The following is a 115,343-nucleotide window of genomic DNA, read 5'->3' as shown; positions in this document are numbered from 1 at the left end:
CCAGCCTGCTGGCGATGAACGATGACGCGGTGTTTCAGCCAGTTCAGGTCTGCGCATCCACCCGATCCAATGCCTGGTTTACCGCCAGTTCGGCGAGCATGATGATCTGCTGAATCGCCAGCGCGGTATTGCGCTCAGGCCGACCAAGCTGATCGGCAAAGTTACCGGCCAGTGTGTTGGCCGAGGCCAGGGATTCGCAGGCGTGGGCGAGCAGGCTTTCGGTGTCGATTTTCGGATGGATGAGAAACATCGTGCTGGCTTGGCGGGGTTTTGCAGGTTCGGGGCAGAGGTAGAAATCGAGAGCGCGTTTGATGGCTTCGCGGTTTTTGGCGAGGTTGTCGGCGCGGATGGCTTCTTCGAGCGAGGTGAGGGGTTCGTGGGGTGGGTCGGGGATCAGTTTGTCCATAACAACTCCTACTTGGCTGAGGAGCCAACCTTTGTCGTTTCCACACGACAAAAGGTGGCAGCTGTACGCAGGGTGGAAAACCGATAAGTAGGCAACCGGCCAGACCGAAGCCTGCCCGCGCACAGCCGCCGCGACACAGTTTGCAGACGAAAGAAGACGCCGACAATGATTGCGGTAGCGATGCAACGCATCTACTTGAAATTCAGGTTTCCACACCCGGTCGCTGAATTGGCAGCGACAGCCAAAGACTAGAGAGCTCACGTCCGACGGACAACCTGAAAACAGTGTGGGAAGGTTCTGGTTATCTACCACAAATTTAAACAGCCAAAAGCCAACCCTCACCCTAGCCCTCTCCCGGAGGGAGAGGGGACTGACCGGGGTGTTTGGTAGAGGTACGCCGACGTGAAATACCGCGTCGAACTCAGATTATGAAATAGATCAAAAGCCCCTCACCCTAACCCTCTCCCAGAGGGAGAGGGGACTGAACGAGGTGTTTGGAAAAGGTACGCCGACGTGAAATACCGCGTCGAACTCAGATTATGAAATAGATCAAAAGCCCCTCACCCTAACCCTCTCCCAGAGGGAGAGGGGACTGACCGTGGTGTTTGGGAGAGCTACGCCGACGTGAAATATCGAGTCGAATTCAGATTTTGAACCAGATCAAAAGCCCCTCACCCGCTCCTAACCACTCAACAGGATGAGCGTTAGCTCGGCTGCAGCTTTTGATCTGTTGGCCCCTTCGGCAGGCTGAGTGGAGGGATTTATCCGGGGGTGGGAGCGCAGCGACCGTTTGGCGAAGCCAAACACATCGAGAGGAGGTGCAGCGAAGCAAACCGTAGGCGATGCCCCCGGATAGATCCCGGAACGAAGGAACCCCGAGCCCCAGCGAGGGGCCGAACGCCGGGGCCCAGCCTTTTGGTTACTTTTTGGCGTCTGAAAAAGTGACCCGCCGTAAGGGCGGAACCGCCAGCCGCAACACCCAAAAAAACGGATATACACACCAAACCCCAAGAACCTGGTCGGCCCAAAGGCCGCCAAGTCAATGCGCCGTAACCCGCTGCCGCGCAGCCGAAGCACTCGGCGAAAGAGCCAAAGCCAACTGCGTCCGATTATGCATATGCGTCAACCGCAACACCTGCGAAACATAAAGCTTCACCGTGTTCTCGGTAATCCCCAACTCACAGGCAATCTGATAATTGGTCTGCCCCTTACCGACCAACCGCGCCACATCCAGTTGCCGCGGCGACAACTGATTGAAAATCGCCGGCATCTCCTGCGCCTCAACCTCGGCGGGCTCACCACCCAACCCATCGCGAACCACCGACGAAGGACTGCGCCGCACCTTGTCCAGATCCTGATAAAGGTCATCAATCGACTCAGACAAATACTGCAACTTCTGATTCAAATGCCCCAGTTGCAGATTCTTCTGCCGCTCCTGCAGAGCCACCTCCTGTCGCCGCACACCTTCGAGCAATTCATCCAGATCAATCGGTTTCTGATAATAATCGGCAATCCCGGCACGCAACGCCTTGATCACGTCCTGCTTGTCGGCACGCCCAGTCAGCATGATCGCCTCGAACGCCCGATGCTTGCCCGCCAGCCGCTGCAATTCCTGAATCAACTGAATGCCATCCATGTCCGGCATGTGCAGATCACTCAGCACCAGACCGATCTCCGCGTCCTCACTGAAACGCTCGATCGCCTGCGCACTGGACTCACACGGCACACAGCGATAACCGCTACTTTCAAGAAACTCGCACAACTCCTCCACAATCAACGGCTGATCGTCGACCACGAGGACTTTTACCGCAGACGTAAGCTTGTTCAAGTGCTACTCCATGTCCCAGGCCAAAGCTGACCATTCCTGTACTGCCAGCCTTTGGTTGTATAACCAGTTCCTTTGAAAGTAGACGTACTTTCCGACTATGTACATAGAACTAATGGCGCTTGGCGACTAATGGATCCAAAGCAGAACAAGCACCGTCCCAAGCAGCACAAACGGTGCAAATGGCAGCTTTTTTGACATAGTTGGCCCCAGATATCGCAGACGATCTCTAAGCCCTTGACTCATATGAAGCCAGACTCTTGGCGCCAGCAGCATCCAGACCACGCTGGCGAGCCCAGCACCAATAAATACCCCAAGAATGAACAGACCGTCCGTCGCAAGCCCCAGAGCTGTCATTAATTTCACATCGCCGGCGCCCATGCGGCCCATGAAAAAACCCGGCAGGGTCAGTGCCAGCGCAATCAGGCAGGCCCAACCGCCCTGCCCCGCTTCCGCGCCCAGCCAGGTGCTGCCGGTGCACAACAGCCAGATCAGCGCCAGTGCGGCGACGCCGAGGGTCAGAGCATTGGCAATGCGGCGCTGGCGGGCGTCTTGCGCCGCGCACAGCACGAGCCAGATCAGGAGGATAAAACTGTGCATCCGGTAAAAACCGTCCGTTTTTGCTGAATGATTCTATGCTGATACTACGCAGTGACAGTCAGGGTAGACGCACTCATGAAAACCGGCTTTCGGAAGTCGCAAAAAGGTGCGGTGGCGATTGAGTTCGCCTTGGTGTTCATCATTTTTTTCGCCGTGTTTTACGGTCTGGTCAGTTACAGCCTGCCCTTGGTGATGATGCAATCGTTCAACCAGGCCACCTCCGAAGCGGTACGCCGCAGTGTCGCGGTCGATCCCAACACGCCCAACTATTCAACGGTGGTGCTCAACACCGCGAACGCTACGCTGACCCAGCAATTATCCTGGATTCCGCCGGTCTTCAACCTGGTGGTCGGCGTTGATACCAGCAGCCAATACAGCGCTTCAGGCCTGCTGACGGTGCGAGTGGATTATCCGGTCAGCAAGTTGAATCAGGTCATGCCGTTTCTGGTGCTTCCGGTCGTTGGCCCAGTGCCCAACCTGCCCACCTACCTGACCGCCAAATCGAGTCTGCAATTTTGACGTCGGGGGACAAACTCTTCGGGCGCTTGCTCAAACGCACGCCGCCCGCCGCCCACGAGTTGCCCGACCCACTCGGCTCACCCGCAACAGGCTTGCACCTGTACCTGAACGACGACGCTGGCGTGCTGCAAATGGCCGGCCCGTTGCGCCATCTGCTGGCGCAGCACAAACCGCACCAGCAACCCTTGCCACTGAGCGCCTATCTGTTGCCCCACAGCACATTGACCATCGAAGGTCGGCCGAGGGAGTGGCAAGGGCTACTGCTCGATCTCGACTTTTCGGGATTGGGCGAGCAGCCCTTGCACTTGCGTGGCTGGGTGCAACCGCAGGGCGAAGGCTGGTTGATGCAGTTGATCGATATCGCCGACCTGCTGTTCGAACGCCAGCAATCGCGCCAGCGTGACGCCTGCCAATTGATTGCCGGGCAGATCAGCGAACAGTTGCGCGCGTGCAGCCCGCTGCGTTTGCCGGTGATCGTCAGCGAACAACTGCAGGTGATTGCCCAGCACTGGCACATCCCTTGTCTGGCGTTGGCCTTACTCGATGATGAGACGCAGGGCTGGCAGATTTATCGCCAGTATCGCGCCCACGATGCGCCGACTTTGTGGCATGACGATCAGCGTCTCGGCACGCCGCTGGACAGCCTCAACGGCGCTGCGCCGCAGCGTGTTGGCGCGCACCATGGCCTCGATGAACATTCACGGGTGCAGGCTCTGTTTGGCAATGCCGAAGGTTTCGCGGTGCCGTATAGCGATGAACGCGGTGTGGTGGCCTGGCTGCTCTGCGGGTTTTATCCCGTGGACAGCGCCGCGCCGTACCTGACCGAACGTGACTGGATGGCGCTGCTCGCCGCGCTGGCCGGGCCGTTGCTCGGGCGCCTGCGCGAACAGCAGCATCACCGGCAACTGGAGCGCATCGAAGCGCTGCAAACCCTGTTGGGTGCAGGCTGGTGGGAAATCCTCGGCGGTGACGACAACATTCAACTGGCGCCTGCGCTGGCTGCGTCCCTGCAACTGAACAATGACGGACTGGCGCTGGAAGACTGGCTGGCACAGATCCATCCCGCCGACCGCGACGAGTTGCGCAGCCGTCTACAGGCCTTGCAGCAACATGGCGAAGCCCTGACGCTGTCGGTGCGCCTGCGCAATGGCGATCCCGCGCAGGCGCCAACGTGGTATCGCGTGCAAGGCCAAGTGATTGGCAGCGGCGAGCATCGCCGGCGAGTCGGTTTCATGCTCGACATCAGCGACATCCAGAACCAGCAGCAACGCGCCGCCGCCGCGCATGCACGGCTCGACAACCTGATCGCCAGTTCGCCGGCGGTGATTTACGTCCAGCAGTATCACGAAGGCGCGCTGATCCCGGCGTTCTTCAGTGCCAGCCTGCAACCGCTGCTGGGCTGGAGTCTTGCGGACTGCGGCAACAGTGCACTGATCGAGCTGATCCACCCTGACGATCGCGACCTGTATTTCGCCCGCAGCCGCCAGTTGCTGCGTGAAGGCTCAGTGCGCGCGCGTTATCGGCTGCGCGACCGGCATGGTGAATATCACTGGCTGCTCGATGAAGCCAGGTTGCTGCGCAATGACCTCGGCCTGCCGGTGGAAGCGGTCGGTTTGTGGCTGGACGTCACCGAAGCGACCCTGGCGGCCGAGCAGGTGAAAAAGAGTGAAGAGCGCTACCGGATTCTGGTGGAGGACTCGCCGGCAATGATCTGTCGCTACCGCCCGGACCTGATTCTGACTTTCGGCAACCGGCCGTTGGCGACGTACCTGGAATGCACACCGGAGCAACTGCCGGGGGTCGATCTGGGCAGTTGGATGTCCGAAGAACAACGCGCCGCATTCGTCCTGCGCCTCGCTTCACTGACCGCAGATGAACCGGTAAGCACCGCAGAAATCAGCCTGCAACTGCCCGGCCGCGAACACGCCTGGTGGGTCTGGTCCGATCGCGGCGTGTTCGATGAACACGGCCAATTGATCGAAGTGCAAGCAGTGGGCCGCGACAACACCGAAGTGCGCCGCTCGCAGCAACAACTCACGCAAAGCGCGAAAATGGCCACCCTCGGCGAAATGGCCACCGGCCTTGCCCATGAAATCAATCAGCCGCTGAACGTGATGCGCATGGCCATCGTCAACGTGCTCAAGCGTCTGGGCAACGGCGATGTGCAGGTCGACTACCTGACCGACAAACTCAACCGCATTGATGCGCAGGTGCAGCGCGCCGCGAAAGTGGTCGATCACATGCGGGTATTCGGCCGGCGTTCGGAGATTGAGCAGCAACTGTTCAACCCCGCCTCGGCCATCGAAGGCACGCTGTCGCTGCTGGCCGAAGGCATGCGCGGTAAAGGCGTGGATTTGCACATCAGCGAGACAGGGTTCGAGGTGCAAGTGCGTGGCTACGTCGATCAGCTTGAGCAGGTTCTGATCAACCTGATGGTCAATGCGCGCGACGCGTTGTTGAGCAAACGCGAGAAGGACTCGAGCTTCAAACCGTGGATTGCGATCTACGCCGAGCGCGATGAACAGAACGTGCGGTTGTGGGTCGAGGACAACGGCGGCGGCATTGATCCGCGTCTGCTGGAGCGGATCTTCGAGCCGTTCTTCACCACCAAACCGATCGGCGTCGGCACCGGGCTAGGGTTGTCGGTGAGCTACGGTATCATCGACAACATGGGCGGCCAGTTGAGCGTGCGCAATTCGGCGGAGGGCGCGCGGTTCTGCATCGAGTTGCCGGTTGCCGTGGACGCCTAGATCACCAGATAGGCCTTGCCGGTCTGGCCGCAGGTCATATTGGCACCGACGTCGACGTCCATCAGATTGATGCCCAGACCTTTGAGCAGGTTGTTCAGCAGCGGGTCGAGCAACGGACTAAGTGCACCGGTCACCACGGGCAACAATCGGTTGGTGACATCGCTGATCAACGAGGCAACGCCGGTAACGATGGCACCCAACGGGTTGCTGCCCTGCGGTTTGTAGACGATCAGGTTGATGCCCGCGAGGGTGCTCGACAGGCTGCCGACGATGTTGCTGGTTGGCGCGGCCGGCAAGATGCTCGGCGGCAGTTTGAGGTTGGCCGGGGTGGCGAACGGCGTGCTGCTGGTGAACACCAGGTCTTGCGAAGTTTGCCCGACACTGGTGTCGAGCATGATGCCGATGCCTCCCGCGCCGAAAGGAACATGGGTGGCAGGATCACAGGTGCCGAGCAGCAGGATTTTGTGACAGGTGACGATCCCCAGATCGATCAGCGCCAAAGGCGCCACCGTGGGTTCGGCCGCTGAAGAAAAGGCATTGGCCGGATCGATCTTGCCGAGTTTCAAGTCAGCGATGGACGTAATGGTATGCGCAGTCAGGCTCTTGGTGCCGGTGGTGCCCGTCGGACAGCTGTAATCGGTGACATAACTCTTGGCGCCGCCGGCATCCAGACTGATGTCGATTTGCGGTGATGGCAGCAATTGTGGATCAAGTTGCTCGCAACCCGCGCCCAACAGGCACAGGACCGAATTGAGCGTACTGACCAGATTCAGACTCAGTAGTGCATTGAGGGTCGGGGTCAATCCACCGACCAGCCCCAGCACGGCATTGGTCAGCCCCGTCACCCCGGACAGTACCGGCAGATTCACGGAGACCAGCGTGCGAACCTGCGCCGTACGCACATAAATCCGGTCCGCCCCGGTCGGATTGACCTTGGCCCGCGCCGGATCGCCAATCGCGGAAAACTGCGGCGGTTCGATCACTTTCACCCGCACCGTGACATTCGCCAGCCCGAGCACACTGATCGGCAACGTCGCCGCCACCGCACTCTTGCTGTTGGCCAGTTGCACCACGCCCTGAATCAGCTGCAGCAGTTGCAGATTGGCGTCCAATCCTGCCGATGTAGTGCCGGTCTGCAATTGCAGGATGTCGCCCAGTTTGACCGGCGCCGCGTTGATCGCCGCCACCTGCAATTGGCCCAGCGCAGTGGTCACCTGCGCGGTCGCGCCATTGAGTTGCACCACGGTCGCCGCCGCCTGGATCAGTTGCGTCACCGTGGCCTGAGTGTTGAGCAACTGCGTGTAATTGCCCGCCGCGACGTTGAGATTGATCGCCAGTTGATCAAGGTATTTGAGCAGGTTGATGTCGGTGTTCAGCAGGCCATCCCAGCCCAGTGCCGTGAGGTTGACGTTGCCGCCGAGCAGCCCGGAAAACAGCGGATTGAGGATGTTCGACTGGGCCGTATCGATGCTGGCCAGGGTGCTGCGAATATTCAGTTGGGCCACCGTCGGCTGCGGTTTGGCGGCCACCGCCGAGGCATTGAGCGTGGTATTGAGACTGACCGGTGTACCGCTGAACAAGGCCTGTATACCACCGGCAAAACTGGTGGTCAGCGTGCGACTGGCGACGACTTTGACCGCTGCTGCTTGCGTGGCATCTACCGCGAACGTGCGCAGGCCGGTGGCGGCCGTCACCAAGGTGCCGCACGTGGTGGCTAGGGTATTGCTGGCATCGACGATGTAGCCATTGCGCACGGCGCTTTGCCCGGCATAACTGGCGGCGCTCAGGCCCGGCAGGCAATTACCGCCACGGCTGACGGCTTCGAGGGCGGCGTTGTCCACCACCCGCTGCAATTTGCGTTGTTCCATGTACAAGCGGCCGGTGTCGACCACCAACAGCAGCATCACCACCGCCAGACTGAGGGTGGCCGCAGCCATCAAGCCAATCGCCCCGCGCTGGCGGGCCGGGCCGTTGAATCGCGAACGAGGCGACATGGCGCACTCCTTTGCCGCTAGCTCCATTGGTGCAATTGAGTGTAGACACGCCTAATGGCAACGCGCCATTTTGAACAGACAAACATCCCTGTGGGAGCGAGCCTGCTCGCGAAGGCGTCGTGTCAGATAAATAACAGTTGAATGACACCCTGCTTTCGCGAGCAGGCTCGCTCCCACATTAGAATTTAGGGTGGAACAAAAAAATCGGAGCTCAACAGCTCCGACTTTTTAACGGATTCAGCGCGGTGGATAGTTGGCCAGAATCCGCCCGACCGTCTCGCGGATGGCATTGCTGCGATCATCGGGATTCGGCTTGCCGGACAGCATCTGCTCATCACTGCCGCGCCATACCAGTTTGCCATCCTTGCCGTCGAGCAGGTCGATCTGGATGGTCGCCACCTTGTAGGTGATGTTGCGCGTTTCGTTGTACATCGGCGCGCCCCAGTAGCCGTTCCACGGGCCGCCCCAGCCGCCGCCGTAGTTGGTCGTCACTTGCTGCTGACGATCCTCGACGATCAGGTAAGTCTGCACATACAAGTCACCCTTGGCACCCGCCGCCGCTGGACGCAAACCGCGCTGGTCGAGCTGATCGGCCACAGCCTGGCGAATGCGTTGCTCGGTCAGGTCGCTTTTGATCCGCGGATCATCGGGGCGGTATTGCAGGGCGGGGTCTTTCCAGCTCCAGCTGCGATAGGCGGCAAAGTCGCGGCTGGCATCGAAGTCATGGTTGACCTGGTTGGCGGCGCAGGCGCTGAGCAGCACGGCCATGGCCAGTAAAGCGAGACGGCGGAACATGGGTTTTCTCCGGTTGAAGACATGAACCTGCGGCAGCTTCTGATTGGCAGGAAGCTAACTGGGAGGATACGCCGACATGGCCTTTTCCACAGCCTCGCGGATCGAGTCGGTGCGATCGATTTCGCTGCCCTTGTTCGCGGTTTCGGCGCTCGCGCTCCACACCGGCTGACCGCTGCCGGCGTCGAACAGATTGACCTGCACCACCACGACTTGCTCGGAATAGGTGCGCACGATCGGCACCGTGTTGTACATGCCGTAACCGCGACCATAGCGATCATAGCCACCGTATCCACCGCCGTAATAACCGTAGTCGTCCTGGACCTGACGCAAGCGGGTTTCCAGACGCAGATCGGCGCTGACCAGCAAGTCGGCCGGGCGATTGTCGTGCAACGGGCGCAAGCCGCGCTGATCCAGCGCATTGCTCACCGCTTCGGCCACTTGCGCCGAATCGGCCCAGGCCGTGCCCGGCGGCAGTTGCCCGTTGAGCCAGGCCCAACTGCGATAACGCCCATAGTCACGCGGCGGTGCCGGGTACGCGCTGCGGTCGAAGGTGGTGACCGCTTGCGGCGGCGCCGGAGGCAAGGGCCGCGATTGCGCCACGTACGGGTTGCTGCTCTGGCAAGCAGCCAAGCCCAGACACATCAGCAGTAACCCGGATTGAGCTTTCATGTCGCGCTCCGATCAGATCGGCCGGCAGATCCAGTGCAAATAGCGCCCAAGCCCGGCGAAGCTTGGGTGACGACGGTGAGCGAGCTCCATCTCGAGCAAATCGACGAGTTCGGCGCGGGCCTGGAATTCCACTGGCATGTAGTCATGGAAAACCCGGATCCCACTCTGGGTTTCGACCTGCCACAGGCCGTCGAGTTGCGTTGCCAATTCTCGTGGATCGAGCGGCTGCTGCGGAGTCAGACTCTGCTTTTCGCCGGCCATGGCGTTCTTGCGCATTTTCTTGAAATGGCCTTTGAGCAGGTTGCGGTAGATCAGCGCGTCGCGGTTGTAGAACGCCAGCGACAACCAGCCACCGGGTTTGGTCAGTTGATGCAGCACCGGCAGGATCGCGTGGGGTTCGGCGAGCCATTCCAGCACGGCGTGGCAGATCACCAGATCGTACGGTTCAGTGAGTTGGCCGAGCAGTTCCTGCCATGGTGCCTGAATGAATGTCGCGGTCTGCCCGGCTTCGGCGAAGCGCTGACGCGCGCCGTCGAGCATCGGTGCGGCCGGCTCGGTGAAAGTCACGTCGTGGCCGCGTTCGGCCAGCCACAGCGACATGTGGCCAAGACCACCGCCAATGTCGAGCACCCGCAACGGGCGATCCGGTAACGCTTCGGCCAGGTCAGCCTGCAACACCGCGAGACGGATCGCACCTTTGGCGCCACCGTAGATTTTTTCGGCGAAACGCGTCGCCAACTGATCGAAATGCCGGTCGCTCATCAGTTGAACCGCCGTTCGCTGTCGGCGAGCTTGCTGCGCACCACTTCATTCATGTCCAACCCCAGCTCGCTGCACAGCAGCAACAGATACAGCACGATGTCGCCAACTTCCTGTCCGGCATGGGCGAGTTTGTCAGCAGGTAACTGGCGCGACTGGTCTTCCGTCAGCCACTGGAAGATTTCCACCAGCTCGGACATCTCGACACTCGCCGCCATGGAAAGGTTTTTCGGGCTGTGAAATTGCCGCCAGTCATTGCGGTCGCGAATGGCGTGCAGGCGTTCGGTCAGTTCAACAAGGTTCATCGGGCTCTCCTGAAGGCGTATAGCTTCGGGGGGATACCCACCAAAGGCAAGCAGCACAGATGATCTATTGTGGGAGCGAGCCTGCTCGCGAAAGCGGTGTGTCATTCAACCCATCAGTTATCTGATCCACCGTATTCGCGAGCAGGCTCGCTCCCACACAGAATGGGTGCAAACCTTCTATCATGCAGGGAACTCGGCCACCCGCGTTGTGGCCCAAGGCTCAGCTCTTTCATCAGGATGCACACATGCAGGTAGAAAGCTTTTTCGAATGGCTCGGCCAGGCGCTCGGTTCGGTCATCCGCTTTATCGTTGATGGCCTCAGTGGTTTGTTCAACATTCTGAGCAATGCCGGCGGCAACTTTGTCGACGGGCTGGCGAAGACGCTGGGCATGGACACCTCGATCATCAGCATCATCGCGCTGATCGTCGGGCTGATGCTGTTGTGGTCGGCGATTCGCGCGTTCATGAATGCGTCGATCATTGCCGGGATTATCTGGTTGTTGCTCGGGTTGTGGTTATTGAGCTGGATTATTCATTAGGCCGTTGAAGAGCCCCTCACCCTAACCCTCTCCCGGAGGGAGAGGGGACTGACCGGGGGATATTCAAGAGCTACACCGACTTGAGCGAGTGTCAGCGAATCCATAATCGGCACATTCTCTCAGGTCGATGGATGACGCCAGACACCTCGGTCGGCTCCCTCTCCCTCTGGGAGAGGGCTGGGGTGAGGGTGGCTTCTACCGCTACAATGCCGCTCCCCCAAGGAGCCCGCATGTCCACTCTGATCGCCGACTGGCGCGACCGCCCAACTCACCGCAAGGTCTGGGCGCTCGCTGCGCCGATGATTCTTTCCAATATTTCCGTACCGCTGGTGGCGCTGGTCGACAGCACTGTCATCGGCCACCTGCCCCACGCCCATCAGTTGGGCGCGGTGGCGGTCGGCGCCAGCCTGTACACCTTTCTCGCCTGGGCCATGGGTTTCCTGCGCATGGGCACCACCGGGTTTGCCGCGCAGGCTGCGGGGCGCAGCGACGGTGCAGCATTGCGGCAGATTCTGTTGCAAGGCTTGCTGCTGGCGATGGGGCTGGCACTGGTGCTTGGCACTTTGGGTGTGCCGCTGAGTGGTGTTGCGTTGCACTTCATGCAACCGTCGGCGGAGCTGGATCAGCTCACTCGTGATTTTTTCCACACGCGCTTGTTCGGACTGCCTGCGGCGCTGGCCAGTTATGCGCTGGTCGGCTGGTTTCTCGGCACGCAAAACGCCCGGGCGCCGCTGGCGATTCTGCTGAGCACCAACCTGATCAACATCGTCCTCAATCTGTGGTTCGTCATCGGCCTGGACTGGGGCGTGGTCGGTTCGGCGCGGGCCTCGGTGATCGCCGAATGGAGTGGCGCCCTGCTTGGACTACTGCTGACCCGCAAGGCACTGCGGGCGTATCCGGGGCACATCGTCTGGGCGGCGTTGAAAATCTGGCAGAGCTGGCGCCCGTTGCTGGCGGTCAACCGCGATATCTTCATTCGCAGCCTGGCGCTGCAATCGGTGTTTTTCCTGATCACCGTACAAGGCGCGCGGCTGGGCGATTCGACGGTGGCCGCCAACGCGTTGCTGCTTAATGGCTTGCTACTCACGGCGCATGCGCTGGACGGCCTGGCCCATGCCGTCGAGGCCTTGTGCGGACACGCCATCGGTGCCCGCGATCGTCTGGCCTTGCGTCGTTCACTGGTGGTGGCCGGCGGCTGGTCGCTGATCGCCAGCCTCGGATTTGCCGCGCTGTTTTTGCTCGCCGGGCACCTGTTCATCGAGATGCAGACCGATATCCAGAGCGTACGCGACACAGCGTTCGTCTACCTGCCCTACCTCGCCGTGCTGCCATTGATTGCGGTCTGGAGTTACTTGCTTGACGGACTGTTCATTGGTGCCACCCGCGCTCGGGAAATGCGCAACGGCATGCTGATCACCGTGGTTTTGCTCCTGCCGTTCGCCTGGGCGCTGCAAGACTTGGGCAATCACGGCCTGTGGATATCTTTTCTGCTGTTCATGGTCTTGCGCAGCCTGACCCTGGGTGCCCAAGCCTGGTGGCTCAAGCGCAACGACGGCTGGTTCAGCGGCGCTGCTCACTGACTCGGCGTGCGCGCGATAAACCCGACGACCTGATCGAGCACTGGCGCCAGGCGCCGCAACGGTCGCGACAGACTGGCCACCAAGGTTATGTGGCTGGGCCGCGAGTAATACAGATCCTGCACCGGCACGCCGGCCTCGCGCAGCTTGCTGGCGAGACCGCCGGTGTTGCGCGTCGGGTTGACCAGATCATCCTTGCTCGCGGCAATCAGCAGCGCGGGTGGTGCGCCGCGACTGACATGATTGATCGGTTGCGATTGCGGCGGTGAGTCCGGCCAGAAGAACACCGGGCGCACCTCGGGATTCTTGATCGGCAGGAAGTCATAAGGCCCGGCCAGACCGATCCAGCCCCGCAAATCCTTGGGCGAAATGCCCACGGCCGCAAGCCATTCACCATCCAGCGCAAGCATCGCCGCGTTGTACCCGCCGGAGCTGTGGCCCATCAAATACAAGCGCTGCGGGTTGCCGGAAAACTCGCGAATATGCGCTTTGGTCCACGCCACCGCCCGCGCCCCGTCCTGCAGAAACAGTGGATAACGCACTTGCGGATACAAGCGGTAATCCGCCACCACCGTGACAATCCCCCGCGACGCCAGCGCTTCTCCGACAAAGTGGTAGTCGACGCGCGAACCGCTGTTCCAGCTGCCGCCATAGAAAAACACCACCACCGGCGCGCCGGACATCGGCTGATGCGGCACATATACATCGAGCTTCTGCCGCGGGTCGTCGCCATACGCGATGCCCACGGTTTTTTCGTAAGTGCTGTCCGGGGTCAGCGCATTGAGCACCTGCACCGGCGAACAACCGCTCAGCACCAGCAGCAACACGATGCCGATCACTGTGCCAATCCATTGCCGGAAAAACCGTGTCATACGCGCCGAACCTCGCCTCAGGACTGATCGCCGTGCCACTGGCGTCGTACATGGTCAAGCCGCTGCTGCTGGGTCAGCCCCACCGGCGGTGGCACCAGCACGGCACGCGGATGCAGCAAGCGTAGCCATAACCAGCCATCGAGCACGGTGCGATCGCTGAATCCCAGCGCCAGACCTTGTTGAACATGGGAGGACATCGTCGCGTAATCGGTTCCCAACGATTGGCACCAGCGCCAGATGTGTTGTTCCAGCAGGCAAGTCTGCAAGCGTTCGCGCTGGCGCCGGGTCAGACTTTCTTCGATGCTCAACGGTTCGACGGCAAGCCCCGGATTGCGCAACTGCTGCCAGCCCTGGCTGCCAATTGCGCAATCGGCCCAGGTTCCGCCGAACCAGCGCAACTGGCGGATCGGGCCGAGCCAGCGGCTCAGTTCGGTGGCGTTACAGGCGTCGAAAAAATAGCTCGCGGTCTGTCGGTTGTAATAGCTGAGCAAGGCCCGATGACTCAATCCGAACGACACTGTGAGCATGCGCTGCAAGTGTCTCAGCAACTGTTGCGCCGAGACCTCACTGCCCAGCAACAGCCCGCGCCAGGTGTTCGGATCGCTGTGACACAACGCGGCCAGCGCCGGGCAATCGCGTAACTCGATCAGCCGCGGGCCATGCTCGCTGACCGGTTCAAACTCGGTGCCATCAAACAGCTTGAAGCACCGCACGTCGGCAAAGGCCTGGCGCAATACCCGCAAGGCCTGCGGTGCATCCGTGCCATCGAGCAATAGCCACTGCGCCATGGGCTCAAACGCCACACCACTCATGTTGCGCCACTCTGTTCAAGGGCGGTGACCAGTCGACAACTGCACACTGGTTCTGCGCAGTGACTGAAACTGCCGCCGCCGGGGATCAGGCATAACAGCACCAACGGCTCACCACACGCCAGTAGTTGCTGCAGGCCTTCACTCACCAGGTTGTCGGGCAGTGTCGGGGCATTGTCGGTGTCGGTGAGGGCAAGTGGCGGTTGCAATACACCGCTGATCATCGGTTGATCCGGATCACCCTCGAAAAAGCTCACCACCACCTCGACGCCATCTCTCAGCGCCGCCATTGCCGTTTGCGCCAGGGACGGTGCGAGCGGTAGCCAACAGTGACTCGGCGCAGCGCCTTCGCCTTGATAGAGCCAATCGAATTGCACCGCCACCGGGCGCAAACGATCGGGTTGTGGCTCATCGACCTCCACCACCCAGGCTCGTTGCAGGCTGTGCATGCGCGATGGCGCTGTGGCTGATGTACACGGCACCTGCAGCGCCCCAAACAAGTGGTTGGCATAGGGACGTTCGAGGGAGGGATCGGCGCGATGTTCAATACGAGTGAGCAACCATGGGCGATTGCATTCGGCGAAAGGATGACCGGCCAATCGCAGCCAATGACCGCTGCGCAACGCCGCCAGCTCACTTTGACCTTCGGCCTGTTGCAGGCCCGATGAGCCGGCCTGCACGGTCTCTTGCAACTGCCAGTGGTGCAAGGTGCGCGCAGCGTTATGCCCATCGTCCTCGCGCTGATACCGCGCGGCACCGGCCAAGGGCAACCGCGCCGGATCATCGGCGAAAATCAGACAATGCCGGTCACGGTCGTGCTCAAAGTAATAGTGAATCCGCGCCTGCGCGCACAGGCGCTGGAGCAGTTGCAGATCGGATTCGCGGTATTGGGTGCAGAACGTTCGGGGCGCGTACTCCCCGTGTAACTCGAAGCGGCGCTGGGCACCGACGATCCCATGCTCTCTGAGCACCTGTTCGATGATCTGCGGCACCGAACGGCCACTGAAGATTCGTTGGCTGAAGCGCAGCGCCAGGCAACCCAGTTTCGGCCCCAGACGGATCCGGCTCAACCGCAGACCTTGTCCATGCTCATGCTGGACAAGGCTCTGCAATTGCCCGTGCACACCCTCCCCCGACGGCCCGAAACAGAGGAACGCCGAACGGTAAAGCAGACCGGCGAGATCCAGGTGCGGATCGTCGATCAACACATCGATCTCGAACGCAAAGGATTCGCTGAGGGCTTCGCTACCGGTAAAGGCCAGGACTTCGAAGGGGTCGGACAGGCCCGCAACATCGAGACGAAACGACGACTCGTTGACTGGTTCGAACATGGGCGGATCTCTACAGGAGGGGCGGTCGGGGATTCTCGCCGAGAGCCATGGCCGAGTAGAGAGCTGAAGTACAACTTAGGAAATGACCTACGCGAAAAGCAGACCGTATGACTTTGCTAGCCGGGAATGCCAAGCATTTCGCGAAGATCTTGGGAGATATCCCACCGGGTTATACGAATTTTCCACCACGTTCAGAAAAAATTCGGACAACCCGGCGAAATCGCCACCTGGTCTCAGGAAGACAGGTAGGAGGAACGGGTCAGGCCCAGACGCAAGGCATCGAGGAATTGTGTGCGCTCGCTGGCACTGATACGGGCACTGGCGCACTTGTCGCGGTAGTGGGTCATCAGTTCTTCCGGCGACAAGTGCACGTAACGCAGCATGTCTTCGATGGTGTCGTGGGTCTCGATGCCCGCGTGGTACACGCTGCCATCGGCGTTCTGGTAGATGTTCACCGAGTCGGTGTCACCGAACAGGTTGTGCATGTCGCCGAGGATTTCCTGATAGGCGCCGACCAGGAATACGCCCAACAGGTAGTCTTCGCCTTCATTCAAACCGTGCACCGGCAGGCTGGTTTCGATGCTCTGCTCGTCGACGTACTGGTTGATCTTGCCGTCGGAGTCGCAGGTCAGATCCTGCAGCACCGCGCGACGCAGCGGCTCTTCGTCGAGACGGTGCAGCGGGATGATCGGCAGGACCTGGTCGATCGCCCAGGTGTCCGGCAGGCTCTGGAACACCGAGAAGTTGCAGATGTACTTGTCGGCCAGCTTGTCGTTGAGTTCGTCGAGCACTTGGCGGTGCGAACGCTGACGGGCTTTCAACGAGTTGTGCAGGCGACGGCAGACAGCGAAGTAGCACTGCTCGGCCAGGGCTTTTTCGGCCAGGGTCAGTTTACCGTCGGCGTACTGCGCAGCCACATCGCTCATGTAGTGCGTGGCGCGCCAGTAGGTTTCGGTGACCATTTCGATGTCGGTCGGGCCGAGCAGGTCAACCAGCCACTGCACGGTTTCCGGCAGCGATTCCTTGTTTTCGATCTGCGGGATTTCGTCGTTGTGTTTCTCGACGTCGGTCACCTGCACCACCAGCATCGCGTGGTGCGCAGTCAGCGAACGGCCACTCTCAGAGAAGATGTGCGGATGCGGCAGGGCCTGCGCGTCGCAGAATTCCTTGAGCATGCCGACCACGACACCGGCGTAATCGTCCATGTCGTAGTTGATCGAGCTGGCGTTGCGCGAGTGGGTGCCGTCGTAGTCGACACCGAGACCGCCACCGACGTCGATGTGATCAACCGGCAGACCGAGGTTGCGCAGCTCGCCGTAGTAACGGATCGCTTCCTTGAAGCCGTGCTGATAGTCAGCGAGGTTGGCAATCTGCGAACCCATGTGGAAGTGCAGCAGGCGAATGCCCTGATCCAGGCCGGCGGCGCGGAAGCGCTCGACCACCGACAGCAGTTGTGCTGCCGACAGACCGAACTTGGATTTCTCGCCACCGGTGTCCGCCCACTTCGACGACGCCAGCGACGACAGACGCACGCGCAGACCGACCTGTGGCTTGACCTTCAGCGAGGCGGCTTCTTCGATCACCAGGCCAACTTCGGATTCTTTCTCGATCACGATGAACACATTGTGGCCGAGCTTTTGGCCCATCAGCGCCAGACGGATGAACTCACGGTCCTTGTAACCGTTGCAGACGATGGTGCCGCCCTTCGGCGCCAGTGCCAGCACGGCCAGCAGCTCAGGCTTGGAGCCGGCTTCCAGACCAATGGAAACGTCCTGAGTGGCGATGATGTTCTCGATCACCGCTTCTTGCTGGTTGACCTTGATCGGGTACAGCGCGGTGTACTTGCTCTGGTATTCCAGGCGCTCGATGTTCGCATCGAAAGCACCGGTCAGCTGGCGTACACGGTCTTGCAGGATGTCGGGAAAACGAACCAGCAACGGCAAGGACAAACCGCTTTTGCGCAGTTGGTCGACTTGCTCGAACAGGTCGATAGGCGAGCTGCTCGGGCCGTTCGGACGAACTTCGACGCGACCGGCGTCATTGATCGCGAAATACCCGGCCCCCCAATGGCGAATCCCGTAAACACTGCGGCTGTCCGCAACTGTCCATTGGCTGCCATCGTCTTTGCGTGTGCGTCGTACGGACATCGAAGTCCCCTATAAAGAAGTCATAGTGCGTCGCCTGATCGCAGGCCGGCGCAGTCTAAAGTATGAAAATGACGATTCGTCAGCGCGGCGGTAGACCGCGCTGACTGCGTGGAGTTTAGAAACCGGTCATGAACAGGCTCTGTGAAAACCATGGAGACGACACCGGATCTGCGATGTTTCAGACCCGGATCAAGCCGCAGATGGATTTCACAGAGGCTGCTAGCCGCCGGACTTCTTCGCTTTGAAACCGTGCTTGATCAGCTCAGCCAAGAGTAGCTCGACATGATCGCCCTGGATTTCGATGATGCCGTCTTTCAACGCCCCGCCAGTGCCGCAACGTTTCTTCAACGTTGTCGCCAATTCCTTGAGCGCGTCTTCGACCAGTGGCACACCGGTGATGGTGGTCACCGTTTTGCCGCCACGGCCTTTGCTCTCGCGTCGCACACGGGCAATGCCATCTCCGGCCGGAATCAGGGTTTGTTTGCAGATACAGGCGTCCACCGGCTTGCTGCACTCCGGGCAATGACGACCTGCGTCGGTGGAAAATACCAAGCCACCTAAGGCGGCGAAGGATGCGGCTTTTTTGGCCACCGGCAATCCTCTTGGGAGGACAAAGACTGATCGCAACCTTGGGCAAGGTCAGCGACCGCGAAGCCCCACTCAGGCAGGGGCAGCGCTACTGCACCGGATGCTTCAATAAAAGCAGGACGGTGCAGCTTGAAAAGGTCGCGCAGTGTAACGGCAAAAAAGCGACTTGCTAAGTGCCAATCGGCGCCAATTCATGTGTTCTTTGCGACGTCGCTTTGCTGCGCCTTCAGATAGCGCTTCAACGCGGCCAGAGAGTCCGGGCAATAAGGCTTCTGCTCGATTTCCCGCATGACCTGCTCGACCGGAATAAAGCGTGCTTCGAGGACTTCTTCAGGCTGCAATGTAAGCGGGCCGTCCCACACGGCGGAAAACGCCGAACACCAAAGACGGTTGCCGGTATCTTCGAAGTAGAAATGGTCATGGGCAGTCAGCTCTACGCCGCTGACACCCAATTCCTCTTCCAGCTCACGGGCTGCCGACTCGGCGTAGCTCTCGTCTGCCTGCACCATGCCGCCTGCCGCGACGTCCCAGAAACCGGGATAAATCGCCTTGCTCAACGTGCGCCGGTGCACGCAAAGATCACCGGCGGAATTGAACAGCATGATGTACGTGCCACGGCCGATCAGCCCGCGCTCGCGCAAATCGGCGCGCACCAGAGCGCCGAGCAGGTTGTCCTGCTCGTCGACCCAGGCGATCTGTTCGGCATCCGAGGCGGCGCGATGGGCCGCCTCTTTGGCGTTCTGACTCATGAATCAGCCCTGATTGAGCAGTTGACGCAAATCGATCACAGCGGCGTTGGCACGGGAAATATAGTTGGCCATGACCAGCGAGTGGTTGGCCAGCACGCCGAAGCCGCTGCCGTTAAGAATCATAGGACTCCAGACCGGTTCCTGCGAGGCTTCCAGTTCACGGATGATCTGACGCACGCTGACCGTGGCGTTCTTCTTCGCCAGCACATCGGCGAAGTCGACTTCGATGGCGCGCAACAGGTGCGAGAGTGCCCAAGCCTGGCCACGTGCTTCGTAGAATACGTTGTCGATCTGCATCCACGGAGTCTCGACGATTTCCTCATCGACCTGCGGCACTTCGCCCACAGCCGGGGTTTCAGTTTTCAATGCGGTGTTCAGCTTGACCCGACCGACACTGGCCGATAGGCGTTGCGACAGCGAACCCAGACGGGTGCCAACATCGCCCAACCAGTTATTCAGGTTGTCAGCACGCGCATAGAACAGTGCGTTTTTCTGGCTCGGATCCGACAGGCGCGCCTGATAACGGCTCAGCGAGTTTATGCCTTCCTGATACTCGGACTCGCTGGAAGGGAGAATCCAGCTCTTGTTGTCGAAGTTGAAACGCGGCTCGGCCTTGGCCAGATCGGCATCTTCGGCCGACTGCGATTGCGAACGGGCAAAGTCTTTACGCAGAGCCCGGGTCAGGTCACGCACCTGCACCAGAACGCCGTATTCCCAGCTCGGCGTGTTGTCCATCCACAGGCCTGGCGGGAAGCGGTCATTGGAAATGTAACCGCCCGGTTTGTTGAGCAGCGTGCCGGCAACAGTCTTCAAGGTTTCGACCGTGGTGTAGCCGATCACCATCTGCTTGCCTTCTTTCTCGGCAGCCACTTGCGCGTTTTGTGCGACCGGAAACAGCGCCGGCTCCTGGCTCCAGTACCAGCCCAGGCCAATGGTCACCAGCAGATAGAGGCCGATCAGCGTCGCCAATGCGCGGCTGAACAGCACCCCGCCTACATAGCTGCGGGTGGCCGACTTGGGCTCGGCGGCACGTTCAGGCGCGCTGCCCGCGCGGTTTTTCCAGTCCAGCATGGCGATATCCTTTCAATCACTTGGGTTCAACGGTTCGACCACAACCATACAACAACGTGCCAAGGCCGGGCACGCGCGCGTAACGATAAGCCGCAAATCATGTGGGCGAATGACGCTTCGACGACGACTAAGGGAATCCCCGATGCTCGTGCCTCAGCCAATTGAATTGCAGGGTATTGAAAACCCTTGCAAAGCTCATTCATCGCGCGGATGAAAGTACGATTGACAACTCATCCATAGCGCCTTGATCAATCAGGGAGTGCCCATACCACGGGGGCTTGATCGACGACAAGGTCAAAAACAAAACCGCCCGGTCAGAAACTGAATGGTGACGCACTGCAGATTATTGACGTACGACACTCGTCTAAGGGAAAAGAGGTGCTAGCATAGAGCCACCAGTCGATCTCAGCATGCAGCCTAACTAGTAGTCAGGATATGACCGAGCCAGAAGACCCCAGCCGTGAGCGTCTCAAGCACCACTTTGCCCAGCGGGTAATTCATCAGGCACGTCAGATTCTTGAGATATGGCAGCGCCTGCAACGCAGTGAGTGGTCCACTGTCGATCTCGCCGAACTGAGCGAGGCCAATTTGCGTCTGCTGCGTTTTGCCGAGCGTTTCGAACAGCCGGAACACACCCAGCTTGCGCGCCACATCGGTCAGTCGCTGGAAGCGGTGGACGCCAATCGCGGACGCCTGAGCAGTGGTTTGATCACCGACCTCAATCGCTTGATGCAGCGCTTGTCGCGTACCGGCCTGCGCCATGGTGACCAACTCGACCAGACCTTCCTGCCGCCGTTGCGCAAACCAATCTACGTGATGCTGCAGGACTACGACCGCGCCGAGCGGCTGGCCAAGCAACTGGAGTTTTTCGGCCTGAGCGCGCAGGCGCTGGACAGTGTTTCAGCCTTTCGCTCATCAATGGTCGAGCGTCTGCCAGCAGCGATCGTCATGGACGTGGACTTCAGCGGCGCCGGCATCGGCCTGAAGCTCGCCGCCGAAGCCCAGATCGGACTGGAAGAGCCGCTGCCGCTGCTATTCTTCAGCCTGCACGAAACCGACACTCCGACCCGTCTCGCCGCCGTGCGCGCCGGTGGCCAGGAGTTCCTCACCGGCACCCTCGAAGCGTCGAGTCTGCTGGAAAAGATCGAAGTGCTCACCTGCGTTGCCCAGTACGAACCTTATAAAGTGTTGATCATCGACGACTCGCGTGCGCAGGCATTGCATACCGAACGCCTGCTCAATAGCGCCGGCATCGTCACGCGCACCTTGATCGAACCGATTCAGGCGATGGCCGAGCTGGCGGATTTCCAGCCGGACCTGATCATCCTCGACATGTACATGCCGGCCTGCACCGGTACCGAACTGGCCAAAGTGATTCGCCACAACGACCGCTATGTCAGCGTGCCAATCATTTACCTGTCGGCCGAAGACGATCTGGACAAGCAACTCGACGCCATGAGCGAGGGCGGCGATGACTTCCTGACCAAACCGATCAAGCCGCGTCACCTGATCACCACGGTGCGCAACCGCGCCGCCCGCGCGCGCAATCTGAAAGCACGGATGGTCCGCGACAGCCTCACCGGCCTGTATAACCACACGCATATTCTGCAACTGCTCGAAGACTGCTCGTTCCGCGCCCGTCGCGAGAACAAGCCATTGAGCTTTGCGATGCTCGACATCGACCACTTCAAACGGGTCAACGACAGTCACGGCCACCCGATGGGCGACCGGGTAATCAAGAGCCTCGCGCTGTTTCTCAAGCAGCGTTTACGCAAGACCGACTTCATCGGCCGTTACGGCGGCGAAGAATTCGCCATCGTCATGCCCGACACCGATATAGAAGCAGCGCACAAAGTGCTCGACGAAATCCGCCAGCGCTTCGCCGAAATCCATTACCCGGCGCAGCCGCAGGATTTGTGGTGCACCTTCAGCGCCGGTGTAGTGGAAATGCACGACGACTGCGACAGCCTGATGATGGCCAGCCAGGCCGATGAGGCGCTGTACCGCGCCAAGGGCGCCGGACGCAATCGCGTGCAGACCGCACGCGACTCAAAGCAAAGTGCCACTTTTTCATCGGATTCCACTGATTCGGTCATAACCCTGTAACAGAACCGCAATAAATTCAGGCGCTTACCATTTCTGCCGTTGGTAGCCGTCATGCGCCTGAAGTTGCTCACCAATCTCAATACGCTGCTGCTGGTCGCCGTGTGCCTCGCACTCGGCGCCACCCTGTGGTGGTCGCAAAAAGCCCTCGAACGCCCGTATCTGTTGATGGAGCGGTATTTGCGGTTGTCGCAGCAATTTCAGAATGACGTGGCGCGCAACGTCGAGGATTACCTCGCCAGCGGTGACGCCTTGCGCCTGAGCAGCGCCAGTCAGGCCATCGATAGCCTGCGCAAAGAACTCGATGAGTTGCCGCCGGCGCTGGCTGAAACGCTGCGTCCGAGCCTCTCGGGCCTGGATGAGTTCAGCAAAACCGACTTGCTCGCGGCCGGAAAACTGGCGGGTGATCCGCAGGCGTTGCTATTGCAGGCCGAGCGAGAATTGAGTGCCAGCCTCGATCAGCTCAGCACTTACGCCAACGGCAATGCGGCCTATCTGACGCCGTTGCTCGTCGCCTCTCAGCATTTGGGCAAACTGTCGCTGGCGCGGGACAAACTGGTCAGTAGCGGGCGCAGTGAACTGGCCGCCGATGTAGAACGCGAGGTCAGCAACATCCGCTCGCAGGCCCAAGCGATTGATGCCCTGCCCTTGCTCGGCGTTGTGGCCAAGGGTGAATCGGGCAGCGACGATTTCGCGGCGATGATGGGCATCGAAAACACGGAAAAAACTGTCGAAGAAGATGCTGGCGTCGGCCTCAAGCGCGAACTTAACGGCTTGCTCGGACGTTATCCGGCGGAGCTTGAGCGCACCCGCGATCAGATTCAGAAACGCACTGACCTCAGTGCCGCCACCCACCAGAAAATCGCCGCGGTGCAGCTAGCTATCGCAGGACTGGAGCCGGTGGTTCGCGCGCAGCACGGACAAATCCAAGGCGAAGTACGCTTGATGCAAGGCGTGATGATCGGTTTGATTCTGCTGATCGCGCTGTTGATCGACACCTTGCAGCGGCGACTGGCCCGTACGCTGACCAATCTCGCGCCGGCGCTGTCGAGCTGGGCCGAAGGCGATTTCAGCCGCGATATCCACTTGGGCAAGACAAACCGCGAACTGCACGACATTGAAGCCTCGCTCAACCGCTTGCGCGCCTATCTGGTGGACCTCGTCGGCACCATTCGTGGCAATGCTGAACAAGTCGCGGGCAGCAGCCGCACCCTCGCCGAACTGAGTAATGACCTGCACAGCGGCGCCGAGCATCAGGCCGGTGACACCGCATTGATTCGTGACTCACTCAGCGAACTGGAGGCAACCATTCAGCAAGTTGCCGGCGACGCGCAGCAGGCGGCAGATGCCAGCCGTCACGCTGGATTGGCCGTCGAGCATGGCCAGACCGTGATTGGCCAGAGCCTGACCGGGCTGCACGCGCTGGTTGGTGAGGTTCAGGGCAACGCGCAAATGATCGAGCATCTGGCTGAAGAGTCGGCAACCATCGGCGGCGTGTTGACGGTGATTCGCTCGATTGCCGACCAGACCAACCTGCTGGCGCTGAACGCGGCGATTGAAGCGGCACGTGCCGGGGAAATGGGTCGCGGGTTTGCCGTGGTGGCCGAGGAAGTGCGCTCACTGGCACAACGCACCGCAGGCGCGACAGCCGAGATTCAGACGCTGATCGCTGGCCTGCAAACGGCGGCGCGGCAATCGGTCGAAGGCATGCGCGCGCAAGTCGAACACGCCGAAGCCACGGCCAATCAGGCACAAGCGGCGGATGGCGCGCTGGATAAAATCGTCGGCGCGATCCAGACCATTTCCGACACGGCGATTCGCATTGCCGATGTCACTGCGCAGCAGAGTGGCGCGGTCAGCGAGATTCGCGATCACAGTGAGCGGATTCATCAATTGGGCGGGGATAATCTGGTGCGTATCGGCCGCGGACGCGAACAGGGTGAGAATCTGCTGGTGTTGGGCGGGCAATTGCATACGGCCGTTCAAGCCTTCCGCGTCTGATAGACCGCCTTCGCGAGCAGGCTCGTTCCCACATTGGAATGCATACCCCTGTGGGAGCGAGCCTGCTCGCGAAGGCGTCAGTCCAGACACCACAAGTGACCGGATCAAATCACTTGGTCACATATTTCGCGCAAACATCGGCCATCGTGCTGGCTATTGCATAGAACTGGACAGTCACAAAGTCTTTGCGGCATAGTCGCCGGGTTCTGACGAATGCTCATTGATAACAAGGACTACGCAGATGGCAACCCTACTGGTGCTGCACGGCCCCAACCTGAACCTGCTCGGCACCCGCGAACCCGGCACCTACGGTTCAACGACCCTGGCGCAGATCAATCAGGATCTGGAGCGCCGCGCCCGTGAAGCCGGCCATCATCTGCTGTATCTGCAAAGCAATGCCGAGTACGAATTGATCGACCGCATCCACGCCGCGCGCGGCGAAGGTGTCGATTTCATTCTGATCAATCCAGCAGCTTTTACGCACACAAGCGTCGCATTACGTGACGCGTTGCTGGGAGTGAGCATCCCATTCATCGAAGTGCATTTGTCCAACGTGCACAAACGCGAACCTTTCCGCCATCACTCTTACTTCTCCGATGTAGCGGTGGGAGTGATCTGCGGCCTTGGCGCCAGCGGTTACCGACTGGCCCTGGAGGCTGCACTAGAACAGCTTGAAACACAGGCAACGACTTGAACTACAAGCGTTAAGCGCCCCTGACCGACCCTTGGGAGTTGATGATTCATGGATATCCGTAAAGTTAAGAAATTGATCGAATTGCTGGAAGAGTCCGGCATCGACGAGCTCGAGATCAAGGAAGGCGAAGAGTCCGTACGCATCAGCCGTCACAGCAAGACCCCGGCTCAGCAGTACTACGCGCCAGCTCCGATGCAAGCACCGGCCGCTGCACCTGCCGCTGCTGCTCCGGTTGCTGCCGCAGCCCCGGCTGCCGCTGCTGCCCCAGCGCTGAACGGCACTGTTGCCCGTTCACCGATGGTCGGCACCTTCTACCGTAAATCTTCGCCAACCTCGCCGTCCTTCGTTGAAGTCGGCCAGACCGTGAAGAAAGGCGACACTCTGTGCATCGTCGAAGCCATGAAGATGATGAACCACATCGAAGCTGAAACCAGCGGTGTGATCGAGTCCATCCTCGTCGAAGACGGCCAGCCGGTTGAGTACGACCAACCGCTGTTCACCATCGTTTGAACTGCGGAGAGCCTTTGATGACTGCGAAGTTGGAAAAAGTTCTGATCGCTAACCGCGGTGAGATCGCCCTGCGGATTCTGCGTGCCTGCAAAGAGATGGGCATCAAGACCGTCGCCGTTTACTCCAAGGCCGACAAAGAGCTGATGCACCTGGGTCTGGCAGACGAATCCGTCTGCATCGGCCCGGCTTCTGCCGCGCACTCTTACCTGCACATCCCGGCCATCATCGCGGCAGCTGAAGTGACTGGCGCTACCGCCATTCACCCAGGCTACGGTTTCCTCGCGGAAAACGCCGATTTTGCCGAGCAGGTCGAGAACTCCGGCTTCGCCTTCATCGGCCCGAAAGCCGAAACCATTCGCCTGATGGGCGACAAGGTATCGGCCAAGCACGCGATGATCGAAGCGGGCGTACCTACCGTTCCAGGTTCTGACGGCCCGTTGCCGGAAGACGAAGAAACGGCGCTGCGCATCGGTCGTGAAGTCGGCTACCCGGTGATCATCAAAGCCGCTGGCGGCGGTGGTGGTCGCGGCATGCGTGTGGTGCACAAGGAAGAAGACCTGATCGCCTTCGCCAAACTGACCCGCACCGAAGCAGGCGCGGCGTTCGGCAACCCGATGGTGTATCTGGAAAAATTCCTCACCAACCCGCGCCACGTGGAAGTTCAGGTTCTGTCCGACGGTCAGGGTCACGCGATCCATCTGGGCGACCGCGATTGCTCGCTGCAACGTCGTCACCAGAAGGTTCTCGAAGAAGCGCCAGCACCGGGCATCGACGAGAAAGCGCGCGAGGAAGTGCTGGCTCGCTGCGTCAAGGCGTGCATCGACATCGGTTACCGCGGCGCGGGTACTTTCGAGTTCCTGTACGAGAACGGTCGTTTCTACTTCATCGAAATGAACACCCGTGTTCAGGTGGAGCACCCGGTTTCGGAAATGGTCACCGGTATCGACATCGTCAAGGAGATGCTCAGCATCGCCGCTGGCAACAAGCTGTCGTTCACGCAGGATGACGTGGTAATCCGCGGTCATTCGCTGGAATGCCGGATCAACGCTGAAGACCCGAAAACCTTCATGCCGAGCCCGGGTACGGTCAAGCATTTCCACGCGCCAGGCGGCAACGGCGTTCGCGTCGATTCGCACCTGTACAGCGGTTATGCGGTTCCACCGAACTACGACTCGCTGATCGGCAAGCTGATCACTTACGGCGCGACCCGCGACGAAGCCATGGCTCGCATGCGCAATGCCCTGGACGAAATCGTGGTGGACGGGATCAAGACCAACATCCCGCTGCATCGTGATCTGGTTCGTGACGAAGGCTTCTGCAAGGGTGGCGTGAACATTCACTACCTCGAGCACAAGCTGGCTGGCGAGAAGCACTAAGCTTCAGCCCGCACCAGACAAAGCCGCCTTCGGGCGGCTTTGTTGTTTCTGCGGGTTTCATACTGTCATTTTTTAACATTACTGGCAGGCAGTAGCCTGTGCAGGCTGCCTATAATCGCGGCCTTGCCAGCACCGTGCTGACGAAAGGAGAGTCAGCCCATGCCTCAAAAACTCCCCATCAATCTCAACGATTTATTGCGTCAGCGCACGGTCGAAAGTGAGCGCATCGAGTACAAAAGAGGCTGGAATCCTGACCCGATCATTCGCACGCTCTGCGCATTCGCCAATGATTTCGAAAACCTAGGTGGTGGTTATATCGTCATTGGTCAGGAGTGTGATGAGCACGGCGTACCGTTCTTTCCTCCGCAAGGCATTGCCGATCAAGACATCGACAAGATTCAACTCGAACTGTTAGCTGCATGCCAATCTATTCGACCTGCCTACTTCCCGGTATTGAGTGTGGAAGAAGTCGAGTCCCGCAAGCTCATCGTACTGTGGGCCCCAGGCGGACAAAACCGCCCCTACAAAGCCCCCGCCGCAGTAACCGCCAAACATCGAAGCCTGCACTATTACATCCGTCGCTACAGCAGCACCGTCGAAGCAAAAGGTGAAATCGAACACGAGCTCTTGAGCCTTGCCGCCAAAGTCCCGTTTGATGATCGCTTCAACCTTGGCGCTCGCGTCACTGATCTTTCCAAACCGTTGATGCAAGGCTTTCTGCAGGAGATTGGCAGCGCCCTCGCCGAGGACGCAGATGATGTATCCACTGAAGCACTCGGCCGGCAAATGAACATTGTGGGCGGCCCAACGGAATCACCGTGGCCAAAAAATGTAGGACTGATGTTTTTCAATGACTCGCCCCATCACTTTTTTCCCGGCACACAAATCGATGTCCTATGGTTCCCGGAAGGAAGCGACGGTGATCGCTTTGATGAAAAGGTCTTCAAAGGCCCACTCGCCTCAATCACTCGCGAAGCCTTGGCCTATATTCAGCGCAACTTTCTGCATGAAACGGTCATCAAGCATGCAGACCGAGCAGAGGCCACTCGCGTATGGAATTTCCCGTTCACGGCGATTGAGGAAGCACTGGTCAATGCGGTTTACCACCGTTCATATGAGGAACGGGAGCCTATTGAGGTGCGCATCAGTCAGACAGAGCTAGTGATTCTGAGCTTTCCGGGGCCAGACCGTTCGATACGAATGGAAGACCTGCGGCTGGGGCGAGCGGTAAGTCGTCGTTATCGTAACCGGCGAATCGGCGAGTTTCTCAAAGAGCTGGATTTGACCGAGGGCCGGTCGACGGGAATACCCAAAATACTTAAGGTCATGACCAATAACGGCTCACCTCCTCCACTCTTTGAAACCGATGACGAGCGCATTTCCTACGTTGTTCGACTGCCTGCCCACCCGCAGACAATCAAAGCAAAAAGCGCGGCTGGACACTCCACCATGGAAGTCACCATGGAAGTCACCATGGAAGTCGCTGCATTACTGAAAGTGGTTTCCGGTGAAATGAGCAGACGAGAACTGCAAGACGCCATGCATTTGAAAAATGCCGACCACTTCCGCAAGGCATACATTCTGCCGGCCCTCGCTGCTGATGCCTTGGAGATGACGGTTCCCGAACAGCCAAACAGCCGACTACAACGCTATCGCCTGACGACCAAAGGCCAGCAATGGCTCAACGTCAATGAACAATTCAGAAACGACATAAATCCCCTGTAGGAGCTGCCGAAGGCTGCGATCTTTTGATCTTCAACCATGTTCGTGTTCTGCGCCGCGCTCGCGTAAACTTGCGCGCTTCTCGCCGGCCGCTAGGCTGCAATCAATATTTTTCAAAGGTGCCCGCCATGCCTTGGCTGCAAGTACGTCTCGCCATCAGCCCGGAACAAGCCGAAACCTACGAAGACGCTTTCCTTGAAGTGGGCGCCGTATCGGTGACCTTCATGGACGCCGAAGATCAGCCGATCTTCGAGCCGGAACTCAACACCACCCCGCTGTGGGCGCACACGCATCTGTTGGCGCTGTTCGAAGGCGGCACGGAACCAGCACCGGTTCTGGCCCATCTGGAACTGCTGACCGGCAGCCCGCTGCCCGAGCATCACAGCGAAGTCATCGAAGATCAGGACTGGGAACGCAGCTGGATGGACGGTTTCGAGCCGATGCGTTTCGGCCAGCGCCTGTGGATCGTGCCGAGCTGGCACGCCGCGCCGGAGCCCGACGCAGTCAATCTGCTGCTGGATCCGGGTCTGGCGTTCGGCACCGGCACCCACCCGACTACCGCACTGTGCCTGGAATGGCTCGACGGTCAGGACCTGAAAGATTGCAACGTGCTGGATTTCGGTTGCGGCTCGGGGATCCTGGCGATTGCCGCCCTGCTGCTCGGCGCCAAGGAAGCGGTCGGCACCGACATCGATGTGCAGGCGCTGGAAGCCTCGCGCGACAACGCCGGGCGCAACAACATTGCCGACGAACTGTTCCCGCTGTACCTGCCGGAAGATCTGCCGCAGGTTCAAGCCGACGTGCTGGTCGCCAACATTCTTGCCGGCCCGCTGGTTTCGCTGGCGCCGCAACTGTCCGGGCTAGTCAGGTCCGGTGGGCGTCTGGCGCTGTCGGGCATCCTTGCCGAACAAGGTGATGAAGTCGCTGCCGCTTATGCCCAGGACTTTGATCTCGACCCGATCGCCAATCGCGATGGCTGGGTGCGCATCACCGGCCGTCGGCGCTAATATGTCCGCCTGCATAAACCGGATCGCCGCATGACCGACAGTTTCGTCACCCAGTGCCCGCACTGCCAAACCAGTTTTCGTGTCAGCCATGCTCAATTGAGCGTGGCCCGCGGGGTGGTTCGCTGCGGCTCCTGCCTGCAAGTGTTCAACGCCGCCAAACAGCTGCTGGAACAACATGCAGGCAAGGACGCGGTGACGCCGGTTGCGCCGCCGCTCGCCGAACTGCCTGTCGAGGCGGCGTCGAGCATTGCAGCGCCGCCAGTTGTCGAGCCACCAGCCATGGAGCCTGCGGCACCGCGCGCCATCAGCCAAAAGCAGTGGAGCGCCTCGGCGCTTGATCTCGACAGCCTCGATCTGGATGAAGAACTGGCCCGTCTCGAACAACGGGAAATCCAGCCCGCCACCGAACTCGGACGCGCGCGCGAAGACTCCCTGAGTGCCCGTCGCGACAGCCCGGAGCCGGATGACGCGGCATGGCCGGGCAGTCTGTTCAGCGAGCCTGCCGACGAGCGGCTGCCTGAGCCGGAAGACGAGCCGCAGATCGACGACATTGAACCGGTCAAATCCGAGCGCACCGAGCCTTCGCTGTCGCTGGAACCGGTGGATCTGGATGACGAACCGACAATCCCGCATCTGCGCCTGCACGACCCGATCGACCCAAATGCCCGCCGCGAACGCTTGTCGGCCAATGACAAACCCGATGAAGATGATTTGCCATCGATTGAGCCGCTGCGCAAAAAACGCGAGCGCGCAGAACCCGGCGTACGCGCCGAAGTCCTGCAGGACCTGACCGACGACCCGCTGCAACTGGACTGGCAGAAACGCCGCTCGCCGTGGGGTCGTCGCTTGCTTTGGCTGGTGTTGGTCTTGCTGGCGGCAGGTGGGCTGGCTGCGCAGTACATCTCTTATCACTTCGATGAACTGGCGCGCCAGGATCAATACCGCCCGTGGTTTCAGCAAATCTGCCCGCAGATCGGCTGCACGGTGCCGTCCAAAGTCGATATCGCCCGAATCAAGAGCAGCAATCTGGTGGTGCGCAGCCACCCGGAGTTCAACGGCGCGCTGGTGGTCGATGCGATCATTTACAACCGTGCAACGTTCTCTCAGCCGTTTCCATTACTGGAACTGCGCTTCGCCGACCTCAACGGTCACCTGATCGCCAGTCGTCGCTTCAAACCCGGCGAATACCTGAGAGGAGACCTCGAAGGTCTGGCGGAAATGCCGCCGCAGACGCCGATCCACATCGCGCTGGATATTCTCGATCCAGGCCCCAAAGCGGTGAATTACAGCCTGAGTTTCCACTCGCCCGAGTGAATGCCTGCGTCGCTTTCGAATTGACGGCGGTTTTCTGACTTTGCTACCCACAACCAAACCGGTGGCGATAACAGAATAACTGTTCAGATTTTGTTCAATTCAGCCTTTATCCAGTCATCGAGAGCGGGTATCATGCCAACCCTTTTTCGAACTCTCATGATCCGGCCCCACCTCAGGGAAGTCCTATGTCGGCGGTACGCATCGGCCCATACACATTGCAGAACGGCTTGATTCTCGCCCCGATGGCGGGGGTCACCGATCAGCCCTTTCGTCAGCTGTGCAAGCGTTTGGGCGCAGGGCTTGTAGTCTCGGAAATGGTCACCAGTGACATGAGCCTGTGGAACACCCGCAAGTCGCGCATGCGCATGATCCACGAAGGCGATCCCGAGCCACGCTCGGTACAGATTGCCGGTGGTGATGCACAGATGCTGGCAGACGCGGCCCGGGCCAACGTCGAACTGGGCGCACAGATTATTGATATCAACATGGGTTGCCCGGCGAAGAAGGTCTGCAACAAGGCCGCCGGTTCCGCGCTGTTGAAAGATGAAACATTGGTCACCGAGATCCTGCAGGCCGTTGTGGCTGCGGTTGATGTGCCGGTCACCCTGAAGATCCGCACCGGTTGGGATCGCGACAACAAGAACGGTCTGACCGTGGCGAAGATCGCCGAGCAGGCCGGGATCACCGCGCTGGCAGTGCATGGCCGCACTCGCGCCGATCTTTACAAGGGTGAAGCCGAGTACGACACGATTGCCGCGATCAAGCAGGCCGTGTCGATCCCGGTGTTTGCCAATGGCGATATCGACTCGCCGGAAAAGGCCCGTTACGTCCTTGACGCGACCGGTGCCGATGGCCTGTTGGTAGGCCGCGCCGCCCAAGGGCGGCCATGGATTTTTCGCGAGATCGAACACTTCCTGCGTACCGGCGAGAAATTGCCGGCGCCGGAGCTGATCGAGGTGGAACACATACTGCTAGAGCATCTGGCCGCACTTCACGCTTTCTATGGGGATGTGATGGGCGTGCGCATTGCGCGCAAGCATGTGGGCTGGTATCTCGCAACCTTGCCGGGCGCCAGGGAGTTTCGCGCCCACTTCAATCGTTTGGATGGTACGGAAACACAATGCGCCAACGTTCGGGAGTTCTTCGCCGAGCGTTACAAGAGCCTGACAGGGGACGAAGAAGGGGTGGCCGCATGACGATGATGACCGAGACTTTAGTGAGTGGAACAACACCCGTGAGCGACAACGTGAATTTGAAACAGCACCTCAATACCCCGAGCGAAGAAGGTCAGACCCTTCGCGGGAGTGTCGAGAAGGCGCTGCACAATTATTTCGCCCACCTTGAGGGCGCGTCCGTCACGGATGTGTACAACCTGGTGCTCTCCGAAGTCGAGGCTCCCCTGCTCGAAAGCGTGATGAACTACGTCAAGGGCAACCAGACCAAGGCCAGTGAGCTGCTGGGGCTTAACCGCGGCACGCTGCGCAAGAAACTCAAGCAGTACGATCTGCTGTAAGCATTCAATCAAACCAGAAAGGCGCCCGCGTAAAAAACGGTCGCCTTTTTTGCTGACTTCCTTTGCTTTTGATGGAAATTGAGATGACCGACCAGACTACCCGCCTGCCGATCCGCCGCGCCTTGATCAGCGTTTCCGACAAGACCGGGATCCTCGAATTCGCCAAGGAGCTCGAAGCTCTGGGCGTCGAGATCCTCTCCACCGGCGGGACGTTCAAGCTGCTGCGCGACAACGGTGTTGCCGCAGTGGAAGTCGCGGATTACACCGGTTTCGCCGAGATGATGGACGGTCGGGTGAAAACCCTGCACCCGAAAATCCACGGCGGCATCCTCGGTCGTCGTGGTATCGACGACGCGATCATGAGCGAGCACGGCATCAAGCCGATCGATCTGGTTGCAGTCAACCTCTACCCGTTCGAAGCCACCATCAACAAGCCAGGCTGCGACCTGCCGACCGCTATCGAGAACATCGACATCGGCGGCCCGACCATGGTCCGTTCGGCAGCAAAAAACCATAAAGACGTAGCGATCGTGGTAAATGCCAGCGATTACGCCAGCGTCCTGGAAGGCCTCAAGGCCGGCGGCCTGACCTACGCTCAGCGTTTCGACCTGATGCTCAAGGCTTTTGAACACACCGCTGCCTACGACGGCATGATCGCCAACTACATGGGCACCGTGAATCAGGCGGCTGAAACCCTGAGCACCGAAGGCCGCAGCGAATTCCCGCGCACCTTCAACAGCCAGTTCATCAAGGCCCAGGAAATGCGCTACGGCGAGAACCCGCACCAGAGCGCGGCGTTCTACGTTGAAGCCAAGCCTGCCGAAGTCGGCATCGCCACCGCGACCCAACTGCAAGGCAAAGAGCTGTCGTACAACAACGTGGCCGACACCGACGCTGCGCTGGAATGCGTGAAGAGCTTCGTCAAGCCAGCCTGCGTGATCGTAAAGCACGCCAACCCGTGCGGCGTGGCGGTCAGCCCGGACGCTGAAGGCGGTATTCGTCAGGCCTACGAACTGGCGTACGCGACTGATACTGAATCGGCATTCGGCGGCATCATCGCCTTCAACCGTGAACTGGATGCCGAGACCGCCAAAGCGATCGTCGAGCGTCAGTTCGTCGAAGTGATCATTGCCCCGAGCGTCAGCGAAGAAGCCCGCGCCATCGTCGCGGCCAAAGCCAACGTGCGCCTGCTGGCCTGCGGCGAGTGGTCGGCTGACCGCGCCGCAGCGTGGGACTACAAGCGCGTCAACGGCGGCCTGCTGGTACAGAGCCGTGACATCGGCATGATCAGCGCCGACGACCTGAAAGTGGTGACCAAACGCGCGCCGACCGAACAGGAAATCCACGACCTGATCTTCGCCTGGAAAGTCGCCAAGTACGTGAAGTCCAACGCCATCGTCTACGCCAAGAACCGTCAGACCATCGGTGTCGGCGCTGGCCAGATGAGCCGCGTAAACTCGGCGCGTATTGCCGCGATCAAGGCTGAGCACGCTGGCCTGCAAGTTGCCGGTTCGGTGATGGCCTCGGACGCGTTCTTCCCGTTCCGCGACGGTCTGGATAACGCGGCCAAAGTCGGTATCACTGCGGTGATCCAGCCGGGTGGTTCGATGCGTGATGCTGAAGTGATTGCTGCTGCTGACGAAGCCGGCATCGCCATGGTCTTCACCGGCATGCGCCACTTCCGTCACTAAGAACACGTTCCAATGTAGGAGTGAGCCTGCTCGCGATAGCCATTGATCAGTCAAAGCTGCAGTGACTGACACACCGCAATCGCGAGCAGGCTCACTCCTACAGAAAAGCGTCCCTGCGGCGCTCAACAGAATTAGCGTCATCCGAGGTTTTTGAAATGAATGTTTTGATCATTGGCAGCGGTGGCCGTGAACACGCCCTGGCCTGGAAAGTGGCTCAGGATCCGCGCGTGCAGAAAGTTTTCGTCGCACCGGGCAACGCTGGCACCGCCATCGAAGCCAAGTGCGAGAACGTCGCCATCGACGTGCTGGCCCTTGAGCAACTGGCCGACTTCGCCGAGAAAAACGTTTCGCTGACCATCGTTGGTCCGGAAGTGCCGCTGGTGGCTGGCGTCGTTGATCTGTTCCGCTCGCGTGGTCTGGACTGCTTCGGCCCAACCGCCGGTGCCGCGCAACTGGAAGGATCGAAAGCCTTCACCAAGGATTTCCTCGCGCGCCACAAGATCCCGACCGCCGACTACCAGAACTTCACCGAGATCGAGCCAGCCCTGGCTTATCTGCGTGAAAAAGGCGCGCCGATTGTGATCAAGGCCGATGGCCTGGCCGCCGGTAAAGGCGTGATCGTCGCCATGACCCTCGCCGAAGCCGAAGACGCCGTGCGCGACATGCTCGCCGGCAACGCTTTCGGTGACGCCGGTTCGCGCGTGGTGATCGAAGAATTCCTCGACGGCGAAGAAGCTTCGTTCATCGTCATGGTCGACGGCAAAAACGTGCTGCCGATGGCCACCAGCCAGGATCACAAGCGTGTTGGCGACGGCGACAGCGGCCCGAACACGGGCGGCATGGGTGCTTACTCCCCTGCCCCGGTGGTCACCGCCGATGTGCACAAGCGCGTGATGGATCTGGTGATCTGGCCGACCGTGCGCGGCATGGCCGAAGAAGGCAACGTCTACACCGGTTTCCTTTATGCCGGTCTGATGATCGACAAGGCCGGTAACCCGAAGGTTATCGAGTTCAACTGCCGCTTCGGCGATCCGGAAACCCAACCGGTGATGCTGCGCCTGCAATCGAGCCTGGTGCTGCTGGTCGAAGCCGCCCTGGCGCAAGCGCTGGACAAGGTTGAAGCACAGTGGGATCCACGTCCGAGTGTCGGCATCGTGCTGGCCGCTGGCGGCTACCCGGGCGATTACGCCAAGGGCGCGACGATCAACGGTCTGGATGCAGCCGCCAGCCTGGAAGGCAAAGTCTTCCACGCCGGCACCGCGCTGAACGATGGCAACGTCGTCACCGCTGGTGGTCGCGTACTGTGCGCCACCGCAATGGGCGCCAGCGTCGGTGAAGCGCAGCAGCAAGCCTACAAGCTGGCGGCCGCCATCGACTGGGAAGGCTGCTTCTACCGCAAGGACATTGGCTACCGCGCCATTGCCCGTGAACGTGGCGAAACCCAGGAATAAGCTGTCGATCAAGTCCGGCGAGGGATACCGTTCCTCGCCGGGCTGTTCCGCCGCCGCGCATCGTTATATTCTGGCATCAACCTACGAAGGGATTTCGCCGTGCGCTGGCTCAGGATTGCCATAAGCTTCACCGTCACGTTGCTGACCTTGCTCTGCATGCTCCCGGCCCAGGCCGCACAAGGCAGTGGCTGGTCGGTATTGCTTGACGATCAGGGCAATCTGCAACTGAGCGATATCCGCTCCGCTCGCTACACCAATCAATTCAGCCCCATCGACCTTGATCGCCTCACCGCGTCCGAGCCCGATGGCGCCTTGTGGCTGCGTTTCCGCCTGGCGCCGGGCAAGCACGAACAAGTGCTGCGCATCTTCGCCCCTGACCTGTCAAAGCTCAGCCTCTATGTGCTCGACGGTGACAAGCTGATCGAACAACGCAACACCGGCACAGATCAGCCACAGGCCGAACGGCCGTTGCCGAGCAGCGACTTAATGCTGCCACTGCCGCTGAGCGACAAACCTCTCGACGTCTATCTGCGTCTGGTCTCCGACCATCAGTTGCGCCCGCATGTCACTCTGCAATCGGCGGTGATGAGCGCGGCCAACCACAATCAGACGCTGGTCTTCGGTTTACTGTTCGGCTGTCTCGGCATGCTGCTGTTGCACAACCTGGTGCGCTACGCCTATTCCCGTTCGCGTAGCAGTTTGTGGCTGGCGGTCTGCGAAGGCCTGCTTGGGCTGAGCCTGTTGCTGCTGCTCAATCTCGCCGGGCCCTGGCTGCCGAACTGGCATGCGGTGCAGACGCCGGGCGCCTATCTGGCACTGTTGCTGACCGCTCCAGCGGGGTTGATGTTCGCCTATCGCTTCTTCGCTCCGCTCGGCCCGCACCCGCTGAACAAACTGTTGATTGGCGACATCCTGTTTATCGTGACCTGCAGCCTGTTGCTGCTGTTCGTCAACACCCTGCCGCTGAACATCATCACCTATGCCCTGGTGGCGCTGGCCGGCCTGAGCATGTTGTTCGTCGCGTTCTATCACTGGCAGAAGGGTTACCGACCGGCGCGCTTGTTCGTCGCCGCGATGGTGGTGTTCAACATTGGCACGCTGATCATTCTTCCCGCCTTGCTGGGACTGACGCTGGTGTCGCCGCAAGGCTTGATCATGACCCTGATGGCATTCATCTGCATCAGCGGCCTGTTGATGAGCATTGCTCTGGGTGAACGTCAGCGCAGCATCACTGAAAGCCGTTTCAGCGTCAGCCGCGACCTCGCCGCGAGCAATGCCGAGATCAACGCCAAAGCCGAGTTCCTTGCCAAGATCAGCCACGAAATCCGCACGCCCATGAACGGCGTGCTGGGCATGACCGAATTGCTGCTGGGCACGCCGCTGTCGGTCAAGCAACGCGACTACGTGCAGACCATCCACAGCGCTGGCAACGAACTGCTGACGCTGATCAACGAGATCCTCGACATCTCCAAGCTCGAATCCGGCCAGATCGAACTGGACGACGTGCAGTTCGACCTTAATGCCCTGATCGATGACTGCCTGAGCATCTACCGCGCCAAGGCCGAACAACAGAACGTCGAGCTGATCAGCTTTATCCAGCCGCAAGTGCCGCGTGTAATCAGCGGCGACCCGACACGCCTGCGCCAGACCCTACTGAGCCTGCTGGAAAACGCCCTGAAGAAAACCGACGAAGGCGAAGTGCTGATCGTCGTCGCGCTCGACGAACGCAGCAGCAAGCCACGCCTGCGCATCGCCGTGCAGGACAGTGGCGCGCCGATGGAGCAGGAAGAACGCGACGCGCTGATGCACGCCGAACTGCACAGCAAGCACTTCCTCTCGGCGAATCGCTTGGGCGGCAATCTCGGGCTGGTCATCGCGCGACAACTGATTCGTTTGATGCAGGGCGAATTCGGCATCAAGAGTGGCGCCAGTCAGGGCAGCACCTTGTGGCTGACCCTGCCACTGGATCCCGATCGCCTCGAACACCCGACCTCCGATCTCGACAGTCCGCTGCAAGGCGCGCGGGTGCTGGTGGTCGACGACAACGACACCTGCCGCAAAGTGCTGGTCCAGCAATGCAGTGCGTGGGGGCTGAATGTCAGCGCCGTTCCTTCCGGCAAGGAAGCGTTGGCCTTGCTGCGAACCAAAGCGCACCTGCGTGATTACTTTGATGTGGTGCTGCTCGATCAGAACATGCCGGGCATGACCGGCATGCAGCTTGCGGCCAAGATCAAGGAAGACCCGAGTCTGAACCACGACATCCTGCTGATCATGCTCACCGGCATCAGCAATGCGCCGAGCAAGATCATCGCGCGCAACTCGGGGATCAAACGCATCCTCGCCAAACCGGTGGCCGGCTACACGCTCAAGACTACGCTGGCCGACGAACTCAACCAGCGCAACAAAGGTCAGGTGGTATTCCAGCCGCAAGTGGTCAGCCCGGCCACGGCGGCCAAAGTGCCTAGCGATTTCCGCATCCTCGTCGCCGAAGACAACACGATTTCGACCAAAGTGATTCGCGGCATGCTCGGCAAGCTCAACCTGCAACCGGACACCGCCGCCAACGGCGAAGAAGCGCTGCAGGCGATGAAAGCGCAGCGTTACGACCTGGTGCTGATGGACTGCGAAATGCCGATCCTCGACGGTTTCTCGGCGACCCAGCAGTTGCGCGCCTGGGAAGTCAGCAACCAACGCATTCGCACGCCGATCGTGGCGTTGACGGCGCACATTCTCGCCGAACACAAGGAGCGCGCGCGGCAGGCCGGGATGGATGGGCACATGTCCAAGCCGGTCGAGTTGTCGCAATTGCGCGAGCTGATCGAACACTGGGTAGCCCAGCGTGATCAGCAAAACCGTGCCACGACGCCTGCCTCCTGAGCCGACAGACCCTTTAGCGCCTGATAGACTCCCCCACGACTTCCCTCGCCAGTGAGCTTGCACCATGCTCCATGTGTTGTTCAGCGTTTACCTGAAGATGCTGGTGCTCTATAGCCCGTTCTTCGTGCTGTCCTGCTTTATCAGCCTGACCCGCGGTTATTCGCGTAAGGAGCAACGGCGCCTGGCGTGGAAAGTGGCATTGGCGACGCTGGTCTCCAGTGTCTTGCTGTATTTGTTCGGGCGGGTGATTTTCGATGTGTTCGGCATCACCGTGGATGCATTCCGCATTGGCGCCGGCAGTGTGCTGTTCATTTCGGCACTGGGCATGGCGCAGGGTAAGCCGGCGGTGCAGGCCGACAACGTGCAGCAGGACGTCACCATCGTGCCGCTGACCATTCCGCTGACCGTCGGCCCGGGCACCATCGGTGCCTTGCTGGTGATGGGTATCAGCCAGCCGCATTGGGATGACAAACTCACCGCGATCATGAGTATTGCGCTGGCCAGTTTCACCGTAGGTGTGGTGCTGTATCTGTCGAATCGCATCGAGCGGATTCTGGGTGATCAGGGGTTGCAGATCGTCAGCCGTTTGATGGGTTTGTTCGTCTGCGCCCTGGCGGCGCAGATCATTTTTACCGGGGTCAAAGGTTATCTGGTGCCCTGAGCGTTGGTTTAGCAACAAGGGTGTATGGAAAAACGCCGCAAACGAAACCGTTTGCGGCGCTTTACCCAATTGCCTGGTCAGTCCGCGAAATACGGTTTTGCCAATAGCGTCTGCATCGTCACCCGAGCGCTGCGTTCGGTTCGCGCCTGCAATCGCCGCACCCACGTCGATATCGCATGTGATTGCTGGTCCTTGAAGGCCAGATACACTTCTCCGCGCAAGGCGGAGTCAGCGGAGCACACATCACGAAAGATCAGGCTGTGTTCCGTATCAGGATCGACGATCAACAAATGCTCCCCGACGATCTCGAACAACAGCTTGTGCGGCGAATCGAAATCCCAGATCAGCTTTCCCGGTACTGCCGGTACTTCGCCCAGCGCATGCCGACAGTCGATGATCAACGAATCCAGCTTCAGCCAGGCGGCTTTCGACAACCGGCAAGTCACATGACCCTGACCCATTCGCAGAATCAGGGTCGTCACGTCATCGGGGATCAAAGGCAGCAGATCATCCAGCCTGTTGCTTCCCTCAACGGTCAGTACCTGAGCGTTTCGCTCCAGGTAGTCAAACGTACCAATGCTTCTTCGTCCCGGATAGACGTTCAGGCCTCCCTCGCGCCGGTCGTGCAGCAGCACATTCGAGCGTTGCTGCGTACCCAGCAGTACGGGTTCGGTGGGCAGCATTTTGTCGGCAAGTTTTATCAGTCTCGCGCTTTGCGAGTCATACCATTGCAAACTGCCGGGCGCAGACTCGACGAGTACGAATGTTTCATGATCCACATCGCTCAGCAACGTTTGCAGTCGCTCAACCAACGGCTCGTGCTGCGCATTAACCCAGTCCTGACTGACACCGGTAATCACTTCAGGCTCGAGGTAACTCAACCTCAGCGAGACACCGTCCACCGTCGTTCCTGTTAACCCGGCGCCTTCGATGGACACTTCGGCAAACCGCCAATCGGCCCAATCCTGTCCGGGCGTCGGCAACCCGTCCGTATGCAGCAACTGCGCGCCTTCATCAAACGCATCGACCAGCGACTGTGGCTCGACCAGTTCCTGGCTCCAGATTGCACCGCTGGCCAGATCAAACAACCAGCCCGATCGGTTGTCCGGCGTCACGCCCAGCAGGCGTACAGACTTGTCGCGGCCAAGATCACACAGCAGCAAATGATCGTTGATGTACCAAGCGTTGAGGTAACCGTCTCCCGTGGCGTTTTTTAAGCCGATGATGGCAAAACTGTCCATCGAATAGCGCCTGGCTAGCGGCTCCAGCGCCTGCCACCAATGGCTGTGATCCTTCAGCCACTGCTCACCGACCCCACCCAACTGCAATTCTCCTGACATTGTCAGATTGAAGAACCGGCCTTGATCGTCCAGGACCAGGTAGCCATTTTCGACAGCCATCACCTGCTTCAGCCCCTCAGGTTCAACCCATCGGTGCGACCATTGCACCAGCCCCTCTTGCGCGGTCATTTGCAAACGACAGAGCGTCTGATCGAGACGGTTGTAGATGAAATACAGATCGCTTTCGTCCGCCATCGGCAACAGCACCATGTCGCTCAGGTTCTTGATCGAGTCGTGCCAGCCACGGGCATGACGGGGCAAAGGCAGCGGGTGGATCAAAAGCCGGTCACGGCTGCGCACCCACACCAGGTCGCGCTTGTCAGGATCGAATGCCCAACAGACCGAAACATACGGTGCCGGCTGCCAGTCAAGCGTCGAAAAGCCATCCACCGCCGACACGGCGCGGGGCGTCAGGTACGTGCCCAGCACCACTGACCAGTCCTTCAGCGTCTTGTCGGCGAAAACCTTCGCCTGCAACTCGCGATTCTGCTCGTAGGTGACGGAGCTCAACAGCAGTTGGCCATCGTGAATCAGATAACCGAACAGCTGAGTCCCCGTCGCACCCACCACGGTCTGCACGAAGTGAATCGTGCCCTGCTCATCCGCTTGCAAGTCACCGATGGTGCTTTTGCCCTCCGCCAGCAATAAGCGATAGCGATTCTTGAGCAATCCTGTGATCGCATCCACCTGCCAGATATCGTAGCTGTCCGGCACACAAAACCAGGCGAAGCCACCGCTCACCAACGCCAGCTGTGCACTGTCGGTTTCACCCGCACGCTCGTTGCGGATGTACAGAAAGCGGTCTTCCTGCGCGTCATACCAGGCCCTGACATAACGCGGCTGATGTGGCGACTCGAATGGAATCAACCAATCCCTGATTGGCGTATAGGCCAGTGTCAGACGATGCTCCTGAGCCAAAGATTTGTAATGTTCGAGCAATGCTTGTTCATTGAGCCCAAACGGCGCGCGTTGCTCGAGGATGGTCAACTGGCGTCTGGCCCAGTCAATGCCGAACATCTGTCCGTCGGCTGTACCGATCATCACCTCGTGGGCCCCCTCGCCAAGCTTCACTTGCACATCACCGATGTAAAGCTCGCTCGTTGCCTCAATTCGAATGTCGGCTTCATTGGCCCATGTGGCGTGTAACTGCCAACGGCTCGCTTGCAAACTCTGTGTATGCAGCTCGACGTTGCCACCGCGACTGAGCGTCAGTGCGCAGGCATTGCCGGACCCGGTGATCCTGTACGTCAGTTTGCCCTTCCAGACATCCGGCAATGACGGCATCACCAGCGTGCGCTCAATACCATCCAACTGAACCTCGATGAGCGTATCGCGATAATCGGGCAACAGGCGCCGCACGATGTAATGGGAGGGAAAAGAGTAAAACGAGAACAGAAACAACCAGTCACCGTCAGGCTTCTTTTGCTCCAGACGCCTTGCCGTGTCAAAGCCGCGGTCGTGGCGTAAATTGGCGAACGGTAGCGCCTGATACTCATAGCCGTAGCAGGTCTGCGGGGTGCAAGGCAGTACGATCGGTTGCGCGACAGGCGGGGTGAATCCGATCCGGTCAGGCAGCTTCAACTGACTGCGGATATCAATCGCCCGGGAATAGTCGGCATCGAAGTCCGCTACGCCGAAGTGATTGCGCAACGGGTATAGCTTCGGACTGTCGAGCGACACCGTGCCCGCCCCCAGATCAATTCGCTTGATGATCAATGCGGGGTTGGCAATCCAGGCATCGAACTCAGAATCGAAGTGATACCCGACACCCCGATAAGCCTCCTCCATGTCGGCGAAAAAGTTGCCGACGCCCTGCGCATCTCGAGCAATGACAGCAAAGCCTTGGGCCAGCGCCGCGACACCTACCGCCAGCCCGCCAAGGATCACCCCGGCACCACCCAATACCGCTGCGGCCGTCGACGCGCCAGTCAACGCGGCCCCGATGCCACCTGCGGTCAATGCGAGGCTGGCAGAGTCGAAGGCCAGTTGCGTGCCGAACTGCGCTTGTTCAACGCCATCCTGTGCATTGCCAAGCTGATAAATATCAAAACCGACGTTAGCCAGCCCCAACACGGCGCCGACACCTTCATTGGCCGTATGCCCCAAGGCTTCACCGACGACGGATGAAGTGGTGCGCGCAATGATCTTCACCTCGTTCAATGCGGTGCGAACCAGTCGAATCAGGCCGACCACATCCACCACGTTTCCATGCAAAAGTTGCGCATAGTTGAGGTAAGCATGCAGACGTACCGCCATGGTCAATGTGCGTCCGTCTCCTTCGCGATTGCGCAACGCGTTCATCAAAGCCTGAATCGTAAACCCGGCATTGAGCGTGTGTACGCTGCCAGCCTCGGTCGGATCCGGCACACCGGCGGATTGCTGCGGTTTGCGCGCCAGCGTGGAAAACTGCTCGGACAACCAGTGTTTGATGCGCAACAGCCGGTAGTCATCGCTGACCACTTCGACCACGTGTTCGGGGTTCGCGGGATCAACCAGGCTCAGTTGGTAGTGGCCCTGCGATGTAACCTGCAGGGTTTCAAACAATGGCACCAAAGGTGTCACCCCAGTATGCAGTTCTTGCAACGCCGCCGTGGCGCTGGCGATCTGCTGTCCCCACCAGTGGCTGTCCAGGCCCAACAGACTGGCCCCCAGGTGTGAGTTTTCCATCAGCGAGCGTCCATGCGCACTGTCAAGGCGCTGACGAATCTTGCCAGGCGGTTGCTTCGGCAGCGAATCCGGACCGAGCAGTTTTGCTACCTCAAAACCGCTTGAAAGGTGCAAAGCCGAAATCTGATCGCCATGCAATTCCACCAGATCGAACCGAGGACCGTTTTCGCCAGCGTACGCTGCGTAATAGTCGGCCATTTTCTGACGTACGAAAAAGTGCTCGAGCGCACGTTGTAACTGGGCGGCGCTTTCGAACTCGAACAGACCGAAATTGGGGTCATAAAAATGGTAAGTCGCCACGTTACCCACTACAGTTTTCGCCACCAGCATCGAATGGTTTTCGGAGTTGAGCATCATCGTGCGAGTACCGGTGTGACTCTCCAGAGCGGCGCCGACCTGCTTCAGATCGGCGTGGCCAAACGGTGTGCCGACTTCACTCAACGCAGTACCACGAAGCTCTTCCAGTGCGAGCCCAAAAGCGATCGAATCACTTTGCTGCGGCTCAAGAGCCGCCAGATAAAAGCGCTCACGCAATCGATGAGAGGCCAGCCCGCCTTCGGTCAAGGCTGCGCTCATCACCAACGCCAATGGATAACAACGTCCTCCAATCGTCTCGCCGATACCGTTGAGCATCAAATCCTGAGGCACCAGTTTGACGCTGCGGGATTCGCTATCGAATTCACTGAGTACCTGGTCCAGTTTCTCGCCGACCAGGAGACGATGCTCCTTGGTGGCGACCTGCTGAATCTGCGCCGCACATCGCCCCCACTGCTGCTGGGTATACGCCTTCATCAGTGCAGCCTTTTTCAGACTCAGCGCACTGGCTGGCGAGGCTTCAGACTCGACAGCAGCGAAATTCAGACCACTCAGAAATGCCGGAGCCTTGAGTTGATAAAGCTGTCGCTCAATCGCCGCGTAACGACTCGACACCCCCAGTTTGTGAAAGCTGTTGACCAGGTTGTCGAGTTCGACGCTGTATTTCTCGAAATTAATGCTGTGCAGTGAGTCCATTCCCAACAGAACACCGAGTGACAATCGCTGCAATGGCGTGAGATGGAGAACATCCAGTTCGCCATTGCCCATTGCCACCAATACTTCGTCCAGCCCCAGTTCCTGAATCCGTGCATCGCCAAGAAACACCGGAGGCAGTGCATTGTGGGCTTGTTGTTTGATCAACTGACGATCGCCAAAGCTCAGCGGCAGCGCGGCTTCAAAGTTGATTACACCGCTGTGCTGCTCCTGCATCGCCTTGATGAATGGCTCGCCGAGTCCATCGATCAGACCTTGCAATACACTGGAGAGCAGAACCGCTCTTCCCTCGATCAATGGCCAGCCCTGTTCGAACTCGATGGCCGAGCCCTTGAGCAGCTCGGCCATATCACCGCTGTAGCGCGTGCGGTACTGGCCCTTTTGCCAGCGCTCTTGCTCGCCGCTGACCCACTTCACGGCATCATTCTCATTTTCTTTCCAGGAGTGATCCAGTTCCTCCTCCGTGACGCGATTAACGCTGACTCGCGGAGCAATGGATGCGTCATCGCGAAGGATTTGCCCGTCATGCTCGGTCAGGTGAATTCGCCCGAAATCGTCCATGCCGTCACGGACAGCACGGGGGCCACTGAGGTAGACGGTGCTCTCGCTTTGCGGACGAATACCATCACTGAAGTAGCGCGCAGCCGAATAGGCCAGATAATCTGCAGAAATGGAACGCTCTGAAGACAGGTCAATCAAAGGCCCCCAACGGCTCGCAATAAACTCTTCAGCCAATGGCTGCATACTCGTCGAATCGATCAACGCTATTCTTTGTTGTGCTGCCCGGCGAATAGCGTCATTGACCACCTCATAGTTGAATCGAATGCGCCCAATAATGGTTTGCAGCATTGCCGCGCGAGGATGAGCCATCAGAAACGCGTTATTGATCGAACTGTTCTGAGCCACGGCCCGCACAGCGAACGGCCGTACCAGACGATCTGCCGGAAGCTCGAAGACTTGCCTCATGGCGGGCTGGCTTTGAGCAAACGCCTCAAGCGCCGAGCGAGATGCCTGAGGGATGTTGTCGACATGATTGCCATAACTGCTACGCATCGCCGCGCGTCCTGGCATCCAGTGCGGATTTTTGTCGAGCAAGAGCTGCAATACGCCCAAACGCTGGGGATCGGTAAAGGCGCTGATGTCCGTATCACCGATACTCTTACGCAATGGCGGCAAATTATCGACGTCGGCATAGCTCCCGCCTTCGCCATACAGGACCTCGGCACGAACGACATCAGACGCTGCCGCGAGATTGCCGCGCAGGCGAGTTTCCTGCTCGTAAATACCTTGCAACTGTATAAGCCTGTCACTGCCATCAAGATCACGTAACTGAAAACCATCACCGAGTTGCACTTCTATGCTCTCGCGGTTTCGTGACTTAAGCGCTTCCAGGACGTTGGCATCCTGACCATAAGCGCGAGTCAGTAAATCAATCCGGGCATCATCAGCCAACTCACCTCTGGCGACCGCTGCATTGATATGCGCCGCCATTTGTTGTTTCAAAACAATTGCCCGAGCTTCAAAAAGAGAAGCCAGTTCATTTTCGGAAACGGTTTTCCCAGCCACCTGGTTTAGAGCATCTGCCTTGGCAGCTTCAACAATCAGTTTGTTGGTTTGATATGCGAGCAGTGCATCGCTGTCGTACCAGAGATTGAACGTATAGCCGTGCTCGGCAAGCACCTGTTTCCACACATTCAGATAATCTCGCTGAATGGCACCGATACCACCACCGACCCATACAAAGTGCACAACCCTGGGGACTTCCGTCGCTGGGGTATTGACCAGCCCAGCACTGTACTGAACGAGAGATTCGAAACTCTCGACCTTGTCATAAATATCTGAAACATTCGGTTCTGTTTCATCCGCGCGGGCCGTTGACGAGCCCACACCACGCTTGCTCCGCTTGCCTTGGCGCAGGGGTTCCAGTGTCTGGCGCAACAGTCTTACCGGCTCCAGCAACCTTGATGAGCCCGTTCTTTCCAGGCATGCATCGTAATAACGCATGACCTCTTCGTAAACCGGGAAACCCTCATAAGGCAACAAAGCCTGCTGGAGGTCTACGAGATTTATAACGTTTTCGAAATTGACTTCAACAGTTTCAAGCTTATTGATGTTCTGCACAGAGTTTTGCCTCAGCAAAAAAAAGAGAGGCCAAACTAACGAGCAAACACGACCCATTCAAACTCAAATAAAATCAAACATTGTCAGGCAAAACAAATTGCAATCACCCTGACAAAAACGCAAACATTATAATAATCACAACCACTGCCCCCGCTGAAAGCCACAACAAAACAGCCGCCACGGTTACACAAACAAAACAAAAAAAAATAATCACCGACAACTTTTGACGATCCTTGATTGAAAATTTTATATATTTCAGGACAAGATCTTAATCACTGTTACCAGTTCAACTATTGCCTCATCACCGCGCATCTGTAAAAAAGTCGCAATCCATTGTTCGAGCGTAAACCTGAATACTTGAGTGTCGACGCTGACTGCCAACACCATGTGTTTTCTCGCCTCGGAGTATGGCGGATCGACATCTCTGACTATCAGCGTGTGAGCACTGTCCGGGTCAGTAAACATCAGATGCCCGTCGACCAGCGACATTAACAAACGTGCGCAGTCAGCCATTTCGAGAAGCAGCAGGTTTGAGCCCGCATCTTCAGCGTTATCTGCCAGCCGCGTATCGACCACAATGCAGTCCAGACGCTGCCAGGCCTGGTCCGTAATGCGATACCCGGCGGTCCGGGATCCAAAGGCCAGAATCAGTGTGTCGACGCCATCGGGCAACAATGCTGTGATATCAGTCACTCCATCGCTCAAAGCAATGGATAACACCTCGCCTTCACACTGCGCGTGGCAGTCTGGAATCCACACCGAATCATGATCGGCAGGACCCGGGCTGAATATGAGTCCGTCAACCGGGTCGAACAGCAGCGGAGCAGAGCTTTGGCGCGGGCCAAGAAATATTGGCCACGAGCCATCGTGCCGACCGGCGATTTCAAAAAGCCGATCCGCCGCGGGCACGTAATACGTATAGCGATTACCGGTATTTACGACCGGCAGAACCGACGCATGGGTCTGCCCCACCAGTAATGCCTTCAGGCGCGCCAGCAACTGCTCAGCCGTCTGGCCCAGAACGTACGACCAGCGATTTTCCACGCTGACGATCCGCGCAGGCTGCTGATCGTGCAACTCGACATTGACCCCGTCGCGAGTCTGCCCGATCAGACCTTGCCCACGCGCCAGCACTTGCACAAACGACCATTGCGCCCAGACTCTTTCTGCGTGGGGCAATTGCTCCGGGATAACGCGTTGCGGTCCCGCAGCGAAAGCGACGCGCAGTGTCTCGATCGCAACGAGTGGTTGGCGATAAAGCTGCCCGGCCGAGCCATCCAGCAACCACGCCGCCTGTTTGTCCGGGGTGAGTCCCAACAGCGTCAATTGCGCCTCAGCGCTGACATCTGTCAGTACGAACTGTTCATTGATGCACCACGCCGCCAGGAACGCAGTACCGGCGCGGTTACCCAACCCTATTATCGGGAACGGCTCGGATTTATGTGCGTTGGCCAGCGCGGGCAAGGCATCCAGCCAATTTGGGGTTTGCTGCAGCCATCGCTGACCGAGGCCGACAAACTTCAGAATGCTCGGTCTGGCAGCCTCGCCAATCCATTGCTCGTCTTTGACGGTGATGTCATGGAGGTCGATCTCGAAGAGACGGCCATCGGACTTGGTGGCAATGTTGCGACCGGCCGTTTGCGTTACCTCGACAATATCGCGCTCGATGACAAAGTTGATGAATCGCCCGGGCCTCGGTTCGACGCCCCGGCTGATCGTCTGCGCCCGCTTGCTGTAAAACAGCAGTGCACCACTCTCGGGGTCGGACGGCATCAGCATCACCATGTCCGCGTCACTGCCCAACCCCGCCGAGAAATATTTGCCTGTGCGCTTGTTGACCCAGGCACGCTGGCGCAAACCTTCGAAAAAGCAGGTACGGGCGTAAACGAACGGTGCATATGCCCAGGTGCTGATGGCAGCGGCCATGCCCGGTGTTTCATCGTCATACGCGCCGAAGGTTGTGAAGTGATGCAACTCTCCTTGTCCGGGCCGAGCGGTGGGTTCCTCGATGAAGGACGACTTGATCCCCGTCATCACCACCGCCGAATCCGTTATGCGGTACTCCAGCGTGGTTTCGGTTTCACTGATACGGGCATCGATCAGCAAGCGCTGCACCATTCGCAAACTGCCATCGGCGTCCTGGACACAGCCAATGATGTGCGCGCCGGTGGCAGGATTCAGCAAACGGTAGCGATGCACGACCGTGCCGGTTATCGCGTCGACCCGCCAGACCGTCGCACAGTGTGGATGGTAGAACCAGGCATGGCGGGAGTTGGCGCCGCCCAACACCACACCCTCATTGACCGCGCTTGGCAGATTGCGCGCGTACAACAGGCGATCCCGGCTCGCTTCATACCAGGCAGTGGTCAGCGTCGCGGGGCCGGCGGAATTGAATGGCACCCGGAATCCGTACAGCGGCACAGACTGCGCAACCAATCGTCCTTCACTCGCCAGTTTGCGCAACAACGCCAGGGTTTGCGCCAGGCGGCGTTGATCGTCGAAGGTGACAGACTGCAAGCGCAAAAGGTTTTCCCATCCGTCGACCCGGAACAGGCCCTCCGCCAGTTCGATGAAGCCATCGAACACCGACAGCGCCATGCCGCCGACCATCAGTTGGCCTGCGTCAGGCTGTCCCCAGGCTGTGCCGACAAAACTGACCTGATCCAGACGAACCCAGGTCGCATGCACTATCCAGGTGGCCTGACCACGAAATCTCACAGCGACCAGGCCGGGCACGAGCCTGACCTGGTACTGTCCTGCGGGGGCGATGATCTCGTAGGAGATCTTGTTCTGCACCGGTGCGTCCAGCGTCGGCACCAGCAACTGCCGCACTTGCTGGTCCAGAACCACGTTGATGTCTGTCGGTTTATAGACCGGATGCAGCTTGTAAAGAATGTGTGGCAGCGACGGGGTCGTGGTGAGGTAGAAACGCCTGTTCCCGTGTTCGTCATATTCCAGAGCGTCTGCCGTGCGGTCGGACAATTGCGGGTAGCGGGTTTCAGTGTTGCTATCGCCAGCGTCGCCCACCTCAAAGGGCAACGGCTCATAGGTATAGCCACCCAACCCTTTCACCTGATACTCGTAACCGTAGTAACAGGTCGGCGTGCAAGGCAGCACCAGTGTCTCAAGCGCATCGGTTTCATCTCGGTACAAATGGACGACTTCCGGCAATTGCAGGGCCTTGCGGATATCGAGAGAACGATGAATCTGCTGCGGGTCATCGTTGTATTGCGGCAGTTCCAACGGCCCGCCTTTCCACGGGTAAAACTTCTGGCTGTCGAAGCGCACTTCATTGTTTTGCAGGTTCACGCTGACAATGACGGCCTCTGCGGGAAATTGCACAACCTTGCCCTTGAGGGTGTACGCACCGCGCCTGTAAGCATTGCGGATCGCGCGCAGATGGTGACCCACGGCCGTGGCCTTGTCCCTGATCTGCCCCAGATTGCTGGCGATGGCCGTCACCCCGATGCCGACACCCAGTAGCGGCACCGACAGGACAGCCGCCGCCGTACTTACCGCCCCGCCAGCCGCCAAAGCAACAACATCCAGCCCCAAGGCCGCAACGTTGAATGCCAGTGAGGTGGAGAACCGCGAGCGTTGCTCGTGGCTCTCGGCCACCGACAGGCTGTGGAGATCGAAGCCGATGTTGGCGAGCGAAAATACAAATCCGCCTGCCGTGGCGACACGCCCCAGCAGACGCCCGGACAACGACGACTGACCAAGCGCCAATGCCCGTTCGCTGGCCGCTACCTGACGCACCAGATTGATCGTCTGCGCCGTGTCGCTCAACACACCAAAACTCAACTGCGCATAGCTGAAATAGACCTGCACTTGCAGGGCTATCGACAAAACCGGCGCCCGCTCGCCATCAACCTGATAGTCACGATGGCGCATTTCAGTGACCAACGCCTGGATCGCGAAGGCGAAACTCAGACGACTGCCGCCGTCGGCTTCGACGGCGGCACTTGGCTTGCCCGCCAATGCGCCAACCAAACGCTGAAGGTGTTTTTTAAGCCTGTCGAAGCGTGCATCGGCGGTGCCGACCGTCAGTGATCTGCCCGGGTTCTGCACATCCACCAGCGTCAGCGAATAACCCGTTTCTGAGTTTGCCTTGACCGTATCCAGGAGTGGCAAATAGTTGCGACCCAGTGTGTGTTCAGCGCGCAATTGCCGGGTCGCATGATCAAATTCCTGCGCCCAGTAACGCGCGTCCAACTGCGCGAGGCTGGCCCCCAGCCGCGCGTTTTCACTGAGTGAGCGAGTGCGCGCCACAGCTTGCTTCGCCCAGACCGAAGCCGCCTGAGGGTCGGCGATGGCTGCGGTTTGCAAAAAACTCTCGACTCGTAACCCGGACGACATTGTCCGCTCGGCGAGCGCAACGGTGTCCAGTTCGATTACATCGAACTGCGCAGAACCGATGTCAGCCAAGCCGTACAACCTGGCCAAAGTGTCGTCGCGCAAGTAACGCTCCACGGCCTCCTTCAATTGCGCATATCCGGTAAACCCGTAAATCGCAAAATTGGGGTCATAAAAGCGATAGAGCGTTTGCTCATCCACTTGCACTTTGGCCACCAGCAAAGCGTGATTGCCTGTATCGAGCAGCAGGACGCCGGGGGCGGTTTTCGCTTCCAGTGTCTGCATCACACTGTCGAGGCTTTGCCGGCCGCGAGCCTGTCCGATCGCACGCTCGGGCACCTCGCGCAGTTCATCCAGCGCACTGAGCAATGCCCGCGAATCAACGTCTTCCGGTCTCAGGCTGGCGTTGGCCACACGTCCGATCAGTGCACGCTCGGCCAACCCGCCAGCCGCCACGGCGGCGCCCATCAACAGCGCGAGCGGATAGCAACGACGTCCCGGATCGCCCGGGGTGCGCAGCAACAGATCCTGCGGCAACTGTCTGACGGAGACGGCTCCGGCCTGGAAGAACGCATCGCGCACCTGTCCACTACGCTTGAAAATGTGCGTGTGATATTCACGTTGTGCCGTGCGATTGATCTGTCCGATGCCCTCGCCCCAGTGTTTCAACGTCAGCGGTGCGCTCATCGCCAGCGCCTTGAGTTCGCGCGCCGTGTGCGTGCCGTGGATGTTCACAACGGCGAGACCGGCCTCGAAGGCCGGCGACGCGTGCTCAATCAGTGCCTTTTCGATGGCGTGGTATCGGGCGAACAATCCGCCTTCGGAGGTTTCCCGAGCAACGTCCATGATGCTCTGCCAGGCAGGGGCAAACCCGGCAGCATCGAGACTCTTCGCGCCAAACATTGCGCCGAGGATCACGCGCTGCAGGGGGCTGAGTTGTTCAACCACCAACGAGCCATGGTCGACGAGAGTGAACAACTCGTTGAGGTTGCCAGTGGCCTCGGCGCCATGGGAAAACGGAATCTCACTAACGGTTTGCGCGCGTATCTGCTCACGGTTGTCGATACTGATGGAGATGGCTGAATTGAACGTAATCTCGCCGCTCAACTTCTCCCTCATCGCGCGCATGAACGGCTCGCCCAGATCGTCCATCAATTGCTGCAATACCGGGGTCAGCAACACCGGCTTGCTTTCAATGACCGGCCAGCCCTGTTTGAAGGTCAGCGTGTGCGGTTTCAACAGATCTGCCAACTGGCCGGCGTAGCGCGACTTGAGTTTGCCGGTTCGCCACTTCTCCCGCTCTTCGAGTAACCATTGCTCGGCCTTACCGTCGACGGTCCAGCCGGAGATCATCTCTTCCTCGGTGTGGGTGTTGTAGCCCTCCAACAACTTCAAGCGTTGACGAATCTGCACCTGTCGATCGGGTTGCAAGTGTTGTTCTATGTATTTGAGCAGCGCGGCCGCGGCGGCCCCTGGGCCGGTCAAGGTGATGGTGCCGCGCGCTTCAAGGCGAATGCCATCGCGGTAATAGGTAAAAATCGCGTCGATCAACCTGGAGCGGAACACATCGCTCTGTGCTTCAGGCGGCTTGCCCTGCGCCTGAGCCGCATTGACCACATTTTCGACCACATCAAACATCCGCGTCTGGTCCGCCGGGTCCATGCCGGCGACCGCCGCCCGGCGCTCCGCTTCCAGCAGGCAGTCATAATTGAGGCGGATCATCTGCATGTACGCCAGGGTCATGGCACTGCCGGGATGGGCGAGCATGTGCGCATTCATTTCGCCCCAGTCCGGCAAGCCATAGGCCGTTCCCAGACGAAGCGCGTCCCGTGGCACCGCGCGATCTTGTGGTGCGACAAAGATCTCGCTTAGCGGGTGTTGCTCACGGGCAAACGCTGTCAATGCCTCGAGATGTTCTGCGGGGATCTTGTCGGTGCGATCGAGATAGCGTTGCCGGTCGCGTCCCGGCATCAGCGCTTCATTGTGGTTCAACAGCAATTGCAAAACGCCGATTCGGCCTTCTTCGCCGACGCTGGATATATCGACGCCTGCCAACGTGTCCGCCAGCGGTGGCAAGTAATCCATGTCGCTGTAACGGCCGCCCTCCAGGTACTCGGCCTGCAACCGCACCACATCGCTCGCCGCTGCGAAGTTGCCACGCATGGCCACTTCGCGTTGGTAGACATCCTGCAGAAAGTGTCCGGCAAATTCGTGGCTGACATCACGCAGCTGCAAGTCCGCACCAACCATCGCCTGATGCGTCTGCAGGCAGCGTTGGCGAAAGGCTTCGAGCGTCGCTCGATCCTTGCCGTAAGCGCGGACCAGCAAGTCGATACGCGCCTCGTCGGCTCGACCGAGCCACTGCGGTTGCTGGAGATGCGCAAACATCTGCTGCTTGAGCACCCGTGCACGGTCTTCGATCATCTGCGACAGCTGAAAGGCCTTGTCGACTTTGTCACCGCCCGCTTCCATCGCCGCCGCTCTGGCGCTGTCGAGAATCACCCGGTTCATTTCAAAGGCCAGCAATGCATCACTGTCGTACCAGAGGTTGAAGCGGTAACCCTGCGGCTCCAGCACCTGGCGCCAGATGTTCATGTAGTCGCGCTGATTGCCCCCGATTTCACTGCCGCCCACCCAGACAAAATGCATGATTTTCGCCACGGGCCGGGCCTCGCCATGGAGCATGGCGTGCGTATCCTCCAGCCTGGTGACAGACTTGACGAGATCCGATCGGATCTGGCCGATGGCTTCGGAAACGGGCAGAGCCCTGCGTTGGAGCAACGATTCCAGCGCCTCCTGAAACAGCTTGATCAACAGCAGTCGCTGCGGGTCATCAGTGGTTTGTCTGGCAAGTTCATAGTGCGACAGCAACGCCTTGTATTCAGCGCTGCCGGCAAACGCGCTCAGCGCCCGCCGCAGCTGCGAGAAGTCTTTGGCGGACATGATTTCGTACGGCTGGTTGGTTTTCATCGTGACACTTCTTCAATAGCGGCTTCGTTGACCACGAAACTATTGAGCCGAAGCGCCCCACTCAAACCGCAAAAAACTCAAGCGGTGTCCGGTGAAACATCCAATAACACTCAAGGTTTACGCTTGAACCATGTGGCAATGAATTGCCTGTTTTCTTACCCGCGTACAAACGCACAAGGCCGCCAATCCAGAAGATTGGCGGCCTTGTGTTCGAGCGGGATGACTCAATCCGGATCTTTAACCTGATATCACGCCTAAAGCAGTTGCTTACAACTTCGCAGGACGCTCAACACGACTTTCTCAAACCACAGGTTTTTCACCATACCAGCGCGGTGTGTAGACCCAATCGCCACCGGTTGCCCGTGGAAACGTGCAAGTTGTCGAAGAACCAACCAACACCATGGTGCGCATATCCACTTGCTCCGGGGTCAACGCGCCCAGGGTCGTGGTACGCAGAGTCTGACCCGGACGACCGATGTCGCGCCCTAACACCACTGGCGTTTCAGGTGCGCGATGCTGCGCAACGATTTCCAGCGCCCGGCCCAGCTGCCACGGACGCGCACGGGAGATCGGGTTGTAGAACGCCAAGGCCAGATCTGCTTCGGCGGCCAGATCCAGACGCTTTTCGATGATCGACCAGGGTTTGAGGTTGTCCGACAGCGACATCACGCAGAAGTCATGGCCCAGTGGCGCACCGGCCTGCGCGGCGGTGGCCAGCGAAGCGGAAACGCCCGGAAGGATTTCCAGATCGACGCTATGCCACGCCGGATCGGCCGACTCGTGCAAGGCTTCAAGCACTGCCGCCGCCATGGCGAATACACCCGGATCGCCCGAGGACACAACGATCACCGAGCGCCCCTCGGCGGCCAGTCTGAAGGCGTGACGGGCGCGTTGCATTTCTTCGCGGTTGTCGGTGCAGTGCTGCACTTGATCGTCGCGAAACGGCCCGGCCATGCGTACGTAGGTTTCGTAACCGAGCACATCGGTGGCGCGGGACAGTTCGGCCTTCACCGCTGGCACCATCAGTTCGGCAGCGCCGGGGCCAAGGCCGATTACGGCGAGACGTCCGCGTGGCCGGCCGATGTTCGAAACATCCAAAGGCTGCTCGGCGACCGCGATTGCCATGCTGTGGCCAGTCAGGACAGTTGCCGCAGGCACTGCGACACGCGCCAGGGTTTCGAGGTTGCTTTGTGCCGCGACAAAGCGCAGCGGCACACCCAACTCGAGCGCCGCTTCACGCAAAAATGGCGAAGCCATTTGCGTCGCGCTGGCCAGCAGACAGCCCAGCGACTGCACGGCGATCTTCGCCTGCTGCAACGCGCTGCGAACGGCACCCGCCAGGTCCGCTGTTTCGGCACTCACCGCCACCGCCACACTGCGTGGATAGATCAGTAACTCATTGGCACTCGCCTCACGCGCGGCACTGCCGACATGAATCGAGCGCTGCGCCTGCGGATCTTCCGGCAACTGCGCCTGATCCAGCCACGGCGCCGCGCCTTCGATGCGCACGCTGTGACCGGCCAACAGGTCGGAGACAAAACGCTTGCCAAGTTCCAGATCGCCCAGGGCGTAACCGCTCGGAGGGTTGAGCAGGCACGTGCCAAAACGCAACTCGCCGCTGGTGGTGATCGCTGCTGCAACCTGCAACGAGGCTGCAATCTCTCGCGCCATGACATTCACCCCGCCGAGGCCACCCAACAGCGGCACCACGGCGCTGCCGTCTTCGGCCACGGCGAGCACCGCAGGCTCGGCGCCCTTCTCCAGCAACAGCGGCGCCAGCGTGCGGATGACGATGCCGGCCGCGCACAGGGCAATGATCGGTGTGTCCTGCTGATACAGCGCGCGCAGGGTCACGCCGAATTCCTGATAGGTGCAATCGGCGCCTTCGACGCGCCCGGCGAGGCCGTGGATCTGCGCCGCCGGATAGACCTGCTGAATGCGCCGTGCGGTGGCCAGGCTACCCTGACCGAGAATGACGATGGCTGGCGTAGATTGAGTCATCAGCCTTGCCACCGTTCGCCCGGCACAATGATCAGCGAGAAGTACGGCGACGACATCGGCTCGACCTGATCCATCGGCACGATCTTCTGATTGGCCATGGTCGCACGCTCGACATACAGCGCGCGTTCGGCCAGACCCAGTTCTTCGAGGACCTGACGCACTTTGGGGAAATTGCGCCCCAGCTTCATGATCACCGCCGCGTCGGCATCGGCCAGACGCCGCTTCAACTCTTCATGGGGCAACACGCCCGAGAGCACCGACAGGCTCTGATTGCGATACACCAGCGGCGCGCCGAGCACCGAAGCGCCACCCAGCATCGAGCACACGCCCGGCACCACTTGGGCTTCATAACGAGTGGCGAGGCGATCGTGCAGGTACATGTAGGAACCGTAGAAGAACGGATCACCTTCACAGATCACCGCGACATCGCGACCGGCATCCAGATGCGCCGCGACCGTCTCGGCAGCTTCATCGTAGAAGTCGCTGATGACTTGCTCATAGGAAAGCGGCGCCGGCAGTGCTTCGGTGGTCACCGGGTAGACCAGCGGCAGCAGGTTTTGCGCTTGCTGCAAATGGGCTTCGATGATGCCGAACGCGTTGCCCTTTTTGCCCTTGGCGACGAAGTACGCCACCACCGGCGACTCGCGCAGCAAACGCAGGGCCTTGACGGTAATCAGCTCCGGATCCCCCGGGCCGACGCCCAGGCCAATCAAACGTCCTTGAGCCTGCATCATTCGATCTCCGTGGCGAGAGCGTTAACGGCAGCGGCGGCCATGGCGCTGCCACCGAGGCGGCCCTGCATGATCACAAACGGTACGCCACGGCTGTCGGCGGCCAGCGCGGCTTTCGATTCCGCAGCACCGACGAAGCCGACCGGGAAGCCCAAAATCAGCGCCGGTTTCGGTGCGCCGGCGTCGAGCATTTCCAAGAGATAAAACAGTGCGGTCGGCGCGTTGCCGATTACCACGACGCTGCCTTCCAGATGCGGACGCCACAGCTCCAGCGCGGCAGCGGAACGGGTGTTGCACAGTTCACGGGCAAGCGCAGGCACACTCTCGTCACGCAAGGTGCAGATCACTTCGTTGTTGGCCGGCAGGCGCGCACGGGTCACACCTTCGGAGACCATGCGCGCATCACACAGGATCGGTGCACCGGCGGCCAGCGCATCGCGCCCGGCCTTGCCCGCGCCTTCGGAGAATTGCAGACCGTCAATGGCCTCGACCATGCCGCAGGCGTGGATCACCCGCACCGCGAGTTTTTCCAGATCGGCCGGGATGCGCGCCAGATTGGCCTCGCGGCGAATGATCGCGAAGGAGTTGCGATAAATCTCCTGACCGTCGCGGATGTAATCAAGCATCAAGGGGGCTCCGAGAGCGGGTGGCGAGCAGGGTCGCGACCGCTTCAATAGTAAGGTTGCGTGCGTGCAACGCGCCGAAACCCGGCAACGTCGCATCGCGAAAATAGAGGTCGTAATGACCGGGATTGACGGCCAGCAACGTCACCGGGGCACAGTGGGCGGCGGCGCACGAGCGCGTGCAGCCACTGAGGTGGATGTTGAGGGCAGAAGGCAGCAACGTCGCCAGATGGCGGGCGTCCTGCTTGGTGTCGGCCAGGCCTTTGCCGCAGCCATTGGAACCGGTGCAGGCGATCAGGCGTGCAAGGGGTTCGGCAGCGCGGGTCAGCAGGTTCAGTTGCTCAAGACCCTCGATCACTTGAGCCGCATCGCTTGCTTTGACATCCGGCAACAGCAGGCTTTGCCAAGGTGTGAAACGCAAGCTGCCATTGCCGAACTGGCGGGCTAGTTGCGCAGCCCCGCGCAGCATCGCCGGATCGAGACGGCCCAGCGCCGGCACTGCACCGATGTACACCCGCCCCGAGGTATTTTGCGGATGAGCGCCGATGTGCAGATCGTTCGCAACAGCCGCGCGCTGCCAATGGCTGATCAGCTTGATCGGCAAGCGCGTGCTCAGTTGCCCGATAAACGCCGAGAGCGGCAACTCGTCGAGCAAATGGCGCATGCGCGTTTGCTCGGGGCGCGCCAACTCAAGAAACAATTCCAGTACCGCCACCACAAGTGCATGGCCGTGCCCCGGCAACACCGCGCCCAGTGCACGATCCGTTGGGCATCCGGCCAGACCGAACGCCAGCAAGGTTTCACCGTCACGCTCGAACGCCGACAACCACAGGTCGTGGGGATGTTCGAGCATCGCCAAGGTTTCCCCGCCATCCAGTAGCACAGCGAACTTGGCGCTCAACTCGTGGAAACGTGGATGGCTTTGCAGCGTGTCGAGTATCTGTTCGGCGAGAGGCCGAGTATCGAAGTGCATCTGCCGGTCGATCCCGGCAGCGGGGCTGAGCATCAGATTGCGCACATCGTCACCGGCCGCCGTGCGCGGGCCGAGGCCGGCGGCGAGCAAACGCTCGATCAGCGCTGCAGATTGCTGGCCGATCCCACGGATTTGCAGATTGGCGCGGTTGGTCGCCTCGATAGCCCCGCCGAACTGTTCGGCAGCATCGGCCACCGCGTCGGCCTGATCGGCGCTGATCGAACCGCCATTGAGCTTGATCCGGCAGATGCCGCCGTCCAGTGCCTGGACGATACGCAGCAACCCCGGGCAGGCCGAGGGGCGTAAAGCGGTGGACATCGGGCGTTCGTTCAAGGGGCTGACCGGCTGCGTGGGAAAGGCGCTTCACGGGCGAAGGCGCGGTATTATGCCTGCTTTGTCCGCTGGCATGAAAAGTCTGCCCGTCGGAACGGCGTGTTTAGAGGAATATAGATGTCACCCTGGCTGACGGTAGTGGGAATCGGTGAAGACGGCTTCAAGGGCCTGGGCAAAAATGCCCGGCGTGCCCTGCTGAGCGCCTCGCGGATCGTCGGTGGCCAGCGTCAACTGGACCTGCTGCCGGTGTGTATTCGTGGCGAACGGCAATTGTGGCCCAGCCCGTTTTCCCTCGCACCGGTGCTTGAGCAGCGTGGCGATGCGGTCTGCGTGCTGGCCAGCGGTGACCCGATGTTCTACGGCGTCGGTGCCAGCCTCGCCCGCCAGGTGCCGAGCGAGGAGATGCTGATTGTGCCCGCGCCGTCGTCCTGTTCACTGGCCGCTGCCCGCCTCGGCTGGCCGTTGCAGGATGTGGTGACGCTGTCGCTAGTGGCCCGGCCACTGGCGGCACTCAATGCACAACTGTTCAGCGGTGTGCGGCTGTTGTTGCTGAGCAACGACGGTCAGAGCCCGACGGCTGTTGCGCAATTGCTCCGCGAGCGCGGCTTTGGCTCGAGTCGTTTTACCGTTCTCGAGCATCTGGGCGGTGACACCGAGCGGCGCATCGACAGCAGCGCCAACGCCTGGAGTGACACGCCGATAGCCGACCTCAATGTCATCGCCGTCGAATGTCTGGCCAATGCCAATACCCCGCGCCTGTCACGCCTTGCTGGATTGCCAGACTCAGCGTTCCAGCATGACGGCCAACTGACCAAGCGCGACGTGCGCGCCATCACCCTCGCGCGTCTCGCCCCGACACCCGGCGAACTGCTCTGGGATGTCGGCGCCGGCAGCGGTTCGATCGGCATCGAGTGGATGCGCGCGCACCCGAGTTGCCGCGCCTTGGCCATCGAGGCCGATGATGGCCGTCAGCAATTGATCGAGCACAACCGCGATGCACTGGGCGTACCCGGCCTGCAGCTGATTCGCGGCAAGGCTCCGCAGGCATTGGCCGGACTGGAGCGCCCGGACGCGATTTTCATTGGCGGCGGCGTGACCCGTGAAGGAGTCTTCGAAACTTGCTGGGAATACCTCAAACCCGGTGGCCGACTGGTCGCCAACGCGGTGACCCTGCAAAGCGAAGTCACCCTGATGAGCTGGCGCGAACGTTACGGAGGCGAGCTGACGCGCATCCATGTCGCCCAGGCGCAACCGCTCGGCGAGTTCGACACTTGGCGTCAGGCGTTGCCGATCACCCTTCTCGATCTGGTCAAACCCCTCGATGCGTGACGAAACCGCCGAACAACCCGCGCCGCTGCGTAGCGGCCTGACCACTGGCAGCTGCGCCACCGCCACCAGCCTTGCCGCCGCGCGCCTGTTGCTCGGCGGGGTTTCAGCCGATGCGGTGCAGATCGTGTTGCCCAAAGGCAAGCAGGTGCAGATGCGCCTGGAATTCTGTCGCTTGACCGATGACGGCGCCGAGGCCGGGACGATCAAGGATGCCGGCGACGATCCGGACGTGACCCACGGTGCGCTGCTTTATTCGCGGGTTCGGCTTTTGAGTGAACCGGGGATTCGTTTCAATGCCGGCGCCGGCGTGGGCACCGTAACGCGGCCGGGACTGGTGCTGGGTGTCGGCGAGCCGGCAATCAACCCGGTGCCACGCAAGATGATCAGTGATCACCTGACACTGCTTGCCACCGAAACCGGTTATGCCGGCGGCTTCGACGTCACGGTCAACGTCGAGGGCGGCGAAGCGCTGGCGCTGAAAACCATGAATCCACGGCTGGGCATTCTTGGCGGTTTGTCGATCCTCGGCACCAGCGGCATCGTCCGGCCATTTTCCTGCGCGGCTTACATCGCCTCGATCCATCAAGGCATCGATGTGGCGAAAACCAATGGTTATCTGCACATCGCCGCGTGCACCGGCAATGCCAGCGAAGACACCATGCGCCGGGTCTACAACCTGCCGGAAATCGCCCTGATCGAAATGGGCGACTTCGTCGGCGCGGTGCTCAAGCATCTGCGCAAAGTGCCTGTGGATAAACTCAGCCTGTGCGGCGGCTTCGGCAAGATCAGCAAACTGGCCGCCGGGCACATGGACCTGCACTCGCGGCATTCGAGCATCGACCTGCCGCAACTGGCTGACTGGGCCGCGGCGATTGGCGCCGACGAGGCATTGCAGCAAGGCATTCGTGAGGCCAATACCAGTCAGCAGGCGCTGGCCATGGCCAGTGCGGCGGGGGTTGGCCTCGGTGATGAGGTCTGCCGCCATGCCTTGAATTTCGCTCGCAGCGTGGTGCCCGCGCAGGTGCAGGTCGAGGTGTTTGCAATTGATCGTCAGGGCGGGATTGTCGGGCATGCCGGAGGTTTTGCATGAAGCGGATTTTGCTGCTCGGCGGCGTCACTGAGGCACTGGCGATTGCCCGCACGCTTGGGCCAGAACATATCTACAGCCTCGCCGGTGTTGGTCGGGTGCCGACGGATCTGACCTGTCAGGTCCGCGTCGGTGGTTACGGTGGCGCTGAGGGTCTGGCGCAATTCATTCGTGACGCAGGCATCGAGCTGTTGCTCGACGCCACGCATCCCTATGCCGCACAGATCAGCCAGAACGCCGCGACCGCCGCGCGACTGACCGACATCCCCTGCTGGGCTTTGCGCCGCCCGGCATGGCAGCCGCAGCCCGGTGATGATTGGCGTGAAGTCAGCGACTGGGCCGAGCTGATCGCTGCCCTCAAGCCTTTCCGCCGTCCACTGTTCACCCTCGGCCGTGAACCGCTGCAACACCTCGATGAGATCCCTGCGGAACAGTTCTGGACCCTGCGCGCGCTCGACGTCTACCCCGGCAACGAACGCTGCGAAGTGATCGGCGCACGCGGGCCGTTTCTGCTGGAGGATGAGCGAGCGCTGTTCGAGCGGCGGCAGATTGATGTGTTGATCAGCAAGAACAGCGGCAGCACCGCCACCGAGCCGAAGCTGGAAGTGGCGCGCGAGCGTGGGGTGCCGGTGCTGGTGTTGAAGCGGCCGGGGTTGCCAGAGGTTGATCGCGAGCTTCTGTCGCTTCCAGAAACACTTGCTGCGTTGGCGGAGTTCACCTCATAAGGCAAGATCCACAGCTTGCATGATAAGTAACCTATTTGTTACCTTCAGGGCTAGTCGTGATCACACTCGAAGAATATCTACAAGAAGACGAATCAAGCCCATTTGGTCGGTGGATCTCCACTTTGAGCGTGCAGGCGGCACTGAAGGTCTCAAATGCCATGGTCAGGTTGGAATTGGGCAATACTTCCAATATCAAATGTTCGATGGCTTGGGTGAATACAAAATCAATTGGGGACCAGGTTACCGGATCTACCTGATACAAGAAGGAAAACGTCTGATCATTTTGTTTGGTGGCGGCGACAAATCGACTCAAAAGAAAGACATCAAACAGGCGAAAGCCTTGATAGCCGAATTCCGAATTCGGAAAAAAGCTGAACAGAACCGGAGGTAATTGATGGTTCTCACTCGAAGCTACAAACATTCAATCGCAGAACGCGCCCAACGTGACCCTGAGTTTGCTCAAGCATTACTGGATGAGGCCGCAACTCTGTTCCTGAATGGCGAGCCAGAAATGGCCAGAATAATTCTGCGCGACCTCGTCAATGCGACTGTCGGCTTCGAAGAGCTCGCGAGGGAGACCGAAAAGCCGAGTAAAAGCTTGCATCGAATGCTTTCAGCCAAAGGCAATCCGAGCATGGACAACCTGGCCAAAATATTTTCGGTAATCCGCGCTACGCTTGGTGTAGATATGCAAGTTCATGCCGTACCCGTGAATTGAGTGAGTAATTGAAGAGTTCGCTGCGACACCAAACCGCACGACGCTTTTTTACTTATCGGCCCTGATCAGGCTAAATAGCCGCGCCTGATCGCCCACCCAATGGATCTGTCCCATGAACCGACACCGGCTGGCAATTGCCTGGATCGCCTGCTTTGCAGTGCTGTTCAACATGCTCGCCATGCCGATGACCGGGGCGATGGCGCAGGCGGCCAGTTCACCGGCCGAGCAATTGCTCTGGAGCAGTTTCTGCACCGGTAGCGGGACGAAGATGGTGGCGATCAACATCGGCGCCACCGATCAGAAGGCCCCGAACAACGACACTCATTCGAACATGCAGCATTGCTGGTGCTGCTCGGGTTCTGCGCCGTTGGTGGCGCTGCCGGGGCATTCGCCGCAGCTGTATTTCGCCCGCTATGAAAGCAATCGCAGCGTGGCGCCCGCCTTGCTGCAAACGCCCACGCCGCGCCAGCAATGGCCGAGTCTCAATCCCCGCGCTTCCCCTCTGGTTTGATTTGTTCGCGCAATTGACCTGCGTTTCAAACCGTTCTGGAGAACTGCCATGTTGAACAAATTCATCGTCGTCGCTGCGCTGTTGTTGCCGGCGTGCTTTGCCCATGCTCACGAATACAAGGTGGGCGAGCTGGAAATCGCCCATCCGTGGTCGCAAGAGTTGCCGCCGAATGCGCCCACCGTTGCCGCCTACTTCGTCATTCACAACGGAGGCAAGACGGACGACCGCCTGGTCAGCGTCGACTCGCCGATTGCTCCAGAAGCGCAACTGCACGAACACGTCATGCAGGGCGACTTGATGAAAATGCAGCAAGTGCCGAGCGTGGCCATCCCGGCTGGCGGCAACGTGACGTTTGCGCCGATGGCCTATCACGTGATGCTGCTCAACCCGCCTGATCGCAGCCTGCTCAGCGACGGCAAACGCTTCCCGCTGACGATGCATTTCGAGAAGGCCGGTGACGTCACCGTCGAAGTCTCGGTGCAGAAGAAACCGCCGGAAACCACGCAGGCCCACGCGCACGCTCAGTAAGCCCTCCGGCAGACTCCGCCCATGCGCCCGCTGAGCGCCAGGCCGCCACTGCAACGCCGTCAGACTCGACACCTGACTCGCGGCAGCTGGATCGCCCTGTTCGCCATGTTGATGATCTTCATCGGCCCACTGATTTCTCAGTCGATGCCGATGGATCAACACGCCTCGACTTCGATGCCGATGAGCATGGACATGTCGATGGACATGCTGGGCATGGATCACTCTGGGCATGAGGCGAAATCGAATGCCGAACACTGCCCGCCGCAATCCTCGCACCACGTGCTGTGGGAAAAGTGCGGCTATTGCAGCCTGCTGTTCAATTGCCCGGCACTGACCGGAGCCGGCGATTTTGTCGCCTTCAACATCCCGCCGCTGAACACCTTCACCCCGCCCTCCCCGCGCCTGGGCCACGCCCGGCAACCCTTCTTCCCCGGCGCCCGCAGTCGCGCCCCGCCCATCGCAGCGTAAACACGCACCTTTGATTGCACACGGTTGAGAAGACAGCCTCAGGCTGCCGGCCGTGTCGTTTACGACTGTTTGATGGAAATTGTCATGTCCAGGTTTGCTGCTGTTTCACGCTCGGGCACTGCCCCGGCGTCCTTCGCTTTGAACGAGTCGCGGATTCGTTTCAGGCACGCTACCGCCGTCCTTTGCGGCGTACTGCTGTCCCCGCTGGCGCTGGCCGATGATCACGCCGCGCACAACGAAGAACTCAGCCCGACGGTAATTACCGCAATCGCCCCGAGCTCGCCGCTGACCATCGTCACCAATCCAAAAGACCCGCGCCAACCGGTGCCGGCCAGCGACGGCGGCGATTATCTGAAGACTATTCCCGGCTTCGCACTGGTGCGCAATGGCGGCACCAACGGCGATCCGGTGCTGCGCGGCATGTTCGGCTCACGCCTGAACATCCTCACCAACGGCAGCATGATGCTCGGTGCCTGCCCGGGTCGGATGGATGCGCCGACCTCGTACATCTCGCCGGAAACCTACGACAAACTTACGGTGATCAAAGGCCCGCAAACCGTGCTTTGGGGCCCGGGCGCGTCGGCGGGTACGGTGCTGTTTGACCGTGAACCGGAGAGCTTCGGCGAACTCGGCACACGGGTAAACGCAAGCATCCTTGTCGGCTCCCACGGACGCTTCGACAAGGTCGTCGACGCCGCTGCCGGCGGGCCGTTGGGTTACGTGCGAGTGATCGGCAACACCGCGCATTCCGACGATTACCGTGACGGCAACAACGACATCGTCGCCTCGCGCTACGACAAGTGGAACGGCGATATCGCCGTCGGCTGGACACCGGACGCCGACACCCTGATCGAACTGACCGCCGGCAAGGGTGATGGCGAAGCACGCTACGCGGGACGCGGCATGGATGGTTCGCAGTTCTTGCGTGAAAGCCTCGGCCTGCGTTTCGAAAAATCCAACATCACCGACGTGCTGGAGAAACTCGAAGCGCAGGTCTACTACAACTACGCCGACCACGTCATGGACAACTACACCCTGCGCACGCCGTCCGGCACCGGCATGATGTCGGGGCCGATGGCGTCCAACGTCGACCGCCGCACCCTCGGCGCACGGATCAAGGCGACCTGGCGCTGGGCTGATATTCAACTGATCACCGGCCTCGATGCGCAGACCAACGAACACCGTCAGCGCAGCGGCATGGGCATCGACACCTACAAGGATCAGCCGTACAGCAAGGACGCCGATTTCCATAACTACGGCGTGTTCAGCGAGATGACCTGGTACGCCGCCGACCGCGACCGGCTGATCAGCGGCGCCCGCGTCGACCGTGCCTCGGCCAAGGATTACCGACAGACCACTGGCTCGGGAATGATGACTCGCCCGAACCCGACCGCCGACGCCACCCGCGCAGACACCCTGCCGAGTGGTTTCATCCGCTACGAGCATGATCTTGCCGACAGCCCGACCACGCTCTATGCAGGTTTGGGCCACGCGCAACGCTTCCCGGATTACTGGGAGCTGTTTTCGCCCAAGTCCGGCCCAGCAGGATCGGTCAACGCGTTCGATTCGATCAAACCGGAAAAGACCACTCAGTTCGATTTTGGCGTGAACTACAAGAGCGCCGACCTCGAAGCCTGGGCCTCGGGTTATATCGGCGTGGTGCGCGATTACATCCTCTTTGATTACACGCCCGGGATGATGGGCATGAGCACCTCGCGCGCCGAAAACATCGACGCGCGAATCATGGGTGGTGAACTCGGTGCCGCCTACAGACTCACCGACCACTGGAAAGCCGATGCGACCCTGGCCTACGCCTGGGGCAAGAACAGCAGCGACGGTTCGGCCCTGCCGCAAATGCCGCCACTGGATGCACGCTTCGGTCTGACCTATACCGAAGACAGCTGGAGCGCTGGCGCACTGTGGAGGGTGGTTGCCGCGCAAAACCGTATCGACCAGAACAAGGGCAACGTGGTCGGCAAGGATTACGACAAGAGTTCCGGCTTCGGCGTGTTCTCGCTGAACGGTGCCTATCGGATCAACAAGAACTGGAAGGTCAGCAGCGGCGTCGACAACCTGTTCGGCAAGGCTTACGCCGAACACCTGAACCTGGCGGGCAACGCCGGGTTCGGCTACCCGGCCAATGACCCGCAAGCGATCAATGAACCGGGGCGCACGCTCTGGACCAAGGTCGACATGAGTTTCTAAAAAAAAAGTCAAAAGATCGCAGGCTGCGCCAGCTCCTACATGGGAGCGCGTAAACCCTGTAGGAGCTGCCGAAGGCTGCGATCTTTTGCTCTAAAAAATTCGCCAAGCGGAGCACACGTGATGAAACAGCCCAAACCGAACTTCTACAACCTGGCCTGGCGTTGGCATTTTTACGCCGGCCTGTTCGTCGCCCCGTTCATGGTGATGCTGGCCCTGACCGGCATCATTTATCTGTTCAAACCACAGCTCGATTCACTGATGTACAGCAGCCTGCTCAACGTCCCCGCCGGTCATCACACCGTCTCGGCCGATGACCTGTTGCAACGGGTCAAGAACGCTTATCCACAAGGCCAGGTCACCCAATACCTGCCACCGGTCAACGCCGAGCGCAGCGCACAGTTTGTGGTGAAGAACGCCGGCCACGAACTCAACGTATTCGTCGATCCATACCACGGTGACATCCTTGGCGAGCAGGATGCCAAGCAGAATCTGCAAGCCATCGCCCGCGCGATCCACGGTGAATTGATGATCGGCACCGTCGGTGACCGTCTTATCGAAATGGCTGCCGGTTGGGGCGTGGTGCTGGTCGTGTCCGGCCTGTTCCTGTGGTGGCCCCGCGGTCAGGCAGCGGGGATTCTGTGGCCGCGCCTGAACAGTCGCGGCCGCGTGTTGTGGCGTGATCTGCACGCGGTCACCGGGTTCTGGGGGGCCACACTGTTGCTGGTAATGTTGCTCAGCGGCATGACCTGGACCGGTTTCTGGGGCAAGCAATATGCGCAAGTGTGGAACGTGTTCCCGGCCGCGATGTGGGACAACGTGCCGACCTCCGACGTCGAGGCGCGCAGCCTGAACACCGCCACCCGCCAGACCGTGCCATGGGCGATGGAAAATACGCCGATGCCGATGTCCGGCGATCACGCCGAGCACATGGCCCACGGTGCCGCCAACGCGGGCCCCGCAGCACCCGCCATCAGCCTGCAAGACGTGCAAAACATCGCCACCCAGCGCAAGGTCGAGCCGGGTTACAGCATCACCCTGCCGATCACTGCCACCGGCGTGTTCACCATCGCCGTGTTCGCCGATGACCCGCGCAACGACGCGACTCTGCATGTCGATCAGTACACCGGCAAGGTCCTCGCCGATGTGCGTTTCGAGCAATACGGCGCAGTAGCGCGGGCCACCGAAATTGGCGTGATGCTCCACGAAGGAAAAATGTTCGGCACCTTTAATCAGATCGTCGTGCTGCTGATCTGCCTGATGATTCTGCTCAGCGCCGTCAGCGGCGTGGTGATCTGGTGGAAGCGTCGGCCGCAAGGCAAATTCGGCGTACCGCCGCTACGGCATGACCTGCCGAAATGGAAAACCGGCGTGGTGATCATGTTGGCGCTGGCGGCGATATTTCCGCTGGTGGGGGCTTCGCTGGTGGTGGTGTGGTTGCTTGACCGCCTGCTGCTGTCGCGCGTTGGGCGGACTGAGTCGGTCTCGACTTGAGTCGGACTCAACGAAGAGTGGCCGCCGGCGGCGGCACACTCCTTTGTCGAGGCCCGCTATCGTCAGTTACAACTCATCCCGGACACGGACAGGGCCTTGGGGCGACGGCTGTTGGCGCAGCAGGTTCCAGCCGCGTCTTATCAGCCCGGTCTGCCGCCAGTAGTGTCCTGCGACGAGTACCCGGAACTCACCGAGTGCCATGAGACGTGAAATGAATTCCCCGGGACTTAGCCGGTTGGTCCAGCGCCCACCCAGGAAAAACACCGATCGGGTCAGCAACAGATCCCTTTCGGCATCTGAATAACTTGGTGTGTATTTAAGCAATACCTGATGTGGCGTCGAGTAAAAATAATGCTGGATATCAAAACCCCTGCTCTTCAGATCATGGGTGTGGGCGTACACGAGCTCAGGTGCGGCAAAGTTGACTCCCACCTCCTCCGCGTCCTGCCCCAGAGTGGTGTTGCCTGACAGGTGCAACTGATGAGCAGCGACCGGTGTGTAACCTTCGGGATAATGCGGCGCCGGGTGTCGCCAACTGGCCGATGCGTCATTCGCCGACAGGAATATCCGCGCCAGCGGGTTTCGGTCATGTGCGGACCATAGCATGGGCTCGAGCGGCACAAATTGACTGCCGGTTGCCGAAGCCAGGATGGCGCTCTCATGGCCGACATCGAAAACGGACTCGGTCGCACGCTTTTGTGTATGGCGTGCAGCATCGTCGGGGTGATGGAAAACCGGGCCCAGCGCCGGGACCGGATTTTCCTGCCAACGTTGCTCACGGTCGACATCGACCTGTCGTGGTTGCCAACTGTCTACCACCTCGCCATGTCGCGACCAGTGATCGCTGCTCTCGATAACCTCTAACTTGCCCGCTCGTGCCATTCGGTGAACATAGGCAGAAATCCTGAACGTGCCTTTGGCAATTTCCCTTTCATCGGCTGCGGCCTGTTGTACTGATACAAATGCATTGGGACGAAACTCGATCTGTCCGAACTGGTCGTAAAACTCGCCTGGCTCGAACGCATGCAACTGCAGTTTCAACAACGCCCCATCCGCGCAGGAAAAGTAGATTGGCAGATATCCCTGCGGTGTGTCGGCCCGCAAGCACGCCAACTGAATATCGCTCGGCAGAAAAAAGAACTGGCGCACATCGTCAGATCGCACGCCCAACGGCGGCAGCGCTGCTCGAAGATACATGGCGTGCAGAGTAAAATCTGAAAACAGCTTGCCCTGTTCGAAGACCCGATCCAGAGCCAACGCCGAACGCTGTACCGCCACGGGCAGGGTTGCGAGAAAAATCCCCTCCGGATTACCCAGAATGTAACCGAAGGCCGCCGTTTCCCGGCTCACAGACGCTTCGTGAACATATCTGGCGGCAGCATCTACCTGAACGAACTGTGGACTGCAGGCGGGTCTGCTCAGGGCCTTGTCGTAGTCTCTCGTCCGCAAAAGATCGGTCGAATAAGGCGCCCAGACGGATACCCGGCGTGGCAGCCCCCAGATGTCGCTACCCTTGATCACCTGCAGACGCCCCCCCTTGGCCAGGACGTTGATCCATTCAACGGGCTGCAAATGCCTGCTGCGCAAGCCCTGCTTTATCGCCTTTGCATCAATGGCGGGAAATCGATCGCCCTGGCCAAGCAGCTGCGAAAAAAGTTCGGCTTGCGGCTGGTAACTGAGCACCGAACCGTCCGGTGCAAACAGGTATTCGTGCAATGGCTCCGGTTTGTAGCGCACCAGCGAGCCGTCCGCCAGCACGCGGTAGCGGTCTGTCACCCCGCGCCTGTTGAATGCCGACTCCAGTACGTCGACCGAAAACATGTTCAGATAGATCTGTTTCTGAACCGGCGATACGACCAGCGACGCCTCACGAGCGATGCGTGATCGGTAGCGTGCCACGATGTGACAACCGAGGGGAAATAATCCATAGGTCCGGCTTTCCTCAGGGCAAACCTGGGTGACATCGAAATCTTCATGGCTGACTTCAATCGGTGCGGTGGCCACATAACGCTTCTCGGCCGTCTCCAGAATCAGGCCGCCATATACGCTGTCGGTCACAACGGGAAGCAACGTTCTGGCGTGGATAGCCGCGTCGTCAGCCGTCTGAAAAACCGGGCCGAGCCAGCACCGCTGCAGATTGGCGTACGGCTGCCAGGTCACATTGACCGGCCCGGTCCGGTCCCAGCATAAACCGGCGCGCATCACTGCGAGTTCGCCACTGTTGGCGACCTCATGAACAAAATCGGTCGGCAGCCATTTCCCGGATGCCAGATGGTTCTTGATTGTCTCGAGCGTACCTTGCGACGTAGCGTCATGAAACAGCTTGCTGGACTTGCTTCTTGCGTATTTCAACAGGGCGCCATCGCGCGCTGTTATATAAAGAGCTGCCGGATCGTCTGATGCTATTACCGGACGACGGCGTCCGTAATACATCGAGGTTGTCAGGTTATCTGGCGAAATGAAGTAATGGGCCAGCCAGTCGTCCGGACTTTTTGCCGGATCCTCCACGTGATGATGCGAATACCAGTTGGCGTGTAACTCGAAGCCTTCAGGGAATCGATACCAAGGAGCGGTTCGTTGCACGGCAAACAGGCTATTCAACTCAAACAGATTGCTCTGCACAGCGCTGACGGGAACCCGCTCAGTGGCGATGTACTCGTCACGTTCCCGATGTTTGAGGATGAAGGAGAAACAGGCGCTTGCCTCTTCTTGCCAATCTCGGTCAAGCACATGTTGACTCTGGGCCGCCTCGTCGGCTGAAGCGAACACCGCACCGTAGGCCACCGTGTCCGGGAGACGCCATGGCAACGGCAACGGTAAGGCCAACGGAAGCAAAGCCGTTGCTGGCCGGGTTTGCCCAGGTAACTGCGCGGCAGGAAGCTCCGCTATAGGTTTGGGAAACTCGTGAATCACTTGCCAGACGGGCGCGTCTGCCGCAAGTGGCGCTTCGCGCACTGACCAGGTCGACGCTATCCGGCCGCGATAGCCCCATAGCTGATTATCCAAAAGACTGGTCAACCGACCGCCTGCAGCCTGCTCACGAATGAATTCCTGAGGGCGCTTGCTGCCACTGGCCAGTTCCGTAGCCAACGCACCGGGATTTTGGCGCGTGCCTAGACGTCTGCCCAGACTCTTTGCGGACGAAGAGCCATTGGATTCATATCGCAGCAGAGACTTCGGGACAGCTGATACGTACAGGTCGATCTGATCAAGTAGCACCTGTCTGATCTCATCGACATTGAACATCTGCAGACTCAGCACCGCTTCATGATAGGTCCATTTGAAGTAGTCAACCTCTACGGGATTGAGCCGCGACAATGCAACATGGGATACATAGCGCGCGTGCACGACATGATCGTCGGGAAAAATCGAGCGACCTTTATTGTCCAGCGGATAAAGCCGGCCCTGGCTGAGTGCATCGATATCGCCCTCCAGCGGCTCGGTTACCACGAAATGCTTGTTGCTGCACTGGAAGACGTAACCGGCGTATTGTCGATCCCGGCGGAGGCCGACCTGCTCGTGGGCATAGCGAGCTGCGTCGTCGGCAGATAAAAACTCCCGGCTTAATACCGGCCAGGAGAAATGATCGAAAGGCTGCCACTCCAGATCCACCGCGCCCAGGCTTGCCCACAATGCACTGCCGCGCAGCACCTCCAGCTGTCCGGCCAGCACCAGCATCGAGACAAATTCGCGGGGGCGAAGCGTGCCGGCCGACAACCTTGCCTGCACACCGTTATCGCCTATCGTGGCGTCGGCATGCTCGACGCTCAGTGCTGCTTCGATCGGACTGCCGCTGAACGTATATTTCAACATGGCAAAGTCCGGCGCCTGCATGTACAGCGCCAAGCCGCGCCCGACCTTTGCCAAATGCTGATTACGCGCAAAGGCTGCGATCGCCACGGCCAGGTCATGCGGGCTGAAGAAGTTTTCGTAGAGCCACGGCTGCGTAGGCGGAAACTGTTTGGGATCGGGTTGCGAAGCGAAGTAAAAACCTTCTAGCCGATAGCCCCGCGGCAGTTGCAATTGTCCTTTGGCATCCAACGGAAACAGGTGCTCGGCATCCCAGGCAGGCAACCCGGTCTGACGCGCATGGGTCGCAACATATTCTTCGCTGATGAGTTTTTTCAGTATCAGTCCGGCGGTCTGCGCACCTCTGGATTTCAATGCCGCGAGCACGGCGCGCTCGGCATTCACGCAGACGCGGGTCATCAGCGGTAATTCGGTCACTCTGCCACTGGAAAATGCCTGGCCCGCTTTCCAGTCCGGCGGCACTTGGCCAACGGAATGCCCCCAATCTGCGTTCGAAACGATAACTTTAAGCTCACCTACAGACGCCAGTTTGTTGATGATGCTCATTACGTCATAAGTCCCCACCGGATTACCCGACGGCGAGCCGGCCTTGCGCCAGAGGTAGTAACTGAACTCCTCTTTCGAACCGCTCGATGAATACTTGAGCAATGTTCCATCGGGTCCAGAAAGGTACGCGCTGCGAAAAAAATCCCGCGCGGCCACATCCGCGACGAAATCCAGATCGGAGAAAAAATTGATGAACAGCCTCACCAGCCTTTCATCCTGACGCGGATTGTTCTTGCGAACATCCTCGTACAGAGGCGCATGGCAATGCAGATTCGCCACACATCTGTATCCACGAGGGTGCACGTATTGCCCTGCAGCATCGACTTCGATAATGGTGCCGAAATCGAAGCGGGTGACCTCTCCCGGAATGGGTACGGTGGCGACAAAGCGTCCATCCGGACGCAGCAGAATCACGCTGCCATATTCCCTGTCCGGCTTCAGGGGAATACGGGTATGGACCCAATAGGCTGCATCCTCCTCGGTGAGGAACGCGGGACTCAGGGAAGGCAGCCTGAACTTGCGGGAAGGTTTTGCAGCACGGCCGGTCTGGCCTGACACGTCATTCATCTTGAGCATCCTGCGAAAAATAATCGGGATAACGATCGAATGAGTGTGGTCCCCCAGGTCTGCCGGACCGTGGTACATGTTTATCGTTTATGTATCCTCATCTGCCAACACAGGCGCGCCCCAATCTGGCGCACCTCGACGCACCAACGCCCGCAACCTGTCCTTTCCTGGTGCGCGCCACTACCGCGCAACCGCTCTGAAATGACATTTTCCTGCCCGATCCCGACCGGGCACAGCCCTTGCAAAACACCCTTCAGTCGTTCGCATCTGCCAACCAAAAAAAACTTCAAACGTTCATGGAGATCGCACAATGAAGCGTCGCAGTTTGATCAAGGCTTTCACACTCACGGCATCCATTGCCGCGATGGGCATGACCTGGACAGTCCAGGCCGCCGAGACCATCAAGGTCGGGATTCTGCATTCGTTGTCCGGCACCATGGCGATCTCCGAAACGTCGCTCAAAGACATGGCGCTGATGACCATCGACGAGATCAACGCCAAGGGTGGTGTGAACGGCAAGATGCTTGAACCGGTGGTGGTCGACCCGGCGTCGAACTGGCCGCTGTTCGCCGAAAAGGGCCGGCAGTTGCTGACCCAGGACAAGGTCGCCGTGGTGTTCGGCTGCTGGACCTCGGTGTCGCGCAAATCGGTATTGCCGGTGTTCGAAGAGCTCAATGGCCTGCTGTTCTACCCGGTGCAATACGAAGGCGAAGAGATGTCGCCGAACGTCTTCTACACCGGCGCAGCGCCAAACCAGCAGGCGATCCCGGCGGTTGAATATCTGATGAGCGAAGAAGGTGGCAGCGCCAAGCGCTACTTCCTGCTCGGCACCGACTACGTCTACCCACGCACCACCAACAAGATCCTGCGCTCGTTCCTGCATTCCAAAGGTGTCGCCGACAAGGACATCGAAGAGGTGTACACGCCGTTCGGTCACAGCGACTATCAGACCATTGTTGCCAACATCAAGAAATTCTCCGCCGGTGGCAAGACTGCGGTCATCTCGACGGTCAACGGCGACTCCAACGTGCCGTTCTATAAAGAGCTGGCCAACCAGGGTCTGAAAGCCACCGACGTGCCGGTTGTGGCGTTCTCGGTCGGCGAAGAAGAACTGCGCGGCATCGACACCAAACCGCTGGTGGGTAACCTCGCGGCGTGGAACTACTTCGAGTCGGTAGAGAACCCGCAGAACAAGAAATTCGTCGCTGACTGGAAGGCCTATGCGAAGAAACACAACCTGCCGGGCGCCGATAAAGCCGTGACCAACGACCCGATGGAAGCCACTTATGTCGGCATTCATATGTGGGCGCAGGCGGTGGAAAAAGCCAAATCCACCGACGTCGACAAAGTCCGCGAAGCCCTCGCCGGCCAGACCTTTGCCGCGCCGTCCGGTTACACGCTGACCATGGACAAGACCAATCACCACCTGCACAAACCGGTGATGATCGGCGAGATTCAGGCTGATGGTCAGTTCAACGTTGTATGGCAGACCGAAGGGCCGATCCGCGCGCAACCGTGGAGCCCGTTCATTCAGGGCAACGACAAGAAGCCGGATTATGCGGTGAAGAGCAACTGAGTCTGACTTGGATTTTGGGCTGGGGCGGAGATCTTTTCCCCCTCACCCCAACCCTCTCCCCCAGGGGGGGCGAGGGGGAAGGGAGCAGATCTCTACGGCTTTCAGAACCTGAGTTCGACGCAGGAATGTCAGGTCGATGTTGGATGCCCTGACAACTCGGTCAGTCCCCTCTCCCTTTGGGAGAGGGTTAGGGTGAGGGGCGGATTCACAGCCGGACACCGCTCCATCGGCCACCGCAAGAAAGGAAACACCACTAATGCCCACTGCCATACACCGCTTTCTCATAGCCATCGCACTGTTGCTGCCAATGCTGGCCCACGCCGGTGATGCCGAAGACTTCGTCGCGGCCAATCCCGTGCAGCAAGCCAAACTGTTGGAAACCTGGGCCGCGCAGCCCGATCCGGCCCGTATCGAATTGCTCAACGCCCTGCAACAAGGCGAGCTGACCATCGACGGCCAACCCAAAACCCTGCGCCTGAACAATCGCCTGCGGGGTCTGATCGACACCGCCATGGCCAGCCATCAATTGCTCGCCGCCGACGCCAAAATCCGTCTGACTGCCGCGCAGCAATTGCAGAAAAGCGCGAAACCCGCGCAGCTGAAATTCCTCGACCAGCAACTCGCTGGCGAAAAAGATGAAAGCGTCCATGCCGCACTGAGCCTGGCGCTGGCCAATCTGCAACTGGTCGACACTAATCCGGCCGTACGACTCGCGGCGGTGCGATTGCTTGGCGAAACCGGCGATCCACTGGCGCGCACGCGCCTCGAAGGTTTGGTCGAACCCGGCGTCGAAGCCGATGCCGGCGTACGCACGGCGGCCGAAACCAGCCTCGCCCAAGTCAAACGCAAACTGCTGGTCGGCGAGATCCTCGGCCAGGCGTTCAGCGGCATGTCGCTCGGTTCGATTCTGCTGTTGGCAGCGCTCGGTCTGGCAATCACGTTCGGCCTGCTCGGCGTGATCAACATGGCTCACGGCGAGATGCTGATGCTCGGTGCCTACTCGACGTACGTGGTGCAGTTGATGTTCCAGCGCTACGCACCGCAAGCGATTGAGTTTTATCCGTTGATTGCCTTGCCGGTGGCGTTCTTCGTCACAGCGGCGATCGGCATGGCGCTGGAGCGCACGGTGATTCGTCACCTCTACGGCCGCCCACTGGAAACCCTGCTCGCCACCTGGGGCATCAGCCTGATGCTGATTCAACTGGTGCGCCTGTTGTTCGGCGCGCAGAACGTTGAAGTGGCCAACCCGGCATGGCTGTCCGGCGGGATTCAGGTTTTGCCAAATCTGGTTCTGCCATACAACCGCATCGTGATCATCGCGTTCGCACTGTTCGTCGTTGTGCTGACCTGGCTGCTGCTGAACAAAACGCGTCTGGGCCTCAACGTCCGCGCCGTCACACAGAACCGCAACATGGCCGCCTGCTGTGGCGTGCCGACCGGTCGTGTCGACATGCTCGCCTTCGGCCTCGGCTCGGGCATTGCCGGTCTCGGCGGTGTGGCGCTGAGCCAGATCGGCAACGTCGGCCCGGACCTCGGTCAGAGCTACATCATCGACTCGTTCCTGGTGGTGGTGCTTGGCGGTGTTGGCCAGTTGGCCGGCAGCGTGCTCGCGGCGTTCGGCCTCGGTATCGCCAACAAGATTCTTGAACCGCAGATCGGTGCGGTGCTCGGCAAGATCCTGATCCTCGCGCTGATCATTCTGTTTATCCAGAAACGTCCGCAAGGCCTCTTCGCACTGAAAGGACGGGTGATCGACTGATGAACCAGCCTCTGCTTGTTACCGCGACACAAAAGGCCGGGCCGAAAGTCACGATTGCGGTCGGCGCAGTAATCCTCGCTCTGCTGATCGCCCTGCCGCTGCTGTCGTTGTTGTCGCCCGACAATGCGCTGCACATCTCGGCGTACACGCTGACGCTGGTCGGCAAAATCCTCTGTTACGCCATCGTCGCTTTGGCGCTGGATCTGGTCTGGGGTTACGCCGGTTTGCTGTCGCTGGGTCACGGCCTGTTCTTCGCCCTCGGTGGTTATGCGATGGGCATGTACCTGATGCGTCAGGCTGCCGGCGATGGTCTACCGGCGTTCATGACCTTCCTGTCATGGAGCGAACTGCCGTGGTACTGGACCGGCACCAGCAGCTTCGTCTGGGCGATGTGTCTGGTGGTGCTGGCACCGGGATTGCTGGCGCTGGTCTTCGGTTTCTTCGCCTTCCGTTCGCGAATCAAAGGCGTTTATTTCTCGATCATGACCCAGGCCTTGACCTTCGCCGGCATGCTCTTGTTTTTCCGCAACGAGACCGGGTTTGGCGGCAACAACGGCTTCACCAATTTCCGCACGATCCTCGGTTTCGGCATCACCGATCCGGGCACCCGCGCGGTGTTGTTTCTGGCCACAGTGTTGTTGCTGGTGGCGAGTCTGTTCATCGGCTGGCGCCTGGCGCAGAGCAAGTTCGGTCGTGTGCTGACGGCACTTCGTGATGCGGAAAACCGCTTGATGTTCTGCGGCTACGATCCGCGCGGTTTCAAGTTGTTCGTGTGGGTGTTGAGCGCGGTGTTGTGTGGTCTGGCCGGTGCGTTGTACGTGCCGCAAGTGGGCATCATCAACCCGAGCGAAATGTCGCCAACCAACTCGATTGAAGCGGCGGTCTGGGTGGCCCTTGGCGGTCGTGGCACCTTGATCGGCCCGCTGCTCGGTGCCGGTGTGGTCAACGGCATGAAGAGTTGGTTCACCGTGGCCTTCCCGGAATATTGGCTGTTCTTTCTCGGCGCGCTGTTCATCGTCGTCACGCTGTACTTGCCTAAAGGTGTGATCGGCCTGCTGAAGAAACGAGGTGAACAATGAGAGTCACAGCGAGCGCTGAATTCATGCTGGAACCGGCCTTCTTTCCCGTCGAACCGAACAAGGACGCCGGCACCAGCCGCGACTCCATCGGCCTTGGCCAGCGGGTCGGACCGGGGCTGGATACCCGTCACGGCACGATCCTCACCCTGGAAGACATCAGCGTCAGCTTCGATGGCTTTCGTGCGCTGAACAATCTCAACCTGTACATCGGCGTCGGCGAATTGCGCTGCATCATCGGCCCTAACGGCGCGGGTAAAACCACGCTGATGGACGTGATCACCGGCAAGACCCGGCCGAGTCACGGCAAGGCCTGGTTCGGTGAAACCCTGGATCTGACGCAGATGAGCGAAGTGCAGATTGCCCAGGCCGGCATCGGTCGCAAGTTTCAGAAGCCGACGGTGTTCGAAGCGCTGAGCGTGTTTGAAAACCTTGAACTGGCGCAGAAAACCGACAAGTCGGTGTGGGCCAGTTTGCGTGCGCGCTTGAGCGGCGAGCAAAAAGATCGAATCAGCGAAGTGCTGGAGACGATTCGCCTGACCACCTCGGTCAATCGTCAGGCCGGGCTGTTGTCCCACGGTCAGAAGCAGTTTCTCGAGATCGGCATGTTGCTGATGCAGGACCCGCAATTGCTCCTGCTCGATGAGCCGGTGGCGGGCATGACCGATGCGGAAACCGAGTTCACCGCTGAACTGTTCAAGAGCCTGGCGGGCAAGCATTCGTTGATGGTGGTGGAGCATGACATGGGCTTTGTCGGCTCGATTGCTGACCACGTCACCGTGTTGCATCAGGGCAGTGTTCTGGCGGAAGGCTCACTGGAACAAGTGCAGGAAAACGAGCGTGTGATCGAGGTCTACCTCGGCCGCTGAACTGCAAACAAAGTCACTGTGGGAGCGAGCTTGCTCGCGAAGACGGCAGCACATCCGACATCTCAGTGACAGGTCAACCGCATTCGCGAGCAAGCTCGCTCCCACAGGGATTTGGGTGAATTTTAAGGAATTTGAACATGCTGCAAGTCGACAAGCTGCACCAGTACTACGGCGGTAGCCACATCCTGCGTGGCCTTTCGTTCGACGTGAAAGTCGGCGAAGTCACCTGCCTGCTCGGCCGTAACGGTGTCGGCAAAACCACCCTGCTCAAATGCCTGATGGGCCTGCTGCCGGCCAAAGAAGGCGCAGTCAATTGGGAAGGCAAACCGATCACCACGTTCAAGCCACACCAGCGTGTTCACGCCGGGATTGCCTACGTGCCACAGGGCCGGGAAATCTTCGGCCGCCTGACCGTGGAAGAGAATCTGCTGATGGGTTTGTCGCGTTTTCCCGGCAGTGAAGCCAAGGAAGTCCCAGGTTTCATCTACGAATTGTTCCCGGTGCTGCTACAAATGAAGCAGCGTCGCGGCGGTGACCTCTCCGGTGGTCAGCAACAGCAGTTGGCGATTGGTCGCGCATTGGCCAGTCGTCCGCGTTTATTGATCCTCGACGAGCCTACCGAAGGCATTCAACCTTCGGTGATCAAGGAGATCGGCGCGGTAATCAAGAAACTCGCGGCGCGCGGTGATATGGCGATTTTGCTGGTCGAGCAGTTCTACGATTTCGCCGCGGAACTGGCCGATCAGTATCTGGTGATGTCCCGGGGCGAGATCGTCCAGCAGGGTCGCGGTGAAAATATGGAGGCCGAGGGTGTGCGCGGGCTGGTAACGATCTAGTACAACGAACTAATCTGTAGCTTCCTAACGATAATTACAAACCATGAATTCGACTGTTGCACCTGCCCTGTTTACCCCGAGCTGGCACGCCGAGCTGGAACTGGCTTACGCCCGTTTCGGCGACTGCACGCGTCCGGTCATGCGCCGGCACCTTGGCCCGCTGCGCGTGCAAAAACACCTGTACGCCGAGGGCCCCGAGGTCTGCCAGCACATCATCGTCCACCCGCCGGGCGGGATTGCCGGCGGTGATCGACTGGACATCAGCGCCCGCGTCGAACAGGACGCCTGGGCGCAGATCACCAGCCCCGGCGCGGCCAAATGGTATCGCGCCGGTGGGCCGGCTTATCAGAAGCTCGACTTGAAAGTGGCGGCCGGGGCGACGCTGGAATGGCTGCCGCAGGAGACCATCGTCTATAGCGCCGCGCAGGCTGAGCTGAGCAATTCGATTGAACTTGAGGGTGATGCACGGCTGTTTTACTGGGATGTGGTGGCGCTGGGTCGCCCGGCCAGTGGCGAGCGTTTCGACCGTGGGCATTTTCAGGCGCATCTGGATATTCGCCGTGATGGTCGATTGCTCTGGCATGAACGCCAGCGCATTGTCGGTGATGACGGTTTGCTTGATTCGCCGATTGGCCTGGATGGCAATCCGGTGTTTGCGACGTTGTTGGTCACCGGTGAAATTGATGCTGAATTGCTGGAGCGTTGTCGTTCGCTGGATAACCAGGTTCGCGGGGATTTGACGCAATTGCCGGGACTTTTGGTTGCCCGTTGTCTGGCCAGTGAAGCGTTGCTCGCACGGGCCTGGCTCATCGATTTATGGCGCTTGCTGCGTCCGGTGCTTCTGGATCGCGAGGCGGTGTCACCGAGAATATGGAACACCTGAAAGCAACCCTCACCCCCCGCCCTCTCCCGGAGGGAGAGGGAGCCTGACCGAGTCGCTTGAAATGAATTTAACTGACTGAACGAATACCGCTGACTGAACCGGCCATTGAAAACAACCGAGATCAGTCCCCTCTCCTTCGGGAGAGGGCTAGGGTGAGGGGCTGCTCCAACTGGCACCCCACACCGGCAAGAACCTCACAAATCTGCCCTGATGGAACCCCACAATGGACCTGACCCCACGCGAAAAAGACAAGCTGCTGATCTTCACCGCCGGCCTCGTCGCCGAGCGGCGTTTGGCGCGCGGCGTGAAACTCAATTACCCGGAAGCCATGGCCTACATCTCCGCCGCACTGCTCGAAGGCGCGCGTGACGGCCAGACCGTCGCCGAGCTGATGCACTTCGGCACTACCCTGCTCAGCCGCGAACAAGTGATGGAAGGCATCGCGGAAATGATCCCGGAAATCCAGGTCGAAGCGACGTTCCCCGACGGCACCAAACTGGTCACCGTTCACCAACCGATCGTCTGAGGCCGCGTCATGACTTACTCCATTCGCGATGCCGTTCACGCCGACCTGCCGGCGATCCGTGACATCTACAACGACGCCGTGTTCAACACCACGGCGATCTGGAATGAACAAGCCGTCGACCTCGGCAACCGCCAGGCGTGGTTCAGCGCGCGTCAGGCCCAGGCCTATCCGATTCTGGTGATCGTCGACGCCGACAACAGTGTGCTCGGCTACGCTTCCTTCGGTGACTGGCGGCCGTTCGACGGTTTCCGTCACACCGTCGAGCACTCGGTCTACGTGCGCAGCGATCAGCGCGGCAACGGCCTCGGCCCGCAACTGATGACTGTGCTGATCGAACGGGCGAAGACCTGCGACAAGCACGTGATGGTCGCCGCCATTGAAAGCGGCAACGCTGCCTCGATTCGCCTGCACGAGCGCGCCGGTTTCAGCATCACCGGGCAAATGCCGCAAGTCGGCACCAAGTTCGGCCGCTGGCTCGACCTGACCTTCATGCAACTGACCCTCAACCCTGGCGCGGAGCCGCCTGACGCCAACAAGGAGTGACACCGATGAACGCCGCCCAGCTGCGCCGCGTCAACGCGGAAAGTTTTGCGCATTACCGTCAGGGCCTGATCGACCTGCTGCTCGATGCCGTGGGTTACGGCGCCAGTGTCGGCTTTATGGCCGATCTCGATGCCGCGCAGGCGCGCGCTTATTTCGATGAGGTGCAGGACAACGTCAACAAGGGCAGCGTGCTGCTCTGGGTGGTGGTCAAGGACGAACAAGTGCTGGCCAGTGTGCAGCTCGGGTTGTGCCAGAAAGCCAACGGCCTCAATCGCGCCGAAGTGCAGAAGCTGCTGGTGCGCGAACACGCACGGCGTCGCGGTCTCGGTCAGCAATTGATGAGTGCGCTGGAACTCGAAGCGCCCAAACACAAGCGCGGCATGCTTTACCTCGACACCGAGGCCGGCTCGCCCGCCGAGGATTTCTACAAGGCGCTGGGTTACACCCGTGCGGGCCAGATTCCTGATTACGCCTGCGACCCGACCGGCACTTATCGGCCGACCGCCCTCTATTACAAGATTCTGCAAGGAGCCCAGTGATGATTCCTGGCGAATACCAGATCCAGCCCGGCGACATCGAACTCAACGTCGGCCGTCGCACCCTCAGCCTGAAAGTCGCCAACAGCGGCGACCGGCCGATTCAGGTCGGTTCGCACTATCACTTTTTCGAAACCAACGACGCGCTGACCTTTGATCGCGCGGCGAGCCGGGGCATGCGTCTGAATATTCCGGCGGGCACCGCCGTGCGCTTTGAGCCGGGGCAAAGCCGTGAGGTTGAGTTGGTGGATTACGCCGGAAAGCGGCGGGTATTCGGGTTTGCCGGACGAATCATGGGGGACCTCTGATATCTGCGTGCACCGCGGCCCCTCACCCCAGCCCTCTCCCGAGGGAGAGGGAGCCGATCACCGATAGCAGCCTCACCGCGTACAGTCCCCTCTCCCTCTGGGAGAGGGCTAGGGTGAGGGTCGATGGCTCACCACTATTTTCCTGAAGGACGCTGCATGAAAATCTCCAGACAAGCCTACGCCGACATGTTCGGCCCCACCGTCGGCGACAAGGTGCGCCTGGCCGACACCGAGCTGTGGATCGAAGTCGAAAAAGACTTCACCACCTACGGCGAAGAAGTGAAATTCGGTGGCGGCAAAGTGATCCGCGACGGCCAGGGCCAGAGCCAACTGCTGGCGGCCGAAGTCGTCGACACGCTGATCACCAACGCGCTGATCATCGACCATTGGGGCATCGTCAAAGCCGACGTCGGCCTCAAGGACGGTCGCATCGCCGCCATCGGCAAGGCCGGCAACCCCGACGTGCAGCCCAACGTGACCATCGCCATTGGTGCCGGCACCGAAGTGATCGCCGGTGAAGGCATGATCCTCACCGCTGGCGGCATCGACACGCACATCCATTTCATTTGCCCGCAGCAGATCGAAGAGGCGCTGATGAGCGGCGTCACCACCATGATCGGCGGCGGCACCGGCCCCGCCACCGGCACCAACGCCACCACCTGCACCTCCGGACCTTGGCACCTGGCACGCATGCTTCAGGCCGCCGATGCGTTCCCGATGAACATCGGCCTCACTGGCAAGGGCAACGCCAGCCTGCCGGAGCCGCTGATCGAGCAGGTCAAGGCCGGCGCCATCGGCCTCAAGCTGCACGAAGACTGGGGCACCACGCCAGCAAGCATCGATAACTGCCTGAGCGTCGCCGATCAGTTCGATGTGCAGGTGGCGATCCACACCGACACCCTCAACGAGTCCGGTTTCGTCGAAACCACCCTCGGCGCATTCAAAGGCCGCACCATTCACACCTATCACACCGAAGGTGCCGGTGGCGGTCACGCACCGGACATCATCAAGGCTTGCGGCTTCCCTAACGTGCTGCCGAGTTCGACCAACCCGACCCGGCCGTTCACCCGCAACACCATCGACGAACACCTCGACATGCTGATGGTCTGCCACCACCTCGACCCGAGCATCGCCGAAGACGTCGCGTTCGCCGAAAGCCGCATCCGCCGCGAAACGATTGCCGCCGAAGACATCCTTCACGACCTCGGCGCGTTCTCGATGATCAGCTCCGACAGCCAGGCCATGGGCCGCGTCGGCGAAGTCATCACACGCACCTGGCAGACCGCCGACAAGATGAAAAAGCAGCGCGGGCCACTGCCGCAGGACGGCGCAGGCAACGACAACTTTCGCGCCAAACGCTACATCGCCAAGTACACAATCAACCCGGCAATCACCCATGGCATCAGCCATGAAGTCGGTTCGGTGGAAGTGGGGAAATGGGCGGATCTGGTGCTGTGGCGCCCGGCATTTTTTGGCGTGAAACCGACGCTGATCCTCAAGGGCGGCGCGATTGCCGCAAGCCTGATGGGGGATGCCAACGCCTCGATTCCGACCCCGCAACCGGTGCACTACCGCCCGATGTTCGCCAGCTACGGTGGCTCCCTGCATGCCACCAGCCTGACCTTTATCAGTCAGGCGGCGCAGGAAGCCGGGCTGCCTGAGGCATTGGGGTTGAAGAAGAAAATCGGCGTGGTCAAAGGCTGCCGTGACGTGCAGAAAACCGATCTGATCCACAACGATTACTTGCCGGACATCGATGTCGATCCGCAAACCTATCAGGTCAAGGCGGATGGTGTGTTGCTGTGGTGTGAACCGGCGGAAACGTTGCCGATGGCGCAGCGCTATTTCCTGTTCTGACAAGCGTCGCCGTCTGAATACGGACGTTGAAATCCGTATTCAGCGGCGATGCCAGATCAATCAGGGAAATGCCCACGACATCTGTTGTTCGGTGTAGTTGTAATCCAGGCGCAGCTCAGTGCCTGCCGGGATGTCTTGCGAAGCGAACACGACGTTGAGGATGAAGTCCTTGGTCACCAATTGCTTGCCGACCCACTGTTGCGCCTCGATGTCGAAGGGCACCGTTACAACGTTATAGCCATCCGGTGCCTGGCGAACGGGCTTGCCCGTCGCGTCATACTCAAAGTTGGAGTTGATCCTGGAAATGATGTTGTCGCCCAGTATGGCCAACGGGTCGGGCAGCATTTGCCCCGGACCATATTGCAGACGCACCCCCGCCAGCATGCTGAATGTTTGTTCATGGGGCCCTACGAACCGTGCCGGGGTAATGACCCCGCCGTAGACCCCAACCGCCTCGCCCTTGGCGATACGCCTGTTGGCTACCACCATGGACTGTCCGATCAACGCTTTTTCACCGGGGACTTTTACATCGGCCGCGGTGAACAATCGCCATTGCAGTTTCTGCTCATAAAGCATCGCGACATCTTCATGGCCTTCGAACTTGATGTAGGGCTTGATCTGCTCAGAGGTATACAACTCGCCGTCTGCAAGACGCACTTTGGTCTCCAGCTTGCGAATGCGGATCGGCCGGCCGGCGGTGTCACGGAGCGGGTACTTGCCGTTGTTGGCGCGGTTGTAAGTGCCCATCTGATTACCGAGAAACGAATAGCGCGTTTCACTGCGCATCAGATTCAGCTCTTGCGCCGTGTAAGGCTTGATCGGCATGGACTCGGAGGCCAGATAAAACTGCTCCGACGCACCGTCGTCATTGCGCGGCAACTCCTCCAGCGCCAACTCGAACTCATCGTCACTTCTGCGCGGAGAACGACGGCTCTTGCGCGGCATGACAGCCTGCGGCGTGGAAGCGGAGAAGTCCTGCAATGGAAACCAGTGATTGCTCGCAGGATCAAATGCAAGCGCCGGCCCTGACGGTTGCAGTTCGCTCGCCAGACGGGCCCTGTGCAGACCGGTTTGCGCATCGACGGCAAGCAATACCGTGCCGCCATCCTGAATATCGGCGTATTGCCGGCCCTTGAAAGTGCGAAAGCCCTCGGCATCGGCGGCGGGTAACGCGCTCGACGCGGGGATCAGGTATTGCTGCAGCCCTGGGGCATCGGTAGTACTGGCACCGGTGGAAACGGACGTCGACTCATGCACATGCACTCTCGACGTTGCCGCAGCCACCGAAGACTCAGGCGCGCCACCCGCCGTTTCAGGCGTAGGACCGGGCGTTTTGCGCAGAAAGGGGTCTGGGGCGAGATGCGCTGTCCCGGTTCCTGAAGAATCCGCATCAGCGGATGTACGCGGGCTCGCGGGCACATCGACGCGGCCCGTTGCCGGCGTTGGCGGTTTGGGTTTGACTGGCATTTTTACGTTTCCTTGTGAGCGTTACGCTGCGCCCGCCGGCATGGCTGGCGCTGCGGTGACCGGCATCCATTGCCGATCCTTGCTCGAAACTATCAGAGAGATTCGCCGGTTAAAACCGGGGAAACACCTGCAAAAACATTAACCTTGCGCAAGCGGCTTCGCTTCATGAGCAAGGTCGATCCGGCCAAGCAAAACCGGCGGAAAACTACTCGACCACCAGGCGCCCCAGACGCTGGCGCAACATGCGGTTTTCAGCGCGCAATTCATGCACCTCTTCCAGCAGGTCCAGCGCCAGGGCGACGCCTTCCCACTCAAGCTCCAGATCGCGCCGCAGCTTGGCGGCGCGTTTGGCCAGAGCCAATTCGTAATCGGTGAAGCGCCATTCCCGGGGCTGCGCGCCCTGAGGTTCGAGGATGCCGTGCTCGACGATTTCGATCACGTAGACGTCCGACAAATCGGCCGCCTCACAGAATTCTGCCAGGTCCAGTTGAACGATCAGGGGGCTGCTCATGATGGGCTACTCCGTCGTCGAATTCAGAAGTTCTCTCGCGGATTGAAGGCGGCTTTCTTCGCCAGTTCCTGCCACAGCGCCTTGACCTCGTCGTCGGCCGCTTTCGGCATCACCGCTTTGAGTTGCACAAACAGATAACCGCGCTCGCCGGCCTTGTTTTTCAAGCCATGACCTTTGGCGCGCATGCGCTGGCCGTTCTGACTGCCGGCCGGCACCTTGAGATTGATCTTGCCGGTCAGCGTCGGCACCGCCACTTCCGCTCCCAGCGCCAGCTCCCACGGAGCCAGCGGCAAAGTGATGATGAGGTTTTCGCCTTCGACATCGAATTTCGGGTGCGGCGCAAAACGAATGGTCAGGTACAGGTCGCCATTCGCCCCGCCACCGACGCCCGGTGCGCCCTGGCCTTTGAGGCGGATGCGCTCGCCGTCGGTCACGCCCGCCGGGATCTTCACGTTCAGGCTCTTGCTGGTATTGCTGACGTGCTGGCCGTTGGCGTTGTATTGCGGCACCTGGAAGGTGACTTTCTTCGACTCGTTCGACAGCGTCTCCTCGAGGAAGATCGGCAGTTCCATTTCCACGTCTTGCCCTCGGCGCCCAGCACTGCGTTGTTGCCGACCTTCACCGCCACCGAAACCGGGGCCGCGATTGCCGAAGATCGAACTGAAGAAGTCCGAAAAGTCACCGGTGTCGCCACCGCCGCCGCCAAAGCCGCCACGGCTCTGCCAGCCCGGTGGCCCCTGGAACGGTTGACCGTGCTGGCCGTAGCGGCGCAGTTCGTCGTATTCGGCGCGTTTGTCGGCGCTTTTCAGCGCTTCATAGGCTTCCGAGGCATCTTTGAATTTGGCCTCGGCGTCCTTTTCCTTGCTGACATCGGGGTGGTATTTACGCGCCAGCTTGCGATAGGCAGCCTTGATTGCCTTGTCGTCTGCTGTCGGCTCCACGCCGAGTATCTTGTAATAGTCTTTGAAGTCCATTGAAGGAATCACCATCCGTTATCGATTTCGCGCCGATGCCAGCATGCGCCGATTCGCGCGTGCCAGGTTGACCGATCTCAAGGTTGTGACCGGGTGGCGCAGCAGAAGTTTATCGGCAGTGGACGGCGGTTCTTGCGACCGCCGGTGGTTCTGCCGGCCCATGCCAGCAAGTTTGGGGCAAAGCTGCGATTTTCAACCAGTTTAGTCGTGAAATAGCAGATGACCGGCCTTCGAATCTGGCGCGCACTGACATACACTGCGCGGCCGTTTTTTTGACCGGAACCGAAAGACATGAAAGACGCCTCTCCAGCCCGTGCCTGCGGCATCGACTTCGGCACGTCCAACTCCACCGTCGGCTGGCTGCGCCCCGGCATGGAAACAATGATCGCGCTGGAAGACGACAAGATCACCCTGCCGTCGGTGGTCTTCTTCAACATCGAGGAACGCCGCCCGGTGTACGGTCGTCTGGCGCTGCACGAGTACCTGGAAGGCTACGAAGGCCGGCTGATGCGCTCGCTGAAAAGCCTGCTCGGTTCCAAGCTGATCAAGCACGACACCAGCGTGCTCGGTACGGCGATGCCGTTCAAGGACTTGCTCGGCCTGTTTATCGGCCAATTGAAGAGCCGTGCGGAAACCGCCGCCGGTCGGGAATTCGAGCAAGTGGTGCTCGGTCGTCCGGTGTTCTTCGTCGATGACGATCCGCTGGCTGACCAGGAAGCCGAAGACACCCTGGTCGACGTAGCCAAGAAGATCGGTTTCAAGGAAGTCTCCTTTCAATACGAACCGATTGCGGCGGCCTTCGACTACGAGTCGACCATCGAGAAAGAAGAGCTGGTACTGATCGTCGACATCGGCGGTGGTACCTCCGACTTCTCGCTGGTGCGTCTGTCGCCTGAGCGCCGCGGCTTCGACAACCGTCACGATGACATCCTCGCCACCGGCGGCGTGCACATCGGCGGGACCGACTTCGACAAACAATTGAGCCTGCAAGGCCTGATGCCGCTGTTCGGCTATGGCAGCCGCATGAAAAGCGGCGCCTACATGCCGACCAGCCACCACATGAACCTGGCGACCTGGCACACCATCAACTCGGTTTACTCGCAGAAATCCAGCCTGGCGCTGGGCAGCATGCGCTACGACATCGAAGACACTGGCGGCATCGATCGCCTGTTCAAGTTGATCGAACAGCGCGCCGGCCACTGGTTGGCGATGGAGGTTGAAGAAACCAAGATTCAATTGACCCACACCGACAGCCGCCATGTGCCGCTGGACCGGATCGAAGCCGGGCTGAGCGTGGAACTGACCCGTGCGCTGTTCGAATCGGCGATTGATGCGCTGCTGGAGCGGGTGCGTGGCAGTGTTACCCAGCTGTTGAACGATGCCGGTGTGGCAGTGAATCAGGTCGATACGGTGTTCTTCACCGGCGGTTCGAGCGGGATTCCGGCGCTGCGCAACAGCGTCTCGGCGATGCTGCCGAATGCGCGACATGTTGAAGGCAACATCTTCGGCAGCATTGGTAGCGGCTTGGCGATTGAAGCCATGAAACGCTATGGCGTTTAACGGCAGCTGCAAGCTTTAAGCTGCAAGCGGTAAGTAAGAGCAAAAGCAAGAGCCACTGCGCTCTCGCTTCTGCTTTTACTTGTAGCTTGAAGCTTGAAGCTTGCAACTCGAAGCTGCTGTTAAACCATCCCGCCCAGCTTCAACTCACTCTTCAGATACGCGTAATAAATCGGCCCCGCCACCACCCCCGGCAGGCCGAACGCGGCCTCGAACACCAGCATCGCCAGCAGCAACTCCCACGACTTGGCACTGATCTGACCGCCGACAATGCGTGCGTTGAGGAAGTACTCGAGCTTGTGGATAAAAATCAGATAACCCAGCGCCGCCAATGCCACCCAGATCGACAGCGACAGACCGACGATGGTGATCAGCGTGTTCGACATCAGATTGCCGATCACCGGCAACAGGCCGAGCAGGAAGGTCAGCACGATCAGGGTTTTGGTCAGCGGCAGTTTGATGCCGAACATCGGCAGGATCACCGCGAGGAAGATCCCCGTGAAGAAAGTGTTGAGCAGGGAAATCTTGATCTGCGCGAAGACGATGTTGCGGAACGCCTGCACCAACAGGTGCAAACGGTCGAACAGCGCCGCGGCCAGCGGTTTGCGTTTGGTAACGTCGGGGATGCGCTGCAAGGCGATGATCGCGCCGAGGACCATGCCGATCAGCAGCGTCACGAACATGTGCGCCGCGTCCTTGCCGACCAGTTGCAGGTCCGACAGGTGCTTGCTCATCCACTCGCCGATCGCCACGCGAAACTCCGCAGCACTGGCCGGTAGATAGGCGTCGATGAACGGTGGCAATTGCCCCCGTGCGCGATCAACCACGCCCATGAATTTGTCGAGTGACGCGCCGGGATTTTCTGCTTCGTGCAGGAGAAAACTGATCGCGCCGGCGAAGATCAGCGCCAGCACACTTACCACCAGGGTGCCGAGCAAAGCCACCGCCAGCCAACGCGCGCGGCGGCCTTCGATCAGCCGTTGCAGTTGCGGAGTGAGCATGTTGACCAGCTCATAGACCAACAGCCCGGCCAACAGACTGGGCAACAAGCGCAGCGGCAGCACCAGCAGCAAACCGCCGAAAATGATGATGCAACTGACCCAGAACACTACATGACGCTCAGAAAACGTTGGCATACAGCCTCAAAACGAACGGCGTAAAAGGATTGGCAGTCTGCCAGCGTTCCCGGGGGAGCACTAGGTATATGCGGTGTTTCGGGTTTTGCTGCACGGCTTGAGATCCAGCCCTCACCCTAGCCCTCTCCCGGAGGGAGAGGGGACCGATCAAGGAATGGCGAAGAAATCCGGTGACCTGCCAGTGCTGTATTGAATTCAGAATCGGCCGGATAGTTCAGGTCGATGGATATCTGAAAACACCGCGGTCAGTCCCCTCTCCCTCTCGGAGAGGGTTAGGGTGAGGGCAAATCTCAAGCGAACGCCTAAACCAGTCACCCCACAGAACCAGGTTATTTTTTCTTCAGGCAATCACTCATGAAGGTCTTGCGCGCATCGCCGGTCAGGGCTTTGGTGGCGGCATCGGCGTTGCAGGTCTTCATTTTCTGCTGCTGCGGGGTCAGGGCCTTGGCATCGTTGGCCGCTGGCGCTGCCTTGAGGCAGGTGCTCATGAAGGTTTTGCGCTCATCGCCTTTCAGACTCTTGGCGGTCGCATCGGCATTGCAGGTGGTCATCTTGTTCTGTTGCGCCGTGGCGGCGAAACCCTGGGAACACAGGAGCAAACCAATCATCAACAACGGCACACGCAACATCTTCATGGAGTTTTCTCCTTGGCGCCGCACCGAGGGGGGCGGCCTCTGCTGGAGTGTAGCCAAATCCTGTTACACCTTCCTCCCTTCCAGATGGCTGCGGCGATACTGCTCCGGCGTACACCCCGCCTGCCGGGCGAACATGGCGATGAATGCCGAGCCGCTGCTGTAACCGAGATCGAAGGCGATTTCCTGCACGCTGCGCGATGTTTCCAGCGCCTCGATCGCGGCGAGATAGCGCAAGCGCTGACGCCACTCGCCAAAACTCATCCCCAGCTCCCGAACGAATTGCCGGGCCAGCGTACGTTCGCTGACGTGCACCTGCAGCGCCCAATGCGCCAACGGCTGATTGTTGCCCGGCTCGGCCTGCAAGGTTTCGAGGATCGCCAGCAACCCCGGACTGCTCGCGTACGGCAGATAACATTCGTGCACTGGCGCCTGTTGCAGTTGATCGACCAACACTTGCGCCAGACGCTGGTCGGCATCGAGTTCGGGAATCTTCACGTCACGGGCGGCGAAGTCTTTGAGAATCGCCTTGAGAATATCGCTGATCGCCAGAGTACAGGCGCGTGTCGGCAGTTCGGCGCAGACCTTCGGGTCGAGGCACACCGCGCGATAGTTGACCGGTTGATGGCTGTAGAAACTGTGCTCGATCTGCGGCGGCACCCACACCGCGTATTGCGGCGGCGACATGAAGCGACTGCCATCGACGTCCATGTGCAACACGCCGTGTGCGGCATACTCCAGCGTGCCCCACGGATGGCGGTGCGGCGCGGCGTATTCATGGGCGTTGAAATCGGCGTAGCGGAAGTACACCGCCGACGGCAGTTCGCTGAAATCCAGCAGATCGATGTGTTTACTGTTCATGCTGTCCGGTTTCAGAGGCAGGTTGTCCGGTTCGAAGTATAGGCTTGCATCCAGACAACGGATAATTGCCTTTCATCAACGTACTGGTTTCAACTCATGCAATACGCGTTTCCGCTGCTGGCGATTTTTATCTGGGCCGGCAATACCGTGATCAACAAACTCGCGGTCGGGGCGATTTTCCCCGCCGAGATCGGTTTCTACCGCTGGCTGCTGGCCGGCTTGCTGTTCACCCCGTTCATGCTCAAAGCGGTGATCGCGCACTGGCCGCAGATCCGTCCGAACCTGGGCAAGATTTTCGTCCTCGGCGTACTTGGCATGGCGGTGTATCAAAGCCTCGCCTATTTCGCTGCGACTCTGACTACCGCGACCAACATGGGCATCATCCTGTCGCTGATGCCATTGATGTCGCTGGCCATGGCGATCATCAGCCTTGGGCAGCGCCTGACGGCGGGAGCACTGGTCGGTGCAGTATTGTCATTTGCTGGCGTGCTGGTGGTGGTGTCGTCGGGCAGCCTCGGCGCACTGCTGCAACACGGCGTGAACATGGGTGATGCGATGATGCTGATCGCGACCCTGGCCTATGCGATCTACAGCACGCTGCTGAAAAAATGGCAGCTGCGCCTGCCGCCGCTGGTGTTGTTGTATTTGCAGGTGCTGGTGGCGATTGTCGTGTTGTTTCCGTTGTATGCCGCTTCGCCGAAGACCGGTTTGACTCTGCAGAACATTCCGCTGGTGCTGTATGCGTGCCTGTTGGCATCGATGCTCGCGCCGCTGGCGTGGATGCAGGCAGTGCAGCGTCTGGGGCCGAGCCGCACGACGTTGTTCTTTAACTTGCTGCCGTTGATTACCGCGCTGATCGCGGCGGTGGTGTTGAAGGAGCAGTTGGCGATGTATCACTTGGTGGGTGGGTTGTTGACGTTGGCCGGGGTGATTCTTTCCGAGCGTTGGACAACCGTGTTAGGCCGCCGGATCAGCGTTGCCTGATAGAAAAGATCGCAGCCTGCGGCAGCTCCTACATGAGTTCGGGGCGTTCACAAAATTTGTGTTCGACACCGAACCTGTAGATACTCTGTTCACGGTCAAGCTTTTGCGAGATCTTTTGCGCTAAAAAGCTTGGCCGTATTGAAATCTTCGCCGGCTCGCATGCAGGCCCACAAGCCTGTCAGGTATTTGCGCATGACGGCGACGATAGCCTGCATCTTTCTCTTCCCTCGCCCGATCAACGCTTCGTAAAAGGCTTTCACGTTGCTGTCGCAACGTATGGCAGTCAGCGCTGGCATGTACATCGCTGAACGTAGGTAGGCGTTTCCGCCCTTACTTATCCGCCCAGGTTTATCGATGCTGGTACCTGATTGCGTAAGCCGCACATCGAGTCCTGCATGTCGGCTGACCTGCGCGGACTTAAGTGTCACTGGCAAGGTCGTCAATTCAGCCAGTGCCGCAAATACTGAAATTTCGCCCATGCCCGGCGCTGCGATCATGTGCCCAAACTGGGCGCTTAGCGTCGGGCAGTTGTCGATCAGCGCCCGACCTGCGAGCCTGAAACGCTCGATTCGCTTGTCAAAAGCTTCAATGGCTTCTTCTTCGTCTTCAATCAGCATTTTCACGGTTGTTTGAGTAGCTTTCAGCGCATGCAGCTCGTTCTTGGCTCGGGTGCGATGACACGTCAAACGATTGATATGCCTTCCGATAGCCCGCAGTTCCAACTGTATGGTCGTGGGCGGCGTCCACAATTTTGGGCTCATGCGTTCGCCGTATTCGGCTAGCAACTGGGCATCGATCGCATCGGTTTTGCTGTTTTTCAGCATCAGCTTGGCAAAGTTATGAAAGCTCTTCGGGTTGATAACCGAAACGGGCAAACCCGCCGCGGTGAGCTCCATGGCCAAATCCAGGTAATAGATGCCGGTGGCCTCCATCACTACGGATAAAGGCTTGAGCTCGAGCAACCTGTTGACCGCTGCTTTGCGCCCGGCGGGTGTTTGGTCGATGTTGCAGGCCCCTGCAAAACGGCCGTCGTTGCGCCAGCCCATGGCGGTCGTGCGAGACCCCACATCCAAACCGACATGCATGCTCATGCTTTCAACTCCGAGTGAACTGGGTTAGAAATGCATCCTGGTTCCCCTGACCTCGAACTTCATGCCACTGCAACCTTGTAATGCGAAGTCCGACTTGTCGGCTTCTCGATACTCTTCGTGGTGGGCAATGAGGCGGGGGGACCTCTCTACAGACAAGGTCAGGAGCAAGTCCTGCCTTTAGGAGCGATCGGTCTCCCCCAGAAACACATCTTCGTATGTCCGCACCAGCGAGCTTAGATCTCAATTGACTGGTGTGAGGGCAACATACAAGGAGCTGCCGCAGGCTGCGATCTTTTGATCCTAAACGCCTGCAGCCTCAAGCCGCGCCGCATGCTCGACAAACAGCCGCACCGGATCCGCTCCTTTACCGACCAGCCCCAGCGACTGATTGACGATGTCGAAGTGATCCAGCGGATAGTCATCGCCAATCACCGTGCCCAGATGCGAGCTATACCGCCCGACCATCCCATCGCACTGCCCCGGCTCACGGACAAAGGTTTTCGCAAACAAGCGACAGCTGCGATTGGTACCGTCAAACAGATTACCGCCACGATCGGTCTTGCCCGGCTGCAACGTCCCCGACCACGAGTAATAACGCACGCCGTTAACCTCTTCCGGCCCATGCCCGCCCCACGTTTCAGGCAGGCCCTGCGGATAACGTTGATTGAACAGCGCCACGCCCTCAGTGGTCAGCGATTGGTGCGAGGCGTGGATATCCACCGGCAATTTCGGCCCGCGATAACCGGTTTCCAGTAGCGCCATCAGCCAGCCGACAAACCGTAGCAACGCCTCAAGCAGTCGGCCCTTGGCGCTGTCGGCCGGATAATTTTTTTCCAGATAATCCGCCAGTTCCGAACCATGATTCGGCCCGGCCACCGATGTCACCGAGGCCACCAGATCCGGCCGTTTCGCCGCGGCATACCGTGCCGTCAGCGAGCCCTGACTGTGGCCGAACAGGTTGACCTTTTGCGCCCCTGTCTCACGCAAGATCTCATCGATCCGCGCGAGCAACTGCTCGCCACGCACCTCAGTCGAATGCAGCGGCGACACCTGCACCGCAATCACCGTCGCACCACCACGGCGCAATGCCTTGATGATGCCGTACCAGTACGGATAGAGCACCAGCCGGATAAACCCGAGCATTCCGGGCACCAGCACCAATGGATAACGCGTCGACATGGGCAAACATCCTTGTGGTCGGTGAGTGGATGCAAGGCGTGCAAAACGCCCGCCAAGCATCCTCCCTGATGATGACAACTCAACCACCAGCCTACTTCAGGCCCACCACTCCCGCCACAATAAGCCCGACTGACAGCAGTTTGACCAGGGTCAGGCTCTCGCCGAGCAACGCAAACCCGAGGAACACCGTGCCCAGTGAGCCAATCGCCGTCCAGATCGGATAGGCGATGCTGACCGGCAACTCGCGCATCGCCAACGTGAGGAAGTAGATCCCGCCAACCGCCGCAACCACCGTAATAAACGAAGGCCAGAGCCGGGTGAAGCCTTCGGCGTACTTCATGCCCATAGCGAAGGTCACTTCAAACCCGGCGGCGATCAGCAGGAACAGCCAGGCCACCTAGAACTCCCGGGCAAGGTTGAGCAAACGCTGCTCCGCCTCGGCCACCGATACCGCGAAGGTGCGCTCGGCGGACTCTTCGCCCTCGGCCGCAACCACGCTGACGTCGTTGATGCCTACGAACCCCAGCGCCGTGCGCAGCCATGGATCGGCGTGATTCAAGGCCTCCAGCTCACCACCCGGACCAAAACCGAAACCGCCGCGACTGGTGACGATCAAGGCTTTCTTGCCCTGCAACAAAGGCGTGTACTGGGCGACACCGTTGTCCAGCGTGTGATCGAAGGTCAGACCCAGGCGCACGATCTGATCTACCCAGGCCTTGAGGCCGCTGGGTACGCTGAAGTTGTACATCGGCGTGGAAATCAGCAGCAGGTCGTGGTCGAACAACTCGCCGACCAGTTGATCGCTCAGGGCCAGATCGGCCTGCATCGACAGTGGCCGTGCATCAGGCTAGGGATAAAACGCGGCAGCGACAAAGGCTGCGTTTACCGCCGGAATCATGGCCCGCCCGACCTCGCGGCGGGTCACTTGCGCCTGTGGATGACGCACCTGCCAGGCACTGAGAAAGCTTTCCGCCAGCCGCCGCGAGTGCGAACGGTCGCCACGGGGGCTGGCATGGACCGCAAGAATTTTGCTCATCTGAAACTCCTTGAGACTAGACTTTGGTTGCTGTGTCGTCGCAGATTGCAGGCGACACGCCTAAGCCTCAAATGAGCAAAAGTCAGTCTGGATGAATTGATTTCATCCATGGAGATATCAATGTTTGCCTCGCTGCCACTCACCGCCCTGCGCGCCTTTGAATCGGCATCACGGTTGCTGAGTTTCAAGGCTGCCGCCGAAGAACTGTCGGTCACGCCGACAGCGATTTCGCACCAGATTCGTTCGCTGGAAGACTGGCTCGGCGTCGCGCTGTTCGAGCGCCTGCCGCGTCAGGTGCGTCTGACCGAGGGCGGCGAGCGCCTATTTCGCAGCTTGCATGGCGCGCTGCTGGAGGTGGCGCAAAGCGTCGATACCCTGCGCCCGCAGCGCAACGCCAGCACACTGACGCTCTCGACGACCGCGGCATTTGCGGCGCTGTGGCTGGTGCCGCGCCTCGGGCGGTTTTATGCGCAGCATCCGAACATCAACGTGCGCCTCGATACCCATTGCGAGGTCATCGATCTGCATCAGGACGCCAGTGTCGATCTGGTTCTGCGTTATAGCCTCGACGAATACCCGAACCTCTATGGTCTGTGCCTGTTCGATGAATCATTCGGCGTATACGGCTCGCCCGAGCAAGTAGCGCTGGCCGCGCGGCGCACACCGACGTTGATCAGCGTGCGCTGGCACAACTCCAAGCTTTACGCCCATGGCTGGGAAGCGTGGTGCACGAAGGCTGGCGAAAACTGGTTGAACCAGCAGCCAGCCATCCGCGAATACGATGAAGAGCACTACGCCCTGCAAGCGGCGATCGCCGGGCAAGGGCTGGTACTGGCGAGCAATATTCTGGTGTCGGAGAGCGTTGCCAGTGGCTTGCTGGTGCCGTTCATGGGTCAGGTTCAAGTTGATGGCGCCGGGTACAGCGCGTTGTGTGTACCGGGGCGCGAGCGGCATCCGCCGGTGCGGGCGTTTTTTGCCTGGTTGCGCGAGGAAGCAGTTTTGTCCGGGCTGGCGCCAAGATCGCAGCCTTCGGCAGCTCCTACAGGGGTTGCGTAAACCAATAAAACTTTTTGCAATGCTCATGACTCACAGCTTAGGAAGCGACCGCGTCCGCAGAACGTGGCGCCCATCGGATTAGCCTCCAGGAGATCGAAATGAGCGACGACCTGCATCTGTCAGATGTTCAAACCTTGCGCGACCGTGCGCGCCAACATGTCGAGAACGGCGCCGTCACCGAGGGCTACAGCGCCGACCGTGAAGAGGTGCTGCGCTTGCTTAATGAATCGCTGGCCACTGAACTGGTCTGCGTGCTGCGCTACAAGCGCCACTACTTCATGGCCAATGGCGTGAAAGCCCATGTGGCCGCCGAAGAGTTTCTCGAACATGCGAATCAGGAAGCCGAGCACGCCGACCGTCTGGCCGAGCGCATCGTGCAGTTGGGCGGCGAGCCGGAGTTCAACCCCGACATGCTGTCGAAAATGTCCCACGCGCAATACGTGGCCGGGGAAACCCTGAAAGAAATGGTTTACGAGGACCTGGTGGCCGAGCGCATCGCCATCGACAGCTACCGCGAAATCATCCAGTACATCGGCGAGAAAGACCCGACAACCCGACGGATCTTCGAAGATATTCTGGCGCAGGAAGAAGAGCATGCCGATGACATGGCTGACATCCTGAAAGACCTCTAACCCCTATCGCGAGCAGGCTCACTCCTACATTTGGAATGCGTTCCCATGTAGGAGTGAGCCTGCTCGCGATGGCGTCTTTATTAACGCTGAAGATTACTTGGTAGGTTTGACGGTAACCGGCGCCTTGCCCGCCTTCATCTGCTCCAGCAACGGCGCACACTGGTTCGGCTCACCGCCACTCGGCGCCACCAGCGCCAAGAGCCCCGCCGCCGGCGCTGCAATCACACCTAGAGCAACCATCCCCGCCCCGCGCAGCAGCAGCGGCACAGCCTTCACGCCGGCATCCGGTTTGATGAACTTGCCCCGCACATATAGCGGCGAACGCAGAGAAATCAACCGCCAGCCCTTGGATTCCGGCGTCACCGTCAGATCCAACTGCTCGGTGGCCATGTTCGCGGTGCCGTCGATGTAGATGATCGCGTTCTCGGTATCGAAGACAAACAACTGCGTTGTAGCCAGACCGCTCTTGATGTCGAAGTCCGCGGCCGCGCAGTTGATCTTCACTTCCTTGTCGCCGAAGATCTTGCCGACCACATAGTTACCGACGTTGAGCCCGGCCAGCTCCATCAGTTCACGGCTGATCGCGCCGTCGTTGATCAACATCTTCAATTTGCCGTTGGCCCCGCCCAGCAACTTGGCCACCGAGTTGCCGCGCCCCGTGATATCAGCGTCGCCATTGAGCTCACCGAAACTGGTCTTCATCGGTTCAAAGGTCGGGAACAATTCCTTGAGCTTGAAGCGGCGCGCCGTCAGTTTCGCCCGGCCTTCCAACGGCTCGGTGCGACCATTGAGGCGGATTTGCGCATCAAGATTGCCGCCTGCTACACCAAAGCGCAGCGGCTCCAGGCTCAGCTCGCCGTCGTTGAGTTTCAGGTGGGTATAAAGATCGTTGAACGGCAGTTTCTCGCTGTGGACGATGCGCTTGCCGGTGAACTCGACGTCAGCGTCCATCGCGCGCCAGCGATCAGTCTTGAACTCTTCGACCGGCAGCACTTTATCCGCCGGTTGTTTGCTCTCGCCGCCGCGAGCCTTTTGCTTGTCATTGGAGTCGGCGCCGATCAGTGGCGCGAGGTCGGCGAACAGCAGTTGATTGGAGAGCAACGCGCCGCTGAGCTTTGGCCGTGGCTGGCTGGCGACGTAGGTCAGGTCGCCATGAATGTCACTGCTGCCGATCTTGCCGTTGAACTGCTCATAAGTGAATTTCGCCCCGGCCTCATCGTGCAGCTTGGCAATCAAATGGCCGTCGGTGGCGTACGGCGGTGTGTCCGGCAGGGTCACGCCGGTCAGCGGATAAAGATTGCCGAGGCTGGCGCCGGCCAGTTTCAGCCGCAGATCGAGGGCGCCGAGATTCAGCGGATCAGTCAGCGTGCCGGCCAGTTCGATGCTGGTGTCGCCGATCTTCGCCTGGGCCTGCAACGGGAACGGCTTGCTCGCGTCCTGCAAGGCGAGCAACCCGCCGATCTTGCCTTGGCCTGTGAGGTTCTGGCCGTGGTATTGGCCTTTGACCTTCAAGGCAAACGCATAATCCTGCGGTGAGCCGCCCTTGTCCTGCGCGGTTTTCGCCGCTTTGGCACCGACGATATCGCTATAGGGAATCGGCTTGCCCAGCGGATCGATCAGCACATCGAGATTGGTCTTAAGGGTCTGGTCGTCAAGGGTAACGTGGCCCTTGTCGAAACCGATGGCGCCGATGTCGACCACCCAATTCGACGGCTCAGCGTTCGGATCCTTCGGATCGAACTTGAACGTCCAGTTAGCGCGGCCGTCGGCCAGACGCTGCAACTCGGCGTTCGGTTCGGTCAGGTCAATGCGCGGAATCACCACGCGTTGCGCCAGCAATGCCAGCGGCGAGATACGCAGCTCAACGCGTTTGAGCGTGACCATCTGCGGCTTCTTCGACCAGTCCGGGTTACCCAGGCTCAAATCCTCGGCAACCACGTGCGGCCATGGCACCCAGGCGCGCCAGCCGCCCTCGTCCGGCTCGCGCTGCCAGATCACCGCGAGGTTGCCATTGATGGCAAACGGTCGGTGCAGTTCTTCCGAGACTTTGGCGTTGAGCGGCGGTTTGATCCGGTTCCAGTCGAAGAACACGATGATCAACACCAGCACGGCCAGTAGCAGCACGAGGATGGCGAAAGTCCAGCTGAAGATTTTTCCAGTGCGCGTCATGCACAAAGCTCCTGATCACGACCGCACGCAAAGACTGCGGCGCACGGCTGAAACGGCGGGCCAAAGCGGCCCTCATGAAATCTACGACTGGCAAACCAGCCGCAGGTTTAATCGAAAGATCGATTAAGGCGCAAAAAGTCGCGCGAATTCTGACCGATCAGTCGAACAGTGTTACCGCGTCCCGCACTTTTGCGAGGCGCGAGTGAGTCGGAAATACCCACCCCGGTGCAAAACCGTCGCCCGCAAAGCCGCGATCTAGAGCCTTCCGGCAGAACAATCAATTCTGTTGATTATTACCATTGCGTTTATGAACTTTTATATCGACTTATCGAGAGTAGCATTGCCCTCGTACCCACTTTATCGCCCTCCCAAGGAGCAACCCATCATGAAACGCCAATTACTGCTCAGCCTTACCCTGTCGATGCTAGCCAGCACTGCTTTCGCCCTGCCCGCTGCCGACCAAGCTACTCCGCAAGTGAAATCCAGCCACTCAGTGTTCAGCCAAACCGTAGCCGCTGATGGTGGTGACCGCACTCCACAAGGTCAGACCCTGGCTGAAGGCGGCCGTGATCGTCTGGAAGAGAAAGGTCTGGTTCAGGACGGCTACGACAAGACTCCACAAGGTCAGACTCTGGCTTCCGACGGTAGCGATCGCACTCCACAAGGCCAGACCTTGGCATCTGACGGCACCGAACGCACTCCACAAGGCCAGACCCTGGCGTCCGATGGTAGCGACCGTACCCCACAAGGCCAAACCCTGGCTTCTGATGGCAGCGACCGCACTCCACAAGGTCAAACCCTTGCCGAAGGTGGTGGTGACCGTGTGATCGAACGCAACAGCAAATTGAGCTAAGCCCATGGCGGCCTCGAAAAAAAGCCCAATCCCCGGATTGGGCTTTTGACTTTTCCGGACCGATAAAATCCTTCGCTGCATGCCCTCCCGTTCGACGCCGACAAAGCCGATTTGCTAGAGTGCGGCGCTTGTCCTGCCAAAGAACACACTCTGCGATGCTGCCCCGCGCCGAACAGAAACAACAGACCCGCAACGCCTTGATGGACGCTGCCCGCCACCTCATGGAAAGCGGCCGAGGATTCGGCAGCCTGAGCCTGCGCGAAGTGACGAAAACTGCCGGGATCGTGCCCACCGGTTTCTACCGGCATTTCGCCGATATGGACGAACTGGGCCTGGTGCTGGTCAGCGAAGTCGGCCAGACCTTCCGCGAAACCATCCGCTTGGTACGGCACAACGAATTCGTCATGGGCGGCATTATTGATGCCTCGGTGCGGATCTTCCTCGACGTGGTCAGCGCCAATCGCTCGCAATTCCTGTTTCTCGCCCGTGAGCAATATGGCGGCTCGCTGCCGGTGCGTCAGGCGATCGGCCGGTTGCGCGAGAACATCAGTTCCGACCTGGCGGCTGACCTGACGATGATGCCCAAGCTTCAGCATCTGGACGCCGAGGGCCTGAGCGTAATGGCAGATCTGATCGTCAAATCGGTGTTTGCCACCCTCCCCGACATCATCGACCCGCCCGCCGAAGCCCTGCCGGAGCATCTCACGCCACAGGCGAAGATCACCCAGCAACTGCGCTTTATCTTTATTGGCCTCAAGCACTGGCAGGGCCTAGGCAGTACCGAGTAACAACCTCTTCCTTACTGATACATCCGGTCCCCTGTAGGAGTGAGCCTGCTCGCGATAGCGGTTTATCAGCTACATATTTGCTGACTGACACACCGCTATCGCGAGCAGGCTCACTCCTACAAAGGTGCGCCGTCACGGCCTCTATTTGGTGCATAAAAAAATCTTCACGCACCAAAACATTCCATATTCCCGCAACATCTTGAAACATCCACTACGCTCCGACAGGGATTTCCTACATCTCGTCCGATTGGCAAGGCCCTTGCTCTAGCCAGAGTATTGTCCATAGCTGGAAGCTTTCCGATGCTGGTGATTCACCGCAGAATCGACCCTCAACCCGTCTGGGCCGCCGAGTTGCACCTGACCTTCGAAGCGCGGAGCAAAAGCCGTTTGCGCTGTTTCAGTGCCGAGAGCGAAGACGTCGGGCTGTTTTTGGAGCGCGGTCAGCCGCCGCTGTATGACGGTGAATGCCTGCAGGCCGAAGACGGCCGCATCGTCCGCGTCTGCGCGCGCCCCGAGCAATTGCTGCACGTCACCTGCGCCAACGCCTTTGAACTGACCCGCGCCGCTTATCACCTGGGTAATCGTCACGTCGCCTTGCAAGTCGGCGATGGCTGGCTGCGTCTGCTCGACGATTACGTCCTCAAAGCGATGCTCGAACAGCTTGGCGCACAGGTGGAAGCCATTGAAGCGCCGTTCCAGCCGGAACACGGCGCCTACGGCGGCGGCCATCACCATTCACGCCACGGCGACGAAGACTTCAACTACGCGCCAAAACTCCATCAGTTCGGCGTCCGCCTGTGAATCCGGCCTGGGCGCTGCTGCGCCTGGCCAGTCCGCAATTGCCGATTGGTGGCTACAGCTATTCGCAAGGCCTGGAAATGGCGGTAGATAACGGCCGGGTGAAAAAACCGGACGACGCCCGCCGCTGGATCAGCGATCAGTTGCTGCTGAATCTGTCGCGCTTTGAAGCGCCGCTGTTGCTTGCACATTGCCAAGCGGCGGCGGATGAAAACTGGAGCGAGTTGCTGAGCCTCTGCGAAAGCCACCGCGCCAGCCGCGAGACTCGCGAGTTGCATCTGGAAAGTCGGCAGATGGGCTATTCGTTGCAGCAACTGCTCAACGGTTTGCCGGAACTCGACGCCTGTGCTCGTGACTTTCTCGATCAATGCACCGAACCGCATCTGGCCTTGTGCTGGGCGCTGGCCGCACGCGCGTGGGGCATCAGCCCGCAGGACGCGCTCGCCGCGTGGCTGTGGAGCTGGCTGGAAAACCAGCTCGCCGTGCTGATGAAAACCCTGCCGCTCGGCCAGCAAGCCGCCCAGCGCCTGACCAGCGAATTGCTGCCGTTACTGCAACAGGCGCAGCAAGACGCAACCCGAATCAATCCCGAACACATGGGCAGCGCCGCGTTCGGCCTGTCCCTGGCGTGCATGGCCCACGAGCGCCAGTACAGCCGCCTCTTTCGCTCCTAGGAGAAACATTCATGAACACACAACCTCTGCGCGTCGGCATCGGCGGCCCGGTCGGTTCCGGCAAAACCGCATTGACCCTGGCCCTGTGTCTGGCCCTGCGCGAGCGCTACAACCTCGCCGTGGTCACCAACGATATCTACACCCGCGAAGACGCCGATTTCCTGGTGCGCAACGAAGCCCTCGCCCCCGAGCGGATCATCGGCGTGGAAACCGGTGGCTGCCCGCACACGGCGATCCGTGAAGACGCCTCGATCAACCTCGAAGCAGTGGATCAACTGAACCGGCGCTTTCCGGGACTGGACCTGATTCTGGTGGAGTCCGGCGGCGACAACCTATCGGCGACTTTCAGCCCGGAACTGTCCGACCTGACCATTTATGTGATCGACGTCTCGGCCGGCGACAAGCTGCCGCGCAAGGGCGGCCCGGGGATCTGCAAATCCGACCTGCTGGTGATCAACAAGATCGACCTCGCGCCGCTGGTTGGCGCCTCTCTGGAGATGATGGATAGCGATACCAAACGCATGCGCAACGGCAAGCCGTTCGTCTTCAGCAACCAGAAAACCGGTCAGGGCCTTGAACAAATCATCGCCTTCATCGAACGCCAGGGCCTGCTGACCGCAGCCTGATTCACTGATCAACAAGGAAGCTTATTCATGACACTCAAACGTATTCTTGGCGCTGTGGCGCTGCTGCTGACTCCGGCATTGGCCTTCGCTCATCCGGGGCATGGCGACAGCGGTTTGATTGCTGGCATCAGCCACCCGATCGGTGGCCTCGACCATTTGCTGGCAATGGTGGCTGTTGGCTTGTGGGCCGCGCAGCAGCAAGGCGCGGCGCGTTGGGCGCTGCCTTGCACGTTTGTCGGCACCATGTTGATTGGCGGCATGCTCGGTTTTGAAGGGCTGGAATTGCCGGCGCTGGAAAGCGGGATTGCCGCGTCTGTGCTGGCGTTGGGTCTGGCGGTGGCGCTGGCGGTGCGTCCGCCGTTGGCGATGGCGGTGGTGGCGACGGCGGCGTTTGCGTTGTTCCACGGTGTGGCGCATGGCTTGGAGCTACCGGACATGAGCAGCCCTTGGGCGTATGCAGCTGGTTTCGTGGCTGCGACAGCAGCGCTGCATGCGGCGGGTTATGCCGTGGTGCGTTTCCTGCCTCAGGCGGCGGCACCGTTGGTGCGGTTGGCCGGAGCAGCTTCGGCAGTGACCGGTGCCTGGTTGCTGGCCGGCTGATTTCTATCGCCTGAACTGCCACTTTCGCGAGCAGGCTCGCTCCCACAGGTTTTGTGTACGCTGCAAATCCACTGTGGGAGCGAGCCTGCTCGCGAAGGCGGTCTGACAGACACCACATCGCTCAGGCCGGTCTCTCTGCTACCATGTCGCGCAATCGCCCCAGCCGTGACGACGTCCGCCCATGCCCCACGCTTCCCGCTCCACCGCCCTGCCCGAATTGACCGCCCTGTTTGATGATGTGCAACAGCACTTCGTCGACGTGATCGTGCCGCTCTGGCAAGGCCCGGGCTGGAACGCCGACATGGCGCTGCCCTTTGAGGCGCTGGACGCCACGCATCAGCCGCTGCCACCGCAGCGCTATCGGGCGATGGCCTGTGCGCGGCAGCTGTATCTGTTTTCCAGTCTGATCGGGGTTGTGGATAACGCTGAAGTCCGCGCCGCGGCGCTTTTCCGCTCGCTGCAACGGTACTTTCATGATGCCGAGCATGGCGGCTGGTTCTACAGCATCGATGCACAAGGCAAGCCGCTGGATCAGCGCAAGGACCTCTACACCCACGCCTTTATCCTGTTTGCCTGCGCGCATTACTGGGCAAAGTCCGGCGATTCGCTGGTCGAGTCGACGCTGAATGCGGCGCTGGAAATCATTGGCCGGCGCTTTGCCACCGGCGATGGTTTGTACGAAGCGTGCCTGGAGCGCGACTGGATCACCCTGCAAACCGGTCCGCTGCAAAACCCGTTGATGCATCTGGCCGAAGCGTTCCTCGCCACCCTGGCGGTTCGCGAAGATGCCCAGACGCAGCAGGCATTGCTGGAGTTATGCACAGCCATGCACAAGCAGTTCGTCGACCCGCAAGATGGCGTGTTGATGGAAAAGCCGCTCGGCGCTGTGGATAACTGGTATGAGCCGGGGCATCAGTTCGAATGGTATTTCCTGCTGGAATCGTCAGCGTTGCTGCGCGGTTCGAAACTGCATGCGGCGCTGGATCGGGCGTTTGCCTTCACCGAGCAATACGGTGTGGTGCAGTCATCCGGCGCGGTGCGGGCGATGCTCGATCTGGAAACGAATGGACGCCCGCGCGACTCGACTCAGCGGATCTGGGCGCAGGCGGAATATCTGCGCGCGCTGACCTTGCGTCAGGGCAGTGAAGCGGTGGTACTGCGCCAGTTGCAGGCGTTGCAGCAGCGGTTTCTGCATGCGGGTGGCTGGCATGAGTGCCGGGATGAATTGGGCGAGGTGAGTCGCAAGGACATGCCTTCTACTACGCCGTATCACTTGGCGACTTGTTACCACGGTCTGGCTGAATATCTTCGCTGATGGATAAATAGCTATCGCGAGCAGGCTCACTCCTACAGGGGGAACGCATTCCAAATGTAGGAGTGAGCCTGCTCCGGGCGGCGATCCGACGATTAGCCGTTACGCGGTCGCTAGGCGATCCACTTCTTGTCCCCGGTAAAGCTGATCGTCAACCAGCGCGCCGCATCCGGCTTGCCCAGCTTCGCCGAAATCTTTTCGCGTAACGCATCCAGCTGCCCGACATTGCTCAGCGCATAATCCGCCGGCAACACCACATGAATCTCGATAAACCGTGCCCGCCCGTGCTTCTGCACGTACGACACGTAATCATCGAAACCATGCTCGGTTTTTGCCGCGTCCATTACCTGTCGCACCTGATCATCCAGCGTGTCCGGGGCGATCCCCAAGACATCGCGCAGCGCCGGCCCAAGGATCTTGAACGCCGGCGGCAGCATGGTCAGCGCCAGCACGATCAGGATCAACGGGTCGACATACACCGCCCACTGACCATAACCCTGGGACTTGAGCAGCAGCGCCGCGAGGAAACTGATCAACAGGCCCACGGACAGCATCGCGTCCACCAGCCAACTGATGTTGTCGAACTGGATCAGGCTGGATTTGAGCCTGCGATTGCGCTGCCGGACGTAGAAGAAGTAGGCGAATTCGACCACGGTAAACACCGCGGCATAAATGATCACCAGCCCCAACTCGATGTCGCGGCCACCGTTGATGATGCCGAACACGCCGTTGAGAAACGCGTAGATCGCGATCAGCATCAGGAAGCTGCCCTCAATCAGCAGCACCATCGGTTCCAGATGCCAGAAACCGAACTGGAAGCGGTGGTTGCTTTGCTTGGCGATCAGCTTGGCAGTGATCAGCATCAGGACTTTGATGAACGTTGCGATCAGCGAGAAAAAACCATCGAACAGGATGGATTGCGAACCTGAAACAAAACCGGTGACGATCCCGGCAATCGCCACCGCCAACATCAGAATGGTCGATTGTTTGAGCAGTGCCTGCTCACCTCGGTTACTCACTTTGACTCCTCGAAAAACCTTGAAAACCGCGGGGTGCGGTCGGGTTGTTACGAGGGGAGTTTACCTTATCGCCGTGTTTTGGCCGATTTGCCGCCTTCGCGAGCAGGCTCGCTCCCACTTTGAAATGCATTCCAATGTGGGAGCGAGCCTGCTCGCGAATGGCTTCCGCGCGGTCTTAAGCCTTGTTCCGCTCGATGGCAAAACCCGCCCAGGTCTGACTCACCGGCATCAATTCCAGGCTGTTGATGTTGATATGCGCCGGCGCATTCATCACCCAGAAAATCGTCTCGGCGATGTCCTGCGGCTGGATCGGCTCGGCACCGGCGTAAGTCGCGTTGTAACGCTCCTGATCGCCAGCGAAACGCACCAGCGAGAACTCGCTTTCGCACAGCCCCGGCTCAATATTGCTGACCCGCACACCGGTACCCTGCAAGTCGCAACGCAGGTTCAGCGAGAACTGTTTAACGAACGCCTTGGTCGCGCCATACACGTGGCTGCCCGGGTACGGATAATTGCCGGCAATGGAGCCAAGGTTGACGATGCCAGCGCCACGACCATGGGCGATCAGGCGCGGCAGCAGCAGGCGGGTTGCGTACATCAGGCCTTTGACGTTGGTGTCGACCATGGTGTCCCAATCGTCCAGATCGCACTTCGGTGCCGGGTCCACGCCCAATGCCAGACCGGCGTTGTTGATCAGGCCGCGCAGCTTGGCGAACGATGGCGGCAGATTGGCAATCGCCTCTTCCATCGCTTTGCGATCACGCACATCGAGCACCAGGCCATGCACTTCTGTCTGCTTCGACAATTCAGCACACAACGCATTGAGGCGTTCTTCACGACGACCGGTCAGCACCAGTTTCCAGCCTGCCTCGGCAAAACGGCGGGCACAGGCTTCACCAAATCCGGAAGTTGCGCCGGTGATAAACAGGGTGTTGGACATCGTGTTCTCCTTGCTTCGGCCGCCGGGGCAGCCCTTGGAATAGAAAATCAGCAGGCAGCATGCCCGCCCGCGCATTCACGGGCAACACCCACAAGCTGTACAAAAAACGACCAACCGCACCAACACCATAGCCACCGTGGCCTGTAGCCATGTGCACGCATGTTATCCACAGTCCCTTCCACAGTTTCCGGGGGCAAGTGCAAACGCGCAAAGCCGCGCCACACAAGGCTTTGCGGGGGAAATAGAAAGTTTTTTGCTTGACCCTGAAGTGGCGGATGTGCGGGAGATGGCATTCTGCACGACTGGTCAGTCAGCACAGTGATTGCGCGAGGCCAGTAATTACGGCCCTCAGCGCAGTCTTTCCAGAGTTTAATCACAGACTTATCCACAGGCTTGTCAACCGGTAATCGCTGCTACTGGCGCCTCTATAAAAAGGTTGACAACGAAGACTTCAACCCCCGCAAAAACGACTGACCAAAAAACAACCACACGCTTGCAGGCCACGGTTTACGTGGCGCGCAGCCAGATACACCCACGTTATTCACAGCCAGCTCCACAGTAACCGGGGACAAGTCAAAACTGTGGAAAAACAGCCATTTGCAGCGTCTATATGTCGCGCTTTGGCAGCTTGGGGAATTTGTTTTCCACAATTCTGAAATCCGGCGCAGATCAACTGTAGGAGTGAGCCTGCTCGCGATAGCGGTATATCAGTCACCGGTGATGGCGAATGGGAAACCGCGATCGCGAGCAGGCTCACTCCTACAGGGGTTTGCGGTGAATTTAGGATATAAAAAAGCCCCGGGACTTGCGTCGCCGGGGCTGTGCATAACGTCGAGGAATCAGTGCCCGCCCAGATAGGCGTTACGCACCTCCTCATTCACCAGCAACTCTTTACCCGTGCCCGTCAGGCGAATCTCGCCGTTGACCATCACATACGCCCGGTCAGACAGCTTCAGCGCATGGTTGGCGTTCTGCTCGACCAGGAAGATGGTCATGCCGGTTTTCGCCAATTCCCGCAGGGTCGCGAAAATCTGCTTCACCACAATCGGCGCCAACCCCAGGCTCGGCTCATCGAGCAGCAACAACTTTGGTCGGCTCATCAACGCCCGGGCAATGGCGAGCATTTGCTGTTCACCACCAGACATGGTCATCGCCCGTTGGTTACGTCGCTCTTCCAGCCGTGGAAACAACGTAAACATACGCTGCATGTCCTCTTTGGCGTACTTGTCGCCAATCGGGATCGTGCCCATCAGCAGGTTTTCCTCGACGGTCATGTCGGGGAATACCCGCCGCCCTTCCGGCGACTGCGCAATGCCGTTGGAGGCGATGTAGTGCGAAGACTTGTGGGTAATGTCGACGCCTTGATAGAGAATCTGCCCGCTCGCCGCCCGTGGCTGACCGAAGATCGACATCAGCAACGTTGATTTACCGGCACCGTTGGAGCCGATCAGGCTGACGGTTTCCCCTTCGTTGATCTGCAGTGAAACACCTTTGAGCGCCTGGATCGGGCCATAAAAGACATCGAGATCTTTGAGTTCGAGGATCGGTTGCGTCATACCAGCTCCTCTTCGTCGGCGCCCAGGTAGGCGGCAATCACTTTCGGGTCGTTGCGAATGGCTTCAGGCCCGCCTTCGGCGATGACAATGCCGTGGTCCAGCACCACGATGTGGTCGGAAATACTCATAACCATGCCCATGTCGTGTTCGATCAGCACCACGGTCAGATCGTGCTCGTCGCGCAGCAGCCGGATCATCGCGCTGAGCGCTTCGGTTTCCTGAGGGTTGAGGCCGGCGGCCGGTTCGTCGAGGCAGATGATCTGCGGCCGCGTGCACATGGCCCGGGCGATCTCCAGACGGCGTTGCTGGCCGTACGAGAGCTCACCGGCGAGACGGTTGGCGCAGTCGACCAGATCGACCACCTCCAGCCAGTAGAACGCCACGTCCAGCGCGTCGCTCTCCGCCTTGCGGTAGCCCTTGGTGTTGAGAATACCGGCGAGCATGTTGCGGTTGACCCACATGTGCTGGGCCACCAACAGGTTTTCCAGCACCGACATTTCCTTGAACAGGCGAATGTTCTGGAATGTCCGCGCCAGGCCAGCACGGTTTACCAGGTGCGTGCCGCCGAACATCTTGTAGTACATGCGGCTGAGGAAAGATTTCGGTGAGACAAAATCCGTCGGCTTGAACGACTCGCCCAGCAACTGGATGACGTTGGTCTGCTGGCCGCGTACGTTGAGTTCGATCTTGCCGCCGGAAGCCTTGTAGAACCCGGTCAGGCAGTTGAACACCGTGGTCTTGCCGGCGCCGTTGGGGCCGATCAAGGCGAAGATCGAGTTGCGTTTGACCTTCAGGCTGACATCACTCAAGGCCTTGATGCCACCGAAATGCATCATCAGTTTTTCAACAGAGAGTACGACTTCACTCATGGCGCAGTCCTCTCATAGTGAATGGCACCTTTGCGTGGAGTGACCCCGGTACGGCTGATGCGAATCAGCCCGCGTGGTCGCCAGATCATCATCAACACCATCAGGATGCCGAACAGCAGCACGCGATATTCGGCGAAGCCGCGCAGCAATTCCGGGGCGACGGTCAACACAAACGCGGCGATCACCACACCGATGGTCGAGCCCATGCCGCCGAGGACGACGATGGCGAGGATCAGCGCCGATTCAAAGAAGGTGAACGAGGTCGGGTTGACGAAGCCTTGGTAGGTGGCGAAAAACACCCCGGCCAGACCTGCGGTCGACGCACCGATGGTGAACGCCGAGAGCTTGACCAGCACGTGGTTGAGGCCCATCGAGCGGCAGGCGATTTCATCTTCACGCAGAGCTTCCCAAGCGCGGCCGACCGGCATCTTCACCAGACGATGCTTGATGTACAGCACGGCCAGCACCACGAGGAAAAGTACCGCGTAGATGAAGTAGTACTTCACGTCCGGGTTGTAGGCGATGCCGAAAAACTCGTGAAACGGCACCCCGCCATCCTTCGCCCGTTTGCCGAACTCCAGACCGAAGAACGTCGGCAGTGGCGCCGGCATGCCGTTCGGGCCGCCGGTCAGCGACAACCAGTTGTTGAGGACCAGGCGAATGATTTCACCAAAGCCCAGAGTCACGATTGCCAGATAGTCGCCGTGCAGACGCAACACCGGGAAGCCGAGGATGCAGCCGGCCAACCCGGCAGTGATCGCCGCCAGTGGCAGCACCGTCCAGAAACCCAGACCAAGGTATTGATAACCCAGAGCCAGACCGTACGCACCGATGGCGTAGAACGCCACGTAACCCAGATCGAGCAGACCGGCCAGACCGACCACGATGTTCAGCCCCAGCCCTAGCAACACGTAGATCAAGCCGAGGATGACCACGCCGAGCAGATAGGAGTTGGAGACAAACGGCACAATGACGGCCAGCACAATCAACAGCGGGATGATCCAGCGCAGCGAGGATTTGTGATCGGCAGGCAGCACGTGCACACCGGAACCGGTGCTCTCGAATCCGTCGAGAATTTTCAGGCCCTTGGGCGTTTGCATAAACAGGCTGAGGGCAAAGCGGCCAATCATGACAATGCCGATGATCCAGGCCACGCGGGTCGGTTCGAGGTTAAAGCTGTAACCCTCGAGCACGACGCCGACAATCGGGCCGAAAACGATCAGGGCAATCAGGCCGGCAAGAATCGCCTCAACCAGGCTTTTTTTGATATCGATGGATTTTTGAGTGGTTGAAGACATCGCTTACACCTTCGACACAAGAGGACGGCCCAACAGGCCCTGCGGCCGGAAGACCAGAACAAGTACGAGCAGCGAGAAGCTGAACACGTCTTTGTAGTCGGAGTTGACCAGACCGGAGAACAGCGACTCGGAAATGCCGAGGATGATCCCGCCGAGCATTGCCCCAGGCAGTGAACCGATCCCGCCAAGCACCGCCGCGGTGAACGCCTTGATGCCGATAATGAAGCCGGCATAGAAGTCGAAAGTGCCGTAGTTCATGGTGATCAGTACGCCGGCCAGCGCCGCCATGGCTGCACCGATGATGAACACATAGGAAATGACCCGATCAGTATTGATGCCGAGGATCGAAGCCATCTTGCGGTCTTGCTGGGTCGCACGGCACATGCGTCCGAGCTTGGTGTACTTGATGATGTAGGTCAGCAGGCCCATGCCGACGAATGCGGCCACCAGAATGAAGACTTTGGTGTAGGTCAGTTGCACGAAGCCCGTGCCGATGTCGACGCGCCACGCACCGCTCAGCAGGGTTGGCACGCCCTGTTGTTTGGCGCCTTGTGCGATCTGTGCGTAGTTTTGCAGGATCAGGGAAATACCGATGGCGCTGATCAGCGGTGCCAGTCGGGTGGAGTTGCGCAGGGGTTTGTAGGCGACTCGTTCAATGACCCAGCCATACACCGCCGTGACGACGATGGTGAAGATCAGTGTGCCGAGCATCAGCAGCGGGAAAGATTCGATACCGAAGTAAGCCAGCAGAGCCAGACTGATTGCCGCCAGGTAAGCAGAAATCATGTAAACCTCGCCGTGGGCGAAGTTGATCATGCCGATGATGCCGTAGACCATTGTGTAGCCGATGGCGATCAGGCCATAGACCGACCCGAGGGTCAGGCCGTTGACCAGTTGCTGCAGGAAAATACCATCCATAACGCAATCTCACGCAGTGAGAACCTGCACACCTGTGGCGTGCGGCTCTTCTAGGAAAAATACAGATTTACGTCGGAGCAATGTCAGCCACGATCCACCCGTCCCCACCGCCCCCTGTAGGAGTGAGCCTGCTCGCGATAGCGGATTAACATTCAACACATGTGTTGCCTGTAACTCCGTCATCGCGAGCAGGCTCACTCCTACAAAGGAACCGTGGGATCAGCTGATCGCGTCAGCCCTTACTTCTGTTTTTCCAGCTGGTGATATTTGCCGTCCTTGTCCCACTGGTAAACCACGTAGTCGGAGACTTTCAGGTCGCCCTTGGAATCCCAGGTTTTTTCGCCCATGACGGTTTTCACCGGATTTTTCTTCAGCCAGGCCGCAGCCTCTTCGCCCTTGTTGGACTTCGCGCCATTGAACGCGGCAGCCAAGGTCTGCACCGAAGCGTAGGCGTACAGGGTGTAGCCCTCAGGCTCGGTACCGGCCTTGCGGAATGCGTCCACTACGGTCTTGCTCTCAGGCAACAGACGCGGGTCGGCGCCGAAGGTCATCAGCACGCCATCGGTGAATTGCGGGCCACCGGCGGTGGTCACCAGTTCGTCAGTCACGATGCCGTCATCGGACATGAACTTGACGTCTTTCAGGCCTTGTTCACGCAGTTGGCGAACCAGCGGGCCGGCCTCCGGGTGCAGACCGCCGAAGTAGACGACGTCGGCGCCGGCGCCACGGATCTTGGTGACGATGGTGCTAAAGTCTTTTTCGCCACGGGTCAGGCCTTCGTACAACACAGGCGTCACGCCGCGCTTGACCAGTTGCGCCTTGGTGGCATCCGCCAGGCCTTGGCCGTAGGTGTCCTTGTCGTGCAGCACGACGACTTTCTTGCCCTTGAGCACGTCGACGATGTAGTCACCAGCCACAATGCCTTGCTGGTCGTCACGCCCGCACATACGGAACATGGCGCTGAGACCGCGCTCGGTGACTTGCGGGTTGGTCGAACCCGGGGTGATCGCGATGATCCCGGCTTCGTCGTAGATTTCCGACGCTGGAATGGTCGAAGAGGAGCAGAAGTGACCGACCACGCCGGCGACTTTCTGGTTGGTGAGGTCCTTGGCGACCGTCACGGCCTGTTTCGGCTCGCAGGCGTCATCGCCCTTGACCAGTACGATTTTTTCCCCGTTGACACCGCCAGCCGCGTTCACCGCGTCAGCCGCTGCCTGTGCACCCTTCATGTACTGCTCGCCAAATGCCGCGTTGGCGCCAGTCATTGGACCCGCTACACCGATTTTCACATCAGCTTGAGCAAACGCAGAAACACCCAACGCAGTAGCCACTGCGAGGGCCAGAAAGCCTTTCTTGTAAAACGTCTGGGACATGAGGTGGTGCTCCAAGGTTTTTTTTAGTTGGCACTGCGACTTCACTTCACTGAATGCTCAGAGCAAGGGCCGTGCCATCGGTTTTTTATTCTTCAAAAAGTCGCTGCTTTCTTGTTATTTCGACTGTTTCGTTCCCATTTTCATTGGGCGTGCAACCGTCTAAACCGCGGAAGGTGAAACCAATTATTTTTTCCGGCGCAACCCGCACGCGCCATCATTGCAACCGCGGCGCCAAACGACGTGCAACCAGCCTGTAACAGCCCGCGTCACCGAACTGCACACTGCTGGTGCGGGACTGCTACAACCCGCACCATTACAGGCTAGTCGCTGCATCGAAAAGCGCCGCTTCCGGCAACATATTTCAACACTCAAATCACGATGCGCAGGCACTGGCCCGCGTGATACAGCGAGAACCCGGCCTCATACAAACAACTGCGCAAGCCCACACCCGCCAAGGGCTGCATCGGTGCAAAGGGAATCGGCAAAGCTTGAGGGTCGCCGTGACACAAGTAATCGGCGAAGGCTTTGCCGACCACGGTGCCAGTCGTGACGCCCCGGCCGTTATAACCGGTGACGGCCACCAGTCCCGGCGCCGGTTCGAACAGGCGCATGAGGTGATCGGGGGTGAATGCGATGCGCCCGGTCCAGGTGCACTCCCATTCGACCGGCTTCAGATTGGGGAAATAGTGCTGCTGCACGCGATCGGCCCAGGCCTTGAGAAACCACGTCGGTTTCTGATTGCCGTTGCCCAGGCTACCCAGCAATAACCGCCCTTCTTTGTCGCGGCGGATGCTGCTCAGGACCTGACGCGTATCCCACGAGCCCTGCCCGCCCGGGAGGATTTCCTGCGCGGCGTCTTCGGTGAGCGGCACCGAGGCGACCTGATAGTAGTAACCGGGAAAGAAGTTGCGCTTGAGTTCGGTCCAGTCGCCTTCGGTGTAGGCGTTGGAGGCGATGACCACTTGCTCGGCCAGTACCGAACCATGCTCGGTCTGCACTGACCAGTTCGCGCCCTGACGCTCAAGGCGAGTGACCGGCGAATGATCGAACATTTGCCCACCGAGATCTTTCACCGCGTTGGCCAGCCCGGTGACGTAAGCCATCGGATTGAGCGTGCCAGCGCGACCGTCGAGCAACGCAGCGGCGATTTTTTGCGTGCCGGTGGCCTGTTCGCAGGCCTTGCCGGTGAGCAATTCTACCGGCGCACCTCGGCGTTTCCATTGCTGTTCACGACTGCGCAGATCCGCCTCACCCTTGGCGTTGTGCGCCATGTGCAACGTGCCTTCGCGGCGCAACTGGCAATCGATGTTGTATTTATCCACAAGGCTGAACACCAGCGCCGGCGCGGCCCCGAGCATACGATTGAGCTGACTGCCCACCGCTTCGCCGAAACCGGCTTCGATCTCGTCCGGCGGGATCCACATGCCGGCGTTGACCAGCCCGACGTTGCGGCCGGAACCGCCATGACCGGCGCGATGAGCTTCCAGCACGCAGACGCTTTTGCCTTTTTCCAACAGATGCAGCGCCGCCGACAATCCGGTGAACCCGGCGCCGATCACGCAGACATCGACTTTGACTTCGCCTTTGAGCGCGGTGTTATCCGGCCTTTGCGGCGTGAGCTTTTCCCACAGACACTCTTCGCGTAACGGCATTGCCAAGCTCCTGTCGGAGCAGCTGCAAGCTTTAAGCTACAAGCAGCAAGCCGATCTGCTTGTAGCTTGGGGCTTGAGGCTCGCTGCTGCTTAATCGAATGTGATGCCCTGCGCCAGCGGCAACTCCAGCGAATAATTCACGGTGTTGGTCTGACGGCGCATGTATGCGCGCCATGCATCCGAGCCGGACTCACGCCCGCCACCGGTTTCTTTCTCGCCACCAAACGCGCCGCCAATTTCCGCACCGCTCGGGCCGATGTTGACATTGGCGATGCCGCAGTCGCTGCCAACCGCCGACATGAACTGCTCGGCCTCGCGCACATCGGTGGTGAAGATGCACGACGACAAACCTTGTGGCACCGCGTTGTTCAAGCGCAGCGCTTCCTGGAAATCGCTGTAACCGACCACATACAGAATCGGTGCGAAGGTTTCGCTGCAGACCACATCACTTTGCTCCGGCATTTCAACGATGGCCGGCGAAACGTAATAGGCATTGGGGAATTGGTCTTCGAGCTGACGCTTGCCACCGAACACCCGACCACCCTCGCTCATCGCCTGCTCCAGCGCGTCCTGCATATTTTCGAAGCTGTGCTTGTCGATCAGCGGACCGACTAGATTGCCTTCCAGCGGATTGCCGATGCGCACTTTCGAGTAGGCGGCCTTGAGACGGGTGACGATTTCTTCCTTCACCGACTCATGGGCAATCAGTCGACGCAGGGTGGTGCAACGCTGCCCGGCAGTACCGACGGCGCTGAACAGAATCGCACGTACCGCCATGTCCAGATCGGCGTTTGGGCCGAGGATCATCGCGTTGTTACCGCCCAGCTCGAGGATGCTGCGGGCAAAACGTGCGGCGACTTTCGGCGCCACTTCGCGGCCCATGCGTGTGCTGCCGGTGGCGCTGATCAGGGCAACACGCGGGTCATCGACCAGCGCTTCGCCGGCGTCGCGGCCACCAATAATCACTTGGCAAAGGTTCGCCGGGGCATCGGTGAAGTTCTTCACCACGCGGTCGAATAGTGCCTGACAGGCCAGTGCGGTCAGCGGGGTTTTCTCCGACGGTTTCCACACCACCGGGTTGCCGCAGACCAGCGCCAGCGTGGTATTCCACGCCCACACCGCGACCGGGAAGTTGAACGCGCTGATCACCCCGACCACGCCCAGCGGATGCCAGGTTTCACGCATGTGGTGGCCTGGGCGCTCGGAGGCGATGGTCAAACCGTACAACTGACGGGACAGGCCGACGGCGAAATCGCAGATGTCGATCATCTCCTGCACTTCACCCAGACCTTCCTGAGTAATCTTGCCCGCCTCCCAGGAAACCAGTTCGCCGAGGTCGGTTTTGTATTCGCGCAACACCTCACCAAACTGACGCACCAGCTCACCGCGACGCGGGGCCGGCACCTTGCGCCATTGCTCGAACGCATGATCTGCGCGACTGATGTGCTGCTCGACTTCGGCCGGGCCTTCCCAGTTGACCGCAGCGATACGGCTGCCGTCGATCGGCGAATGCACCGGCACTTTGCCGTTCTGATAAAGGGCCGGGTTCACACCTAGACGATCAAGCAATGCGGCAACCATGGGTCACTCCTCAAGCAAAAAACTGAATGTGTGCGGACGCTTTTTCGCGACCGGGCAGGCCTTTAGTTGTAGCGTCAC

General features: G+C 59.7%; 90 protein-coding genes and 2 pseudogenes. 50 read left to right on the top strand and 42 right to left on the bottom strand.

Annotation, left to right across the window (positions count from 1 at the left end; genetic code table 11):
- Window positions 1-43 precede the first annotated feature (43 nt).
- The 3 genes from PspR84_RS03500 to PspR84_RS03490 all read right to left on the bottom strand — a co-directional run bounded on the left by PspR84_RS03500 (window position 44) and on the right by PspR84_RS03490 (window position 2,831).
- Window positions 44-406, bottom strand: coding sequence for a DUF6124 family protein (locus PspR84_RS03500; RefSeq protein ID WP_160055506.1), 363 nt, complete (start codon window positions 404-406; stop codon window positions 44-46).
- Between the two features lie 1,039 nt (window positions 407-1,445).
- Window positions 1,446-2,234 (bottom strand): response regulator transcription factor, encoded by a 789-nt coding sequence (locus tag PspR84_RS03495; protein WP_160055504.1) that lies wholly within the window; start codon window positions 2,232-2,234, stop codon window positions 1,446-1,448.
- Between the two features lie 126 nt (window positions 2,235-2,360).
- On the bottom strand, window positions 2,361-2,831 hold the full coding sequence (locus tag PspR84_RS03490; RefSeq protein ID WP_127925693.1) for a prepilin peptidase: 471 nt from the start codon (window positions 2,829-2,831) through the stop codon (window positions 2,361-2,363).
- 75 nt (window positions 2,832-2,906) lie between these two features.
- Between PspR84_RS03490 and PspR84_RS03485 the strand changes: the two genes are divergently transcribed.
- On the top strand, window positions 2,907-3,350 hold the full coding sequence (locus PspR84_RS03485; RefSeq protein ID WP_160055502.1) for a TadE/TadG family type IV pilus assembly protein: 444 nt from the start codon (window positions 2,907-2,909) through the stop codon (window positions 3,348-3,350).
- Window positions 3,347-6,100, top strand: a complete 2,754-nt coding sequence (locus tag PspR84_RS03480; protein WP_160055500.1) for a PAS domain-containing sensor histidine kinase — start codon at window positions 3,347-3,349, stop codon at window positions 6,098-6,100. Before PspR84_RS03485 ends, PspR84_RS03480 begins: the two co-directional genes overlap by 4 nt.
- Here the strand turns inward: PspR84_RS03480 and PspR84_RS03475 are convergent.
- The 5 genes from PspR84_RS03475 to PspR84_RS03455 all read right to left on the bottom strand — a co-directional run bounded on the left by PspR84_RS03475 (window position 6,097) and on the right by PspR84_RS03455 (window position 10,622).
- Window positions 6,097-8,094, bottom strand: a complete 1,998-nt coding sequence (locus tag PspR84_RS03475; RefSeq protein WP_160055498.1) for a pilus assembly protein TadG-related protein — start codon at window positions 8,092-8,094, stop codon at window positions 6,097-6,099. The genes PspR84_RS03480 and PspR84_RS03475 overlap by 4 nt on opposite strands.
- A gap of 237 nt (window positions 8,095-8,331) precedes the next feature.
- The gene (locus PspR84_RS03470) at window positions 8,332-8,889 is read right to left on the bottom strand and encodes a DUF4136 domain-containing protein (RefSeq protein WP_160055496.1); all 558 of its coding nucleotides are present in this window, start codon (window positions 8,887-8,889) and stop codon (window positions 8,332-8,334) included.
- Window positions 8,890-8,943: 54 nt separating this feature from the next.
- Complete coding sequence (locus PspR84_RS03465) at window positions 8,944-9,558, bottom strand: DUF4136 domain-containing protein (RefSeq protein ID WP_160055494.1); 615 nt, start codon at window positions 9,556-9,558, stop codon at window positions 8,944-8,946.
- A gap of 12 nt (window positions 9,559-9,570) precedes the next feature.
- Entirely contained in the window at window positions 9,571-10,320 is a 750-nt protein-coding gene (locus PspR84_RS03460) for a methyltransferase domain-containing protein (protein ID WP_160055492.1), read from the bottom strand.
- Complete coding sequence (locus tag PspR84_RS03455) at window positions 10,320-10,622, bottom strand: MazG-like family protein (RefSeq protein WP_160055490.1); 303 nt, start codon at window positions 10,620-10,622, stop codon at window positions 10,320-10,322. The genes PspR84_RS03460 and PspR84_RS03455 overlap by 1 nt, the downstream gene beginning before the upstream one ends.
- A gap of 245 nt (window positions 10,623-10,867) precedes the next feature.
- Here PspR84_RS03455 and PspR84_RS03450 point away from each other — a divergent pair, with 245 nt between their 5' ends.
- Both PspR84_RS03450 and PspR84_RS03445 read left to right on the top strand, forming a co-directional pair.
- Window positions 10,868-11,161, top strand: coding sequence for a hypothetical protein (locus tag PspR84_RS03450; RefSeq protein ID WP_007914623.1), 294 nt, complete (start codon window positions 10,868-10,870; stop codon window positions 11,159-11,161).
- 230 nt (window positions 11,162-11,391) lie between these two features.
- Entirely contained in the window at window positions 11,392-12,741 is a 1,350-nt protein-coding gene (locus PspR84_RS03445) for an MATE family efflux transporter (RefSeq protein ID WP_160055488.1), read from the top strand.
- On the opposite strand, the gene PspR84_RS03440 is transcribed toward PspR84_RS03445, so the two are convergent.
- The 7 genes from PspR84_RS03440 to PspR84_RS03410 all read right to left on the bottom strand — a co-directional run bounded on the left by PspR84_RS03440 (window position 12,735) and on the right by PspR84_RS03410 (window position 20,305).
- Window positions 12,735-13,610, bottom strand: coding sequence for an alpha/beta hydrolase (locus PspR84_RS03440; protein WP_160055486.1), 876 nt, complete (start codon window positions 13,608-13,610; stop codon window positions 12,735-12,737). The genes PspR84_RS03445 and PspR84_RS03440 overlap by 7 nt on opposite strands.
- Window positions 13,611-13,627: 17 nt before the next feature.
- The gene (locus PspR84_RS03435; protein WP_160055484.1) at window positions 13,628-14,422 is read right to left on the bottom strand and encodes a DUF4123 domain-containing protein; all 795 of its coding nucleotides are present in this window, start codon (window positions 14,420-14,422) and stop codon (window positions 13,628-13,630) included.
- Complete coding sequence (locus PspR84_RS03430) at window positions 14,419-15,750, bottom strand: contractile injection system protein, VgrG/Pvc8 family (protein ID WP_160055482.1); 1,332 nt, start codon at window positions 15,748-15,750, stop codon at window positions 14,419-14,421. Before PspR84_RS03430 ends, PspR84_RS03435 begins: the two co-directional genes overlap by 4 nt.
- Before the next feature lie 233 nt (window positions 15,751-15,983).
- Complete coding sequence (gene speA / locus PspR84_RS03425) at window positions 15,984-17,897, bottom strand: arginine decarboxylase (protein WP_034151560.1); 1,914 nt, start codon at window positions 17,895-17,897, stop codon at window positions 15,984-15,986.
- A 219-nt stretch (window positions 17,898-18,116) separates the two neighbouring features.
- On the bottom strand, window positions 18,117-18,488 hold the full coding sequence (locus tag PspR84_RS03420; protein WP_160055480.1) for a translation initiation factor Sui1: 372 nt from the start codon (window positions 18,486-18,488) through the stop codon (window positions 18,117-18,119).
- 188 nt (window positions 18,489-18,676) lie between these two features.
- Window positions 18,677-19,234: an NUDIX hydrolase gene (locus tag PspR84_RS03415; RefSeq protein WP_160055478.1), complete on the bottom strand. Its 558-nt coding sequence runs from the start codon at window positions 19,232-19,234 to the stop codon at window positions 18,677-18,679.
- Window positions 19,235-19,237: 3 nt separating this feature from the next.
- Entirely contained in the window at window positions 19,238-20,305 is a 1,068-nt protein-coding gene (locus PspR84_RS03410) for a DUF2333 family protein (RefSeq protein ID WP_160055476.1), read from the bottom strand.
- Window positions 20,306-20,740: 435 nt separating this feature from the next.
- Here PspR84_RS03410 and gcbA point away from each other — a divergent pair, with 435 nt between their 5' ends.
- The 14 genes from gcbA (at window position 20,741) to PspR84_RS03340 (ending at window position 39,225) form a co-directional block, all read left to right on the top strand.
- On the top strand, window positions 20,741-22,411 hold the full coding sequence (gene gcbA, locus PspR84_RS03405) for a diguanylate cyclase GcbA (protein WP_160055474.1): 1,671 nt from the start codon (window positions 20,741-20,743) through the stop codon (window positions 22,409-22,411).
- A 51-nt stretch (window positions 22,412-22,462) separates the two neighbouring features.
- On the top strand, window positions 22,463-24,409 hold the full coding sequence (locus PspR84_RS03400) for a methyl-accepting chemotaxis protein (protein WP_160055472.1): 1,947 nt from the start codon (window positions 22,463-22,465) through the stop codon (window positions 24,407-24,409).
- Window positions 24,410-24,650: 241 nt separating this feature from the next.
- The gene (gene aroQ, locus PspR84_RS03395) at window positions 24,651-25,103 is read left to right on the top strand and encodes a type II 3-dehydroquinate dehydratase (RefSeq protein WP_007914604.1); all 453 of its coding nucleotides are present in this window, start codon (window positions 24,651-24,653) and stop codon (window positions 25,101-25,103) included.
- A 48-nt stretch (window positions 25,104-25,151) separates the two neighbouring features.
- Entirely contained in the window at window positions 25,152-25,613 is a 462-nt protein-coding gene (accB, locus tag PspR84_RS03390) for an acetyl-CoA carboxylase biotin carboxyl carrier protein (RefSeq protein ID WP_160055470.1), read from the top strand.
- A 17-nt stretch (window positions 25,614-25,630) separates the two neighbouring features.
- A complete protein-coding gene (gene accC, locus PspR84_RS03385) occupies window positions 25,631-26,989 on the top strand; it encodes an acetyl-CoA carboxylase biotin carboxylase subunit (protein WP_007914602.1) in 1,359 nt (452 codons plus the stop codon).
- 159 nt (window positions 26,990-27,148) lie between these two features.
- Window positions 27,149-28,714 (top strand): Fic family protein, encoded by a 1,566-nt coding sequence (locus PspR84_RS03380; RefSeq protein WP_160055468.1) that lies wholly within the window; start codon window positions 27,149-27,151, stop codon window positions 28,712-28,714.
- A 125-nt stretch (window positions 28,715-28,839) separates the two neighbouring features.
- Window positions 28,840-29,718 (top strand): 50S ribosomal protein L11 methyltransferase, encoded by an 879-nt coding sequence (prmA, locus tag PspR84_RS03375; RefSeq protein WP_038360553.1) that lies wholly within the window; start codon window positions 28,840-28,842, stop codon window positions 29,716-29,718.
- Window positions 29,719-29,748: 30 nt separating this feature from the next.
- Window positions 29,749-31,032: a DUF3426 domain-containing protein gene (locus PspR84_RS03370; protein WP_160055466.1), complete on the top strand. Its 1,284-nt coding sequence runs from the start codon at window positions 29,749-29,751 to the stop codon at window positions 31,030-31,032.
- A gap of 185 nt (window positions 31,033-31,217) precedes the next feature.
- On the top strand, window positions 31,218-32,228 hold the full coding sequence (gene dusB, locus PspR84_RS03365) for a tRNA dihydrouridine synthase DusB (RefSeq protein WP_160055464.1): 1,011 nt from the start codon (window positions 31,218-31,220) through the stop codon (window positions 32,226-32,228).
- Window positions 32,225-32,545 carry a DNA-binding transcriptional regulator Fis gene (gene fis, locus PspR84_RS03360; protein ID WP_002555375.1) on the top strand — a complete coding sequence of 107 codons (321 nt, stop codon included), beginning with the start codon at window positions 32,225-32,227 and terminating at the stop codon, window positions 32,543-32,545. Before dusB ends, fis begins: the two co-directional genes overlap by 4 nt.
- A gap of 83 nt (window positions 32,546-32,628) precedes the next feature.
- Window positions 32,629-34,236, top strand: a complete 1,608-nt coding sequence (purH, locus tag PspR84_RS03355) for a bifunctional phosphoribosylaminoimidazolecarboxamide formyltransferase/IMP cyclohydrolase (protein WP_007914589.1) — start codon at window positions 32,629-32,631, stop codon at window positions 34,234-34,236.
- 155 nt (window positions 34,237-34,391) lie between these two features.
- A complete protein-coding gene (gene purD, locus PspR84_RS03350) occupies window positions 34,392-35,687 on the top strand; it encodes a phosphoribosylamine--glycine ligase (protein WP_160055462.1) in 1,296 nt (431 codons plus the stop codon).
- A gap of 99 nt (window positions 35,688-35,786) precedes the next feature.
- Entirely contained in the window at window positions 35,787-38,564 is a 2,778-nt protein-coding gene (locus PspR84_RS03345) for a hybrid sensor histidine kinase/response regulator (protein WP_160055460.1), read from the top strand.
- A 64-nt stretch (window positions 38,565-38,628) separates the two neighbouring features.
- On the top strand, window positions 38,629-39,225 hold the full coding sequence (locus tag PspR84_RS03340) for a MarC family protein (protein WP_160055458.1): 597 nt from the start codon (window positions 38,629-38,631) through the stop codon (window positions 39,223-39,225).
- A gap of 77 nt (window positions 39,226-39,302) precedes the next feature.
- Here PspR84_RS03340 and PspR84_RS03335 read toward each other — a convergent pair whose 3' ends face one another.
- From PspR84_RS03335 to cobG, 6 genes are all read right to left on the bottom strand, one after another.
- Complete coding sequence (locus tag PspR84_RS03335; protein ID WP_238785207.1) at window positions 39,303-46,382, bottom strand: TcdA/TcdB pore-forming domain-containing protein; 7,080 nt, start codon at window positions 46,380-46,382, stop codon at window positions 39,303-39,305.
- A gap of 255 nt (window positions 46,383-46,637) precedes the next feature.
- On the bottom strand, window positions 46,638-53,708 hold the full coding sequence (locus PspR84_RS03330; RefSeq protein ID WP_160055454.1) for a TcdA/TcdB catalytic glycosyltransferase domain-containing protein: 7,071 nt from the start codon (window positions 53,706-53,708) through the stop codon (window positions 46,638-46,640).
- 300 nt (window positions 53,709-54,008) lie between these two features.
- Window positions 54,009-55,709, bottom strand: coding sequence for a precorrin-3B C(17)-methyltransferase (gene cobJ, locus PspR84_RS03325; protein WP_160055452.1), 1,701 nt, complete (start codon window positions 55,707-55,709; stop codon window positions 54,009-54,011).
- Window positions 55,709-56,440: a precorrin-2 C(20)-methyltransferase gene (locus tag PspR84_RS03320; protein WP_160060045.1), complete on the bottom strand. Its 732-nt coding sequence runs from the start codon at window positions 56,438-56,440 to the stop codon at window positions 55,709-55,711. The genes cobJ and PspR84_RS03320 overlap by 1 nt, the downstream gene beginning before the upstream one ends.
- Window positions 56,440-57,066: a precorrin-8X methylmutase gene (locus PspR84_RS03315; RefSeq protein WP_160055450.1), complete on the bottom strand. Its 627-nt coding sequence runs from the start codon at window positions 57,064-57,066 to the stop codon at window positions 56,440-56,442. The genes PspR84_RS03320 and PspR84_RS03315 overlap by 1 nt, the downstream gene beginning before the upstream one ends.
- Window positions 57,059-58,354, bottom strand: a complete 1,296-nt coding sequence (gene cobG / locus PspR84_RS03310; RefSeq protein ID WP_160055448.1) for a precorrin-3B synthase — start codon at window positions 58,352-58,354, stop codon at window positions 57,059-57,061. The genes PspR84_RS03315 and cobG overlap by 8 nt, the downstream gene beginning before the upstream one ends.
- Before the next feature lie 132 nt (window positions 58,355-58,486).
- On the opposite strand from cobG, the gene cbiE reads away from it, so the two are divergent.
- The 10 genes and pseudogenes from cbiE to PspR84_RS03260 all read left to right on the top strand — a co-directional run bounded on the left by cbiE (window position 58,487) and on the right by PspR84_RS03260 (window position 67,431).
- Window positions 58,487-59,698 carry a precorrin-6y C5,15-methyltransferase (decarboxylating) subunit CbiE gene (gene cbiE, locus PspR84_RS03305; protein WP_160055446.1) on the top strand — a complete coding sequence of 404 codons (1,212 nt, stop codon included), beginning with the start codon at window positions 58,487-58,489 and terminating at the stop codon, window positions 59,696-59,698.
- Window positions 59,691-60,788, top strand: coding sequence for a cobalt-precorrin-5B (C(1))-methyltransferase (locus PspR84_RS03300; protein WP_160055444.1), 1,098 nt, complete (start codon window positions 59,691-59,693; stop codon window positions 60,786-60,788). The genes cbiE and PspR84_RS03300 overlap by 8 nt, the downstream gene beginning before the upstream one ends.
- Window positions 60,785-61,510: a cobalt-precorrin-6A reductase gene (locus tag PspR84_RS03295; RefSeq protein ID WP_160055442.1), complete on the top strand. Its 726-nt coding sequence runs from the start codon at window positions 60,785-60,787 to the stop codon at window positions 61,508-61,510. Before PspR84_RS03300 ends, PspR84_RS03295 begins: the two co-directional genes overlap by 4 nt.
- Before the next feature lie 56 nt (window positions 61,511-61,566).
- Window positions 61,567-61,901: pseudogene (locus PspR84_RS03290) on the top strand (type II toxin-antitoxin system RelE/ParE family toxin).
- A 3-nt stretch (window positions 61,902-61,904) separates the two neighbouring features.
- Complete coding sequence (locus tag PspR84_RS03285; RefSeq protein ID WP_025111781.1) at window positions 61,905-62,228, top strand: transcriptional regulator; 324 nt, start codon at window positions 61,905-61,907, stop codon at window positions 62,226-62,228.
- A 112-nt stretch (window positions 62,229-62,340) separates the two neighbouring features.
- Window positions 62,341-62,739 (top strand): DUF2946 domain-containing protein, encoded by a 399-nt coding sequence (locus tag PspR84_RS03280; RefSeq protein WP_160055440.1) that lies wholly within the window; start codon window positions 62,341-62,343, stop codon window positions 62,737-62,739.
- A gap of 48 nt (window positions 62,740-62,787) precedes the next feature.
- Entirely contained in the window at window positions 62,788-63,267 is a 480-nt protein-coding gene (locus PspR84_RS03275) for a copper chaperone PCu(A)C (protein ID WP_160055438.1), read from the top strand.
- Window positions 63,268-63,288: 21 nt separating this feature from the next.
- Window positions 63,289-63,735, top strand: a complete 447-nt coding sequence (locus PspR84_RS03270) for a DUF2946 domain-containing protein (RefSeq protein ID WP_160055436.1) — start codon at window positions 63,289-63,291, stop codon at window positions 63,733-63,735.
- An 84-nt stretch (window positions 63,736-63,819) separates the two neighbouring features.
- The gene (locus tag PspR84_RS03265) at window positions 63,820-65,940 is read left to right on the top strand and encodes a TonB-dependent copper receptor (protein WP_160055434.1); all 2,121 of its coding nucleotides are present in this window, start codon (window positions 63,820-63,822) and stop codon (window positions 65,938-65,940) included.
- 120 nt (window positions 65,941-66,060) lie between these two features.
- Window positions 66,061-67,431: a PepSY domain-containing protein gene (locus PspR84_RS03260; RefSeq protein WP_160055432.1), complete on the top strand. Its 1,371-nt coding sequence runs from the start codon at window positions 66,061-66,063 to the stop codon at window positions 67,429-67,431.
- A 66-nt stretch (window positions 67,432-67,497) separates the two neighbouring features.
- On the opposite strand, the gene PspR84_RS03255 is transcribed toward PspR84_RS03260, so the two are convergent.
- On the bottom strand, window positions 67,498-72,432 hold the full coding sequence (locus PspR84_RS03255; protein ID WP_160055430.1) for a DUF4329 domain-containing protein: 4,935 nt from the start codon (window positions 72,430-72,432) through the stop codon (window positions 67,498-67,500).
- 232 nt (window positions 72,433-72,664) lie between these two features.
- On the opposite strand from PspR84_RS03255, the gene urtA reads away from it, so the two are divergent.
- The 11 genes from urtA to ureC all read left to right on the top strand — a co-directional run bounded on the left by urtA (window position 72,665) and on the right by ureC (window position 83,123).
- The gene (gene urtA, locus PspR84_RS03250; RefSeq protein ID WP_007914554.1) at window positions 72,665-73,930 is read left to right on the top strand and encodes an urea ABC transporter substrate-binding protein; all 1,266 of its coding nucleotides are present in this window, start codon (window positions 72,665-72,667) and stop codon (window positions 73,928-73,930) included.
- A gap of 256 nt (window positions 73,931-74,186) precedes the next feature.
- A complete protein-coding gene (urtB, locus tag PspR84_RS03245; RefSeq protein ID WP_160055428.1) occupies window positions 74,187-75,689 on the top strand; it encodes an urea ABC transporter permease subunit UrtB in 1,503 nt (500 codons plus the stop codon).
- A complete protein-coding gene (urtC, locus tag PspR84_RS03240) occupies window positions 75,689-76,768 on the top strand; it encodes an urea ABC transporter permease subunit UrtC (protein ID WP_160055426.1) in 1,080 nt (359 codons plus the stop codon). Before urtB ends, urtC begins: the two co-directional genes overlap by 1 nt.
- Complete coding sequence (gene urtD, locus PspR84_RS03235; RefSeq protein ID WP_007918913.1) at window positions 76,765-77,634, top strand: urea ABC transporter ATP-binding protein UrtD; 870 nt, start codon at window positions 76,765-76,767, stop codon at window positions 77,632-77,634. Before urtC ends, urtD begins: the two co-directional genes overlap by 4 nt.
- A 137-nt stretch (window positions 77,635-77,771) precedes the next feature.
- The gene (urtE, locus tag PspR84_RS03230) at window positions 77,772-78,470 is read left to right on the top strand and encodes an urea ABC transporter ATP-binding subunit UrtE (RefSeq protein WP_103306101.1); all 699 of its coding nucleotides are present in this window, start codon (window positions 77,772-77,774) and stop codon (window positions 78,468-78,470) included.
- A gap of 43 nt (window positions 78,471-78,513) precedes the next feature.
- Complete coding sequence (locus tag PspR84_RS03225) at window positions 78,514-79,353, top strand: urease accessory protein UreD (RefSeq protein ID WP_160055424.1); 840 nt, start codon at window positions 78,514-78,516, stop codon at window positions 79,351-79,353.
- Window positions 79,354-79,576: 223 nt separating this feature from the next.
- Complete coding sequence (gene ureA, locus PspR84_RS03220; protein ID WP_016984788.1) at window positions 79,577-79,879, top strand: urease subunit gamma; 303 nt, start codon at window positions 79,577-79,579, stop codon at window positions 79,877-79,879.
- Window positions 79,880-79,888: 9 nt separating this feature from the next.
- On the top strand, window positions 79,889-80,422 hold the full coding sequence (locus PspR84_RS03215) for a GNAT family N-acetyltransferase (RefSeq protein ID WP_160055422.1): 534 nt from the start codon (window positions 79,889-79,891) through the stop codon (window positions 80,420-80,422).
- A 5-nt stretch (window positions 80,423-80,427) separates the two neighbouring features.
- Entirely contained in the window at window positions 80,428-80,961 is a 534-nt protein-coding gene (locus PspR84_RS03210; protein WP_110719598.1) for a GNAT family N-acetyltransferase, read from the top strand.
- Complete coding sequence (locus tag PspR84_RS03205) at window positions 80,961-81,266, top strand: urease subunit beta (RefSeq protein WP_038360474.1); 306 nt, start codon at window positions 80,961-80,963, stop codon at window positions 81,264-81,266. Before PspR84_RS03210 ends, PspR84_RS03205 begins: the two co-directional genes overlap by 1 nt.
- Before the next feature lie 156 nt (window positions 81,267-81,422).
- A complete protein-coding gene (gene ureC, locus PspR84_RS03200; RefSeq protein ID WP_160055420.1) occupies window positions 81,423-83,123 on the top strand; it encodes an urease subunit alpha in 1,701 nt (566 codons plus the stop codon).
- A 60-nt stretch (window positions 83,124-83,183) separates the two neighbouring features.
- Here ureC and PspR84_RS03195 read toward each other — a convergent pair whose 3' ends face one another.
- From PspR84_RS03195 to PspR84_RS03185, 3 genes are all read right to left on the bottom strand, one after another.
- A complete protein-coding gene (locus tag PspR84_RS03195) occupies window positions 83,184-84,590 on the bottom strand; it encodes a hypothetical protein (protein WP_160055418.1) in 1,407 nt (468 codons plus the stop codon).
- Between the two features lie 205 nt (window positions 84,591-84,795).
- Window positions 84,796-85,101: a chaperone modulator CbpM gene (locus tag PspR84_RS03190; protein WP_160055416.1), complete on the bottom strand. Its 306-nt coding sequence runs from the start codon at window positions 85,099-85,101 to the stop codon at window positions 84,796-84,798.
- 23 nt (window positions 85,102-85,124) lie between these two features.
- Window positions 85,125-86,075 (bottom strand): DnaJ C-terminal domain-containing protein, encoded by a 951-nt coding sequence (locus PspR84_RS03185; RefSeq protein ID WP_095126127.1) that lies wholly within the window; start codon window positions 86,073-86,075, stop codon window positions 85,125-85,127.
- A 291-nt stretch (window positions 86,076-86,366) separates the two neighbouring features.
- Between PspR84_RS03185 and PspR84_RS03180 the strand changes: the two genes are divergently transcribed.
- Window positions 86,367-87,635, top strand: a complete 1,269-nt coding sequence (locus tag PspR84_RS03180; protein ID WP_160055414.1) for an Hsp70 family protein — start codon at window positions 86,367-86,369, stop codon at window positions 87,633-87,635.
- A 119-nt stretch (window positions 87,636-87,754) separates the two neighbouring features.
- On the opposite strand, the gene PspR84_RS03175 is transcribed toward PspR84_RS03180, so the two are convergent.
- The 3 genes from PspR84_RS03175 to PspR84_RS03165 form a co-directional block, all read right to left on the bottom strand.
- Window positions 87,755-88,768 (bottom strand): membrane protein, encoded by a 1,014-nt coding sequence (locus PspR84_RS03175; RefSeq protein ID WP_016984798.1) that lies wholly within the window; start codon window positions 88,766-88,768, stop codon window positions 87,755-87,757.
- 329 nt (window positions 88,769-89,097) lie between these two features.
- Window positions 89,098-89,403 carry a PsiF family protein gene (locus tag PspR84_RS03170; RefSeq protein WP_077570711.1) on the bottom strand — a complete coding sequence of 102 codons (306 nt, stop codon included), beginning with the start codon at window positions 89,401-89,403 and terminating at the stop codon, window positions 89,098-89,100.
- A gap of 63 nt (window positions 89,404-89,466) precedes the next feature.
- Entirely contained in the window at window positions 89,467-90,261 is a 795-nt protein-coding gene (locus tag PspR84_RS03165) for a helix-turn-helix transcriptional regulator (RefSeq protein ID WP_150750060.1), read from the bottom strand.
- A gap of 96 nt (window positions 90,262-90,357) precedes the next feature.
- Here PspR84_RS03165 and PspR84_RS03160 point away from each other — a divergent pair, with 96 nt between their 5' ends.
- The gene (locus tag PspR84_RS03160; RefSeq protein WP_160055412.1) at window positions 90,358-91,245 is read left to right on the top strand and encodes a DMT family transporter; all 888 of its coding nucleotides are present in this window, start codon (window positions 90,358-90,360) and stop codon (window positions 91,243-91,245) included.
- 95 nt (window positions 91,246-91,340) lie between these two features.
- On the opposite strand, the gene PspR84_RS03155 is transcribed toward PspR84_RS03160, so the two are convergent.
- From PspR84_RS03155 to PspR84_RS03140, 4 genes and pseudogenes are all read right to left on the bottom strand, one after another.
- Window positions 91,341-92,336, bottom strand: coding sequence for an IS110 family transposase (locus PspR84_RS03155; protein ID WP_160055410.1), 996 nt, complete (start codon window positions 92,334-92,336; stop codon window positions 91,341-91,343).
- 300 nt (window positions 92,337-92,636) lie between these two features.
- Window positions 92,637-93,515 carry a triacylglycerol lipase gene (locus PspR84_RS03150; protein WP_160055408.1) on the bottom strand — a complete coding sequence of 293 codons (879 nt, stop codon included), beginning with the start codon at window positions 93,513-93,515 and terminating at the stop codon, window positions 92,637-92,639.
- Window positions 93,516-93,606: 91 nt separating this feature from the next.
- A complete protein-coding gene (locus tag PspR84_RS03145) occupies window positions 93,607-93,912 on the bottom strand; it encodes a multidrug efflux SMR transporter (protein ID WP_160055407.1) in 306 nt (101 codons plus the stop codon).
- A pseudogene (locus PspR84_RS03140) lies at window positions 93,913-94,551 on the bottom strand (NAD(P)H-dependent oxidoreductase).
- 108 nt (window positions 94,552-94,659) lie between these two features.
- Between PspR84_RS03140 and PspR84_RS03135 the strand changes: the two are divergent.
- Together PspR84_RS03135 and PspR84_RS03130 are read left to right on the top strand one after the other, a co-directional pair.
- Window positions 94,660-95,607, top strand: coding sequence for a LysR substrate-binding domain-containing protein (locus tag PspR84_RS03135; RefSeq protein ID WP_174244428.1), 948 nt, complete (start codon window positions 94,660-94,662; stop codon window positions 95,605-95,607).
- Window positions 95,608-95,705: 98 nt separating this feature from the next.
- The gene (locus PspR84_RS03130; RefSeq protein ID WP_160055403.1) at window positions 95,706-96,239 is read left to right on the top strand and encodes a ferritin-like domain-containing protein; all 534 of its coding nucleotides are present in this window, start codon (window positions 95,706-95,708) and stop codon (window positions 96,237-96,239) included.
- Between the two features lie 93 nt (window positions 96,240-96,332).
- Here the strand turns inward: PspR84_RS03130 and PspR84_RS03125 are convergent, their stop codons facing one another.
- On the bottom strand, window positions 96,333-98,408 hold the full coding sequence (locus tag PspR84_RS03125) for an AsmA family protein (protein ID WP_160055401.1): 2,076 nt from the start codon (window positions 98,406-98,408) through the stop codon (window positions 96,333-96,335).
- A gap of 385 nt (window positions 98,409-98,793) precedes the next feature.
- On the opposite strand from PspR84_RS03125, the gene PspR84_RS03120 reads away from it, so the two are divergent.
- The 7 genes from PspR84_RS03120 to PspR84_RS03090 all read left to right on the top strand — a co-directional run bounded on the left by PspR84_RS03120 (window position 98,794) and on the right by PspR84_RS03090 (window position 104,062).
- Window positions 98,794-99,261, top strand: coding sequence for a hypothetical protein (locus PspR84_RS03120; protein ID WP_160055399.1), 468 nt, complete (start codon window positions 98,794-98,796; stop codon window positions 99,259-99,261).
- Window positions 99,262-99,416: 155 nt separating this feature from the next.
- Window positions 99,417-100,049 carry a TetR family transcriptional regulator gene (locus PspR84_RS03115; RefSeq protein ID WP_077570695.1) on the top strand — a complete coding sequence of 211 codons (633 nt, stop codon included), beginning with the start codon at window positions 99,417-99,419 and terminating at the stop codon, window positions 100,047-100,049.
- A gap of 300 nt (window positions 100,050-100,349) precedes the next feature.
- On the top strand, window positions 100,350-100,850 hold the full coding sequence (gene ureE, locus PspR84_RS03110; RefSeq protein WP_160055397.1) for an urease accessory protein UreE: 501 nt from the start codon (window positions 100,350-100,352) through the stop codon (window positions 100,848-100,850).
- Complete coding sequence (locus PspR84_RS03105; RefSeq protein ID WP_160055395.1) at window positions 100,847-101,521, top strand: urease accessory protein UreF; 675 nt, start codon at window positions 100,847-100,849, stop codon at window positions 101,519-101,521. Before ureE ends, PspR84_RS03105 begins: the two co-directional genes overlap by 4 nt.
- 11 nt (window positions 101,522-101,532) lie before the next feature.
- Entirely contained in the window at window positions 101,533-102,147 is a 615-nt protein-coding gene (gene ureG / locus PspR84_RS03100) for an urease accessory protein UreG (protein WP_007915910.1), read from the top strand.
- A gap of 27 nt (window positions 102,148-102,174) precedes the next feature.
- On the top strand, window positions 102,175-102,747 hold the full coding sequence (locus tag PspR84_RS03095) for a HupE/UreJ family protein (RefSeq protein ID WP_160055393.1): 573 nt from the start codon (window positions 102,175-102,177) through the stop codon (window positions 102,745-102,747).
- A gap of 181 nt (window positions 102,748-102,928) precedes the next feature.
- Window positions 102,929-104,062 carry an AGE family epimerase/isomerase gene (locus PspR84_RS03090; protein WP_160055391.1) on the top strand — a complete coding sequence of 378 codons (1,134 nt, stop codon included), beginning with the start codon at window positions 102,929-102,931 and terminating at the stop codon, window positions 104,060-104,062.
- A gap of 110 nt (window positions 104,063-104,172) precedes the next feature.
- On the opposite strand, the gene PspR84_RS03085 is transcribed toward PspR84_RS03090, so the two are convergent.
- From PspR84_RS03085 to PspR84_RS03045, 9 genes are all read right to left on the bottom strand, one after another.
- Window positions 104,173-105,078 (bottom strand): cation diffusion facilitator family transporter, encoded by a 906-nt coding sequence (locus PspR84_RS03085; RefSeq protein ID WP_160055389.1) that lies wholly within the window; start codon window positions 105,076-105,078, stop codon window positions 104,173-104,175.
- A 175-nt stretch (window positions 105,079-105,253) separates the two neighbouring features.
- Window positions 105,254-106,018, bottom strand: a complete 765-nt coding sequence (locus PspR84_RS03080) for an SDR family oxidoreductase (RefSeq protein ID WP_007915905.1) — start codon at window positions 106,016-106,018, stop codon at window positions 105,254-105,256.
- An 839-nt stretch (window positions 106,019-106,857) separates the two neighbouring features.
- Complete coding sequence (locus PspR84_RS03075; RefSeq protein WP_038360430.1) at window positions 106,858-107,574, bottom strand: ABC transporter ATP-binding protein; 717 nt, start codon at window positions 107,572-107,574, stop codon at window positions 106,858-106,860.
- Window positions 107,571-108,443, bottom strand: a complete 873-nt coding sequence (locus tag PspR84_RS03070; RefSeq protein ID WP_077570679.1) for an ATP-binding cassette domain-containing protein — start codon at window positions 108,441-108,443, stop codon at window positions 107,571-107,573. Before PspR84_RS03070 ends, PspR84_RS03075 begins: the two co-directional genes overlap by 4 nt.
- A complete protein-coding gene (gene livM / locus PspR84_RS03065; RefSeq protein ID WP_160055387.1) occupies window positions 108,440-109,741 on the bottom strand; it encodes a high-affinity branched-chain amino acid ABC transporter permease LivM in 1,302 nt (433 codons plus the stop codon). Before livM ends, PspR84_RS03070 begins: the two co-directional genes overlap by 4 nt.
- Before the next feature lie 3 nt (window positions 109,742-109,744).
- Window positions 109,745-110,659 (bottom strand): branched-chain amino acid ABC transporter permease LivH, encoded by a 915-nt coding sequence (locus tag PspR84_RS03060; RefSeq protein WP_095121858.1) that lies wholly within the window; start codon window positions 110,657-110,659, stop codon window positions 109,745-109,747.
- A 239-nt stretch (window positions 110,660-110,898) separates the two neighbouring features.
- A complete protein-coding gene (locus PspR84_RS03055) occupies window positions 110,899-112,032 on the bottom strand; it encodes an ABC transporter substrate-binding protein (RefSeq protein WP_038360427.1) in 1,134 nt (377 codons plus the stop codon).
- Between the two features lie 368 nt (window positions 112,033-112,400).
- Window positions 112,401-113,684 carry an FAD-binding oxidoreductase gene (locus PspR84_RS03050; protein ID WP_160055385.1) on the bottom strand — a complete coding sequence of 428 codons (1,284 nt, stop codon included), beginning with the start codon at window positions 113,682-113,684 and terminating at the stop codon, window positions 112,401-112,403.
- A gap of 90 nt (window positions 113,685-113,774) precedes the next feature.
- Window positions 113,775-115,265 (bottom strand): aldehyde dehydrogenase family protein, encoded by a 1,491-nt coding sequence (locus PspR84_RS03045; protein WP_160055383.1) that lies wholly within the window; start codon window positions 115,263-115,265, stop codon window positions 113,775-113,777.
- Window positions 115,266-115,343: the final 78 nt, after the last annotated feature.

The organism is Pseudomonas sp. R84 (assembly GCF_009834515.1).
In the GTDB taxonomy this organism is placed as follows: Bacteria; Pseudomonadota; Gammaproteobacteria; order Pseudomonadales; family Pseudomonadaceae; genus Aquipseudomonas.
The sequence above is the reverse complement of the archived record's forward strand: the minus strand, read 5'-3'. Positions and strand labels throughout refer to the sequence as shown.

What these genes read in the sequence shown, in the direction of transcription:
- PspR84_RS03080 (WP_007915905.1), bottom strand. Translation starts at nt 106,018, where the DNA reads ATGTCCAACACCCTGTTTATCACCGGCGCAACTTCCGGATTTGGTGAA.
- PspR84_RS03215 (WP_160055422.1), top strand. Translation starts at nt 79,889, where the DNA reads ATGACTTACTCCATTCGCGATGCCGTTCACGCCGACCTGCCGGCGATC.
- PspR84_RS03340 (WP_160055458.1), top strand. Translation starts at nt 38,629, where the DNA reads ATGCTCCATGTGTTGTTCAGCGTTTACCTGAAGATGCTGGTGCTCTAT.
- purH (WP_007914589.1), top strand. Translation starts at nt 32,629, where the DNA reads ATGACCGACCAGACTACCCGCCTGCCGATCCGCCGCGCCTTGATCAGC.
- PspR84_RS03285 (WP_025111781.1), top strand. Translation starts at nt 61,905, where the DNA reads ATGGTTCTCACTCGAAGCTACAAACATTCAATCGCAGAACGCGCCCAA.
- PspR84_RS03050 (WP_160055385.1), bottom strand. Translation starts at nt 113,684, where the DNA reads ATGCCGTTACGCGAAGAGTGTCTGTGGGAAAAGCTCACGCCGCAAAGG.
- PspR84_RS03465 (WP_160055494.1), bottom strand. Translation starts at nt 9,558, where the DNA reads ATGAAAGCTCAATCCGGGTTACTGCTGATGTGTCTGGGCTTGGCTGCT.
- ureC (WP_160055420.1), top strand. Translation starts at nt 81,423, where the DNA reads ATGAAAATCTCCAGACAAGCCTACGCCGACATGTTCGGCCCCACCGTC.
- PspR84_RS03490 (WP_127925693.1), bottom strand. Translation starts at nt 2,831, where the DNA reads ATGCACAGTTTTATCCTCCTGATCTGGCTCGTGCTGTGCGCGGCGCAA.
- accB (WP_160055470.1), top strand. Translation starts at nt 25,152, where the DNA reads ATGGATATCCGTAAAGTTAAGAAATTGATCGAATTGCTGGAAGAGTCC.
- PspR84_RS03265 (WP_160055434.1), top strand. Translation starts at nt 63,820, where the DNA reads ATGTCCAGGTTTGCTGCTGTTTCACGCTCGGGCACTGCCCCGGCGTCC.
- PspR84_RS03255 (WP_160055430.1), bottom strand. Translation starts at nt 72,432, where the DNA reads ATGTACCACGGTCCGGCAGACCTGGGGGACCACACTCATTCGATCGTT.
- PspR84_RS03280 (WP_160055440.1), top strand. Translation starts at nt 62,341, where the DNA reads ATGAACCGACACCGGCTGGCAATTGCCTGGATCGCCTGCTTTGCAGTG.
- PspR84_RS03320 (WP_160060045.1), bottom strand. Translation starts at nt 56,440, where the DNA reads ATGCAGGCTCAAGGACGTTTGATTGGCCTGGGCGTCGGCCCGGGGGAT.
- prmA (WP_038360553.1), top strand. Translation starts at nt 28,840, where the DNA reads ATGCCTTGGCTGCAAGTACGTCTCGCCATCAGCCCGGAACAAGCCGAA.
- PspR84_RS03270 (WP_160055436.1), top strand. Translation starts at nt 63,289, where the DNA reads ATGCGCCCGCTGAGCGCCAGGCCGCCACTGCAACGCCGTCAGACTCGA.
- PspR84_RS03075 (WP_038360430.1), bottom strand. Translation starts at nt 107,574, where the DNA reads ATGACGCAACCGATCCTCGAACTCAAAGATCTCGATGTCTTTTATGGC.
- aroQ (WP_007914604.1), top strand. Translation starts at nt 24,651, where the DNA reads ATGGCAACCCTACTGGTGCTGCACGGCCCCAACCTGAACCTGCTCGGC.
- PspR84_RS03435 (WP_160055484.1), bottom strand. Translation starts at nt 14,422, where the DNA reads ATGAGTGGTGTGGCGTTTGAGCCCATGGCGCAGTGGCTATTGCTCGAT.
- PspR84_RS03485 (WP_160055502.1), top strand. Translation starts at nt 2,907, where the DNA reads ATGAAAACCGGCTTTCGGAAGTCGCAAAAAGGTGCGGTGGCGATTGAG.
- dusB (WP_160055464.1), top strand. Translation starts at nt 31,218, where the DNA reads ATGTCGGCGGTACGCATCGGCCCATACACATTGCAGAACGGCTTGATT.
- urtC (WP_160055426.1), top strand. Translation starts at nt 75,689, where the DNA reads ATGAACCAGCCTCTGCTTGTTACCGCGACACAAAAGGCCGGGCCGAAA.
- PspR84_RS03415 (WP_160055478.1), bottom strand. Translation starts at nt 19,234, where the DNA reads ATGAGTCAGAACGCCAAAGAGGCGGCCCATCGCGCCGCCTCGGATGCC.
- PspR84_RS03460 (WP_160055492.1), bottom strand. Translation starts at nt 10,320, where the DNA reads ATGAGCGACCGGCATTTCGATCAGTTGGCGACGCGTTTCGCCGAAAAA.
- livM (WP_160055387.1), bottom strand. Translation starts at nt 109,741, where the DNA reads ATGTCTTCAACCACTCAAAAATCCATCGATATCAAAAAAAGCCTGGTT.
- urtB (WP_160055428.1), top strand. Translation starts at nt 74,187, where the DNA reads ATGCCCACTGCCATACACCGCTTTCTCATAGCCATCGCACTGTTGCTG.
- PspR84_RS03175 (WP_016984798.1), bottom strand. Translation starts at nt 88,768, where the DNA reads ATGCCAACGTTTTCTGAGCGTCATGTAGTGTTCTGGGTCAGTTGCATC.
- PspR84_RS03160 (WP_160055412.1), top strand. Translation starts at nt 90,358, where the DNA reads ATGCAATACGCGTTTCCGCTGCTGGCGATTTTTATCTGGGCCGGCAAT.
- ureE (WP_160055397.1), top strand. Translation starts at nt 100,350, where the DNA reads ATGCTGGTGATTCACCGCAGAATCGACCCTCAACCCGTCTGGGCCGCC.
- PspR84_RS03225 (WP_160055424.1), top strand. Translation starts at nt 78,514, where the DNA reads ATGAATTCGACTGTTGCACCTGCCCTGTTTACCCCGAGCTGGCACGCC.
- accC (WP_007914602.1), top strand. Translation starts at nt 25,631, where the DNA reads ATGACTGCGAAGTTGGAAAAAGTTCTGATCGCTAACCGCGGTGAGATC.
- speA (WP_034151560.1), bottom strand. Translation starts at nt 17,897, where the DNA reads ATGTCCGTACGACGCACACGCAAAGACGATGGCAGCCAATGGACAGTT.
- PspR84_RS03165 (WP_150750060.1), bottom strand. Translation starts at nt 90,261, where the DNA reads ATGAACAGTAAACACATCGATCTGCTGGATTTCAGCGAACTGCCGTCG.
- cbiE (WP_160055446.1), top strand. Translation starts at nt 58,487, where the DNA reads ATGTCACCCTGGCTGACGGTAGTGGGAATCGGTGAAGACGGCTTCAAG.
- PspR84_RS03500 (WP_160055506.1), bottom strand. Translation starts at nt 406, where the DNA reads ATGGACAAACTGATCCCCGACCCACCCCACGAACCCCTCACCTCGCTC.
- urtE (WP_103306101.1), top strand. Translation starts at nt 77,772, where the DNA reads ATGCTGCAAGTCGACAAGCTGCACCAGTACTACGGCGGTAGCCACATC.
- PspR84_RS03455 (WP_160055490.1), bottom strand. Translation starts at nt 10,622, where the DNA reads ATGAACCTTGTTGAACTGACCGAACGCCTGCACGCCATTCGCGACCGC.
- PspR84_RS03125 (WP_160055401.1), bottom strand. Translation starts at nt 98,408, where the DNA reads ATGACGCGCACTGGAAAAATCTTCAGCTGGACTTTCGCCATCCTCGTG.
- PspR84_RS03045 (WP_160055383.1), bottom strand. Translation starts at nt 115,265, where the DNA reads ATGGTTGCCGCATTGCTTGATCGTCTAGGTGTGAACCCGGCCCTTTAT.
- PspR84_RS03070 (WP_077570679.1), bottom strand. Translation starts at nt 108,443, where the DNA reads ATGAGTGAAGTCGTACTCTCTGTTGAAAAACTGATGATGCATTTCGGT.
- PspR84_RS03090 (WP_160055391.1), top strand. Translation starts at nt 102,929, where the DNA reads ATGCCCCACGCTTCCCGCTCCACCGCCCTGCCCGAATTGACCGCCCTG.
- PspR84_RS03370 (WP_160055466.1), top strand. Translation starts at nt 29,749, where the DNA reads ATGACCGACAGTTTCGTCACCCAGTGCCCGCACTGCCAAACCAGTTTT.
- PspR84_RS03430 (WP_160055482.1), bottom strand. Translation starts at nt 15,750, where the DNA reads ATGTTCGAACCAGTCAACGAGTCGTCGTTTCGTCTCGATGTTGCGGGC.
- PspR84_RS03120 (WP_160055399.1), top strand. Translation starts at nt 98,794, where the DNA reads ATGAAACGCCAATTACTGCTCAGCCTTACCCTGTCGATGCTAGCCAGC.
- fis (WP_002555375.1), top strand. Translation starts at nt 32,225, where the DNA reads ATGACGATGATGACCGAGACTTTAGTGAGTGGAACAACACCCGTGAGC.
- PspR84_RS03445 (WP_160055488.1), top strand. Translation starts at nt 11,392, where the DNA reads ATGTCCACTCTGATCGCCGACTGGCGCGACCGCCCAACTCACCGCAAG.
- PspR84_RS03260 (WP_160055432.1), top strand. Translation starts at nt 66,061, where the DNA reads ATGAAACAGCCCAAACCGAACTTCTACAACCTGGCCTGGCGTTGGCAT.
- PspR84_RS03410 (WP_160055476.1), bottom strand. Translation starts at nt 20,305, where the DNA reads ATGCTGGACTGGAAAAACCGCGCGGGCAGCGCGCCTGAACGTGCCGCC.
- PspR84_RS03130 (WP_160055403.1), top strand. Translation starts at nt 95,706, where the DNA reads ATGAGCGACGACCTGCATCTGTCAGATGTTCAAACCTTGCGCGACCGT.
- PspR84_RS03135 (WP_174244428.1), top strand. Translation starts at nt 94,660, where the DNA reads ATGGAGATATCAATGTTTGCCTCGCTGCCACTCACCGCCCTGCGCGCC.
- PspR84_RS03295 (WP_160055442.1), top strand. Translation starts at nt 60,785, where the DNA reads ATGAAGCGGATTTTGCTGCTCGGCGGCGTCACTGAGGCACTGGCGATT.
- urtA (WP_007914554.1), top strand. Translation starts at nt 72,665, where the DNA reads ATGAAGCGTCGCAGTTTGATCAAGGCTTTCACACTCACGGCATCCATT.
- PspR84_RS03060 (WP_095121858.1), bottom strand. Translation starts at nt 110,659, where the DNA reads ATGGATGGTATTTTCCTGCAGCAACTGGTCAACGGCCTGACCCTCGGG.
- PspR84_RS03330 (WP_160055454.1), bottom strand. Translation starts at nt 53,708, where the DNA reads ATGAAAACCAACCAGCCGTACGAAATCATGTCCGCCAAAGACTTCTCG.
- PspR84_RS03380 (WP_160055468.1), top strand. Translation starts at nt 27,149, where the DNA reads ATGCCTCAAAAACTCCCCATCAATCTCAACGATTTATTGCGTCAGCGC.
- ureA (WP_016984788.1), top strand. Translation starts at nt 79,577, where the DNA reads ATGGACCTGACCCCACGCGAAAAAGACAAGCTGCTGATCTTCACCGCC.
- PspR84_RS03440 (WP_160055486.1), bottom strand. Translation starts at nt 13,610, where the DNA reads ATGACACGGTTTTTCCGGCAATGGATTGGCACAGTGATCGGCATCGTG.
- PspR84_RS03155 (WP_160055410.1), bottom strand. Translation starts at nt 92,336, where the DNA reads ATGAGCATGCATGTCGGTTTGGATGTGGGGTCTCGCACGACCGCCATG.
- PspR84_RS03300 (WP_160055444.1), top strand. Translation starts at nt 59,691, where the DNA reads ATGCGTGACGAAACCGCCGAACAACCCGCGCCGCTGCGTAGCGGCCTG.
- PspR84_RS03315 (WP_160055450.1), bottom strand. Translation starts at nt 57,066, where the DNA reads ATGCTTGATTACATCCGCGACGGTCAGGAGATTTATCGCAACTCCTTC.
- PspR84_RS03055 (WP_038360427.1), bottom strand. Translation starts at nt 112,032, where the DNA reads ATGTCCCAGACGTTTTACAAGAAAGGCTTTCTGGCCCTCGCAGTGGCT.
- cobJ (WP_160055452.1), bottom strand. Translation starts at nt 55,709, where the DNA reads ATGACTCAATCTACGCCAGCCATCGTCATTCTCGGTCAGGGTAGCCTG.
- PspR84_RS03150 (WP_160055408.1), bottom strand. Translation starts at nt 93,515, where the DNA reads ATGTCGACGCGTTATCCATTGGTGCTGGTGCCCGGAATGCTCGGGTTT.
- PspR84_RS03275 (WP_160055438.1), top strand. Translation starts at nt 62,788, where the DNA reads ATGTTGAACAAATTCATCGTCGTCGCTGCGCTGTTGTTGCCGGCGTGC.
- PspR84_RS03400 (WP_160055472.1), top strand. Translation starts at nt 22,463, where the DNA reads ATGCGCCTGAAGTTGCTCACCAATCTCAATACGCTGCTGCTGGTCGCC.
- PspR84_RS03190 (WP_160055416.1), bottom strand. Translation starts at nt 85,101, where the DNA reads ATGAGCAGCCCCCTGATCGTTCAACTGGACCTGGCAGAATTCTGTGAG.
- PspR84_RS03470 (WP_160055496.1), bottom strand. Translation starts at nt 8,889, where the DNA reads ATGTTCCGCCGTCTCGCTTTACTGGCCATGGCCGTGCTGCTCAGCGCC.
- PspR84_RS03115 (WP_077570695.1), top strand. Translation starts at nt 99,417, where the DNA reads ATGCTGCCCCGCGCCGAACAGAAACAACAGACCCGCAACGCCTTGATG.
- PspR84_RS03195 (WP_160055418.1), bottom strand. Translation starts at nt 84,590, where the DNA reads ATGCCAGTCAAACCCAAACCGCCAACGCCGGCAACGGGCCGCGTCGAT.
- purD (WP_160055462.1), top strand. Translation starts at nt 34,392, where the DNA reads ATGAATGTTTTGATCATTGGCAGCGGTGGCCGTGAACACGCCCTGGCC.
- PspR84_RS03095 (WP_160055393.1), top strand. Translation starts at nt 102,175, where the DNA reads ATGACACTCAAACGTATTCTTGGCGCTGTGGCGCTGCTGCTGACTCCG.
- PspR84_RS03185 (WP_095126127.1), bottom strand. Translation starts at nt 86,075, where the DNA reads ATGGACTTCAAAGACTATTACAAGATACTCGGCGTGGAGCCGACAGCA.
- cobG (WP_160055448.1), bottom strand. Translation starts at nt 58,354, where the DNA reads ATGTCCACCGCTTTACGCCCCTCGGCCTGCCCGGGGTTGCTGCGTATC.
- PspR84_RS03210 (WP_110719598.1), top strand. Translation starts at nt 80,428, where the DNA reads ATGAACGCCGCCCAGCTGCGCCGCGTCAACGCGGAAAGTTTTGCGCAT.
- PspR84_RS03475 (WP_160055498.1), bottom strand. Translation starts at nt 8,094, where the DNA reads ATGTCGCCTCGTTCGCGATTCAACGGCCCGGCCCGCCAGCGCGGGGCG.
- PspR84_RS03205 (WP_038360474.1), top strand. Translation starts at nt 80,961, where the DNA reads ATGATTCCTGGCGAATACCAGATCCAGCCCGGCGACATCGAACTCAAC.
- urtD (WP_007918913.1), top strand. Translation starts at nt 76,765, where the DNA reads ATGAGAGTCACAGCGAGCGCTGAATTCATGCTGGAACCGGCCTTCTTT.
- ureG (WP_007915910.1), top strand. Translation starts at nt 101,533, where the DNA reads ATGAACACACAACCTCTGCGCGTCGGCATCGGCGGCCCGGTCGGTTCC.
- PspR84_RS03170 (WP_077570711.1), bottom strand. Translation starts at nt 89,403, where the DNA reads ATGAAGATGTTGCGTGTGCCGTTGTTGATGATTGGTTTGCTCCTGTGT.
- PspR84_RS03450 (WP_007914623.1), top strand. Translation starts at nt 10,868, where the DNA reads ATGCAGGTAGAAAGCTTTTTCGAATGGCTCGGCCAGGCGCTCGGTTCG.
- PspR84_RS03180 (WP_160055414.1), top strand. Translation starts at nt 86,367, where the DNA reads ATGAAAGACGCCTCTCCAGCCCGTGCCTGCGGCATCGACTTCGGCACG.
- gcbA (WP_160055474.1), top strand. Translation starts at nt 20,741, where the DNA reads ATGACCGAGCCAGAAGACCCCAGCCGTGAGCGTCTCAAGCACCACTTT.